96 protein-coding genes, 2 tRNA genes and 1 pseudogene (1 of these 99 running past the window's edge) are annotated in these 115,343 nt (G+C 38.7%); 36 read left to right on the forward strand and 63 right to left on the reverse strand.

The window, feature by feature from the left end; translation table 11 throughout:
* Window positions 1-19: 19 nt before the first annotated feature.
* The gene (dnaA, locus tag E3D81_RS00005) at window positions 20-1,447 is read right to left on the reverse strand and encodes a chromosomal replication initiator protein DnaA (protein ID WP_099367199.1); all 1,428 of its coding nucleotides are present in this window, start codon (window positions 1,445-1,447) and stop codon (window positions 20-22) included.
* 354 nt (window positions 1,448-1,801) lie between these two features.
* A complete protein-coding gene (dxs, locus tag E3D81_RS00010; protein WP_134775982.1) occupies window positions 1,802-3,730 on the reverse strand; it encodes a 1-deoxy-D-xylulose-5-phosphate synthase in 1,929 nt (642 codons plus the stop codon).
* A 111-nt stretch (window positions 3,731-3,841) separates the two neighbouring features.
* Here dxs and E3D81_RS00015 point away from each other — a divergent pair, with 111 nt between their 5' ends.
* Window positions 3,842-4,591 (forward strand): segregation and condensation protein A, encoded by a 750-nt coding sequence (locus E3D81_RS00015; protein ID WP_134775983.1) that lies wholly within the window; start codon window positions 3,842-3,844, stop codon window positions 4,589-4,591.
* On the opposite strand, the gene E3D81_RS00020 is transcribed toward E3D81_RS00015, so the two are convergent.
* From E3D81_RS00020 to E3D81_RS00030, 3 genes are read right to left on the reverse strand one after another with little or no spacing between them, the layout of a single operon-like run.
* A complete protein-coding gene (locus E3D81_RS00020; protein WP_134775984.1) occupies window positions 4,588-5,334 on the reverse strand; it encodes an enoyl-CoA hydratase/isomerase family protein in 747 nt (248 codons plus the stop codon). The genes E3D81_RS00015 and E3D81_RS00020 overlap by 4 nt on opposite strands.
* Window positions 5,324-6,175, reverse strand: coding sequence for a hydroxymethylglutaryl-CoA lyase (locus tag E3D81_RS00025; protein WP_134775985.1), 852 nt, complete (start codon window positions 6,173-6,175; stop codon window positions 5,324-5,326). The genes E3D81_RS00020 and E3D81_RS00025 overlap by 11 nt, the downstream gene beginning before the upstream one ends.
* On the reverse strand, window positions 6,168-7,316 hold the full coding sequence (locus tag E3D81_RS00030) for an acyl-CoA dehydrogenase family protein (protein ID WP_099367194.1): 1,149 nt from the start codon (window positions 7,314-7,316) through the stop codon (window positions 6,168-6,170). Before E3D81_RS00030 ends, E3D81_RS00025 begins: the two co-directional genes overlap by 8 nt.
* A 134-nt stretch (window positions 7,317-7,450) precedes the next feature.
* Here E3D81_RS00030 and E3D81_RS00035 point away from each other — a divergent pair, with 134 nt between their 5' ends.
* Window positions 7,451-9,058 carry an acyl-CoA carboxylase subunit beta gene (locus E3D81_RS00035; protein WP_134775986.1) on the forward strand — a complete coding sequence of 536 codons (1,608 nt, stop codon included), beginning with the start codon at window positions 7,451-7,453 and terminating at the stop codon, window positions 9,056-9,058.
* A gap of 321 nt (window positions 9,059-9,379) precedes the next feature.
* Here the strand turns inward: E3D81_RS00035 and thiL are convergent, their stop codons facing one another.
* Complete coding sequence (thiL, locus tag E3D81_RS00040) at window positions 9,380-10,417, reverse strand: thiamine-phosphate kinase (RefSeq protein ID WP_134775987.1); 1,038 nt, start codon at window positions 10,415-10,417, stop codon at window positions 9,380-9,382.
* A 2-nt stretch (window positions 10,418-10,419) separates the two neighbouring features.
* Window positions 10,420-11,418 carry a quinolinate synthase NadA gene (nadA, locus tag E3D81_RS00045; RefSeq protein WP_134775988.1) on the reverse strand — a complete coding sequence of 333 codons (999 nt, stop codon included), beginning with the start codon at window positions 11,416-11,418 and terminating at the stop codon, window positions 10,420-10,422.
* 495 nt (window positions 11,419-11,913) lie between these two features.
* Between nadA and nadB the strand changes: the two genes are divergently transcribed.
* Both nadB and E3D81_RS00055 read left to right on the forward strand, forming a co-directional pair.
* On the forward strand, window positions 11,914-13,503 hold the full coding sequence (gene nadB / locus E3D81_RS00050) for an L-aspartate oxidase (protein ID WP_099367190.1): 1,590 nt from the start codon (window positions 11,914-11,916) through the stop codon (window positions 13,501-13,503).
* A 9-nt stretch (window positions 13,504-13,512) separates the two neighbouring features.
* Window positions 13,513-14,031, forward strand: a complete 519-nt coding sequence (locus E3D81_RS00055; RefSeq protein WP_099367189.1) for a gamma carbonic anhydrase family protein — start codon at window positions 13,513-13,515, stop codon at window positions 14,029-14,031.
* Window positions 14,032-14,058: 27 nt separating this feature from the next.
* On the opposite strand, the gene E3D81_RS00060 is transcribed toward E3D81_RS00055, so the two are convergent.
* The 4 genes from E3D81_RS00060 to apaG form a co-directional block, all read right to left on the reverse strand.
* Window positions 14,059-15,612, reverse strand: coding sequence for an Ig-like domain-containing domain (locus tag E3D81_RS00060; RefSeq protein WP_245153248.1), 1,554 nt, complete (start codon window positions 15,610-15,612; stop codon window positions 14,059-14,061).
* A 200-nt stretch (window positions 15,613-15,812) separates the two neighbouring features.
* Window positions 15,813-17,672, reverse strand: coding sequence for a tRNA uridine-5-carboxymethylaminomethyl(34) synthesis enzyme MnmG (mnmG, locus tag E3D81_RS00065; protein ID WP_134775990.1), 1,860 nt, complete (start codon window positions 17,670-17,672; stop codon window positions 15,813-15,815).
* 54 nt (window positions 17,673-17,726) lie between these two features.
* Complete coding sequence (locus tag E3D81_RS00070) at window positions 17,727-19,574, reverse strand: ABC-F family ATP-binding cassette domain-containing protein (protein WP_134775991.1); 1,848 nt, start codon at window positions 19,572-19,574, stop codon at window positions 17,727-17,729.
* Window positions 19,575-19,677: 103 nt separating this feature from the next.
* On the reverse strand, window positions 19,678-20,064 hold the full coding sequence (apaG, locus tag E3D81_RS00075) for a Co2+/Mg2+ efflux protein ApaG (protein ID WP_099367185.1): 387 nt from the start codon (window positions 20,062-20,064) through the stop codon (window positions 19,678-19,680).
* Between the two features lie 292 nt (window positions 20,065-20,356).
* On the opposite strand from apaG, the gene E3D81_RS00080 reads away from it, so the two are divergent.
* The 18 genes from E3D81_RS00080 to E3D81_RS00165 all read left to right on the forward strand — a co-directional run bounded on the left by E3D81_RS00080 (window position 20,357) and on the right by E3D81_RS00165 (window position 38,518).
* Window positions 20,357-21,070: an SAM-dependent methyltransferase gene (locus E3D81_RS00080; protein WP_134775992.1), complete on the forward strand. Its 714-nt coding sequence runs from the start codon at window positions 20,357-20,359 to the stop codon at window positions 21,068-21,070.
* A 47-nt stretch (window positions 21,071-21,117) separates the two neighbouring features.
* Window positions 21,118-21,603, forward strand: a complete 486-nt coding sequence (locus E3D81_RS00085; RefSeq protein ID WP_134775993.1) for a hypothetical protein — start codon at window positions 21,118-21,120, stop codon at window positions 21,601-21,603.
* Window position 21,604: 1 nt separating this feature from the next.
* Window positions 21,605-22,702, forward strand: coding sequence for a Nif3-like dinuclear metal center hexameric protein (locus E3D81_RS00090; RefSeq protein ID WP_134775994.1), 1,098 nt, complete (start codon window positions 21,605-21,607; stop codon window positions 22,700-22,702).
* A gap of 117 nt (window positions 22,703-22,819) precedes the next feature.
* Entirely contained in the window at window positions 22,820-24,091 is a 1,272-nt protein-coding gene (locus tag E3D81_RS00095) for a tyrosine-type recombinase/integrase (protein ID WP_167554204.1), read from the forward strand.
* A gap of 417 nt (window positions 24,092-24,508) precedes the next feature.
* Window positions 24,509-24,775 (forward strand): hypothetical protein, encoded by a 267-nt coding sequence (locus tag E3D81_RS00100; RefSeq protein ID WP_134775996.1) that lies wholly within the window; start codon window positions 24,509-24,511, stop codon window positions 24,773-24,775.
* A 401-nt stretch (window positions 24,776-25,176) separates the two neighbouring features.
* Complete coding sequence (locus E3D81_RS00105) at window positions 25,177-26,103, forward strand: hypothetical protein (RefSeq protein ID WP_134775997.1); 927 nt, start codon at window positions 25,177-25,179, stop codon at window positions 26,101-26,103.
* A gap of 425 nt (window positions 26,104-26,528) precedes the next feature.
* A complete protein-coding gene (locus E3D81_RS00110; RefSeq protein WP_134775998.1) occupies window positions 26,529-27,434 on the forward strand; it encodes a DNA adenine methylase in 906 nt (301 codons plus the stop codon).
* A gap of 4 nt (window positions 27,435-27,438) precedes the next feature.
* On the forward strand, window positions 27,439-28,278 hold the full coding sequence (locus E3D81_RS00115; RefSeq protein WP_134775999.1) for a type II restriction endonuclease: 840 nt from the start codon (window positions 27,439-27,441) through the stop codon (window positions 28,276-28,278).
* Between the two features lie 10 nt (window positions 28,279-28,288).
* Window positions 28,289-28,555 carry a hypothetical protein gene (locus tag E3D81_RS00120; protein ID WP_134776000.1) on the forward strand — a complete coding sequence of 89 codons (267 nt, stop codon included), beginning with the start codon at window positions 28,289-28,291 and terminating at the stop codon, window positions 28,553-28,555.
* The gene (locus E3D81_RS00125) at window positions 28,549-29,427 is read left to right on the forward strand and encodes a DNA-methyltransferase (RefSeq protein WP_134776001.1); all 879 of its coding nucleotides are present in this window, start codon (window positions 28,549-28,551) and stop codon (window positions 29,425-29,427) included. Before E3D81_RS00120 ends, E3D81_RS00125 begins: the two co-directional genes overlap by 7 nt.
* A 784-nt stretch (window positions 29,428-30,211) precedes the next feature.
* Window positions 30,212-30,772: a hypothetical protein gene (locus E3D81_RS00130; RefSeq protein WP_134776002.1), complete on the forward strand. Its 561-nt coding sequence runs from the start codon at window positions 30,212-30,214 to the stop codon at window positions 30,770-30,772.
* Between the two features lie 153 nt (window positions 30,773-30,925).
* The gene (locus tag E3D81_RS00135; RefSeq protein ID WP_099367181.1) at window positions 30,926-31,666 is read left to right on the forward strand and encodes a zinc ribbon domain-containing protein; all 741 of its coding nucleotides are present in this window, start codon (window positions 30,926-30,928) and stop codon (window positions 31,664-31,666) included.
* Window positions 31,667-31,817: 151 nt separating this feature from the next.
* Window positions 31,818-35,132: a S41 family peptidase gene (locus tag E3D81_RS00140; protein WP_134776003.1), complete on the forward strand. Its 3,315-nt coding sequence runs from the start codon at window positions 31,818-31,820 to the stop codon at window positions 35,130-35,132.
* A gap of 129 nt (window positions 35,133-35,261) precedes the next feature.
* Window positions 35,262-35,927: a DsbA family oxidoreductase gene (locus E3D81_RS00145; RefSeq protein WP_134776004.1), complete on the forward strand. Its 666-nt coding sequence runs from the start codon at window positions 35,262-35,264 to the stop codon at window positions 35,925-35,927.
* Window positions 35,927-36,856: a CPBP family intramembrane glutamic endopeptidase gene (locus E3D81_RS00150; protein WP_134776005.1), complete on the forward strand. Its 930-nt coding sequence runs from the start codon at window positions 35,927-35,929 to the stop codon at window positions 36,854-36,856. Before E3D81_RS00145 ends, E3D81_RS00150 begins: the two co-directional genes overlap by 1 nt.
* Window positions 36,834-37,064, forward strand: a complete 231-nt coding sequence (locus E3D81_RS00155; protein ID WP_134776006.1) for a putative signal transducing protein — start codon at window positions 36,834-36,836, stop codon at window positions 37,062-37,064. Before E3D81_RS00150 ends, E3D81_RS00155 begins: the two co-directional genes overlap by 23 nt.
* Window positions 37,054-37,851: a phosphatidate cytidylyltransferase gene (locus E3D81_RS00160; protein ID WP_134776007.1), complete on the forward strand. Its 798-nt coding sequence runs from the start codon at window positions 37,054-37,056 to the stop codon at window positions 37,849-37,851. Before E3D81_RS00155 ends, E3D81_RS00160 begins: the two co-directional genes overlap by 11 nt.
* Window positions 37,852-37,855: 4 nt before the next feature.
* The gene (locus E3D81_RS00165; protein WP_134776008.1) at window positions 37,856-38,518 is read left to right on the forward strand and encodes a DUF2461 domain-containing protein; all 663 of its coding nucleotides are present in this window, start codon (window positions 37,856-37,858) and stop codon (window positions 38,516-38,518) included.
* An 82-nt stretch (window positions 38,519-38,600) separates the two neighbouring features.
* Here E3D81_RS00165 and E3D81_RS00170 read toward each other — a convergent pair whose 3' ends face one another.
* Entirely contained in the window at window positions 38,601-39,794 is a 1,194-nt protein-coding gene (locus E3D81_RS00170; protein WP_134776009.1) for an anhydro-N-acetylmuramic acid kinase, read from the reverse strand.
* Between the two features lie 74 nt (window positions 39,795-39,868).
* Here E3D81_RS00170 and gcvH point away from each other — a divergent pair, with 74 nt between their 5' ends.
* On the forward strand, window positions 39,869-40,249 hold the full coding sequence (gcvH, locus tag E3D81_RS00175; protein WP_134776010.1) for a glycine cleavage system protein GcvH: 381 nt from the start codon (window positions 39,869-39,871) through the stop codon (window positions 40,247-40,249).
* A gap of 61 nt (window positions 40,250-40,310) precedes the next feature.
* Here the strand turns inward: gcvH and E3D81_RS00180 are convergent, their stop codons facing one another.
* From E3D81_RS00180 to mqnB, 4 genes are all read right to left on the reverse strand, one after another.
* The gene (locus tag E3D81_RS00180) at window positions 40,311-41,051 is read right to left on the reverse strand and encodes a hypothetical protein (protein ID WP_134776011.1); all 741 of its coding nucleotides are present in this window, start codon (window positions 41,049-41,051) and stop codon (window positions 40,311-40,313) included.
* A 302-nt stretch (window positions 41,052-41,353) separates the two neighbouring features.
* Window positions 41,354-42,802: an IS1182 family transposase gene (locus E3D81_RS00185; protein WP_134776012.1), complete on the reverse strand. Its 1,449-nt coding sequence runs from the start codon at window positions 42,800-42,802 to the stop codon at window positions 41,354-41,356.
* Window positions 42,803-42,948: 146 nt separating this feature from the next.
* Window positions 42,949-43,935, reverse strand: coding sequence for a pyruvate dehydrogenase complex E1 component subunit beta (locus E3D81_RS00190; protein WP_099365711.1), 987 nt, complete (start codon window positions 43,933-43,935; stop codon window positions 42,949-42,951).
* A 76-nt stretch (window positions 43,936-44,011) separates the two neighbouring features.
* Window positions 44,012-44,638: a futalosine hydrolase gene (gene mqnB / locus E3D81_RS00195; RefSeq protein ID WP_134776013.1), complete on the reverse strand. Its 627-nt coding sequence runs from the start codon at window positions 44,636-44,638 to the stop codon at window positions 44,012-44,014.
* 49 nt (window positions 44,639-44,687) lie between these two features.
* Between mqnB and E3D81_RS00200 the strand changes: the two genes are divergently transcribed.
* The 8 genes from E3D81_RS00200 to E3D81_RS00235 all read left to right on the forward strand — a co-directional run bounded on the left by E3D81_RS00200 (window position 44,688) and on the right by E3D81_RS00235 (window position 50,795).
* Complete coding sequence (locus E3D81_RS00200) at window positions 44,688-45,101, forward strand: 6-pyruvoyl trahydropterin synthase family protein (RefSeq protein WP_134776014.1); 414 nt, start codon at window positions 44,688-44,690, stop codon at window positions 45,099-45,101.
* Window positions 45,102-45,122: 21 nt separating this feature from the next.
* Window positions 45,123-45,755 carry a GTP cyclohydrolase I FolE gene (gene folE, locus E3D81_RS00205; RefSeq protein WP_134776015.1) on the forward strand — a complete coding sequence of 211 codons (633 nt, stop codon included), beginning with the start codon at window positions 45,123-45,125 and terminating at the stop codon, window positions 45,753-45,755.
* Between the two features lie 209 nt (window positions 45,756-45,964).
* Window positions 45,965-46,600 (forward strand): O-methyltransferase, encoded by a 636-nt coding sequence (locus E3D81_RS00210; RefSeq protein WP_134776016.1) that lies wholly within the window; start codon window positions 45,965-45,967, stop codon window positions 46,598-46,600.
* Between the two features lie 78 nt (window positions 46,601-46,678).
* Complete coding sequence (locus tag E3D81_RS00215; protein WP_167554205.1) at window positions 46,679-47,128, forward strand: glycoside hydrolase family 73 protein; 450 nt, start codon at window positions 46,679-46,681, stop codon at window positions 47,126-47,128.
* Between the two features lie 10 nt (window positions 47,129-47,138).
* Window positions 47,139-47,990, forward strand: coding sequence for a glucosaminidase domain-containing protein (locus tag E3D81_RS00220; RefSeq protein WP_134776017.1), 852 nt, complete (start codon window positions 47,139-47,141; stop codon window positions 47,988-47,990).
* Between the two features lie 66 nt (window positions 47,991-48,056).
* Window positions 48,057-48,818 carry a hypothetical protein gene (locus E3D81_RS00225; protein WP_134776018.1) on the forward strand — a complete coding sequence of 254 codons (762 nt, stop codon included), beginning with the start codon at window positions 48,057-48,059 and terminating at the stop codon, window positions 48,816-48,818.
* Between the two features lies 1 nt (window position 48,819).
* Window positions 48,820-49,869, forward strand: a complete 1,050-nt coding sequence (locus tag E3D81_RS00230; RefSeq protein WP_245153249.1) for a DUF3078 domain-containing protein — start codon at window positions 48,820-48,822, stop codon at window positions 49,867-49,869.
* 5 nt (window positions 49,870-49,874) lie between these two features.
* Window positions 49,875-50,795 carry an N-acetylmuramoyl-L-alanine amidase gene (locus E3D81_RS00235; RefSeq protein ID WP_134776020.1) on the forward strand — a complete coding sequence of 307 codons (921 nt, stop codon included), beginning with the start codon at window positions 49,875-49,877 and terminating at the stop codon, window positions 50,793-50,795.
* On the opposite strand, the gene E3D81_RS00240 is transcribed toward E3D81_RS00235, so the two are convergent.
* The 8 genes from E3D81_RS00240 to E3D81_RS00275 all read right to left on the reverse strand — a co-directional run bounded on the left by E3D81_RS00240 (window position 50,792) and on the right by E3D81_RS00275 (window position 58,175).
* On the reverse strand, window positions 50,792-52,486 hold the full coding sequence (locus tag E3D81_RS00240) for a sodium:solute symporter (protein ID WP_134776021.1): 1,695 nt from the start codon (window positions 52,484-52,486) through the stop codon (window positions 50,792-50,794). The two genes, E3D81_RS00235 and E3D81_RS00240, sit on opposite strands and share 4 nt — an antisense overlap.
* A gap of 105 nt (window positions 52,487-52,591) precedes the next feature.
* Window positions 52,592-52,789, reverse strand: a complete 198-nt coding sequence (locus E3D81_RS00245) for a hypothetical protein (RefSeq protein WP_099365721.1) — start codon at window positions 52,787-52,789, stop codon at window positions 52,592-52,594.
* A 12-nt stretch (window positions 52,790-52,801) separates the two neighbouring features.
* Window positions 52,802-55,243: a PIG-L family deacetylase gene (locus E3D81_RS00250; RefSeq protein WP_134776022.1), complete on the reverse strand. Its 2,442-nt coding sequence runs from the start codon at window positions 55,241-55,243 to the stop codon at window positions 52,802-52,804.
* 292 nt (window positions 55,244-55,535) lie between these two features.
* On the reverse strand, window positions 55,536-55,793 hold the full coding sequence (locus E3D81_RS00255) for a DUF6952 family protein (RefSeq protein ID WP_099365723.1): 258 nt from the start codon (window positions 55,791-55,793) through the stop codon (window positions 55,536-55,538).
* On the reverse strand, window positions 55,774-56,088 hold the full coding sequence (locus E3D81_RS00260; RefSeq protein WP_099365724.1) for a thioredoxin family protein: 315 nt from the start codon (window positions 56,086-56,088) through the stop codon (window positions 55,774-55,776). The genes E3D81_RS00255 and E3D81_RS00260 overlap by 20 nt, the downstream gene beginning before the upstream one ends.
* A 73-nt stretch (window positions 56,089-56,161) precedes the next feature.
* Window positions 56,162-56,794, reverse strand: coding sequence for a peroxiredoxin (locus E3D81_RS00265; RefSeq protein WP_134776023.1), 633 nt, complete (start codon window positions 56,792-56,794; stop codon window positions 56,162-56,164).
* Window positions 56,795-57,197: 403 nt separating this feature from the next.
* Window positions 57,198-57,428, reverse strand: coding sequence for an Ada metal-binding domain-containing protein (locus tag E3D81_RS00270; protein ID WP_134776024.1), 231 nt, complete (start codon window positions 57,426-57,428; stop codon window positions 57,198-57,200).
* A 24-nt stretch (window positions 57,429-57,452) separates the two neighbouring features.
* The gene (locus E3D81_RS00275) at window positions 57,453-58,175 is read right to left on the reverse strand and encodes a 2OG-Fe(II) oxygenase (protein ID WP_245153250.1); all 723 of its coding nucleotides are present in this window, start codon (window positions 58,173-58,175) and stop codon (window positions 57,453-57,455) included.
* A 106-nt stretch (window positions 58,176-58,281) separates the two neighbouring features.
* Between E3D81_RS00275 and E3D81_RS00280 the strand changes: the two genes are divergently transcribed.
* A tRNA-Arg gene (locus E3D81_RS00280) sits at window positions 58,282-58,353 on the forward strand.
* A gap of 66 nt (window positions 58,354-58,419) precedes the next feature.
* Here the strand turns inward: E3D81_RS00280 and E3D81_RS00285 are convergent.
* The 14 genes from E3D81_RS00285 to E3D81_RS00350 all read right to left on the reverse strand — a co-directional run bounded on the left by E3D81_RS00285 (window position 58,420) and on the right by E3D81_RS00350 (window position 81,217).
* Complete coding sequence (locus E3D81_RS00285; protein ID WP_245153251.1) at window positions 58,420-59,823, reverse strand: sialate O-acetylesterase; 1,404 nt, start codon at window positions 59,821-59,823, stop codon at window positions 58,420-58,422.
* Window positions 59,824-59,832: 9 nt separating this feature from the next.
* Window positions 59,833-61,092: an MFS transporter gene (locus E3D81_RS00290; RefSeq protein ID WP_099365726.1), complete on the reverse strand. Its 1,260-nt coding sequence runs from the start codon at window positions 61,090-61,092 to the stop codon at window positions 59,833-59,835.
* Window positions 61,093-61,094: 2 nt separating this feature from the next.
* Complete coding sequence (locus E3D81_RS00295) at window positions 61,095-62,162, reverse strand: galactose oxidase (RefSeq protein ID WP_134776025.1); 1,068 nt, start codon at window positions 62,160-62,162, stop codon at window positions 61,095-61,097.
* A gap of 8 nt (window positions 62,163-62,170) precedes the next feature.
* Entirely contained in the window at window positions 62,171-63,082 is a 912-nt protein-coding gene (locus E3D81_RS00300; RefSeq protein ID WP_099365728.1) for a dihydrodipicolinate synthase family protein, read from the reverse strand.
* Between the two features lie 12 nt (window positions 63,083-63,094).
* The gene (locus E3D81_RS00305; RefSeq protein ID WP_134776026.1) at window positions 63,095-64,738 is read right to left on the reverse strand and encodes a sialidase family protein; all 1,644 of its coding nucleotides are present in this window, start codon (window positions 64,736-64,738) and stop codon (window positions 63,095-63,097) included.
* A gap of 102 nt (window positions 64,739-64,840) precedes the next feature.
* Window positions 64,841-65,533 carry a FadR/GntR family transcriptional regulator gene (locus E3D81_RS00310; RefSeq protein ID WP_134776027.1) on the reverse strand — a complete coding sequence of 231 codons (693 nt, stop codon included), beginning with the start codon at window positions 65,531-65,533 and terminating at the stop codon, window positions 64,841-64,843.
* Between the two features lie 120 nt (window positions 65,534-65,653).
* Complete coding sequence (locus tag E3D81_RS00315) at window positions 65,654-66,907, reverse strand: sialidase family protein (RefSeq protein ID WP_134776028.1); 1,254 nt, start codon at window positions 66,905-66,907, stop codon at window positions 65,654-65,656.
* Window positions 66,897-68,792, reverse strand: a complete 1,896-nt coding sequence (locus E3D81_RS00320) for a sialidase family protein (RefSeq protein ID WP_134776029.1) — start codon at window positions 68,790-68,792, stop codon at window positions 66,897-66,899. Before E3D81_RS00320 ends, E3D81_RS00315 begins: the two co-directional genes overlap by 11 nt.
* Before the next feature lie 24 nt (window positions 68,793-68,816).
* Window positions 68,817-70,340, reverse strand: a complete 1,524-nt coding sequence (locus tag E3D81_RS00325) for a RagB/SusD family nutrient uptake outer membrane protein (RefSeq protein ID WP_134776030.1) — start codon at window positions 70,338-70,340, stop codon at window positions 68,817-68,819.
* Window positions 70,341-70,361: 21 nt separating this feature from the next.
* Complete coding sequence (locus E3D81_RS00330; RefSeq protein WP_134776031.1) at window positions 70,362-73,121, reverse strand: SusC/RagA family TonB-linked outer membrane protein; 2,760 nt, start codon at window positions 73,119-73,121, stop codon at window positions 70,362-70,364.
* Window positions 73,122-73,142: 21 nt separating this feature from the next.
* Window positions 73,143-74,591 carry a fasciclin domain-containing protein gene (locus tag E3D81_RS00335; RefSeq protein WP_134776032.1) on the reverse strand — a complete coding sequence of 483 codons (1,449 nt, stop codon included), beginning with the start codon at window positions 74,589-74,591 and terminating at the stop codon, window positions 73,143-73,145.
* Window positions 74,592-74,612: 21 nt separating this feature from the next.
* Window positions 74,613-76,139, reverse strand: a complete 1,527-nt coding sequence (locus tag E3D81_RS00340; RefSeq protein WP_134776033.1) for a RagB/SusD family nutrient uptake outer membrane protein — start codon at window positions 76,137-76,139, stop codon at window positions 74,613-74,615.
* A gap of 21 nt (window positions 76,140-76,160) precedes the next feature.
* Entirely contained in the window at window positions 76,161-79,346 is a 3,186-nt protein-coding gene (locus E3D81_RS00345) for a SusC/RagA family TonB-linked outer membrane protein (protein ID WP_245153252.1), read from the reverse strand.
* Between the two features lie 56 nt (window positions 79,347-79,402).
* On the reverse strand, window positions 79,403-81,217 hold the full coding sequence (locus E3D81_RS00350; RefSeq protein ID WP_209023085.1) for a fasciclin domain-containing protein: 1,815 nt from the start codon (window positions 81,215-81,217) through the stop codon (window positions 79,403-79,405).
* Window positions 81,218-81,799: 582 nt separating this feature from the next.
* Between E3D81_RS00350 and E3D81_RS00355 the strand changes: the two genes are divergently transcribed.
* Complete coding sequence (locus E3D81_RS00355; RefSeq protein WP_134776036.1) at window positions 81,800-82,354, forward strand: hypothetical protein; 555 nt, start codon at window positions 81,800-81,802, stop codon at window positions 82,352-82,354.
* A gap of 114 nt (window positions 82,355-82,468) precedes the next feature.
* Here E3D81_RS00355 and E3D81_RS00360 read toward each other — a convergent pair whose 3' ends face one another.
* From E3D81_RS00360 to E3D81_RS00380, 5 genes are all read right to left on the reverse strand, one after another.
* Entirely contained in the window at window positions 82,469-84,142 is a 1,674-nt protein-coding gene (locus E3D81_RS00360; protein WP_209023086.1) for a DUF4998 domain-containing protein, read from the reverse strand.
* Between the two features lie 9 nt (window positions 84,143-84,151).
* Window positions 84,152-85,426: a DUF4959 domain-containing protein gene (locus tag E3D81_RS00365; protein WP_099365758.1), complete on the reverse strand. Its 1,275-nt coding sequence runs from the start codon at window positions 85,424-85,426 to the stop codon at window positions 84,152-84,154.
* Between the two features lie 28 nt (window positions 85,427-85,454).
* The gene (locus E3D81_RS00370; RefSeq protein WP_134776037.1) at window positions 85,455-87,410 is read right to left on the reverse strand and encodes a RagB/SusD family nutrient uptake outer membrane protein; all 1,956 of its coding nucleotides are present in this window, start codon (window positions 87,408-87,410) and stop codon (window positions 85,455-85,457) included.
* 16 nt (window positions 87,411-87,426) lie between these two features.
* Window positions 87,427-90,549: a SusC/RagA family TonB-linked outer membrane protein gene (locus tag E3D81_RS00375; protein WP_134776038.1), complete on the reverse strand. Its 3,123-nt coding sequence runs from the start codon at window positions 90,547-90,549 to the stop codon at window positions 87,427-87,429.
* Window positions 90,550-90,897: 348 nt separating this feature from the next.
* The gene (locus E3D81_RS00380) at window positions 90,898-92,079 is read right to left on the reverse strand and encodes an MFS transporter (protein ID WP_099365742.1); all 1,182 of its coding nucleotides are present in this window, start codon (window positions 92,077-92,079) and stop codon (window positions 90,898-90,900) included.
* A 95-nt stretch (window positions 92,080-92,174) separates the two neighbouring features.
* Here E3D81_RS00380 and E3D81_RS00385 point away from each other — a divergent pair, with 95 nt between their 5' ends.
* On the forward strand, window positions 92,175-95,357 hold the full coding sequence (locus tag E3D81_RS00385; RefSeq protein ID WP_099365743.1) for a S41 family peptidase: 3,183 nt from the start codon (window positions 92,175-92,177) through the stop codon (window positions 95,355-95,357).
* A gap of 469 nt (window positions 95,358-95,826) precedes the next feature.
* A tRNA-Lys gene (locus E3D81_RS00390) sits at window positions 95,827-95,899 on the forward strand.
* A 333-nt stretch (window positions 95,900-96,232) separates the two neighbouring features.
* On the opposite strand, the gene E3D81_RS00395 is transcribed toward E3D81_RS00390, so the two are convergent.
* Complete coding sequence (locus E3D81_RS00395) at window positions 96,233-96,466, reverse strand: hypothetical protein (protein ID WP_134776039.1); 234 nt, start codon at window positions 96,464-96,466, stop codon at window positions 96,233-96,235.
* Window positions 96,467-96,915: 449 nt separating this feature from the next.
* On the opposite strand from E3D81_RS00395, the gene E3D81_RS00400 reads away from it, so the two are divergent.
* Complete coding sequence (locus E3D81_RS00400) at window positions 96,916-98,709, forward strand: DUF262 domain-containing protein (protein ID WP_134776040.1); 1,794 nt, start codon at window positions 96,916-96,918, stop codon at window positions 98,707-98,709.
* 111 nt (window positions 98,710-98,820) lie between these two features.
* Here E3D81_RS00400 and E3D81_RS00405 read toward each other — a convergent pair whose 3' ends face one another.
* The 19 genes and pseudogenes from E3D81_RS00405 to E3D81_RS00495 form a co-directional block, all read right to left on the reverse strand.
* Window positions 98,821-99,411 (reverse strand): hypothetical protein, encoded by a 591-nt coding sequence (locus E3D81_RS00405; RefSeq protein WP_134776041.1) that lies wholly within the window; start codon window positions 99,409-99,411, stop codon window positions 98,821-98,823.
* 28 nt (window positions 99,412-99,439) lie between these two features.
* Complete coding sequence (locus E3D81_RS00410; protein ID WP_134776042.1) at window positions 99,440-99,910, reverse strand: hypothetical protein; 471 nt, start codon at window positions 99,908-99,910, stop codon at window positions 99,440-99,442.
* Between the two features lie 603 nt (window positions 99,911-100,513).
* Window positions 100,514-100,975 (reverse strand): RadC family protein, encoded by a 462-nt coding sequence (locus tag E3D81_RS00415; protein WP_134776043.1) that lies wholly within the window; start codon window positions 100,973-100,975, stop codon window positions 100,514-100,516.
* A 501-nt stretch (window positions 100,976-101,476) separates the two neighbouring features.
* Window positions 101,477-101,872, reverse strand: coding sequence for a hypothetical protein (locus tag E3D81_RS00420; protein WP_134776044.1), 396 nt, complete (start codon window positions 101,870-101,872; stop codon window positions 101,477-101,479).
* A 133-nt stretch (window positions 101,873-102,005) separates the two neighbouring features.
* Window positions 102,006-103,826 carry a hypothetical protein gene (locus E3D81_RS00425; RefSeq protein ID WP_134776045.1) on the reverse strand — a complete coding sequence of 607 codons (1,821 nt, stop codon included), beginning with the start codon at window positions 103,824-103,826 and terminating at the stop codon, window positions 102,006-102,008.
* A gap of 118 nt (window positions 103,827-103,944) precedes the next feature.
* On the reverse strand, window positions 103,945-104,337 hold the full coding sequence (locus E3D81_RS00430) for a hypothetical protein (RefSeq protein WP_134776046.1): 393 nt from the start codon (window positions 104,335-104,337) through the stop codon (window positions 103,945-103,947).
* A 151-nt stretch (window positions 104,338-104,488) separates the two neighbouring features.
* Window positions 104,489-105,481 (reverse strand): hypothetical protein, encoded by a 993-nt coding sequence (locus tag E3D81_RS00435; RefSeq protein ID WP_134776047.1) that lies wholly within the window; start codon window positions 105,479-105,481, stop codon window positions 104,489-104,491.
* A gap of 173 nt (window positions 105,482-105,654) precedes the next feature.
* A complete protein-coding gene (locus tag E3D81_RS00440) occupies window positions 105,655-106,785 on the reverse strand; it encodes a tyrosine-type recombinase/integrase (protein ID WP_134776048.1) in 1,131 nt (376 codons plus the stop codon).
* Window positions 106,786-107,711: 926 nt separating this feature from the next.
* The gene (locus E3D81_RS00450; RefSeq protein ID WP_245153253.1) at window positions 107,712-108,308 is read right to left on the reverse strand and encodes an RteC domain-containing protein; all 597 of its coding nucleotides are present in this window, start codon (window positions 108,306-108,308) and stop codon (window positions 107,712-107,714) included.
* Entirely contained in the window at window positions 108,205-108,540 is a 336-nt protein-coding gene (locus E3D81_RS17420; protein WP_245153254.1) for an RteC domain-containing protein, read from the reverse strand. The genes E3D81_RS00450 and E3D81_RS17420 overlap by 104 nt, the downstream gene beginning before the upstream one ends.
* A 355-nt stretch (window positions 108,541-108,895) precedes the next feature.
* Window positions 108,896-110,338: pseudogene (locus E3D81_RS00455) on the reverse strand (IS1182 family transposase); the annotation flags it as partial.
* A 123-nt stretch (window positions 110,339-110,461) separates the two neighbouring features.
* On the reverse strand, window positions 110,462-110,818 hold the full coding sequence (locus E3D81_RS00460) for a nuclear transport factor 2 family protein (RefSeq protein WP_134776049.1): 357 nt from the start codon (window positions 110,816-110,818) through the stop codon (window positions 110,462-110,464).
* 2 nt (window positions 110,819-110,820) lie between these two features.
* Window positions 110,821-111,405 (reverse strand): FMN-dependent NADH-azoreductase, encoded by a 585-nt coding sequence (locus tag E3D81_RS00465; RefSeq protein WP_134776050.1) that lies wholly within the window; start codon window positions 111,403-111,405, stop codon window positions 110,821-110,823.
* Window positions 111,406-111,440: 35 nt separating this feature from the next.
* On the reverse strand, window positions 111,441-112,289 hold the full coding sequence (locus E3D81_RS00470) for a sigma-70 family RNA polymerase sigma factor (protein WP_134776051.1): 849 nt from the start codon (window positions 112,287-112,289) through the stop codon (window positions 111,441-111,443).
* 38 nt (window positions 112,290-112,327) lie between these two features.
* The gene (locus tag E3D81_RS00475) at window positions 112,328-113,350 is read right to left on the reverse strand and encodes an alpha/beta fold hydrolase (protein ID WP_167554206.1); all 1,023 of its coding nucleotides are present in this window, start codon (window positions 113,348-113,350) and stop codon (window positions 112,328-112,330) included.
* 99 nt (window positions 113,351-113,449) lie between these two features.
* Entirely contained in the window at window positions 113,450-113,815 is a 366-nt protein-coding gene (locus E3D81_RS00480; protein WP_134776053.1) for a nuclear transport factor 2 family protein, read from the reverse strand.
* Between the two features lie 76 nt (window positions 113,816-113,891).
* The gene (locus tag E3D81_RS00485; RefSeq protein ID WP_134776054.1) at window positions 113,892-114,329 is read right to left on the reverse strand and encodes a hypothetical protein; all 438 of its coding nucleotides are present in this window, start codon (window positions 114,327-114,329) and stop codon (window positions 113,892-113,894) included.
* Between the two features lie 11 nt (window positions 114,330-114,340).
* A complete protein-coding gene (locus E3D81_RS00490) occupies window positions 114,341-114,937 on the reverse strand; it encodes a hypothetical protein (RefSeq protein ID WP_134776055.1) in 597 nt (198 codons plus the stop codon).
* Window positions 114,938-114,969: 32 nt separating this feature from the next.
* Window positions 114,970-115,343 carry the 3' portion of a carboxymuconolactone decarboxylase family protein gene (locus tag E3D81_RS00495; RefSeq protein ID WP_134776056.1) on the reverse strand. 64 nt of this gene lie beyond the right edge of the window, so only the last 374 of its 438 coding nucleotides appear in the window; the start codon falls outside the window, past its right edge — the gene reads right to left on this strand; the stop codon is at window positions 114,970-114,972.

A 115,343-nucleotide genomic window follows, 5' to 3' on the forward strand; every position in this document is an offset into this window, starting at 1 on the left:
CAAGTCTTTATTCTCTTACCTAAGAAGCTTTCAGCTTCTTCTGTATATCCTGAACATACGTCTTAAATTTCTTATCCGTCTCAATCAAATCCTCTACCGTCTGACAAGCATAAATCACCGTAGAATGATCCCTTCCACCAAAGAAATTACCAATACTCTTCAAGGATGATTTCGTATGGTTCTTCGCCAGGTACATGGAAATCTGTCTTGCCTGTACAATCTCCCTCTTCCTTACCTTCGATTTCACCATTTCCACAGGAACCTCAAAATATTCACAAACCAACTTCTGGATATACTCCATAGAAATCTCCTTATGCGTATTCTTCACAAAGTTCTTCAACATTGATTTGGCAAGATTCAAATCAATCTCCCGTTTATTCAATGTAGATTGCGCCAGTAAAGAAACCATAGCACCTTCCAATTCCCTTACACTATTATCAATCTGATTCGCCACATATTCCACCACATTCTCCGGCAATTCAATACCATCCGAATACATTTTCTTTTTCAAGATCGCCATTCTGGTCTCCAAATCTGGAACCTGAATATCGGCGGATAATCCCCATTTAAAACGGCTCAATAAACGCTCCTCTAATCCGGATAGATCTTTAGGTGCTTTATCTGATGTTAAAATGATCTGTTTTCCAGTTTGGTGTAGGTGATTGAATATATGGAAGAAAATATCCTGTGTCTTTTCCTTACCTGCAAAATTGTGCACATCATCCATAATGATCACATCCATCGCTTGATAGAAGTTCACAAAATCGTTGATAGTATTGTTCTTCAGGGAATCCACAAATTGTTGACAGAATTTCTCACAAGATACATAGATAACCAATTTGTCCGGTAAATTACGTTTGATCTCATTACCAATAGCCTGAGCCAGGTGGGTTTTTCCCAATCCTACATCACCATAGACCATCAGTGGGTTGAAAGAAGTACCTCCAGGCTTGTTTGCTACCGCAAAACCGGCAGAACGCGCCAAACGGTTACACTCACCTTCAATAAAATTATCAAATGTATAGTTTTGGTTTAATTGTGGATCCACATGCATCTTCTTCAACCCCGGGAATACAAATGGATTCTTGAAATCCTTATTGATCGCTACAGGGATTGGAATAGATTGTTTCTTTCCTTCCGCACCATTTCCATTAGAAGGCATGTTCGTGGTATAAGGTGTGTTGGCAGAAGATTTCTCCACCACAATATTATACTCCAAACGACCTTGCTCTCCTAAGAACTTTTTAACTGTTTTTCTGAGGATACCAACATAATGCTCTTCCAACCACTCGTAGAAAAACAAACTTGGTACTTGAATAGTTAAAACGTTTCCTTCAAGACGTACAGCTTTAACGGGCTCGAACCATGTTTTAAAACTTTGCGTTGGAATGTTATCTTTTATGACTGAAAGACAATTTTCCCAAACACTTGTACACGTTTTTTCCATTCTGTTTTTGTTAATAACTTGATAACCAATATTTGACAAAAATCTTGTTTATAACTTTTGCCTACAACGAATATGACAAAAAAATTTGAGCTAAAAAATTAAAAAATCAAAAAAACAAGATATCACTGTTATTCAATGAATTATAAGCATTTTTTAGCAATTTTCCCCTTAAAATGTTAAGCAAAATTATTTTATTAACATATTGAATTCCGATAAGAAATTTTTTACATTATAGATGAAAATTTAAGGCTGTAGATTTAGATTGTGGAAAACTTTTAACTTAAAAAAGGGGTACCAATGGCACCCCTTTCCTATATTTTCTAATTCTTTGAATAACCGCTTATTCTTAAGCAATTATCCGACCAAACTTTCTGTTTTTATTCCTTTTGTCATTTTACGAACCTGCAATTCAATACCTGTGGCATCATAACCACAAATCTGCCATAGCTCGGCTTGCTCTCCATGCTCCACAATACCATCCGGGATACCCAAACGTACTACTTCGGCCTGGTAATGATGATCTACCATGAACTCCAGAATCGCCGATCCGATACCGCCCGGTAAACAACCGTCCTCTACCGTAATCACCTTTTTATATTTCTTGAATACTTCGTGCAATAATTCCTCGTCCAACGGTTTGGCAAAACGCATATCGTAATGCGCAGGATGTATACCGTCCTCTCTTAATCTTACTATGGCTTTGCAGGCCTCATTTCCGATACTTCCGAAACTCAGGATAGCAATCTCCTCACCATCGCATATTTTACGGCCCTTACCAACTTCAATTTCTTTGAAAGGAAGTTTCCAGTCGGGCATCACCCCATTACCTCTAGGATAACGGATGGTAAATGGTCCTTTATCCGGCAATTGTGCAGTGTACATTAAATTACGTAGTTCTTCTTCATTCATCGGCGAAGAAACTACCATATTAGGTATACAACGCATATAAGCAATGTCATAAGCGCCATGATGGGTTGGACCATCAGCGCCTACCAATCCGGCACGATCCAAACAGAAGATTACATTCAGGTTCTGTAAGGCCACATCATGGATCACCTGATCAAATGCCCTCTGCATAAAGGAGGAATAGATATTACAGAAAGGTACCAAGCCCTGGGCAGCAAGACCCGCACTGAACGTAACGGCATGTTGTTCTGCAATACCGACATCAAAGGCCCTTTCCGGCATCGCCTTCATCATGATGTTCATCGATGAACCGGAAGGCATTGCTGGGGTAATACCCATGATCTTATCATTTTTCTCCGCCAATTCAACCAAGGTATGTCCAAAAACATCCTGATATTTTGGTGGCTGTGGCTTATCACTAACCGATTTCTTGATCTCACCGGTGATCTTATCGAATAGACCTGGTGCATGCCACTTGGTCTGATCTTTTTCAGCCAAGGCATAGCCCTTTCCTTTCACCGTAACAACGTGTAAAAGTTTAGGTCCATTGATATGTTTCAAATCCTCAATGGTTTTGACCAATTTATTCACATCATGTCCATCAACTGGACCGAAATACCTGAAATTTAATGATTCGAACAGGTTGGAGTTCTTCAATAAGGTGCCTTTGATGCTCAGCTCGAGCTTTTTCGCCCAACCATAGGCATTTGGACCGTTCTTAGAGATCTTCGCTAATACAGCTACCAGATCGTCCCGAAAACGATTATAGCTCTTAGAAGTGGTAATACTGGTCAGGTATTCCTTCATTGCCCCAACATTGGGGTCGATCGACATGCAGTTGTCGTTCAGAATAACCAACAGGTTGGATTTTTCGATTCCGGCATGGTTTAATGCTTCGAAGGCCATACCGCCGGTCAATGCACCATCTCCAATGATGGCCACATGTTGGCGATCTGTCTCTCCTTTATACGCCGAAGCAACCGCCATTCCTAAAGCAGCAGAAATGGAAGTGGAAGAGTGGCCAACACCAAAAGCATCGTATTCACTCTCGCTACGTTTCGGAAAACCAGAGAGACCACCCAATATACGGTTGGTATGAAAATTATCCCTTCTACCGGTTAATATTTTGTGACCATAAGCCTGGTGGCCTACGTCAAAAAGTACCTGATCATAGGGCGTATTTAGGGCATAATGCAATGCTACGGTCAACTCCACAACACCTAAACTCGCCGCAAAATGTCCGCCATTTACGGATACAATATCTATAATATATTGCCTTAACTCTTTACAAACCTCTTCTAAATCAGACTCTTTAAACTGCCTAAGATCAGAAGGGTATTGAATTTTCTGTAATAGCGGTCCTGCTTCTACCTGCATAACGTGAAAATTTTCGAAATAAGTTACAAAGTAACAATTAATTCCATTAACATACGGTATATATATACAATTTTATAATCCTGTTTGTTTTCTTAATTTTGATGCCAATTCATGGATACGACAAACTACGAGATCAAACTGGAACAATTTGAAGGTCCTTTCGACCTGTTGTTATTCTTCATCGAACGCGATGAACTGGATATCCATGAAATCCCCATATCAAAAATTACGGACGATTTCCTGGAATATATCCAGCATATGCAGTCCCTGAACATTGAATTGGCTTCCGAATTTATTTTTGTGGCTTCTACCCTAATGCGTATCAAGGCCAAAATGCTCCTTCCAAGACCGGATCTCGATGAAAATGAGAATGAAATCGATCTTAAAAAGGAATTGGTGCAGAAGCTTTTGCTCTATAAACAGTTCAAAGAAGTCTGTGAGGAGCTAAAAATCATGGAAGAGAATCGCACGAAACTTTATGAACGGGGAAATACGGCTTTCGACCTTAAATTGGCCAATACCGGCATTCGTTCCATTGAAGAAGATCTGGCTTCCTTTGACCTGTACAAACTGATGTTGGTCTATGAACGCCTGATGTATACCTATTCGCACAAGATCCAAGAGGTAAAACATACCGTCATCAAATATCCTTATACCATTGAACAGCAGAAAAAAGCCATTGCTGAGCTCATTGACATCAACAATACCATGGATTTTTCTGCCCTAAAAGCAAATTCTGAAAATAAAGTTCAATTTGTCTATAATTTCCTAGCGGTTCTGGAAATGCTCCAACAAAAGATATTGGATATTCAGATCGGATTGGGCTATAATAATTTCTGGATAGAAAAACGCGTCTCCTAAGGTTTCTTGATTCCTGATTGGATCTGCTGCTTCACTTCTTCCCGATCTTTCAATTGCTCTAGGCAGGACAACAGATAATCGTATTGCTTCGCACTTTCCATATCGCGGATCGCCTTTAGCGCATCGGCTCCAGCCTGCATCGCAAAGGTACTTTTCTGCGCAAATGATGCAATAAATTCCTGTATTTCCTCATCGGATTTGATACCATCCAATATGCCGAATTCCATCGCCTTTTCACTTCCAAAAGCGTTAGGGTCAAGACATAGCTGCATGATCTTTTTTTCGGACATGACCCGTGATAGACTGGCCATAACCTGGAAAGGAAATATGCCAAACGATAGTTCTGGGAGTTTGAATTGCACTTCTTTTTTGGCAAAAACATAGGTACAGCCCAAAATATAGAGAAACCCTCCGGCGATCACATCACCATCCAAGATGGCAATGGAGGGTTTGTTGAATTGATCAAAAACCTCACCCAAGGATATATTTTTATTTTCAATAGCTGGATTCAATTGATCCAAGCTTCTGTCCTGATAGGTCTTCAGATCCATTCCAGCACAGAAAACAGGTCCTTTAGCCTGTAATACCAATAAATTGACCGTCGGATTTTGTTTTGCCTCTTCTAGCGCATAAGCCAACTCATTGACCATCGTAGGCGTAAAGGCATTGCGTTTGGCCTCTCTATCCAAGGTCAGGTAAAAGACATGGCCCTCAACTTTTGTGGAAATAAAATTATACTTCATTGTTTATCAAATCTTGGAATCCCTGCATCAATTTCGCTGCCTGCTCAAAGGTACCTTTCTGGAAACGATCGATCAATAATTCCGTCGGAATATTACCTACCAGGTCATCCTTGGCAAAAGGACATCCACCATATCCCAAAATAGCCCCTTCAAAACGTCTGCATCCCGCATCAAAGGCCGCATTGACCTTCAACAAGGCATTTTCTATGGCAGAATGTAGGTGTGCACTGAATGGAATTTCTTGAAATTCTTGTTTCAACTTCAGGAAAAGATCTTTTACTACCTCTGGTGTGGCTTCAGCAGTGGTATCCGCAATGGAGAAATTCTTCACTCCAGCATGCTTCAGCTTATTGACCCAATCCAATACCAGGTCGGTATCCCAATGATCTTGATAAGGATTACCAAAAGCCATCGATATATACACCACCAACTCCTGGTTCCCTTTGGAAGCCAATAAATCCTGTATACTTCTCACAGTATCAAAAGCCTGCGCTATCGTACTGTTCGTGTTGTTCCTTTGGAATGTTTCAGAAATAGAAAAGGGATAGCCTAAATAATCTATCCTTCCCAATTCTACGCCTCTTTCAGCTCCTTTATAGTTTGCAATAATGGCCAACAATTTCGTGTCAGAAGGGTTCAATCCTTCCAACACTTCTTGGGTATCCGCCATTTGAGGTACTGCTTTCGGAGATACGAGACTTCCAAAATCAATACAATCAAATAGCTTGCTTTCCAACAAGCTATTGATGTATGTTATCTTTTTTGAGGTAGGAATCTGCACCTTCATGCCTTGAATGGCATCTCGAGGACAGTCTACCAAACTAATGGATTGATTAAGCATCTTTCTTGATTTCTCTTGCAATCACCATCCGCTGAATGGAACTTGTTCCTTCACCAATGGTACATAATTTTGCATCCCTAAAATATTTCTCAGCCGGGAAATCCTTGGTAAAACCATATCCCCCCAATATCTGAACACCATCATTGGATACTTCAACAGCAACTTCAGAAGCAAAAAGTTTCGCCATAGCGCCTTCTTTTGTTACTTTTTTACCATGATCTTTCAGATAACCTGCCTGGCGGATCAATAATTCCGAAGCATTGATCTTGGTCGCCATATCCGCTAAATTAAAACCAACCGCTTGAAAATCAAAAATCTTAGTTTGGAACTGTTCTCTTTCATTGGCATATTTCAACGCGCATTCGTAGGCGCCACGGGCAATACCCAAGGATAAAGCAGCAATGGAAATACGACCTCCATCCAATAATTTCAAGGCCTGTACAAAACCATCCCCAATCTCACCGATCAACTGATCTTTGTGTATACGACAATCTTCGAAGAACAAACTACCGGTTTCTGAAGCACGCATGCCTAATTTATCCATTTTAGCTCCAGCAGAAAAACCTGGTGTTCCTTTTTCAACGATAAAAGCAGAAATTCCTTTTTTATCTCCTTTTTCACCGGTTCTCGCCATCACCACAGCCACATCACCTGATATAGCGTGGGTGATAAATGTTTTATCGCCATTCAATACGAAATAATCTCCATCAGCTACCGCTACGGTATTCATACCGCCTGCATCAGATCCAGATCCAGGTTCTGTTAATCCCCAAGCTCCTAGCCATTCTCCGCTAGCCAACTTCGGTAAATATTTCTTTTTCTGCTCTTCGTTCGCAAAACTTAAGATATGGTTTGTACAAAGGGAATTATGGGCAGCAACGGATAATCCGATCGATCCACAAACCTTAGATATTTCATCTAAAATCGTGATGTACTCCTGGTAACTAAGGCCTGAACCACCATATTGTTCAGGAACAATAATACCCATGAATCCATGCTCACCAAGCTTTTTGAATAAATCTTTAGGGAAAATCTGTGCCTCATCCCATTCCATCACATGGGGTTTAATGTAGGTGTTCGCAAAATTACGCGCACTTTCCTTTACCATTGACAATTGTTCGTCAGAATCAACGTAATGCATAATATTATTTTATTTTAGTTTATATTTGGGTTCTAATTATTTTTTACAAATATTATAAAAAACAAATTATATTTTATGATATTTAAAATAATTTAACGCTATAAACCTTTATATTTTATATAATTTCAATCGAAATGCAACAACTTTTAGATGAACTTCGTAGGAAGCACGAGGACCTTGTTTTAGGTGGAGGATTAGATAAAATCCAAAAACAAAAGGAAAAGGGAAAAATGTCTGCTTGGGAGCGAATTGCCTATTTAATCGACGATGAGAGCCCATATGTAGAGATTGGAAGCTTCGCAGCAGATGGGCAATACCTGGAACATGGAGGCTGCCCGAACGCAGGTGTTGTCGTCGTGATGGGCTATGTAAAAGGAAGATTATGTATCGTGGTTTCTAATGATGCAACCGTAAAAGCTGGAGCATGGTTTCCCATGACCTGTAAGAAGAACCTCCGAGCGCAGGAAATTGCGATGGAAAATCATTTACCCATCATTTATTTGGTGGATTCTGCCGGGGTTTACCTACCGATGCAGGATGAAATATTTCCAGATAAGGAACATTTTGGACGAATTTTCAGGAATAATGCCAAGATTTCAGCGATGGGGATTCCCCAGATTGCTGCAATCATGGGATCATGTGTTGCCGGTGGTGCCTACCTTCCGATCATGTCAGATTATGCCTTAATCGTGGAAGGTACGGGTTCGGTGTTTTTGGCGGGTTCTTACCTGGTGAAATCTTCTATTGGTGAGGTAATCGATAATGAAACATTGGGTGGGGCATCTACGCATTCTGAAATATCAGGTGTTACAGATAATAAATATCCGGATGATGAATCCTGCTTGGATGCCATTCGGAATATCGTGGATAAATTTGGAGAGGAACCTAGGTATAAGTTTTCCAGAACTGAAGCTTTGGCACCGGAATATCCGGTGGAAAAGATCTATCAATATTTACCCGAAGACCGCTTAAAGCCTTATAATATGTTGGAAATATTGAAGGCTATTGTGGATGAGGGAAGTATTGAGGAATATAAAAAGGATTATGGAAAGACGTTGATCTGTGCATTGGCACGGGTTGATGGTTGGGCGGTAGGTATTGTTGCCAATCAACGGGAAGTGGTGAAGGCGAAGAAGCCAGGAAATGCAACGGAAATGCAGATGGGAGGGGTTATCTATTCGGATTCTGCGGATAAGGCAGCTCGGTTTATCATGAACTGTAATCAGCAGAAGATTCCTTTGGTATTCTTTCAGGATATAACGGGTTTTATGGTGGGTTCGAGATCGGAACATGGCGGTATCATTAAAGATGGTGCTAAAATGGTGAATGCGATGGCGAATTCGGTAGTTCCAAAATTTACGTTTATGGTAGGGAATAGCTATGGAGCAGGAAATTATGCGATGTGTGGAAAAGCTTATGATCCAAGGTTGATCTATGCTTGGCCAACGGCGCAGATTGCGGTAATGAGTGGAGCATCTGCAGGAAAAACTTTATTGCAGATCCAGGAAGCAGCCTTGAAATCAAAGAATGTTACCCTTTCGGAAGAGGATAAGAATAAGTTATTGGCGGATATAGAAGCGAAATACAAGGCGCAGTTGAGTCCGTATTATGCGGCTAGTAGATTATGGGTTGATGGGGTGATTGATCCCGCAGAGACGCGGAAAATCATTTCTATGGGGATAGAAGCAGCTAGTCATAATGCTGACATGGGAAAATATAATGTTGGGGTGATACAGGTGTAGTTTTTAGATGATAGATATTAGATGATAGACCTGGTCCTTGGGAACCATTCGTCCTTGCCACTAGTCCGTCATTACCACTATTACGTCGTTGCCACTATTTCGTCATTGCGAGGAACGAAGCAATCTTTGGACTTTGTCATCCTGAGCTGTCTTTGTCATCCTGAGCGGAGTCGAAGGATCTGTACGGTTGTACAGCAACAGATGGTTCGACTACGCTCACCATGACATGCGGGAAGATTGCTTCGTCGTACCTCCTCGCAATGACGGGATATCGCAAAGTCAGGGAAAGGTCTATAATCTATAATCTAACATCTATAATCTTTAACTGAAAGCATTCCAGCCTTGAGCTGTAATATCATGCACATTCCCTGATTTAGAAATCATCTGGCATCCTGCTGATGCCTCCGTAATATGTCCAATCACGGAAATATCCAGCTGTCCTTTTACCTTATCATAATCCGATTGAGAAATGGTAAACAACAACTCATAATCTTCACCACCACTTAATGCACAAACCGTAGGATCCAATCCAAATTCCCTTGCCGTTTCATAGGTCATCGGATCAATAGGAATCTTCTCCTCATACAGTTTACAACCAACATTCGAAGCCTTACAGATATGCAAGATTTCCGATGCCAAGCCATCCGAAACATCGATCATCGCATGCGGCTGGATCTCCAGATCCGCCAACAACTGCACAATATCCTTTCTGGCATCCGGCTTCAGCTGCCTTTCAATAATATAATCTTTTCCTTCCAGATCAGGCTGTATACCAGGATTTTCCAAGAAAATCTGCTTTTCTCTTTCCAATAACTGCAGGCCAACATACGCTCCACCAAGATCCCCAGAAACACATACCAAATCTCCTTCTTTCGCTCCAGAACGATAAGCAATCTTAGCTTCCTCTGCATAGCCCATACTGGTCACCGAAATCACCAATCCCTGCGCTGAAGTAGACGTATCCCCACCAATCAAATCCACATTATAATTCTGGCAAGCGATCAAAGCACCTTCATAAATTTCCTCCACCGCTTCCAAAGGAAACTTAGAGGATAATCCAATGGAAAAAGTAACCTGTGAAGCCATACCATTCATGGCATAAATATCACTCAGGTTAACCTGTATCGCCTTATATCCCAAATGTTTAAGCGGGACATACCGTAAATCAAAATGAACATTCTCCAGCAAGAGATCCGTAGAAACCAAAACCTTCTGATTGGAAAAATCCAATACAGCGGCATCATCTCCTACACCCTTGATGGTACTTTTTTGGGTGAGCTGAATATTCTTGGTCAGATGCTCGATCAGACCAAATTCACCCATTTCATTCAGATTTGTTTTTTCAATATTATCGAACATAGTTATAATCCCAATTTTGCAGAAATATCCAACATCCTTTCAATAGGTCGCTGAGCCCGTTTGATGATATCCTCTGGAAGAATGATCTCTGGCTGCTCGTAATACAAGCAATTGTATAATTTTTCCAGGGTATTCAATTTCATATGCGGACAATCATTACAAGCACACATGTTGTTTGGTGGCGCTGGAATGAACGTCTTAGAAGGAGAGGCCTTCTGCATCTGATGTAGGATTCCTGATTCTGTAGCGACGATAAAGGTATCTGCCGCATCCTCGATCGTAAATTTCAACATCCCTGAGGTAGAACCGATGTAATCCGCCTGTGCAAGGATGTGTTCCTCACATTCTGGATGTGCAATAAACTTCGCATCTGGATATTCTGCGCGCAAGGCATCGATCCTTTCCTGCGAGAAGATCTCGTGCACCATACACGCACCGTTCCAAAGCACTAGATCCCTACCCGTTTTCTTCTTCACATAATCCCCTAGATTACGGTCAGGACCAAAGATGATCTTCTGATCCTCCGGTAAACTTTCCACAATCTGCACCGCATTACTGGAAGTACAAACGATATCGGATAAAGCCTTCAGTTCAGCCGTACAGTTCACATAGGTGATCACCAAGTGATCCGGATATTTCTCTTTGAATTTTGCAAATAAATGTGGTGGACAACTATCTGATAAAGAGCATCCTGCCTTTAGATCAGGTAACAATACTTTCTTACTTGGAGAAAGTATCTTCGCTGTTTCTGCCATGAAATGAACACCGGCAAATACAATCACCTCCGCATCCGTCTTTGCAGCCTGTTGCGATAAGCCCAAACTGTCGCCAATATAATCAGCAAGATCCTGAATCTCAGATTCCTGATAATAATGGGCTAGGATAACGGCATTCTTCTCTTTCTTCAGCTTATTGATTTCTGCAACCAGATCGATGGTCGGGTCTATCGCCACATCAATATAGCCCTTCGCCTCCAAGTCGTATTCAAAAGTTTTATTCATTTGGTTTCGATTAATTGACAAATGTGATTTCATTGATCGATTACACAAAAGTAAACAAAGAAAATGAAACGAAATCCACATTCCTTTTTTTCAATAATTAATAACTCTTTTTTTAAAAGAAGAATCTTGTTGTTTATTAGCATGTGGATAATGGGGATAATTTTAGGATTTTTAATTTTATTTAATGGATATTCTCTATTTATTCACAAGTTATCCACAGGTCTAAAAGCCTTATCTCTTGATTTTCAGTCCGCTCATTTTTGACCCTTTATTTTTTCCATATTTTTTTGTGAAATGTTTGTTTGTGGGGAATTGTTAATATTACATTCATTTGCTCTTAATATTTTGGTAATAATTGTGTGGAAATTGATAGCGATGTTGATTTTTGAGAAGTTTTCAATTTTATTCCACGAGTTATTTACAGGTTTTCCACATATTTTGTTAATTTGTTGGTTTATTAGGTATTAATAAAGGATATAACAGTAAACATAGGTTGTGGATAGAAAAGTTGATTTTTTAGTCGTAGGATCAGGAATTGCAGGCTTGAGTTTTGCGCTCAAAGCTGCTAAGCTAGGAAAAGTGCTTATCGTAACGAAAGCCAATGAGGATGAGTCGAATACAAAATATGCTCAGGGTGGGGTTGCCGTCGTAACGGATGAAACCGATAGCTTTGAAAAACATATTGAAGATACCCTGATCGCAGGAGATGGTCTATGTGATACCCAGGTTGTGGAAAACGTGGTGAAAGAAGGGCCTGCTCGTATAAATGAGCTGATTGCTTATGGTACTTCTTTCGATAAGGAAGATTCCGGCGAATATGATCTGGCCCGTGAAGGTGGTCATTCCATGCATAGGATCCTTCATTATAAGGACATTACAGGCTATGAGATCGAAAGGGCGCTATTGGATCAAATCCATGCGAATCCTAATATTGAGATATTAACACATTATTTCGCCGTTGATCTAATTACTCAACACCATTTGGGTATACATGTGGATAAACGTTCAGAAAACATCAATTGCTATGGTATCTACGCGTTAAATACAAAAAGCAAGGTGGTGGAAAAGATCCTTTCAAAGGTTACCTTGATGGCAACTGGTGGAGCTGGACATGTGTATTCCAGTACAACGAACCCTACCATTGCCACAGGTGATGGTATTGCCATGGTCTATCGTGCAAAAGGTAAAGTTCGTAATATGGAATTTATACAGTTCCATCCAACGGCTTTATATAATCCAAGGGAATATCCCGCATTTTTGATTTCTGAAGCTGTGCGTGGTTTCGGTGGTATTTTGAGACGTGCGAATGGGGAATCCTTTATGGAAGAATACGATGAACGCGGATCGCTGGCGCCGAGGGATATTGTGGCCCGTGCTATTGATGCGGAGATGAAGAAATCCGGATTGGATTATGTGTATTTAGATATTACCCATCGATCCAAAGCCGATATTCTTTCCCATTTTCCTAATATCTACGAAAAATGCCTGTCCGTTGGTTTGGATATGACCAAGGATTTTATTCCGGTATCACCTGCTGCGCATTATTTATGTGGTGGTATTATGGTGGATGAATACGGAGCTACCAGTATAAAAAGTTTATATGCATGTGGAGAATGTTCTTCAACAGGCTTACATGGAGCCAATCGATTGGCATCCAACTCTTTATTAGAAGCAGCTGTATATGCACACCGGATTTTTGAAGATGCAAGTAAAATTGTTGGATCTATCGACTATCAGGAAGACATTCCTTCTTGGGATGATTCCAATACCCAATTGAGTAATGAGGATATTTTGGTGACCCACAACCTTCGTGAAACACAAAAGTTGATGAGCGATTATGTGGGAATTGTTCGTTCTGATTTTAGGTTAGAACGTGCGATGCGTAGATTGGGATTACTCCATGAAGAAACGGAATCCTTCTATAAGAACACCAAATTGTCGGTTAAGCTATGTGAGCTTCGGAATGTCATTCAGGTGGCTTATCTCGTGGTTAAATCAGCTACACAGCGAAAAGAGAGTAGGGGATTGCATTACACCACAGATTATCCGCAACATGCTAATATATTAGAAGATACGATCCTTTAAACCCAATCTATGGCAACTATACTTCCTGTTAAGGACAAACAACCTATTATTGCTGAAAACTGCTTTGTAGCGCCCAATTGTACCATTGTCGGTGATGTGGAAATTGCGGAACATTGCTCAATCTGGTTCAATGCCGTGATCAGAGGGGATGTGAATTATATACGTATTGGCAAGTATTCCAATATACAGGATAATGTGACCATCCACGGAACCTATCTGAAGAATGGTACCGATATTGGAAATTATGTGAACATCGGGCATAATGCCATTGTACATGGCTGTATTATAGATGATTATGTACTTATCGGGATGGGGGCTATAGTCATGGATAAAGCCCATATTCAGAGCAATGTGATCATTGCAGCCGGAGCTGTGGTATTGGAGAACAGTATCTGTGAATCGGGATTCCTGTATGCTGGTGTTCCTGCCAAAAAAATAAAGCCGCTCACGGAGGAGCAGCTTAATCTCTTAAAAAAATTACCACATAATTATGTGCTATATTCTTCTTGGTTCCAGGAAGAAAACTAAATTTTGAATCGGAACCATTGATTTAGGCTAAGGAAAGTTTACTTCAATGGTTTCGTTCTGTTCCCAGTTTGCCCTGATGGTAAACGTCCTATCCAGGTACCATATTCTTTCCGCTTGTTTTCGCGCATAAACATCCGCTGGATCCCATTTTCCATTTGCATTGCTGTCCTCGATTATCCGCAGACTGTATTTACCTCCAGGAAATTTAATGTAGGAAAGTTTGTGATCGGCCGGTAATATTTTCTTATCAAAGATCTTATCCTTTTTCTCGTCAATAAGTTCGATAATATAACTTTTGCCTGTATCCAATCCATTGAACGTCAAGTTGATATCCCCGTAATTATCGGCTTCGTTCAACGTGAAACTTGTCTTACTTTCTTTGTTGAATTCATCGAAAGGTCCTAAGATGGCTTTCTCCTGTAGAACTAATTCATAATTCTTATTTGGCCGCCAATTGAAACGGATATGATAAAGTTCTTTATCAATAGAATCCTGTTGCAATTGAAAATTTCTACGTGATACCGAGTCCTCTGTTAGGAGGATCTTGTTCTTATCAACGGATGCAATTGGTGTTTTAGCACTCAATTGGATATGCTTTACCCGATCTACTTTGGTACTGATGTTCAGGATTGGTTGTATATGCTGATCAACCTTGATATTTCTTGCCTTTCTAAACTTCAGGGTATCCAATACCTGGTTATTTTCGGATAATTCAACCCGCACAGAATCGTAATCAATAGAAGAGGTATATATCCTCAGGGTATCATTTTCGGGACTTAATCGGATGATCTTATCCGCATCCAGGTTAGCGGGTTCCAAGATCCGCACCGTTGGATTATTGATGCTTCTATTGAATGTGAATAACATGGAACCATCAGTATCCATCTTTTTTTCCAGGTTTCTGAAGATGGTCGGATGGGATTGGGTATATTCTAGTTTGATGCCTGATACATTCTCCTGTAATACAATGCTATCATTCTGGAACCCTATCCAATCATCCCCATTGAAGATTTTATCGTTGTTGATGTCTTTGATAGCGTATACCCGGTAGGTATCTTCTCGCAGGTTATTGAACTTAAAATTTCCAGATGAATCCACACTGGTGTAATAGGAGGCTTTTTTCTTACCGAAAATAGAATCTTTGCTCGTCGGAATCAAAATAGCTATGACTTCTTTGTCCTTGCTCAGATCGAATTCTTTGGTATAGCCATTCATCACCGATCCTTCTATGGTTAAGGAATCCAATTTGTCACCTGTAGAGAAAACATAGGTATAGTTCATCAATGGATTGCTCTCGTTGTAATCGACCAAGCCTTTTCCAAAATTGATGGTATACGTGGTGTTGGCATCTAATGAATCTGGTAGGGTAATGATCAGATTCTTCTTCTTGACTTTTGGTTGGATAGAAGTACTGGCATCGGGGGAGAGGTTGAACTCGCGCTGCCAATTGGCCAATTTGATATATTCATCAAAAGTGATGACGATTTCCTTATCCTTAAAATTTCGGGAAAGGTTTGCCGGCGACTCATTCAGAATTTTTGGTGGAATGGAATCCTTGGGTCCTCCAGTTGGTCTTTGCATGTTCGCACACTGCATAAAACTCAAACTCAGCATAAAAATAAAGCATAAAAAAGCTATTCTTTGAAATAAGGTGCTTTTTAATTGATCTGACGGGTTTTTATCTTTTTTTGAATCCTGAGTCATAAATTTTAAAATAATGTCTTAAATCGCTTTATTTTACTTCGTTTCTTTATTTAATTAAATAACTGATATTCAGTATTTTAACTCATATGTACCATTAAAACACTGATATCCGCAGGAGAAACACCCGAAATCCGGGAAGCTTGGCCTAATGTTCTAGGTTTTACTTTTAATAGTTTTTGTCTTGCTTCGATCGATAATGAAGTTAAGGAATTATAATCAAATTCTGGATTGATTTCTTTGTCCTCCATTTTCTTCATCTTGTTCACAATTTCCATTTCCTTCTCAAAGTAACTATCGTATTTCACTTTGATCTCTGCTTGTTCAATAGTTTCCTTATCAAATTGCGATAAGTAGTTTGCTAAGGTTTTATCCGCTCTGATGATGTCATTCATCTCGACTTGTGGTCTACTTAGGATATTGAACAATCTTGTTTTTTGACTGATAGAACTGCTTCCTTTTTCGGCCAACACTTGGTTCATGTTGTCGATGGAAACTGAATTTGTTTTTAGGAACTCCACGATATCATCCGAGTTTTTTACTTTATCATTTACGATCTGTAATCTTTCATCGGATACCAATCCTAATTTATGGGCGATAGGGGTAAGGCGAATATCCGCATTATCCTGTCTCAATAATAGGCGGTGTTCTGCTCTGGAAGTGAACATCCGATAAGGCTCGTCTGTACCTTTTGTTACCAGGTCATCCACCAATACGCCGATATAAGATTCCGATCTTTTCAATATTAATTCATGCAGATCGTTGATGCGTTGATGCGCATTGATCCCTGCCAAGAAACCCTGTGCTCCTGCTTCTTCATATCCCGTGGTGCCATTGATCTGTCCTGCAAAGAAAAGGTGTTTTACCTTTAGCGTTTCCAAGGTTAGATCCAATTGCATCGGTGGGAAAAAATCGTATTCAATGGCGTATCCCGGTCTGTACATTTTCGCCTGCTCAAATCCTGGGATTAATTGCAACGCTTTTAATTGTACGTCCTCCGGAAGGGAAGTAGAGAATCCATTAACATAAATTTCCACCGTACGGAATCCTTCGGGTTCAACAAAAATCTGATGCCTTTCGCGCTCCGCAAAACGGTTGATTTTATCTTCGATCGATGGACAATAACGTGGTCCCAAACCTTTGATTCTTCCGGTGAACATAGGAGATTTTTCAAATCCTGTTTTCAAAACCTCATGTACTTTATCGTTCGTATAGGTAATCCAACAACAGCGTTGTTCGGTTGGAACCTCTACATTGGTATAGGAAAAACGTCCGCGATTTTCATCACCCCATTGCTCTTCCATCCGTTCATAATTCAGACTTCTTCCATCTACACGGGGAGGAGTACCAGTCTTCATTCTACCGGATTCAAAACCTAAAGACACCAACTGTTCGGTCAATCCTGTCGCCGCTTTTTCCCCAGTTCTACCGCCACCAAATTTCTTTTCGCCCACATGGATTACCCCATTAAGGAACGTTCCATTAGTAAGCACTACAGCATCACTTTCTATACGGATACCCATTGACGTAATCACTCCTGCAGCTTTTCCGTTTTCTACGATGACTTCTTTTACCGTATCCTGCCACATATCCAAATTAGGAATGGACTCTAATTGCCAACGCCATTCTTCAGCAAAGCGCATACGGTCATTCTGTGTTCTTGGGCTCCACATGGCTGGACCTTTGGAAAGGTTCAACATGCGGAATTGTATAGTAGATTTATCAGCAATGATACCAGTATATCCACCCATAGCATCAATCTCTCTTACGATTTGACCTTTTGCCACACCACCGATAGCCGGGTTACAGCTCATCTGTGCGATCACCCCCATGTTCATGGTGATGAGCAAAACAGAGGAACCCAGGTTAGCCGCTGCTGCTGCTGCCTCACATCCGGCATGGCCGGCCCCAACTACAATTACATTATATTTTTTAAACATAGATTATTCTCAAGTTTCACGTGGAACTGATAAAGGAGTTTCACGTGAAACGTATTATATAAATTCTGCCAACTCCATCCAGCGTTCTGTTTTGCTGTCAAGACTGGTCTTGCTCTTTTCTATCTCTTCCGCTATTTCCTGAAGCTCCACATGGTTCGTTGTGCTCGAAAGTTTTTCGGTCAACACACTCACCTGGTTCTCCAAGGTTTCGATTTCCTTTTCCAAGGACTCGAACTCATGCTGTTCCTTGAAGCTTAGCTTCTTCTTTTTCTCTTGAACCGGTTGAACTTTTTCAACCTTCTTCTCTACCTTTTTCTCTACGGCTTCCTGCTCCAATTTGAAGTCGGCATAGTTACCATTATAGATCACTACCTCGGCATCTCCTTTGAAGACGAACAATTGTTCCGTCAGTTTGTCTATCAAGTAACGGTCGTGGGAAACTAAGATCAATACCCCATGGTACTCCTCTAAAAATTCTTCCAGGATATTCAAGGTATCAATATCCAGATCATTGGATGGCTCATCGAGTATCAGGAAGTTCGGATTGGCCATCAACACCCGCATCAATTGCAACCTCTTTTTTTCTCCACCACTCAGTTTGCTTACCAAACCAAATTGCTTCTCCGGTGGAAATAAAAATTTAGTCAATAATTGGGAAGCCGTGATCACTTCTCCACTTTTCATCTCGATGAAATCGGCCACATTCTTGACAATGTCCAACACGCGCTCATCCGTCGAGAAGCTCAAACCTTCCTGTTTATAGTAACCATATTTGGTCGTCTCGCCCACATCAATTTTACCTGAAGTAGGAAGGAGGATGCCTGTAATCAAATTCAAAAAAGTAGACTTACCACTTCCGTTCTTTCCGGCTAGACCAATTCGGTCTCCCTTCTTGAATATGTAGGAAAAATCCTTAATGATGTCTTTACCGGCTACAGCAAATCCAACCTTATCTAATTCCAAGATTTTATTTCCCTGGCGGGAAACTTTAACCGAAAGCTCCACATTATCTTTCTTCCTCGGACCCTTGGATCGCTCCTCTAAGTCGTAGAAAGATTCAATTCTCGCCTTCGCTTTAGTACCCCTTGCCTGTGGCTGACGGCGCATCCAATCGAGCTCCTTCCTCCATAGGTTTCTGGCCTTATCCGCCGCCGCAATTTCTGTTGCTTCACGCTCGGCTTTCTTCTCCAAGAAGTAGGCGTAATTTCCTTTATAGGAATAGACCTGCCCTTTATCCAACTCCCTAATTTCTGTACAGATATTATCGAGAAAATAACGGTCGTGGGAAACCAACAATACCGTCTTCTGTCCGGTGGTCAATAGTTTTTCCAACCATTCAATGGTCTCAATGTCCAAGTGGTTGGTCGGCTCATCCAATACATAGATATCCGGTTCATCAATCAAGAGCTTCGCCAAAGCCAAGCGTTTCTTTTGGCCTCCACTCAAGGATGCGATCTGCTGATTGAAGTTTTTGATCTGGAACCTATTAAGGATGGTCTTGATGTTGTTTTCATATTCCCAAGCGTTCAAGTTGGTCAACCTTTCGGTGATATCCATGAAATGTTTTGAGTTAAAATCTTGATTTTCAACTAATTGTTCGTATTCTTTGATTAATTGTTGCTGCTCATTATCCAAGCTGAATATGAAATCATTGATGGTATTCAGGTAGGAGAAATCGGGTTCTTGTGGTAGATAACCAATTCGGAGTCCGCGCTCTTTAACAACCCTACCTTTTGTAGGGACGACTAGTTCGGCCAATATCTTCAATAAGGTAGATTTTCCGGTACCATTGATACCGACCAATGCTACACGGTCGCCTTTCTGTAAAGCAAAATGTAAATCTTGAAATAACCAGCGATCATTAAATGAATGGCTAACTTGTTCTGTGCTTAAAATACTCACCTAGATGTTTTGACGTAAAATTCCAAGCACAAAATTATTAAATATTTGTTACTCCTTAACCCTTAAATATGAAATGTGTACTTATACTGATAAAAGTGTCCCATTAATTCAGCCTGTAGGAGGCAATCAGGTTGAAACGAGGGATGTGAACATGGAAAATGGAATTGTCGATCTCCCGGATCATTTCATAATATCCTTCCATAAAACCAAGGTCACTTTTGAGGTTGCAGCCCGACACATATTGATGGCTTTCACCCGGAGCTAAAATGGGTTGCTCGCCAACCACACCATCGCCGTCCACCTGTTTGATATCGCCGGTAGAATCAAAGATGTTCCAATGTCTTCTTAATAATTGCACCGTGTATTCACTGTTATTTTCAATCGTGATACGATAGGCAAACATAAAATGCTCGTTATCAGGATTGGAATACTCGGATTGATAAGTAGACTCAACGGAAATTTTCACGCCAGATGTAGTTTGTGTCGTCATTGCTTCAAATATATTAATTTACCCTAGATGCACAACTATCTTCAACCATTGTACTAGTTAAATTACGTTTTTTAGACAAATAAATTACATAATCCCTTGAAATTTAATGTTTAAAACCCATTTTTTCTTCAAACTTTTTTCAGATTGTAGACGGGCTGGAAGTGAGATTTAAGTGAGGTGTAAGTGAGTTGTAAGTGCTAAAAGGCACTTACAACTCACTTACATGTCACTTGCACCCTACTTGCCGCAAGAAGTCAACCTGAATTTCTCTAAAATTGATTAGGTTTGTAACATGGCAAAAGGCTCTTTGTATTTAATCCCTGTACCCTTGGCTCAGGAAGCTGAGAAAGCATCTTATACCTTATTACATGCGGATATAATCAACCATATCAAGGAATATGTGGTAGAGAACGAAAAAACAGCTCGAAAATTCCTGAAAGAAGCGGGTTTGAAACGTCCGCAGCAGGAACTGATCATCCATGATTATGGCAAGCATCAGCGGGAGAAGATCAATTACCATGAAATATTCAAGAATGCGGTTGCTGGCGAAGATATCGGCTTGATGTCGGAAGCCGGTTGCCCGGCCATAGCGGATCCGGGTTCGGATGTGGTGGCCGAAGCCCACAAAAGAGGCATCCGGGTAATTCCCATGGTGGGACCGAATTCCATTCTGATGAGCTTGATGGCTTCAGGCTTCAACGGACAACACTTTAGTTTTCTGGGTTATCTGCCCATTGATAAATCAGCGAGGTCTAAAAAAATAAAAGATATCGAACAGATAAGTCAGCGAGAGAAATCCACACAGATTTTTATCGAAACGCCTTTCCGGAATAATCAATTGTTAGCAGAACTTTTAAAGAGCTGTAAACCGCAAACAAAACTTTGTATTGCCTGTAATATTACAGCAGGGGATGAATATATTTTCACCCAATCCATCAGTCAATGGAAGGATACGAAAATAGATCTCCATAAGAAACCCTGTATTTTTCTATTATTTGCTGGGTAAATCGTAATTTTAATATTTTAGTGCGGATCAATATAACAGAACATTAAATGCCAGAAACCCTATCTCCTGAGTTGATAGATGAGTTATATAGACTCAGTATATTCGTTTTTATTTTCACCCTAATTGTATGGGCACTATATGCCAATACCATACGCAAAACATTAGCCTTAATAGCACCGGAAAATCAGTTCATAAAGCCCAATCAGGCTTGGATCCTTGTGATTCCATTCATCAATGTATATTGGAATTTTGAAGTAGCAAGGAAGCTTTCCTATTCCCTCAACAATGAATTTTTTGATCGTAAAATAGAAGTGGAAGAAAATCCGGCACTCAAAGCAGGATTAGCCTATGCCTGGTCATTTCTGATCTATCTCACACCGTTCGGACTATTTTTTCCAATTCCGGTCTTTGTGACTTTTGTGATTTTCTTTGTCATGCTGATCTATTTCATCAGTTATTGGTATAAAGTCAATCAATTCAGGGAGTTGATCATCGAACATAATAAATGGAAGGATAATCAAACCAACAACTAACATGAAAATCAAAGATATAACCCAGTTTTTGGAAGAATTGGCGCCATCCAATTACCAGGAGAGCTATGATAACTCCGGTTTGATCGTGGGCGACCCAAATAAGGAGGTCCACAAGGCGCTGATCTCCTTGGATTGTACCGAAGCCGTGGTAGAAGATGCCATAGAAAAAGGATGCGATATCATCATTTCCCATCATCCCATTGTGTTCTCAGGGATGAAGCGATTTAATGGTAAAAACTATGTCGAAAGAACGATTATAAAGGCGATAAAGCATGATATTGCGCTATATGCCATCCATACCAACCTGGACAATATTGCCGGAGGGGTAAGCAGCAAGATGGCCGACAAATTAGGACTGGAAAACCAGGCCATTTTACGGCCTAAGGCAGGATTGTTAAAGAAATTGGTGGTCTATGTGCCCCGCACGCATGTGGAGGAAGTGCGAAATGCGCTATTCGAAGCTGGTGCCGGAGCCATCGGCGATTACGACGAATGCAGCTACAATACAGTAGGATATGGAACGTTTAGGCCATTGGAAGGAGCCAATCCAGCGATTGGCGCTGTGGGTAGCCAGGAAAGGGTAGAGGAGACCAAAATAGAAGTGATCTTTCCCGTACAGCGCGAAAGAAAGATCTTGGTTTCCATGTTGGCCGCACATCCCTATGAGGAAGTGGCCTATCATATCATCAGCCTGGATAACAGCCTTTCATCGGTAGGATCCGGAGCGATCGGAAACCTAAAAACGCCCATGCGTGAGGAGGAATTCCTAGCCTTTTTGAAAGAACAGTTTCAATTACAGGTCATCCGCCATACCAGTTTATCCGGTAAACCGATAAAAAGAGTGGCGCTCTGTGGTGGTGCCGGAGGGTTCCTGTTGAACGATGCAAAGCGATCTGGTGCAGATATTTTCATCACCGCAGACTATAAATACCATGAGTTTTTTGATGCCGAAGAAGAAATCGTCATCGCTGATATCGGACATTTTGAAAGTGAACAATTTACTCAAGAATTATTGTTGGAAGTAATTACGAAAAAATTTGCTAACTTTGCTGTCCTATTGACAGAAATAGATACAAATCCTATAAAATACTACATATAATAACGGTACTTTTTAGTATATTTGAGCCTCTTAAAACATATTTAAGGGGCTTTTTTAATGTTCGGATTTATTGAAATTATACATTCTGAACCAAAATTGATACCAAAAAATATAGCTATGAAAGTTAATGAATTGAATCAAAAATATAGGTTTACAGAGCCTAGACACAGTTTTGAAGCTAAAGGTAATCTCTGCAAGGTATATGTTTATTATTATTTAGATGGTCAAAGACAGGTTTTAAAATACTCGGATGGATTAAATACTAAGTATTTTACTGTTACAAAAGACCTCAATAAAGCAGAAATTAAAAAAAGAAGTGAGGAACGGTTACGCCTAATTGCAGGCATAAAGGATAATTATCTACAATGGATTGAACATAGAGAATTTAATCCTACTACCAAAGCATTTTTACTACCCTCAAATGAGTTAAGCCTACTTAGCTACTATCAGGATTTTATTGATTATAAAACTAAGGAGAAAATTAAACCAAGTACCTTAATTCAATACCAAACTAAGTACAATACTTTTAGAGATTATTTAGTCTCAATCAATAATGAAAACATTACTCTATCCAATGCGGATAAGTATCTATATATATCTTATTTCCAATACCTGAAAGCAAATAGCATATCGGACAGCTACTACAATGACCTGCTTAACTACCATCGGATGGTATACAATTTCATTATAGATATTCAAGAGCAAACGGTTAAAAACCCACTTAAAGTAATAAAGTCAATTACTCTTAATGAATCTGAAAAACATCAGGTTATCCATAGTGAAAACATATTAGAATCGTTTGAACAATTAAAAGAATACGGTAGTACGGAACTATCGCTAATGGCACAATTCATATTTTATACGCTTCATAGACCTGACACATTAGTAAAGTTACAACTAAAGGATTTTAATCTTAATAATGAGACTCTACATATTCCTGCATCAAAGATTAAAACCAATAAGGCAGTCACAATACAATTGAATCCAAAACTTAAAAGTATCATTGTAGAATACTTAAATACTAATGATGTTAATGAGGATAGCTATTTGTTTGGCTATGATATGATAGATAGTATAAGAGGTCAAAAAAAGCAGTATCAACTATTCGGAATAAATCAGTCTGATAGACAGGATTACACATTGAAATTTAATCATTTCAGGAATAAGCAAATCATTAAAGCATATAAAAATAATCCATCATTAACTAGAATATTTGGTTCAGGTCAAAACCTATACGGTTATAAACATTCTAGTGTAGTATATCTTAGAGATAACAATTGGAGCATTGAGCAGGTAATGGAATATACGGCTCATAAAAAAACAGAGATTGCAGAGATTTACGCAAGACAGTACAAGGCTAAGTTGCCTGCATTCCCATCCTTAAAATAACACATTGTAATTGGGGGCTACATGGCGGAGCCATGTTATAAAGCCCCCCCACTAAATAACCTTGTAATAACCTACCTAAAACCTGGTAATAACCCCTCTATTAGTACCCCTCTACCATTCATTATTTTCCCTATCTATTGTCACATTAATTACGGTATCCGCTTATTCGATACCATTAACACGGATTACGGTATTCGCTGAGGTGCCCTATTTAAAGAAATTCGCTTTAAAAATTTTTTGGGAATTTTTTAGCCTGAAATTTTAGCCTACTAATTGTAGATGTTTTGTTACAAAAGTAATATCATTGACAATCAACACGTTATACAATAAAATATAATTAATGGTTAAATAAATGTCGAAATACACTATTTATATATAAATGTTTAACACTTACTTAATATATATAGTTAAACAACAATGGCACAAACAAACATAAGCGGAGTGTATGAATTAACAGTTAATCAGACATTCAATATTAACGGTCACGAATGGCAGATAAGGAATAAAGGAACAAGGAAATATATAATTGATAATACTACGGATAGTTATGTCAGTGGTCTATTTAGTGTAAAAGGCTTTGAGAATGAATTTAGCTCATTCGACTATGCAGGGGGGTACTACCTGCTAAGTATTGAGGATGGATATGCATACATCCAATTCGTGAACGAAAAAATTTTAAAATAAAAAAAATATGATTAGAACCAAAAGAGCATCACAGGTAAGAGGATTAAGATTGAATGATTTTGAGTATTCAATAATCTCAAAGTATTTGAAAAATTACGGATACACGGATTTGAGGGATTACCTCAACCAGTCAATTATTAATAATTACTTATCGGTTGCGGTTCACCGCATCCAGTCATTGAAAAAAAAGTAAGGTATCTAATTTGGGTTTCGGCAGTTGTTGAAATATATTAGTCTAAAAACGGTTTACGGGGTAAGCCATAATACGAGGGGGCTACATGGCGAAGCCATGTTAAAAAGCCCCCCGACAATCACAGAGATTTTAAAATAAAATAAAAAAAAGGAACTGGCAATTATTCTACTAGTTTCTTTAGGTGTAAACAAACAGGTGGATATTAATTATGACATTAAATTTAATTAAGAATATAAGTTGTATTTCAATATACAATGTAACCAATAACATTCTTAAAGTTAAAGGTAAAAAGAGATATATCTTACGTAATATACGGAGACGGAAATGCAGGATTAGGGAAGTCGGTAGACCAATTGAGTTAACACCTGAACAAGCCAAAGAGAATCAAAAACAAGCTAATAAGAATTGGAAAAAGCTAACTACAGCTCTAAAAAATTGTAATAGTCTTGAACAAAAAGAAAACCTTAGCAACGGTATTATCGATACTATTACATTTAAGCCTAAGCCTTCAAATAAGATGCTAAGCTATTGGTTAATGAATATGTATTCAATGTTTGATTTTGATTATTTCCTGACTTTAAACCATACGGATAAATACATACTTAATAAGTTTGAAGCTAAAAAGACTAAAACATTTGATGAGTATTTTTATAACATCCAACAGGATAAATACGTTAAGCAGGCTAATGTTAGCCTTGAATCATTAACGGAAAAAGTAAATGATTATATAGACTACATAAAGAAAGAAAACAAGATTAAAATACATTATTACATCGTCAGGTATGAAAAGAATTTAAAGAACAATTGGCACGCTCATTTAGCATTAAAACTAGATAAGCCAAATGCTTTAAACATTCATAACTATTTAAATAATAGATGGCTTTACAGTAAGTTCAGAAAGAAGACAGTTAAGAAAATAGGTAATACTAAACTTCAACCTAAGCATCAACAAATTAGAAATGTTTTAAGTTATATGTTTAAGAAATTAGACCATTACAATTCAAATGTAATTGAATATGAAGTATATGGAATCAACGCCAATACGCCTATCTCTTTCATAGTGAAAAAAGATAATAGAGCTAACTACGACATGAGAATGTTTGAACAATTTTTAAATTTACCCTTAGCATCTTAATACGCAATTTATCAAATAAATTATATATGTATTGGCAACAGTAATGCCTTATTTTCATTAAGCCTTACTATTAAATTAGTAGGGCTTTTTTATTTAGGAAAATTTTAAATTTATAGATTACTATGTCTTTTTTAATATTCTCAATTCTTCATTAAATAATACCCGCTAATTACGCTCACATAAAGCCTACAATCGCTTATTATTACGGATTAATAATGACGTTCATTCTTAATAATAGTATCTTAAAATTGTTATAATTGGCGTTAATGATTTCGCTTAATTAGGTACAAGTTAGCGAATAGCGAAGGCATGAAGTTGCGCCTCTGAAGATTTATTTAACTTCGTTACCATAGCAAGTATAAAAATTTAGAGATTCAATATATAATTATCGTAAATTTGAAAAGTATAGTTTAATAGAGATAAGAATGAATGAAAATAAAAGAGCAAGACCGTTTCTTAAATGGGCTGGAGGAAAAACACAGCTTATAAACGATATAGAACGTAATTTGCCTACTAAAGTAACAAATAAAAACTTTACATATATCGAGCCTTTTGTTGGTAGTGGTGCAGTTTTATTTTGGATAACAGATAACTTTCCAAAACTTGAAAAGGCTGTAATTAATGATATCAACGAAGACTTAATAAACACATATAAAACCATTGCTTCAAATCCAAAAGAATTAATTTCAATTCTTGAAATTTTACAAAATGAATTTCATAATTTGGAAGGAAAAGAAGATGATAAAAAACTCTATTATTACCATAAAAGAGAATTGTACAATACAAGAAAAGAAGAACAAAGCGTACAATCCGCTTTGTTCATTTTTCTAAATCGTACTTGTTTCAATGGTTTGTATAGAGTTAATAGCAAAAATTTATTCAATGTACCAATGGGCAGTTATAAAAGTCCAACCATTTGCGACAAAGAAAATATAATGGCTGTTAATAACGCTCTTCAAAAAGTAGAAATTCTAAAAGGAGATTATGAACAAACTTTGAACTACGCAAGTAGTAATTCGTTGTTTTACTTCGATCCGCCATACAAACCTTTAAGCGAAACTTCGAGTTTCAATTCATATGCAAAAGATGAGTTCAATGATGAAGAACAAATTCGTTTAAAAGATTTTTGTTCAAAATTAGACGAATTAAATCATACTTGGATTTTAAGTAATTCTGATGTAAAAGGAAAAGATGTAAGTAATAATTTTTTTGACGACTTATATTCGGATTTCAACATTCAACGAGTTGATGCGAGAAGAAACATAAATGCAAAATCCGACAAAAGAGGAAAATTAACAGAATTATTGATTACTAATAATAAAAATATTTAAATATATGTCTGAGCAATTTAAACGTTTTCTATCACAGTTTTCAGAAACTAATGCTACGCTTGACTATTTTACTGACTTTAAAAAAATTAAAAGAAACGTAAATAAAATATCTATTAAGCTTAATCAGTTGAATTATTTAATTGGTAAAGAAAATTTAAAAGAAGCTATAAATGAACTTTACGAAGAAAACCCAAAAGTTTTTGAGGTTTTAGATATTTTGATTGCTATAAGAAAAAATAAAAAAGCAAAAACATTCAATAACAATGGAGAAATTGTATTACTTGATACGTATTTCAACTCACCTGAAGGAATTTTTGAATACATACATGAAACTGGTTTAGCAGAAGTGTTTAGAAATAAAGATGTAACAAATTTGGTTGATTACGTTTTTGGAATTGAGGTAGGATTAGATACTAATGCAAGAAAAAATAGAGGAGGTGATAATATGTCAAAAGCTGTTTCACTAATTTTTGACAAGGCAGGAATCTTTTATAAAAAGGAAGTAAATAACACTATCTTTCCAGAAATTATAAGTTTGGGTGCTGATGTAAAAAGATTTGATTTTGTAATAAAAACAAAAGTTAAAACTTATTTAATTGAAACTAACTATTATAATAGTGGCGGTTCAAAATTAAATGAAACAGCAAGAGCTTATTCCGACGTTGCTCCAAAAATCAATCAATACAAAAATTATGAATTTGTTTGGATTACAGACGGACAAGGTTGGTTTTCTGCAAAAAACAAATTGGAAGAAGCGTTTAGTATAATTTCAAGTTTGTATAATCTTATCACACTTGAAGAATTTATTAATAAAATTCAGGCAGAAGAAGTTTTAACTTTTTAAAAATAAAAATATGGCTTGTAATAAAATACACGATAATACTGATATTATAGTAAAAGATTTACCAATCGGACAAGAAGGTATTGGAAGACATAAATGTGCTTCTTGTGCTTACGAAATTGGTTATCAACATGGTTTACAAAAAGCTGAAAATATCAATTTGGCTAATGTTTTAGATGAATTAGAAGAAAGTCAAAAGGGTGACAGAAGACATAGAAGTCCACACGCTGCATATTCTTTAGGTTATTTTAATGGTGTTGTAGATAGTTATAAATGCTAAGTCCCTTTTTCAAATCTAACGACAAAGATTTTTATCTTCTTCATGGAGACACAATGGAACTTTTGCCTCAAATTGAGCATAAATTCGATATGGTTTTTGCTGATCCACCATATTTTCTATCAAACAACGGACTCACTATACAAAATGGCAAAATTGTAAGCGTAAATAAGGGTAAATGGGATAAATCAGAAGGATTTGAATTTATAAACGATTTTAATCGCAATTGGCTTTCATTGGTTAGAGACAAAATGAAAGATGATGCTACAATTTGGATTAGCGGAACAATGCACAACATTTTTTCTATCGGTCAAATTTTAAATGATTTAGGTTTCAAAATTCTAAATGTCATTACGTGGGAAAAAACAAATCCTCCACCAAATTTTTCGTGTAGATATTTTACATATTCGACTGAACAAATAATTTGGGCAAGAAAAAATCCTAAAATCCCACATTATTTCAATTATGAATTAATGAAAAAACTCAATGGAGATAAACAGATGAAGGATGTTTGGAAATTGCCAGCAATTGCACCTTGGGAAAAATCTTGTGGAAAACATCCAACACAAAAACCATTGTCAGTTTTAACAAGACTTATTTTGGCTTCAACAAAGCCGAACGCTTGGATTTTAGACCCTTTTACTGGAAGTTCAACAACTGGAATTGCCGCTAATCTTACGAACAGATGTTTTTTGGGAATTGATAAAGATGAGAATTTTTTAACAATAAGCAAAAATCGAAAAATTGAAATAGAGAATTTAGAAACGGTATTAAATTACAAACAAAAAATTAAAGATTTTAATATCAAAAACGAATTGGAATCATTTTTTGTTGAAAAATCTAATATAGAATATAAAAATGAATTATTACTCTAGAATAAAGAACCTCTAGTGAATTGGATTATTTAGCAACGCAAAATATAACTGAGTTACTTTAGATACCTATGTACATGATATCCAAAATATAAATCTTGAATACACTAAATATAATATTAAAATAACCTTGTAATACCCGAGGGCACTGAAAAAGTCTTCTTAAAAATTTAGAGGTTTCAAAATGCTTGAAAACCATGTGTTAAACCCTTTGAGAATCGAGTATCTGCGACTTAAAATATAGAAGCATTCAAATAGACAAAAGATAAGGGCTTATGAACATAAAAATTCATAAGCCCTTTTTTAATGGATAGTTTTTCAGTGCCCTCTAATACCCCCCCCTCTTTTTAAAAATACCCCCTTTATATAGCCCCAGAACAGGCGCTTTTTTCATTCATTCAATTGTCATTTACAATACGGTATCCGCTTATTTAATACTATTTGCACGGTTTACGGTATAAACTGTAGTGGGTTTTTACAATAAAATAATCCTAAATAATTCATTTTCAGATAAATAAAATAACGGGATATCAAGGAATATTCTATGTTTTATTAGTTATTCAACTCCCAAATAAACAATTACGGAATACGTCTACTACGGTTAACAATTTGAAAATCAATATCATATCTTAATCAACAATTGAATTAAAGGAGATGTTTGTGTCTATTTAACAATCTCTAAAATCTCAAATAACACAACAGGTAAGCCCTACAATCAATTATTTTTATAAAATTATTAATGTATCCACACCTATAAATAACGTCTTAAAACGGCTATATTTGAGCTATGAACAGCAGTTATGAAAATAGAGCTATTAGAATCCTATTGCAACCCTCAATACATCTTTATAATATTTTAAACTATTACAGTGATGAAAATAAAAATAAGATACTCTATTGTCTAGCGAATGAGCAAATAACTGAATTGGTTAGTTTTCTTAATGAATTAATAGAAAATAATAATGAATATTTAGAGGGGGCTCATGGCGAAGCCATGAATATAGCCCCCGACCAACAATTAGAATTGCTATCCTTACAATTACATATTAGATTATTTATTTCGGAACTAAGGGAGAGTTACGCTACGGTTAGAGACCTATTATATCACAAGGATGACAGCAATGTAATTAATATACTTAATATCGTCAATGATGTTTTAAATAAAGAATTGAAGAATAATAATATTGTTATTCCTGACCACGTCCTTACTGGAATAAGGGACAAAGTACAGGAGGGAGTTAAGCAAGCATTAACACCCCCAAAAGATATGGCTAGTCAGGATAGTAAAAAAATTGTAAAAGCTAAAATGGAAGATAAAAACAATAAAAAACTATTCAACAAAAATTAGTATCTTTGCACCTTATCCAATGTTCTGTTTTTGGAGTTAAAAATCAACTAAGAACTTAGTTTGAACCAAAATTGATACCAAAGGATTTAAAAGCTAGCTGCATTTAGCTGTTTATTAACAAGTTACAAAATATCCTATTAAATACTACAGTTAATGGAACAAACCGTAGAACAAAAATTAAAAGCTTTATGGGCGTGGCAATCAATTGAAACAAAAATTGATAAGATACGCCAGGTACGTGGAGAGTTACCTATTGAGGTAGCAGACTTAGAGGATGAGATCGCAGGTCTTGACACCCGTATCGAAAAAATTCGCAATGAGTTGGATGAATTAGAAGACTCGATTGTGAAACGTAAAAACATGATCAAAGATGCGCAAGCTTCCATCAAAAAATACGAATCACAACTTAATGAAGTAAAAAACAACCGTGAATACGATGCTATTTCTAAAGAGATCGAAATTCAAGGATTGGAAATTCAGGTATGTGAAAAACGTATTCGTGAAGCTGAGTTCGAAATCAAGAACAAAACAGAAGCTTATGATGCTACTGTGAAGAATGTTGATTTCAGCAAAGGCGAATTGGGCGGCAAAAAACAAGAATTGGAAACCATCACTTCGGAAACACAGATTGAAGAAGATGATTTGTTGAAAGATGTTGCGGCAGCTGAAACCCAAATCGAAGAGCGTCTATTGAAGGTGATCAAGAAACTTCGTAAGTCTTTCCGTAATGGATTGGCAGTCGTTTCTATCGAGCGTGATAGCTGTTCAGGTTGTCACAACAAGATTCCACCTCAATTGCAGTCAGAAATCCGTCAACGTAAGAAAATCATCATCTGCGAACACTGTGGTCGTATCCTGGTTGATGAGGAAATTGCAAACGAAGAAGCATCGTAATTTGCTTTCAAATAATATTTTTAAGGGCTATCTGTTCATCAGGTAGCCCTTCTTTTTTTAACAATTAGGTAATATTTAAGATATAGAACCGCCTGAATAACAATAAACAGTCTAATTTTCCTATTTTTAGGCTTCATTCCAAATCATGAATATGTTAAAATCAATATTAACCATTCTTGCACTTTCGGCAGGTCAATTAGTTATGGCCCAACAAGCTGGAGAGACCTTATTATTACGGAATCCCAGTATAAGTGACAAGCACATTACCTTTGTATATGGAGGTGATATATGGGTAGCGGATAAAAACGGCCAGAACCCAAGAAGACTAACGGTAAACCCAGCAGTCGAACAGAACCCAATGTTCTCTCCCGATGGAAACCAAATCGCATTTACGGGAAACTACGATGGTAATACCGATGTTTATGTGGTTTCAGTACAAGGAGGAGCACCAAAGAGAATCACCAGCCATCCGGCATCAGATGTCTTGAGGGGTTGGATCTCCAATGACGAGGTTTACTTCACTACCCAAAGAGAGCTTACCTATTCCCTAGGAAGCCGTCTTTACAAATCCAAGATCAATGCTTCCGTAGATTATCCTTTGCCTATGCCAGAGGCCTACCAGGGTTCACCATCGGCAGATGGTCGTTATTGGGCATACATCAAAAACAGCGATCCTACTGAACGCGACCGTGTGGCTTTCAAGCGTTATCGCGGTGGTGGTATGCCTTCTATCTGGATCTTTGATACCAAAACCAACGATATTCAGATCGTTCCAGGTGAAAAATGTAATGATGTAAAACCGGTTTGGTTGGGCGATAAAGTCTATTTCCTTTCTGATCGGGATAAAACAGTAAACATTTTCAGCTATGACGTGAAGAGCAAACAGGTGGAGAAACTAACGAAGTTTGCTGATTATGATGTCAGGACCTTGAACGGAAATGGTGCTGAACTGGTGTTCGAACAGGCTGGTAAACTCCATATCATGAATTTAGCGAGTAAAAAACAACAACCGATCAGCATCAGCCTGAATGCGGACGCAATGTACAAACGCTCCAGATATGCGGATCTGAATGAAAGTATCCGTGGTTGGGAGATTTCCCCAACTGGGCAGCGAGCGTTGTTCGAATCCAGGGGCGAGATCTTCTCGGTACCAAAAGATAAGGGTGATGCCCGTAATATCTCCAATTCTCCAGGAAGCCATGAGCGTTTTCCGGCTTGGTCTCCAAATGGAAAATGGATTTCCTACCTTTCTGACAAGAATGGAAAATATGAATTGGTATTGCGTGATCAAAAGGCTGTGGACGAGCCGATCCATATCAAATTAGGAGAAACCAATTTCTATTTTCAACCAACATGGTCGCCTGATAGCAAGAAGTTATTCTTCAATGATTCACATCTTAACCTTTATTATGTAGATGTCAATACCAAGAAGGTGGTAAAAGTGGCTGATGATTATTTAGGCTCCCATACCGGACGTTCCTATAACATGTTCCAACCTAGCTGGTCGCCAGATTCCAAATGGCTTTCTTTTGTAAAAACATTGCCTAATGGTGTTTCTGCAGTGAACATGTATAACCTGGAAACCAAGCAGACCCAACAGATCACAGACGGCATGAGCAATGTGTCTTCTCCGATCTTTACCAAAGACGGTAAATACCTGGTATTCCTGAGCAGTACTGATGTAGGTTTGACCAATTCCGGACTGCACATGACCGCATACGACCGTCGTCCGCAATACAATGCTTACGCTTTCCTATTATCCAGCGAAACGCCTTCCATTTTCAAGAACGAAAGTGATGAAGAAACGGTAAAATCGGATGAACCGAAGAAAGAGGAAAAGAAGGAGCAAGAGAATAAGGATGCAAAAGACAGTAAGTCTAATGGAAAATCAGCTGATAAAAAAGGTGCTGATCCTAAATCATCGGATGCTAAAAACGAGAAATCCAAAGATATCAAGGTAGATTTCGCCAACATTAATAGCAGAATCATGGCTTTACCGATCCCTGCGGGATCCTATGGCTTTGATGGGCATGTGGAGAATCAATTGATCTATACACGCGATCGTACTATCTATGCCTTCGATTTGAATAAACTGGAAGAGAAATCGTTGGTAGAGAACGCCGGCGGATTTACCATCTCTGCAGATGGAAAACAGATGTTGTACAGCAACCGTCAAGGTTATTACATCGTGAATGCGGGTCAGAAACCTCAGGGTGAAAGTGGTAAACTGAAATTGGATAACATCAAATTATTGGTAGAACCAGAACAGGAGTGGAAACAGATCTACAATGAGGTTTGGAACATGCAGCAGGATTTCTTCTATGTGGAGAACATGCATGGTGCGGATTGGGCAGCTGTAAAGAAAAAATATGAGAAATTCCTTCCTTATGTAAACCACCGTTCGGACCTGGGTTACCTATTGAACGAAATGATGGGCGAGTTGGTTGTTGGGCATAGTTATATCTATCCTGGCGATGAACCATCTGCACCTTCTGTTTCTTCGGGAGTTTTGGGCGCGGATTATATGATCGAGAATAACCGTTATAAGATTTCCAAAATCTATAACCGTATGGACTGGAACCCTTCTTTTAAAGCGCCATTGGCAGAGCCTGGTTTGAACATTTATGAAGGTATGTATATCTTGGCTGTAAATGGTAAGGAACTGACAGCAGATATCGATATCTATAGCTTATTCGATAATACGGTTGGAAAACAGGTCAACCTGAAGGTGAATGATAAACCAAGTCTTTCCGGTGCGAAGGATGTGGTGGTAAAACCGATCTCTTTTGGCAACGAAGTTGGTCTTCGTCGTCAAGAATGGGTAGAAAGAAACCGCAAAAAAGTAGACCAGCTGAGCAATAACCAGATTGCTTATGTTTATATGCCAAATACAGGTAGAGAGGGATATGTCTCTTTCAACAGGTATTATTTCTCGCAAATGGACAAGAAAGCGCTTTTATTGGACGAACGTAACAATGGTGGAGGTTCGGTGGCCGATTATGTGATCGACCTATTATCGAGGGATCTGATTGCCGGTTGGGGAATCCGTGATGGAAAAAGCTTCACGACTCCAGGTAATGGAATTTTTGGACCTAAAGCGATGATCATCAATGAAAATGCTGGTTCTGGAGGAGATATGATGCCGTATATGTTCCGCCATAAAGGTTTGGGAAAATTGGTTGGTCGGACTACTATGGGAATCTTGGTCGGTATCAGTGGTTACCCGCCATTGTTGGATGGAGGAAGTGTTACAGCACCTAATTTCGGGGTATTTGACCTAAATGGAAACTATATCATCGAGAATGAAGGGGTAGCACCGGATATCTTTATCGAGCAGACGCCGAAGGACCTGATCGAAGGTAGAGACCCACAATTGGAAAAAACAGTTCAATTGTTGTTGGAGGAAATGAAAACTTATCCATACAAGGAACTTAAAAAACCAAAAGATCCGGTTCGGGTGAATTAATATATTTTAATAAATAAGGAGAAGCCATATCCGTTTGGGGTATGGCTTCTTTTGTTGGGTATCCGTTGCTTTGTTGGATCCAAATTGCTTTGTTTTTCCAGATACTGGGAAATCTTGCTAAATTTGAGTATGCTAATAGAAATCTGGTCAGACATTATGTGTCCCTTTTGTTATATCGGGAAACATCAATTTGATAAAGCCTTAAATGCTTTACCATTCAAGGAGGATATTGAAGTGCAATATAAGAGCTATCAATTGAACCCGGAATATACCCATGTGGAAGGCGATAGTACCTATGGGTTTTTAAGCCGTTCCAAGGGGATCAGTATGGAACAAGCGAAGGATATGACCAATCATGTGGTACAAATGGGGAAACAGGCAGGCGTGGATATTAATTTTGATACCAATATTCCTGCAAATACCTTTAAATCCCATGAGTTGATCCATTTTGCGGCATCCAAGGGGAAAGCCAAGGAAATGAAGGAACGCTTGTTCGAGGCCCATTTTACAGAGGGTCTGAACATAGAGAAACAGGAGGTTTTGGTACAGTTGGCTACTGAGGTGGGATTATTAGCAGAAGAAGCCAAAGAGGCTTTACAGACGGATAGGTATGCAACGGCGGTAAGGCAGGATCTGCACGAGGCCATACAGATCGGTATCCGCGGCGTACCATTCTTTCTCTTTGATCGTAAATATGCTGTTTCTGGCGCCCAAGGCGTAGAAGCATTTACAGAGGTCTTGGAAAAGAGTTTTCAGGAATGGAAGGATAACAAACCAGAAATCACGAATAATTAATGGATTACCAAAAGCAGGGCTCAGCCTGGCAATCACTGTTCCTTTTATTGATCTTGACATTGGTATGTGCCTTTGTCACCCAATTTATTGCGGTAATTGGCTATCTGCTGTTTTCAGGTGATTTTAGATCCATCCTGCAAAGTCAGGATATGAGCAGCGTCATGGGTTCCAAGGGTTTCCTTTATACCTCATTGATGGTGAGCAGCCTCGGAACATTCTTGTTTCCAGCCTTGTTGCTCCAACAACGTGAAAAACAGGTCTTCGATTATTTTCCTACCGAAAGGACACATATATTCAAATTGCTTTTATTGACGCTTTTGTTTCTGCTGGCCTTTAATCCCAGCATGGAATGGATCAGCCGTTTGAACCAGCAAATGATGTTGCCGGATTCGCTTGGAGGCGTAGAGGAATGGATGCGGGATAAGGAAGACAGCATGGCCGATTTGACCGAAAATATTGTTATGGTGGATAATATTCCTGGCCTACTGTTGAATATTTTGGTCATGGCGATTGTACCGGCCATTGTGGAGGAATATTATTTCCGTGGGGCATTGCAGGGTATTCTGGGACGGATCATTCCCAATATGCATGTTGCCATCTGGTTAACCGCCATCATCTTCTCGGCCATCCATGTGCAATTCTATGGTTTCTTTCCAAGGATGATCCTCGGATTGATCTTTGGCTATGCCTTTTATTGGAGTAAAAACATCTGGGTGCCGATATTTGGCCATTTTATCAATAACTTTACCGTGACTTTGGTCGCCTACTATTATCAGAAACAAGGAAAATCTTTTCAAGATTTACAGAACATGGAATCCTATTCCACTGTTTATTATATATTGAGTGTGGTATTTAGCATAGCATTGGGCTATTATTTTTATCAGGTTACCCATAAAAAGAAAATCTATGAGCAATCCCAATTGGGTTAAAATAAGGACCTATACAGACCGGGTCCGGGCAGAGATCGTGAAACAGATGCTGGTTGAAAATGATATTCCGGCCGTATTGATGAACAAACAGGATTCTTCTTATCCTGTTTTTGGAAACATTGAACTGCTTGTTGATAGGGAACATCAATTGGAGGCCGTTGCCCTTATCGATAGTTTCTCCGAAGAAGACCTAGAGCATGAAGACTAGAGCGATTACCGGTTTCTTTTTTGTGCTGGTTCTGGTGGCAGCAACCATCTTCAATGCCTATGTTTTTGCGGCCTTTTTTTCTTTGTTGGGGGTTTTTTCCGCAAGGGAGTTCTTCGGGATCTGCAAAACGGCGGATACCAAACCGCTGATGTGGATAGGAACGATCTGCGCAGCAGTAATGGCGCTATTGGCTTCGGCGGTCTTTTTGGGTCAGCTTCAGCCCTTGAGCCTGTTATTGGCGGTTCCTTTGGTTTCGCTCCTATTCATCTCTTCCCTGTACCTCAAAAGGGAAAAACCTTTCCATGATATTGCTTATACCGTTTTGGGATTATGGTATGGCTGTGTTCCTTTTCTGTTTTTTATCGGGTTGGGATTTTTGGATACAACCTTCAATCCGAATATCCCGATGGGATTTTTGATCATGCTTTGGTCCAATGATACGGGCGCTTACCTATCGGGCAGAGCATTAGGAAAACATAAATTATTTGAACGTATCAGCCCGAATAAAACCTGGGAAGGCTTTATCGGAGGGGTAGTCCTGGCAATTTTGGTTTCCTTATTACTGAACCATTATTTTGTAGGACTAACGCAGATCCAATGGATCTCTATGGCCTTGATCATCGGGATTTTTGGAACCTTAGGTGACCTGGTGGAGTCCATGTTGAAAAGAAGCTTAGGCATTAAGGATTCCGGACAGATCTTGCCTGGCCATGGTGGTTTTCTGGATCGTTTTGATGGACTGCTGATCGCTGCACCATTGGTTTTTATCGTACTGACTTTATTTTAATAGCATGAAGATCGAAAAATCTACTTTTGATTTCTTGAACAACCTGAAAGAGAACAACAACAGAGAGTGGTTCCAGGAAAATAAACCGGCTTATGAGGCTGCTTTAGCGAATGTAACGGCATTTATTGAGGCGATCATTTTGGAGCTTTCAAAATTGGATCCCCACATCAATACGGATATCTCTGCAAAGAAATGCTTGTTCCGGATTTACAGGGATGTTCGGTTTTCAAAGAATAAGGATCCTTATAAATCCTGGTTTGCAGCGGGTATTTCCATTGATGGCCGAAAATTGGCCGGGCCGGAATATTATATCCATATTGAACCGGAAGGAACTTTTTTGGCGGTAGGCTATTGGAGGCCAGAAAAGCAACATTTGGATTCCATTCGTCAGGAGATCGATTACAGTGCGGAGGAATTGTTCAAGGCATTGGAAAAAGGGGGCTGGAAAGCGGAGGAAATGTCTGCAGAAGATAGATTGCAGCGACCTCCTGCAGGATATGCGGCAGATAACCCGAATATAGACCTTTTAAAGCACCGAAGCTTTATCTTGCATAAGAATATTAGCAGAAAGGAAATGGAGTCTCCTAAGGCTTTAAATACGGTAATTGAGACCTATTCCTCGATGATTCCTTTTAAGGATTTTATTCATCAGGCGATTGAGCAATAATAAAGCAGTTTAATCCGTCTATTAGAGTTTATCTATCAGAGGTTATAAACATCAAAAAGCGCTTATTACTATCAAACAGCACTTATAAAGGGAGGCTGATCTTTCCCATACAGACAGCAGGGGAGTTCTTGATGTTTTTCACATCTTCTGGATTACCTGCTACGGTTTCATTGGCCAGCACCGCAAATAGACAAGCCTCCTTGGCATCAGGATTTATTCCTAAATTGGAGAAAGACTGAACCTGATTAGGAAAGGTCTCTTCCAGCTGTTTCATCAACAGCGGATTATGGAGTCCGCCACCACTTACATACACCTGAAAACTTTCCAGTTCTGCAGTGGCTTTTTGGATTCCCAGTATCATGGTCTTGGCCGAGAAGGTATTGAGCGTTGCCATGATATCCTCCTTGGAAAGCTTTTCCAGATCTTTATCTTTTATTTTCTTTTCCAGGTAGGCGAGGTTGAACAACTCTGGACCGGTGGTTTTTGGAAAACCCAGGCTCAGGAAGGGTTCATTCAGCAATAGATCTAGCAGTTCGGACTGTACTTTCCCTTTGTTGGCCATCTCAGCATCCTTGTCCATTTCCAATCCGAAATGTTGGTGCATGAACTGGTTCATTATGGTGTTTCCAGGACCCAGATCGGTAGCATAGGCTTTTTGTTCCGAACCGATGCTTGGAAGGAAGGTAAAGTTGGAGATACCTCCAATATTCAATAAGATCCTGTTTTCTTTAGGGTCGCTAAAGAGCAGGTAATCGCCATAAGCGGCTAGAGGAGCACCTTCGCCACCGGCGGCAATATGTTTCTGCCGGAAGTCGGATAGGGTGATGATACCTGTTTTAACAGCAATATGATCCGCATCTCCGATCTGTAGGGTGCTATTGGGTAAGCGATGGTCTTTTGTCAGGGATTGAGGCGCATGAAAGACGGTTTGCCCATGGCTGGCGATCAAGTCTATATCCGCAGGAGCTAAGCCCCAAGAAGCTAATGCTTCAAGGATTAAAGCAGCGTGTGTGCTGCCTACATAAGCATTTATTCCGCAGAGTAGCTGTTGATCAATCTGCCTTTTGGCGAATATTTCCCTAATCCAGTTCCGGAAATCATCCTGATAATCCAGGGTTATAAATTTTTCAAGTGAGATTTTAGAGCTTGGGCCAGAACCACTGATGCGGCAAAGCGCGATATCTAGACCATCAAGGGAAGTTCCGGACATTAATCCGAGGATCAAACGTTCCTTTTTCTGGGCGATGCGGTAAAGGCTTTCGATGCAGGTATTCATAGGATAAAAATACATTTAAATTTGTAATATGCATTCTTAATCCTATTTTTGAAGGAAAAACAAATAATTACGACATGAATTTTCCTTCAGAATTAAAGTACACCAAAGACCACGAATGGATTCGTGTGGAAGGTGATGAAGCTGTTATTGGTATTACAGACTTCGCGCAACGCGAATTAGGCGATATCGTATTCGTTGATATCAATACTGTTGGTGAAGAGGTTGCTGCTAATGAGGTTTTCGGAACTATCGAAGCGGTAAAAACTGTATCTGATCTTTTTATGCCTGTTAATGCAGAAGTATTGGCAGTAAACGATGCGATCGATGCATCTCCAGAATTGGTTAACTCTGATCCTTACGGTGAAGGATGGATTATCCGTGTTAAATTAAGCAATGTTGCTGATGTTGATGGCTTGCTTTCTGCTGATCAATATAAATCAGAAGTTAACGCATAAGTATTTTAATACATAAAAAAAGAGGCAGATCCACGGATCTGCCTCTTTTTTTATGGGAAGGTTATAAACCTTGGACGATATTGTTCAAATCTAAATTGATGGTTTGCCCATCTTGATCCAATTTCATTTTTATTGTCATTACTTTTGGGTAATGGGTGTTGGTATCTAATATGTAGGTACCTGAATAATTACCTATTTTGGTATTTGATGAATCTTGGATATCTCCTGTAAATTCAAAATTGTATCCCTCTGCTGTTTTGGAAAGATATTTAGCATTCCTAATTACTGTCATTTCATTTGCAGTTTCCTTGGTTGTCCATGTATATCCTGGAGCCGCTGGTTTATCCGGTAATACAGATCCAGAAGTTAGGTTTTCAAAAGGGCTAAGAGCGGTTGTCCCTTCATCTTCGCTGCTCACTGCGCCCGCTTCGGTCATTTTCGTTGCCATCTTTTTACCAAGTAATGGTTCAAACTGTGCCGCGAAGATGGTTCCAATTTCATCGTCTGAAGGGTTTTCAGAATCATAACTTCCTTGTGCCATACCTGCATCAAGATCAATTTTTACCGCTTTTATGACGTTATCAACGGTGTAAATATTGTTTTCCAATTTGCTGGCCGTCATTTCTGTCTTGATATTCATATCCATTATAGTTCCTCCAGTTCCTCCTTCCACATCAATTTTGGCTTTTGCAACTTGGGTAAACGTTTTGTTTAATGGCAGTTTGATTTTAAATTCGGTAGTCTGTGCACTCACTGTGGAAACAGCTGTTCCCAACAGAAATAATAAGAATAATTTTCTCATGAATTATGGTTAATAGTAATCTGATTTTTAAAAGTTCTCTTTAAATATAAAGAATAATCAGCAAATATTGTTAAAATAAAAAGGCCTCAACACGAATGGAGGGCACTGAAAAAGTCTCAACTTTTTAATGAGATTTAAAGAAATGACTGAGTACAAGATTTATCTTACTCGGTCATTTTTGTTCTAAGGATTTCTGAAAATTTGTTTTTTAATGGTTTTATTGAAGGTTTAATCGACCATGAGTGGCTATTTAGGCTTTCAGAATCTCAAATCCATTGATTTTGAGGTAATATTCCTCCTTTTTAGATCAATTTCGGGATTCTTTTCAAGTTTACCGTGAAGATGGCCATTGCACCCTGCATTTCCATATTTTGGATGCCATAGGAATCTGCTCTTCCATAACCATGGACATTCTTGAGCTCACTGTTCTTTGCCTCGATCTTATACCTTTCCTTAGACTTGCTCCGGTAATGATAGGTTTGCTGGAAAGCCATCTGCTCTTTATGGAGTTCGGATTTAATGGTTATCGAATAGGTCTTTGTTTTTGACCCATCCTTATAACATCCTTCCCTGAGAGGGCAAACTTTACATCTATCCACATCGAAGTAATACGTGTCTGCTTGATTTTTACCTATGTTCTTTTTGCCCTGACGGGCCTTCCGGATTGCTAGATGGCCAGCTGGACAGACAAACATCCCCGCATCTTTATTGTAGTGAAAGTGATCGCTTTCTTTCCTGGATCCCTGGCTGACTGCCGGTTTCAATTTAGCGATGATATCAATGTTCTGTTCTTTTGCCAGCCGTAGATTGTCCTTTCCAGAATATGCGGCATCGCCTATAATCGTGTCCACTTCCATTCCATTCTGCTGGCTGATCTCCAATAATCGGGGCAGTTCCGGACCATCACCTTTCTCGCCTGTAGTAACGACCGCTGCTGTGATGATGCGTTCCTCGGTCATTGCCAGATGTGTTTTATAGCCAAAGAAACTGCTGTCCATTGATTTATGTCCAAGCCTGGCTTCACCATCTTTTGAGAGCAGATAGTATTCCTTTGTGTCCTCGATGGTTTCCTTCAACAGGTTCAACTTCTCTTTTACAGCCGGTATTTCACTGATAGATTGATCCTGATCCAGCACTCTCTGTAATTCCCTGCAATAGGCAAGCTCTTGGTCCAGGTCGTTGGACTCGTTCTTTTGTGGTAGGCGCCCTTTGTAGTCCTCATCGATCTGATATATTGCTTTCCTCAACAGCTTGGATCGTTCCTTTAGCACTTCCTGTGCTGTGTATGGGTTCGATCTGGAATGGGTATGTGTGGCATCTACGATGATGGACCTTGATTTTATAATACCCTTTTCAAGAGCGATCGTTACGGTCTTATTGATCAACAGGTTCAATAGGTCCATGTCCTTTAACCGTAGCTTACGGAATTTGGTGAGCGAACTTGGATTGATCACATCCTCCTCAGGGGCCATTTCCAGAAAGTATTTAAAGGACATGTCATATCTGGAACGCTCAACAACATCAACATCCGAAACGGTGTAGATCGTCTTTAACAGAAGGTACTTGAACATCTTGATGGGGCTCTCTGCTGTACGCCCATTGGTCTGGCAATACTTCTCCAAAAGTTCCTCATGTATAAAACTGAAATCGATAAGATCGTTGATTTTGCGAAGTAGATTGTCTTTTGGAACAATGATATCGTACAATCCCGAATAGGAACTGAACTGAATTTTTTGTTGGGTAGAAAGCATCCTGATATCCGTTAAAGCCTACTTTAAGATAAGAAAAAAGGAGCAGAAAACTGTTGTTTTCCACTCCTTTTTTTAGCCCATTCTAAAAGGGGACTTTTTCAGTGCCCTCCACGAATGCTAAGGCCTTTTCTATAGAGAAGCTAAAATTACTTCTTGATATAAGATACTTCTTTAACGGCTTTCACCACTTTAGCGATGCTAGGAAGTGAAGCTTCTACCAACGTTGGTGCATAGCCCAAAGGTACATCTGCAGATGTAACACGGATAATAGGTGCATCTAAGTAATCAAATGCATTCTTTTGCACATTGAAAGTGATTTCTGAAGAGATGGAAGCCAATGGCCAAGCCTCTTCTACGATCACCAAACGGTTGGTTTTCTTAACAGACTCAATGATCGCTGCATAATCGATAGGACGTACGGAACGTAAGTCGATCAATTCTACGCTGATACCTTCTTTTTTCAATTCTTCCACTGCAGGAATAACCACACGAGGAATCATCTTACCAAAAGATACAATCGTTACATCCGTACCTTCTTGGATGGTATTCGCTTTACCAATCTCTAAGTAATACTCTTCTTCAGGAACTTCTCCTTTATCACCATACATCACCTCAGACTCCATGAAGATCACTGGATCTGGATCGATGATAGATGATTTTAAAAGTCCTTTAGCATCGTATGGGTTTGATGGAACAACCACTTTTAATCCTGGGGTATTTGCATACCAGTTTTCAAAGTTTTGGGAGTGTTGAGCACCTAGTTGTCCCGCATTACCGGTTGGGCCTCTGAAAACGATCGGACAAGAGAATTGTCCACCGCTCATCTGGTGAAGCTTTGCTGCGGCATTGATCACCTGGTCAATAGCAACCAAGGAAAAGTTGAATGTCATGAACTCAATGATTGGTTTTAGACCATTCATGGCTGCACCAACACCAATACCAGCAAAACCAAGCTCTGCAATAGGCGTGTCAATTATACGTTTAGCGCCAAATTCGTCAAGCATACCCTGACTTACTTTGTAAGCACCATTATATTCAGCGACTTCCTCGCCCATTAAAAAGATTGTTTCGTCTTTGCGCATTTCTTCGTTCATCGCTTCACGAAGTGCTTCTCTGAATTGTATTTCTCTCATCAGTATACCGATAATGTCGTTTGTTTAGATTAGGCAAAAATACTATTATTTCTTGAATTTCCGTAGCGGCATTGTACTATTTTCGATGCAAACGTAGAAAACCCTGCAGCCAACTGTTGAGTTCTTGAAGGGCTTTCGGGATGTCCCAGTGGGATACATTGCGTTGTTCCACCAAATTGGAGATCGAACGGACCTGTATGGCAGGGCAGTTCTGCTCCTCCGCAACATAGAAAAAAGCAGCGCCTTCCATGCTCTCCAAACAATCAAGGGGTAAGGTTTTTCTGAGCTGTTCAATGCTGGAATTCCGACCATGCACCCTGTTAACAGTTATAGCAGTTGATTTCTTTAACGATTCAAAGGACTGACCTAATGAAATACCTGGCAGCCGCTCCTGAAAGATCGATTTGCCAAAGCCCATTTCCTCGATCGGCATAAAGCCATCTTTGGTTTCGGCACCCAGATCAAAGATGCGGTCGGACACAATCCGTTTTACAGTTCCCATTTCATCCGCAGGATTGAAGGTGCCGGCTATGCCCACATTCAACAAAAGATCGTACTTGTTGTTGGCCAGGTGCTTACCCATCGCATAGGCCGTAGCGACCATGCCAACCCCGGTAACCAAATAATCCGTATCGAATTCTTGAATGCTGGAAATGGAATCTGCAATTTCAAGCTCTGTGGCAGCAACTAGCAGTATCTTCATATATTATCTGAAAGTACTAAATTACGTTTATTTGCCTTATCTTTGTACTATGATTTATATTACACGACGCGAACGCTTTAACGCCGCCCATAAATTGTACCGTGAAGACTGGTCTCCAGAGGAAAACGAGCGTGTATTTGGCAACTGTTCCAATCCCAATTGGCACGGCCATAATTACGACCTTTTTGTGACTGTGAAGGGACATATCAACCCGGAAACAGGCTTCCTGATTGACCTGAAACGCATGAAAGACATCATCATCAGAGAGATCATCAATAAATTGGACCATAAGAACGTTAACCTTGATGTGGATTTCATGAAAGACAAGATGGCTTCCACCGAAGTGATCGCTGTGGAGATCTTCAACATCCTTAAGCCGTTTTTTGAGCAAGAGAAGGTGTTTCTACATGCCGTCCGTCTGCATGAAACGGAAAACAACTATGTCGAATATTTCGGCGAATAATCCCCAAATTTAAATTACGAAATGAGCAAATTTCAACAATTTGAAGAGGCCGAGCAAGATGGCTATCTTAAAATAGATCAGTACAACGAGAAAAATGTTGAACGAATTGCCGCACATTATGTGGATATATTAGAGGCTATCGGCGAAAATCCTAAGCGTGAAGGTTTAGAGAAGACCCCGGAGCGTGTTGCCAAGGCTTTACAGTTTCTTACCCATGGCTATGATGTGGATCCTGCGGAAGTATTGCGTGGAGCCATGTTCCAAGAGGAATATAGCCAGATGGTCGTGGTGAAGGATATCGAAGTGTATTCGATGTGTGAGCACCATATGTTGCCATTCTTTGGAAAGGCCCATATCGCCTATATCCCTAACGGACATATTGTGGGTCTGAGCAAAATCCCGCGTGTGGTGGATATCTTCGCTAGAAGATTACAGGTTCAGGAGCGTTTGACCAACGAAATCCGCGACTGTATTCAAGAAACCCTAAACCCTGCGGGGGTAGCGGTAGTGATTGAATGTAAGCACATGTGTATGGCGATGCGTGGGGTACAAAAGCAAAACTCCGTAACCACAACTTCTGCTTTTACCGGTGCATTCCAAAACGATGTAACCCGTTCTGAATTCATCCGATTGATCACGGCTTCTTTGGATTAAGATTTAAAGAAGATTTAATAAATATTTAACCCGCCATATGGTGGGTTTTTTTATGATCTTTTCACTTTTTCCACAATTGGTATAAAAATAAAAAATCCCGTTTTAAGGCAAATTTGGACATCCTTTGTTACTTAGCAAGATTTTGATAATGAGTGTGTTAATAAAAATTGCTTGGAATGGTAAGGCCCTAATTCCTATCTTTGCCCGGTATGTTTGAAGAATCTGAACGCTTAGAAGCCTATTTGGAAGATACTACGGACGGTGAAAATTCGTTGTTGAAAAGGGTCAATCGAGAGACCTACTTGAGAGAAACCATGCCCCATATGTTATCGGGACATTATCAAGGTAGAGTCCTTTCGATGTTGAGCAAATTGGTCCAACCGAGCTTAGCCTTAGAGATAGGCACCTTTACAGGATACGCCACGTTATGTCTAGTAGAGGGGTTAGCCGAAGGAGGAAAACTTCATACCATTGATATCAATGAGGAACAACAGGAACGCGTTCAAGGGTATTTTGATGAATCACCCTATACGGACCAGATTGTATATCATATAGGAGATGCAGCCGATGTGATCGCGAAGATCGAAGGTATATTCGATTTAGTATTTATTGATGCAGATAAGAAGCGGAATCTATACTATTTCAATGAACTGATTGACCGGGTAAGACCGGGAGGATTATTGTTAATTGACAATGTCTTATGGAAGGGCAAGGTTTTTGATGATAAGCCGGACAATCAAACAAAACAAATAATTGAATTAAATCAAACACTGGCAAGTGACGATAGGGTAGAGAAGTTGATATTGCCAATCAGAGATGGGCTTTTTGTGCTACGCAAGAAGTAGTGTTAAACTAAAACAGGTTTTATGCTAAATTATTGTAGAAAGATTTTTGTGGTATGTATACTTACTACATTGACATCTATGAGCGTATTCGCTCAAGACTACACGACAAAATCGTATATCGCTAAGCACAGCCCGGCTGCGCAGAAGCTTATGCGTGAAACAGGGGTACCAGCTTCTGTTATCTTGGCGGTTGCCATCCATGAAAGTGCATATGGCAATAGCCGTATCGCACGTTATCTCAACAACCATTTTGGAATCAAAGGGAAGAACAACAGCACGAAGATCCGTTCCGCTTATAAGGGATACGATTCAGCGAGTGAATCTTACCGTGATTTCGTAGGGCTGTTGCAGCGTAGAAAGGCGACTCAACCTTTGTTCAAGAAGCATGATTCGAAGGATTATCAATCTTGGGTAAAAGGGATTGCACGTTCTGGCTATTCGGAAACGAGTGATTGGTCGAGGAAAGTTATTTCCACGATCGACCGTTACGATCTGGAGAAGTACGACGAAAAAACAAACCTTAATTAATTTCTTTTAGATGAAGAAGGTATGGCTGGCCAGTTTAATATTGGCCTTATTTTTTGTTTCATGTGGAACGAAGAGGGGATCGGTGGTGAAAAGTCCGCAAGGCAAATCGCAAGGCACCATAACCTCCTCCACGGGTAGGACAGGAACGACTTCTGGTAACCGAGGAACCTCTGTCTCTGGCTTATTCTATATCGAAAAATACAAAGGAATTGCCATCGAAGAGATGAACAAATATGGTATACCGGCGAGTATCAAACTTGCCCAAGCCATCTTGGAATCCGGAAATGGAAACAGCGACCTTGCTACTCGTGCGAACAATCACTTCGGAATCAAATGCGGAGGAACCTGGAGCGGAAGATCAGTTACCAAATCGGATGACAATCCCAACGATTGCTTTCGTGTCTATGACAATCCTGAACAATCCTTCAGAGACCATTCCCAATTCTTATTGAGAAAACGCTATGAGAAACTTTTCCAACTGAGTAAGAACGACTATAAAGGTTGGGCGAGGGGATTGAAGGATGCGGGCTATGCTACGAATCCGAGGTATCCACAGCTTCTGATCGATCTGATCGAACGGTACAACCTGCAGCAATATGATATTCCGGAACGCAAAACGGAAGTTGTGGCCAGGGCCGAAAAGGTAGACCAGATCATTGAGAAGAAGGCTGAAGTAGAGCCTCCTGTTCCCGTAGAGGAAATCAAGAAGCCAGTGGCCATGAAGATCTATGAAGTCAAAGCTTCGGACACACTAACCGCTATCGCGACTAAAAACAACCTTACAGTTGCTGCATTGAAGGAAATGAACGGGCTTACAGGCGATGCCGTGTCGGTCGGGCAATTGTTGGTCGTATCAAAATAGTTACAAGAGCTATTAAAAGATGTTAAATATTAGCATCCTATTCATCTATCATGTAGTTTTATAGGAGTGAAACCGCTATTACTTTTTCTTTTATTCGGACTTTTTATTATTCCGCACTCAGGCTTTGCTCAGCGAAGGTTGGAAGGTATTGTGTATGATGCCTTCAATAAGCAACGCGTGGGAGAGGTCTTGATCCGGAATGTGAATACCAATCAGAAATCCTATAACGATTCCAGGGGCGAGTTTGATATCCTGGTCAGTCCGGGAGACCAGCTGATCATTCGGAAAACCGGTTATATTTCAGACACCATTGAAATCAAGGAACAACCAGCCTTGATCATCTATTTAAAGGAAGCTGTCAAACAAATTCAGGAGATTCGTGTTGTAGGGCGTAGGAATCCGGATGATGTGCTGGATGAGATGAAGCGCGATTATAAAAAAGCCTTTGATCTGGCAGCACCTCGGGAAGCACTTTCCGTTGGTCCATCAGGGGCGGGTCTGAGCATAGACTATCTCTATAGCAAGATCAGTAAAGAGGCCAAGAATGCCCGAAGATTTACCACACATATCGGTCAACTGCATGAGCAGAACGTAGTAGAATATGTTTTTACACCCGATTTTGTGCACAATCTGATTGGATTGGAAGGGGAGGATTTACAGGTGTTCATGAAAATCTTTAAACCATCCTATGAGCAAATATCAACGATGAGCAAGGAAGAGTTGGGTATACATGTAAAAAAAATGTACGAAGTCTATAAACTACACCCAAATTTACGACCTTTGCGAGAATTGCCAGATATAAAAATGGATGTCAAAAAAGAAAATTAATATGAGAATAAAATTTTACCTATTACCTGTTTTCATTTTTGTTTTAGGGGTTACCCAGATGCATGCTCAAGATCTAAAGGAGCTGCGTGTAAAACCAGATTCTAGCATCAGCGAACAAGAAAAACAAAAAGCCCTGAATATTAAGAATATCAATGTTCCCATTCCTAAGTTAGACCTGAAAGTAAACTATTGGAAACACTGGACCAAACTGGGATTGAACTTCAACCAGGCACAGTTCAGCGAATCCTGGCAATTAGGGGGATTGAACTCCTGGGCATTAATGGGTCTATTCTGGCACAAATCAGAATTCAATAGAAACAACTTCAACTTTACCACCGAGGTGGACATGAAATACGGTAAGCTGAAAAACGAAGACCAGATGCCAAGACCGAACAATGATAGGTTGTTCTGGGATAATAAGCTTTCCTACAAATTATCGAAGAGCTGGGCGATCTATACCTCGATCACGGTGGAAACGCAGTTTGACAACGCTTATAACTACGGTAGAGATAAAGAAACAGGCAAGGACACCATTACAAGTGTTAAATCCTCTTTCATGTCGCCGGGTTATTTCACGGAGTCTGTCGGTTTGGAGTATAAGCCAAACAAGGAATTCTCCCTACGTTTTGGTACAGGTACAGCCCGTCAGACCTTGATCTTGGATCAGCGTATCAGACCACGTTCAGGACAGGGCTACTACGACCGATATGGCGAATACCTAAACCCATCCAATCCTGATAAAGGAACGGGTCCTCGTTATGGTGTAGAAGAAGATAAGAACTTTAAAAATGAACTGGCATTCCAGCTAACAGCAAATTTGGATAAGAACATCGCCAAGAACATCAATCTGAAAGCACGTTATAACCTTTTTGCAGATTACCTGGACCTGAATGATCCATCACATCGTTTGGATATGACCTTCAGCTCAAGGATTACCTCCTTGATCAATGTTTCCTTAGGCGGTACCATGATCTATGATAACAATATGATCGGCAAAGTGCAGTGGAGTGAATCGTTGGCCTTGGGAATCCTATTAAATTTACCTAAATAAGATAGATGCTAAAAAATACAGGACGATTGGTTGTTGCGGTGTGTGGGGTGATCTTTTTGATCGGTTGTTCAACCGCAAAAAAGACAAAGGTTTTACAGCAACCAACAACTTCTGTCATTACCCCCTCCAAGATAGTTGAGAGTACCGTGGTGAACGTGGATACCTTGTTGGAAGAAACAAAGGTAGATTCACAGCGCCAAATGGTTCAAGTGGTTGCACCATTGACCCCAGAAGAGATTGCCTGGAATATGTTCCGTGCGGGGATCAATAAACAAACGGATTTTGCAGCAGCCATGCATTACGATGTGCGGAAGCCGCATTTCGTGATGATCCACCATACCTCTCAAACCAGTATGGCACAGACCATCCGTACTTTTCAGGTGCCACATAGCAAGGTGAGCAGCCATTATGTGATCGGTAGGGACGGTCGTGTGGTTCAGATGTTGAACGATTACCTGCGTGGCTGGCATGCCGGTCGTGGATCCTGGGGGAATATCACCGATATGAACTCTGTGTCCATTGGTATCGAGCTGGACAACAATGGGAATGAACCCTTTCCAGAAGCACAGATCAAGTCCCTCATGGTTTTATTGGATACCTTAAAGACGAAATATACCATTCCTCAAAAGAACTTTATCGGACACAGTGATTTTGCACCGGGCAGAAAGGATGATCCAAGTGCTTTCTTCCCTTGGGAAAGATTGGCCCAACGTGGATTCGGCATCTGGTACAATCCGAATGCCTTAATGCCTGCCCCGGCCAATTTTAATCCTATGGATGCACTGAAACTGATGGGCTATGATATGACCAGGCCAGAATCGGTCATTCGGGTATTCAAGCAGAAATATATCAAGAATGATCGGACACTTGTCCTCACGGAATACGATAAAATGGTCCTCTACGACCTCTATCGGAAATACTATTAAGCGATTTCTTTTCTTGGGAAAGCAGATTGTAGAAGTAGGCCGATGATGATGACCAAGGCGCAGCCGATCAGGTTGAGCCAGAGAAAAGCAACGATATCAAGCTTCCAGATTCCGATGATGATGGCCTCAGTAATAACCGCCGACCAGAATACCGCTTTACCCCCAATCTGTTTAACATAGAAAGCCACGAGGAAGATCCCTAGGATAGTGCCGTAGAAAAGGGAACCCAGGATGTTCACAGCTTCCAACAAATTTCCCAGCCTATTGGCATATAGGGCGATAATCACCGTGAAAATACCCCAACATAGGGTGCTGATGCGGGATGCGCGCAGGTAAAGGGCATCATCTCCATCCTTGCGGACAAAGCGTTTATAGATATCGATGACGGTGGTAGAGGAAAGAGAATTGATCGCACTTGCAGTGGCTCCCATAGAAGCCAGGAATATAATCGCTATCAATAGCCCAATCAAGCCTTTAGGGAACACATCGATCACGAACTTAAGGAAGATATAGTTATTGTCGTTCGTGTCTGCTTGCTCGTCGTTTTTCTTGATGAGGGATACGACATCCGCCTTCAATGCTTTTTCTTTTTCGCCGAATGCAGATAGTTTATCTCGGCTGGCGTCAATAATATCCTGGTTATCGGTCGATAAGGCATCGGTCAATTGGTTGACGACCAAAGTTTTTTCTTGGCTGAGCTGTTGGTGCTCCTGCATAATCTGCCGGTATTCCCCCGCATATTGGCTCTGCTCCAATTTCAGGGTTTCCTTCTCGTTGAAGAAAAGGGGCGGTGTATGGTACTGATAATAGGCAAATACCAATATCCCGATCAATAGGATACAGAACTGCATCGGCACTTTCAAAAGCCCGTTCATCAACAGCCCCATTCGGCTTTCCTTTACGGAAGCTCCTGTAAGGTAGCGGCCGACCTGGCTTTGATCCGTTCCGAAATAGGAAAGCTGCAGGAAGAATCCACCAATCAAACCCGTCCAAACGGTATATTGGTTGTCAAGGTCAAATTTAAAATCTATGGCATTGGCCTTGCCGGATTTTCCGGCAATATGCAAGGCCTCTTTAAAACCAATGTTCTGGGGCAATAGATGCACCACCAGAACACCCGCCAATAACAGGCCGGCGAAAATAATCCCCATCTGCAGCAATTGGGTATAGGAAACCGCCTTGGTTCCTCCATAAACCGTATAGATGATCACAAGCGCCCCAATCCCTAAGGTCGTCAGTGTGAGGTCGACATGTAGCACACTGGATAGGATGATGGAAGGCGCGAAGATGGTAATTCCGGTAGAGATCCCCCGTTGTATCAGGAACAAAAAAGCCGTTAGCACCCTTGTTTTCACATCGAACCGCTTCTCGAGGAATTCGTAGGCCGTATAGACCTTCAGTTTATGAAAAATGGGGATGAACGTGACACAGAGGACGATCATGGCCAGTGGAAGTCCGAAATAGAACTGCACGAAGCTCATGCCCGATGTATAGGCTAGGCCAGGAGCGGAAAGAAAGGTGATGGCGCTGGCTTGTGTTGCCATGACCGATAACCCTACGGTATACCAAGGTAAGGAGCGGTCACTAAGGATATAGCCGTCAATACTTTTGACGTTTTTGCTCTTATAGATCCCATAGGCGACGATCAAGAGCAAGGTAAGGATGAGTACTATCCAATCGATACTACTCATCCCAAGTATCTAGTAAAGAAATACATCAATACAATGCATACGATTAACCAGAGTACAATTAACCAATAGAATTGTCTCCAGCTACGTACAAATGGAGGAAGTCCATTATCTGTCATGCGGTTTATTCGGCAACAAGGCAGTAATGAAGATGATGGCAAAAACCAATGCCGCAACCGTTCCACCGATCACACCTAAAAATGTTCCTGTAGCAATCCATGCTGTTAAACCACCTAAGATTACAGCGGTTAACAAGATAATTCCTTTTACATTAATTTCTTTTGAGTTGTCGATTTGATTTTCCATTATATTATTCTATTATTTTTCTTCTTTAGTCAACAAATTTACAAATAATCTAGTAGCTCCGGGCACTCCAGCGGGCAATTGTCTGAAAAATGCCAAAGAAGTATATACAAATTTCCCTTTTCCATAATTGGCGATCAACAAGGACCCCTTGTTGGGGCTTTCGTTCTTGTCGGAAAAAGTGAGCGGAGTACGGTATTTCGCATCAATTTGATCCGCAAAGTATAAGCCTCTTTCCTGTACCCAGCCATCAAAATCAGCGACTGTAATTTTGTTGGGATAATTTAGCACCGGGTCGTTTTTATCGTTGAAGACCACCTTGGCATCTTCTTCTGTTACCCGGCTTCGGTTGATCTGGAAGGGGTAAGGTCCAAGCTGCGTTATTCCCATTTTGGAATTGACATTGTACTGCACCAAGGCTACACCACCTTCTTCCACATATTTCAACAGCTCCGGCATCCAACGTTGGATATGCTTGCTAACGTTATACGCCCGTACGCCAACCACAACGGCATCGTAGTTTTTAAGGCTGGAAGACGTAATAAGCTGCTCCGTTAATTGATCCACCTGAATCCCGATATTCTCCAGGGAGGAAGGGATAAGGTCGCCTGCACCGGCAATAAACGCTACTTTTTTGATCGGATTGACCAGATCCAGTTTCTTAACCTGAAGGGTCAATGCCGGAAACCAAGTGATGCTTGGGATGTGGGGGTAGTTAATGTTTTTATAGCCGCTCAATGTTTCGCCATTGAACTGCAGATTTACCGTGCTATTGGCGGTATTTTTAGGGTTTTTGATGCTGATCTGTCCAGACCAGCTTTGTCCTGCCGGAATTTCCACCGCTATCTTATTCGGGTGGATCTCTAGCCCATTGCTCTGGGTAAAGGTCAGGTTGCCCTTTTCGGTTTTTGGACCATGGTTCATCACCGTGATTCCAATGGTTTTCTCTTCGTTTTCCTGGATCAGGAGGTTATTGCTGGTAAATGCTGCGGTAAACTTCGGACTGATGCTGATGGGCTGAAGGATCTCGCCATCTACTGGATCTACATACCTGTATTTGATCGGTTTCTTAACCGGTATATCGACACCCGCCACCTGGAACACAAGCTCCACACTAATGGGGTCCAAGTTCTCCGGTTTTCCAAAATTACGTTCCTCCACCTCAAATTTCCCTAGGGAATGAGGTTTTATCAACCAATAGGGTTGGGAGCTTTGGCCGGCGGTTATTTGACCATCTACGGTTACCGGTTTATTGTAGGTAAGTAGCTTGTTTGCCGGTTTTCCATTGATGCTTTTCAAACTGGCGTTGGCCTCTTCCGATCTGGAAATGATATCCAGACTAAATGGTACTGCCTCAGCAATGACAGCACCTGGTTTGTTGCTGGTGGCTTCCACATACATACCGGCACAAGCCAGCAGCAGGCCTTCCACTTCTTTTATTTTTTGGGATTTCCAAAAGGAGTTTTTCAGTTTTTGGATATCCTGGTGAAGCTTTGCCAAGGCTGGGATACTCTTGCCGGGATGGTTCGGGTCGAAGCTGTTTTGCAGGCTTTTAATTTCCTGTTCGATCGGTTGGGTAAGCCCTGGTTCATTTAATCGGCTCCAATCGGTTTTTATTCCCTCGAACAGGTCGCTTTGCGCTTTATCACCCGCTACATGATCAAAATATTCGATAACATCTCCACGTTGGGTGGCTGCGCCAAATCCCTGGCTTTTATGCTGGGATCTGCTGAGCGCTGATATTTCGCCATAGGAATATCCGATAAGGGGATTGTAGGCGCCTATATTGACTTTTAATTGATCTTCGGAAGTGTTGTTCATGCCCCCAAAATTGGCGGTGTTCCAAACGAGGCGTTTGGCCTGCCAAGGTTTTAGGGTTTTCAGTTGTTCTGGAAATCGTTTGGGGTCAGCAGCTGCGAGGAAAGCTTCATGGGCAAACATGGCTGAAGCCTGGTGATGGCCATGTCCGCCACGGCTGTCGGGCGGAAAGCGGTTAATGATCACATCCGGTTGCAATTGGCGGATGAGGTACACCGCTTCGCGCAGGGTTTCTTCCTTTTTCCAAAAGGAAAAGGTTTCTTCATGGGTCTTACTGAAACCGAAATCGTAGGCAGAAGTAAAATATTGTTCCCCTTTATCGATGCTGCGGGCAGCAAGTAGTTCCTGTGTTCTGATCAATCCCAGGTCGATTCCCTGCTCGGTACCCAATAGATTCTGTCCGCCATCACCACGGGTAAGGGAAAGGTAGGCGGTTTTGAACTTCTTTTCGTTGGCCAGCCAAGCGATCAATCTGGTGTTTTCATCATCCGGATGGGCCGCAAAATACAGCACCGAACCGAGACTGTTCAATTTATCGATCTGCAGTTTGATCTGCGCAGAAGATAGGGCTTGCTGAGCCTGAAGGGTTGGGATTTGAAGGACTAGGAATATAAGTAGACTAAGGATTCGTAGGATCATAGCCTAAAAATAAGGAAGTTTGCCTTAAAAATAAAAGGAATCAAATTAATTTGATTCCTTTTACCAACAATTAAAAATCTTTTGACGTTAAACCCCGTGATCCAATCATGGGTTCAATTGGCAGGATGATGCGCTAATTTGGTCTAACCTTTAATGAATATAAAAGTAAGATAAATAGAATGGAATATGGGGGCATGATAAAAAAAACTTTTCCACAAAAACCGAGTTATACACAGGTTTTTGTGGAAAAGAAAATATAATTTACTGCAAGAAGGGCAGGTAAATTTCTGATTTATTTGTCGATGGAGCCTAAAACACGCTTCATAAAGGTGTTCAGGGCATCTTTTTGTGGTGTTCCATCTTGGATAAGTTTGTTTACCTCGATGGCACCGTACATATTTGAAATCAATTCACCGATGACGTCAAGTTCTTCATCTTTCAGTTGCGAAACTTCGGTCAGGGATTCCAATGTTTCAATGGTTTCCAATACGAAATCGGCATCATTTTCTTTGATGAACTCAACGAGGTGTTTAATTACTGGTAACTTCATTTAATAATTCTGTTAATCCTTCGATTTTATTTGTTTGAACCTGGTTTACCAATTTACCGTTTTTGAAAGCGGCAAATGTAGGCAGGTTATTTACGTTCGCTAATTTTCTTGACTCTGGAAACTTTTCTGCATCCACGATAACGAATTCTACATTTTCGTTCTCTGTAGAAAGTTTCTTGAATTTTGGTTTCATGATACGGCAATTGCCACACCAAGAAGCTGAAAATTGTACCATCACAACATCATTGCTGTTGACTACTTCTTGTAGATTGTCTGCGCTTAATTCTTGTAACATGATAGATTGATTTATAGATGTATTTATAAAAAGAAAGAGGAGGTTTTGGCCTCCTCTTTTTTAAAGGGGGGTCTTAGTTTTGTGCTAAGTAAGAAGCAACGCCTTCGCGTGTAGCGTTCATAGCGTCTTTACCTTCTTCCCAGTTTGCCGGACAAACTTCACCGTGTTTTTGAACATGGGTGTAAGCGTCTACCAAACGGATGTATTCTTTAACGTTACGGCCTAGAGGCATATCGTTTACCGACTCATGGAATACTTTACCAGTTTCGTCGATCAAGTAAGTTGCGCGGTAAGATACAGCTGATCCTTCCACCAAAGTACCGTACTCTGGGTGCTCAACTTCTTTCATTTCTAAAATTCCCAATACACTGGAAAGGTTACGGTTGGTATCTGCAATGATAGGGTATTCCACACCTTCGATACCGCCGTTATCTTTTGCTGTGTTTAACCAAGCAAAGTGTACTTCTGCCGAGTCACATGATGCACCGATAACGATGGTGTTCCTTTTTTCGAATTCAGCAACTGCTTCTTGGAAAGCATGTAATTCTGTAGGACATACAAAAGTAAAGTCTTTTGGATACCAGAATAACAAGATCTTTTTGTTTTCTTGCTGAGCTTTTTCGAATAAGTTCAACGTGAAGTTGTCGCCTAAATAATCGATCGCATCTACTGTAATGTTCGGGAAATTTTTACCTGTAAAACTCATAATATTTTCTTTTCTTTTTCTTGGTACAAAGGTAAGGTTTTTTAAGCCTGAAAAGTATTGATATTGTTTATTGAGTATCATTTTTGTCTATATGTGATGGGGATTATTTATAGATGTGATTTATATTATTATCCAATTATCTCTGCGTCATTGCGAGGAACGAAGCAATCTTCCAAACCACTGTTCATTGCTCGGTTTGTCTATGCCCGCTGTGTCATTGCGAGGAACGAAGCAATCTACTATCCAACCGTAATTGCTAAAAATAAAAACGTACATTTCAGTATGTAAAAAGCATGTTTTCAAGTTGAAATCGTGCTTAAAACATACTTAAACCAAGAAAAAAGCATGCTAAACTAACCATTACATACATTTTGCATACTTTCACCTTGCTTTCACTATGGTTTCAGAGCGAAGAAACTCCTCGCCTCATGCAATTTCCACAAGGTCTATAACCGGCCTCCAAAGCTTCCTCTTCATCCTTAAAAAACACCCTATTCTCTCGTTTCATTCTCTTCCCAGAACCGCAGCCTAATTTTCCATAGATCTTCAATTTTCTATTCCCACCGAACAGGATTTCCTTTCTACGGATCATCCCATGCAGTTCTTGCGGACTTATATTGACATGCTCAATCATCTTTATAAATATTTATAAACTAAATCAACTCAACGCATCATGAAAAATAATTCCCAGAGTATATCTTTCCCCAGATTTCACCTCACTGACCCCATGCTTCATATTAATCCGATAATAACCCTTAGTACCTTTCTCTGGCCTAAAATTCGTGGTAAACAATAATGCATCTCCTTTTTTTGGACGTAGGACTGTCGCTTTGGACTGTGCTCTTGGAATTTGTTGGGTGAGCACAAATTCTCCACCCGTATAATCCTCATCTGCCTCATTCAAAAAGAGTACCATCTGGATCGGGAAATAAACATCACCATAAAGATCTTGGTGCAGGGTATTAAATCCTCCTTTTCCATATTTTAGGATTAATGGTGTTGCTTTTAATTGTTCATTATCATGGCATTCTTTTAGAAATTCGGAATGGCTGTTGGGGTATTGCCTATTTATTTTCAAGACCTGAAACCAAAGGTTGGCGATGGCAGCCAAATGCGGGTAAATGGCTGTTCTTACTTCTTGGATAATGTTTGGCAGGGGATAATTGAAGTACTTGTACTCTCCCAATCCGAAGCGATATCTTGCCATGTTGACGGTCTTTCTATATAGGGATGGGTTATCGTAATTTTGGATGAGCTCTTCGCAATTTTGGGAAGTGAAAAGGCTTGGGATAAGGGCAAAGCCCTGTTGATTCATGGATTCGTTGATGGTGGACCAATCAAGTTGTGCGATTTTCTCTGGTATGTTGGTGTTGTTCATCATTTTGGTAGTGGGGCTTGATGTTACTATAAAGTTCCAAAATTGAGGACAAAGAAAAAATCCAGATGTTGCTAAGTTTTTTGGTGGTAAAATATTAGATTTGCAGCACGGCCTCGTAGTTCAACGGATAGAATAGATGTTTCCTAAACATTTGATAGCAGTTCGATTCTGCTCGAGGCTACAGAAAAAGAGCATCATTTGATGCTCTTTTCGTTTTTTTATAAAGTTTATAATTGATAAATCTCTATTAAAATCCCCAACTATCTGTGCGAAATGGAGAAACAGGTAGACCTGTTGAAGAAAATAAATTAGGCATAGAAGTATTACTGAACCCAAACCTTACTGCAATAGGTTTGGGGACCTCTTTAGAATAAACCAGCAATTCATTATTTTCAATTTTGAAATTGGCAGGTTTAAAAACATGATCGTTTCCCGCAATATATAATCCCGTCATTTCTTTATCTTTGACTCGTAACTTTCCTTCAGCGTGGTAAAATCGAATTCTTATTTTATCATCTTCAATGATATAGTCTTTATAAATGGGTGATTGATAATCTTTTTTTTGGAAACCGTAATCATTTACTAATGCTAAATCGGCAAGTCGTAGAGCTACAGCTCTTTTCTTTTGGGGGTGAATATCTTTTATATTATCTACCAAATCGGTAGTTACGACCATACCTGTTTTTGAAATACTTATTGCAGTTTTGGCTTGTTGCTCTCTAAGTAATGCTGCATTTGGTTTTTCGTATTTATAAGAATGTGGTGCTATTTGAACAAAATAGAAGGGGAATTCTTTATTCCAAGCTTTTCTCCAGGAACTTATTAAGGTTTGCATTAAACGATCATAGCCCCAATAAGAGATTGTATTATCCTCTCCTTGATACCACAAAGCTCCTGCAATATTATAGCCCGCGAAAGGGTGAATCATACTATTCCATAAAACACCGGGTTGGTATGGTTTTCTTGGTGCAATTTTTTGCAATTTTGAATTTTTAAACAACTCTGGATCATTTAATATATCTTCTTTAGGAACCCAATATTCTGCCGCCGATCCTCCCCAGCTTGTATTTATTATCCCTATTGGAATATCTAAATTTTTATTTAAGTTTTCAGCAAAGAAATAACCTATTGCTGAGAAAGCTTCTGCACTTTTTGGATCGCATTCTGTCCATTTATCATATATATCATTTTGTGGGTTTTGTGCAGCAATATTACTTATTTGTAAAAAGCGGATATTTTTATTAGAAATGCTAGGTAATGCTTCTTTCATTTCTTTAACATTATTAAGGGCTGACCATTGCATGTTAGACTGACCAGAGCACAGCCATACCTCACCAACCATAACATTTTCTAAGGTTATTTCTTGATCTTGAGATTGAAACCAGATTTTATATGGCCCCCCCGCTATAGGGGTTAAAATAGATGTTTTCCATTCAGCATCTCCAGAAGTTATAGTTTTTATAGTATCTTTTGACCAAGAGGCTAAAATTTTTACCTCTTGCCCAGCTCTTGCCCAACCCCAAAAATTAACATTTTCCTGCTGCTGTAAAACCATGTTTTTTGAAAAAAAAGATGGAAGACGTAATTTCTGTGCCTGAACTTTATAAATCCCTATAAAAAATATAAGCGTAAAAAAAATAGTCTTATTCATGAATTTTGTTTAAGGTGAATTAGTCTTTTTTATCTGAACCCAAGTTAATGATAATGAAACCAATAACAGAATAACAGCAATTATTTGATATATAATGGAAAGGCTAATATTCGCATCTTTTAAAGCACCTCCTAAGTACACCATGACGCCCCCCACAATCGTGCTCAAGAAATTCAGGAAACCATAAGCGGTTGCAATATATCGTTCATTAACCACTTGTCTAAGTAATGGCATTAAATTAGCATCGTTAAAACCTCTGGCAAGGCCGTATATCAACATCGCAACTATGGCCACAGCAAACATTTGAGTAGATGCCATAATGAAAAGAAACGGTGCCCCTATACAAAAGCCAATAATCATTACATTCACTCTTCCTTTCGGATTTTTTTGTGCCCAGCGATCTGCTACAATGCCACCCAATATTACTCCTACAAAAGAACCAACTTGCATATACCCTGTTGCGGAAATTCCTGCAGTTCCCAGATCTAAATGAAACTGTTCTTTAAGAAACGTAGGGAGCCATCCTGCGACAAACCAGTTGGCCATTCCTAATACAGCAAAATAAAATAGGATTAGGTAAAATGAAGGAAGTTTGAATAAGGATATTAAAATCTCTTTCACCGAATACTTTTCGGAAATTTCATCTTTTTCTAATTGAAAATTTAATTCACTTGGATTGATTGTGTTTTGATTTACTTCCTTTTTGTCACGAATAAAATATATTAAAACAAAAGAATAAACGATTCCAAATAAACCAAATACATGGAAACCATATCGCCATCCCCAATATTCCGCAATAAATCCGCCCAAGCCCCCCAGAGCTAGTCCAGTATATAACCCACACATATGTAAACCTGTAGCTAAGGAGCGTGTTTTTCCAGAATGATAATCGGTGATTAAAGCTAATGCTGCAGGGATGTAACAGGCCTCACTTATACCCATGAGCAGGCGTGTAATTAAAATTTCCTCAAAAGAATTAGCATAGCCAGTCCATAAAGTAACTGCTGACCAAATTAAAACAGATAAAACGATGACTTTTTTCCGAGAATATTTGTCAGCTAGGAAGCCGCCGAAGGGACTTACAATTCCATATGACCATAGAAAAACTGAAGTTAATAGACCGAATTGAGAATCATTCAAATTAAAATCTGACACGATTGGATCCCGCATAGAAGTGATTAGAATCCTATCAAAATAATTTAAAAATGCCACCACCCAAAGTAGGCCTACCAATAACCAGCTGTATCCTTTAGAAGCTGTATTTATCATGATTATTTTGTTATATGACCAACCAAAACTTTTGGACTTCTGATTCCAGGTCGAATCTCTCCTGTCGGAATAATAAGGCTTCCTCGCCAATAGGTAGTGCCAGTCGTAACTGGAAGCCAGACTTTATCTAAAGTTTCCATCTTTACTATTGATTTATTATTCCACTCTTTTCCATCATATATGAAAATTCTATTCGAAAACCCTGGATGATCATGATTTGGAGTAGTTTTTGCCAAGCGGCCATCATCTCCACCAATTACAAATAGATTTTTGCTAAAGGCATCATAAAATGCAGGTCCAGCTGCCGCGGCAAAAGATGTTGGAAGATTAGTTTTTTGAATCCACTCTCCATCATCATTAAGTTCATATACATCTTTTAAGTAATTTCGAACGCCATTTATTAAGGAAACACCGGACATGATTAATAACTTTCCATTGAAATTTGCAGCTACTGCAAGCATCCTACCTTCTGCTGGCAATTTGGTACAGATTTCCCATCCATTATGAGGGTTTTGAAGATCTAACCTCCAACAGTTATTTTCAGCTTCTTTAGAATTTGGTGACTTTAAACCTCCAAGGATATACCAAAAATTGTTAATTCTTACAGAAGCACAATTTGCAATAGGGCTGGGTAATTTAGCTATGGATTGATAGGCTATTGAATTTTTAGTGTTATCCCAAAATATTTCATATACAGAATCCAAATGCTGGTTTTCATCACTTCCTCCAGCGATGTACATTTTATTATTATAAGAAACCGTAGCGCCATATCCCATGACTCGGGGAAGTTTAGTTGATTCTGACCAATTGCCCGCTTTTTCTTTTAACACGAACAATTTATCTGTCCAAACTTTTTCACCTCCTTCCCATGGAGCTTTTCCATCTGGGAAATTTGCTCCACCAGCAACAATCAAAAAATCATTTACAACGCCGACATATGCCCCTGCATAACCAATTGCATCAGGAATTGGCTTTAGGTAAACCCATTCCCATTTTAATTTTGTTTCCTGTCCTAAAACAGCGGTTGGAATCAACATAAAAATCAAGATTTTAAGTGCATAAAACAGCATAGCATTTTTTAACAAGAGGCTACAATATCTAAAAATTCTGAATATTCAAGTTCTTTGTAAAGATTTGAAATATTTTCTTGGGAAAGATTAGCTAATGGTAGTCGTGAATTTCCTAAAAATACGCCTGTTTTTTCCATAATAGCTCTTTGGGTGGGAATTGGACCATATTTAACCAATAAGCGAATCATTTCAACAGCTTTAAAATGAAGTTTTTCTGCTTCTTCGTGTTTACCTTCATGAAAGAGTTGAACAACCTTATTGTATAATTTAGCAGCATAGTTATAAGTGCTTCCAATAGCTCCTTTTGCTCCAACAGCTAAAGCGGGCAATAACAATTCATCATAGCCGAACAAGATGTCATATTTTCTATTTTTATAATTCAAGCATGCTTGATATTCGTGAATAGTGGAAGCTGTATATTTGATTCCAGCAAGGGTAGGTATTTGTGCCTCTGCAAGAGTTAGGAATTCAATTAGATCTAATTGTATGCCAGTAACTGCTGGGATATGATAGTAAAAGAATGGAGTTTTAGGAGCAGCAGAAGCAATATTGGCCATGCAGTCCACTAGATTTTGAGCCGAGCTAGGTTTAAAGTAAAACGCAGAAACAGAAGAAATATAATCTGCACCATTTAATTCCGCATGCGTGGCCAATTTTCTAGCTTCTTCAATTGAACTATGACCAACATGGACTAAAACTAATATTCTACCAGCGACACATTCTAGATACCGTTCAGTTATTTGCATTCGTTCTTCAGTGCTCAAACTTGGACCTTCTCCATTTGTTCCACAAATGAATACACCCACGACCTTTTGGTTGATTAACATATCAACATAGCTTGGAATACTCTCTAAATCAATAGAGCCGTCTGCTTTAAAGGCAGCAAAGGTTGCTGCAATCAGTCCATTTATTTTATTCATTTTCTATAATTTTTACAATAATTCTTTAAGAGAAACTTGTTGGAAAACAAGGTCGGCCTGACTACTTTCGTATAAAATTCCAATTGTGTTCTTGTCAATAGAAGTAATACATGAATATCCCCTTCCTTTTCCTTCATCCAGTAATGTTTTTGTAATCCATGTATTGCCGTTGTCTTTGCTGATTTTCAATGAAATATTAACCCTTTCATATTTTGAGTTTGGATTACAGAAAACAAGAAGAGTTTTTTCATTTCCAGATTCAAAATAATGATGTTTATGGATACTTGCCATACAGGTTGGTTCAATTAATGCATGGTGAGATGTAGGATGTTCAATCCAAGTTTTTCCCATGTCGTTTGTTGTAGCAACAGCTCTTCCGTTTTTTTCTCCCTTTTCTGTGCTATTTAGGTTTGATCGCATATTTAACATGATTCGTCCATCCTCAAGTTCAACTGCCATACATTCTGTTGTGGATCTTGGCAAAGCCGGATTAGATGTTAACCAAGTTTTCCCTCCATCTTTACTATAAGTAATATTTGAAAATGCTTTTCCAGAATTGTCTCTACCTTGGGTAGGCATTACTAAGGTGCCATTTTTCATGGTAAGGCCATGTCCTGGGGCAGGAGCCCATAGCCACCAATCCTCTTTTTTGCACATTTCTGTTAGATTAATAGGTTTTGACCAGGTTTTACCGTTATCTTGACTCCTAACCATAAGAAATTGAGAAGTTTCCTTTATGCCGAATCCAGGCTGAGAACCCTTGGTTTTCCATTGATGATTCCAAATTTCTTTTCCATCTTTTATTCCAGGGTACCAAGTTCCGGTTTCATCAATTACGCCGTGCATCCATAATCCAGCAACGAAAATTTCTCCATTGTTTTCGTTTATAATAATATTTGGATCAGATACGCCATTCCATTTTTGCCCCAAGCCTCCAAATTCACCCATATCTATAGCTACTTCAAAGGGTAACCATGAATGCCCACCATCTAGACTTCTTGATACACCAATATCCATATGGCCTTGTAAGTCCCTGCCAGATTCATATCTTGCATCATAAACAGAAACTAAAGAACCATCTTTTGCAGTAATAATTCCAGGAATCCGACTGGTATGTACTCTATCTTGTTTGTGTCTTCGAACTGCAACAGCATATCTATGAGAACTTGATTTTAGATCTTGAAATTTTATTTTTTTACCGTTTATCTTTAATGCATCATAGGATATATCAAGGGGCGTAAGCAGATTTTTCACAGGGGGTACCTGTACACTCAACCAAAAATAGTTTGCGCCCTTTTTAATATTTGTGACTGCCATTATGTTAGTTTTTGCTTTTTGGAACACTTGTGATTGAAGTTTCTCAAATTTTTCTTTGTTTCCATCTTTTAATAAAGTAGTGTCGGTATTTGATTGCCATAACTCAATTTGTTTTACAATTTGGTTATTGAATTTATCAATGGTGATTGGCAATTCGATTTTTTGATTGTATAAAGCAATGTCGCTGTGAATAACATATCTTTTTATGACATTAATGGATTGGTCTGCCAAGATTGGCAACTGGTAAGTTTTTATGTCAACACGTAAATTTTGTGCTATGGCAATGTTATTTAGAAAAAATAATATTAAGCTGATTATTAATGTATTTACTCTTATCATCTTTTAAGCTTCGGTTTTTTTGATTAGTTATTTAGTACTTATGTACTACAAATAAAAATAATAAAAAAATATAAGACATCCATAGGATATCCTATATTTTTTTTATTTATTTAAATATTCATAATGAGGTCTTAGGTGTTCTCGCATTGCTAAAACAAAATCTTCCTTACTGCCTGTTTTCAAAATATTAACCAAATCTGCATGGGTAACATTTGATTTAATGCTTCTATTCTCGTTCTTTAAAACGTAATCGAAGACAGGTAAGAGCATAATCTGGAACCTTTTTAAGGTGTCATTTCCTGTGATTTCATAGAGTTTTCCATGGAAAGCTATTTCACTATTCACTCGAAATACATCATTATCCCCTGATTTTTCTTTTTTGATTATACCTTCTAATTCTTTTATATCCTTATCAGTCTTCCTAAGAAATAATAAATCTGCCAATCCAGACTCTAAAACTAAACGGAGTTCAAAGAGGTTTTTTAAAGTTGATGTATCCATGAATTGTGGGTTAAGTACCCGTTCAAATGAACCTAAAATATCTGGGCTAGTTAAAACCATTCCTCTTTTCTTTTTAGACTCGATTAATCCTAACATTCTTAATCTACTCAATCCTTCCCTTAATACATTTCTACTAACTCCTAATGCCTCAGATAAATCCATTTCAGTTGGTAAAACATCCCCTGTTTTCAGCCCCTTTTTATCTAAATATTCGCGCAATTGAATTTCAACTAAATCCGCCCGTGTATTGACCTCAATGGGTTTTAGGTCATTCATCAAATCCTTTGTTGGCATGTAAATGGTATTAAATTACTTTTATGTTCTACAAAATAACATAAAAGTTATGATTAAAAGTTAGTAATATAAAAAAAATGTTAAGAAAACCCAAGAAGTTGTGACTAGCATCTGTCACATTTATAAGGACTTAATCCAATTTAAGTTTATGTGATGATAATCTATTGAATGTCTTCTGTTAATAGCAGATCCTGCAGATGGATTATCAACTTGTTCGACTAATATTCCGATTTCTACATCATTTATTTTAGTCATGCTGGAATAACCACCATAACCTAACCTGCATAAACTTTCTTGTGAAATTTGATGGTAAGTCAACTGTTTAGAAGCAAACCATGATTTACCGTCATCATAACTTAAACGAATAGTCATATTACATCGATCTTTCATACTGTCACCTTCATTATTTGCAGAATTCAAAAACACCATCAAATTCGGATAAAAAGATTGACGGAGAATAGAGCCTTGACATCTTGGATCAATCAAATTTGGGTCAGATATAAAATTTGAAAATCCACCTTCAATAGAGCCCCTTGAGGTATATCTTGTTTTTCCTTTATTCCAAATATTTGTTACAGCACGATCATTTCTTAATAACAAGCCACTACTAAGTTCAACAATACTACCTTCAAAAGTATTTTTAGGTATCCTTTGATATTTCCAAGTCACTCCATGGTCATCGCTATAAATATTTCTTTCACCAGCTGGTATAATTAATCTACCCTTTGTGTGACCATTTTCAATTTGAATTCCAGAACCTGGGCCAACAGCATCCCACACAAAATCTTTTGGAACTAAATCTTCTGTTCTATCGACAGGATTTGACCATGTTGTCCCATTATCATCACTAAACATAGAATAAACCCTTCTGTCGCCCCATTGAGAAACTTCTGGGTAGTATTTTTCATTAAAAGTACCTCCATGTTGACTATGTTTATCAGAATTCCAAGAGAGAAAAATCCAAATTTTATTTTTTTCAAAATCTGTAACAATGGTAGGATTTCCCCAAGTGCCCTCCCCTTCATGTACTAATATTCTTAACGCGGACCAAGTTTTTCCTTTGTCAGAAGACGTTTTTGCCACTAAATCAATATCACCATAATCTAAACTGCTCATTTTTCTTCCTTCAGCAAGTGCAATTAAATCACCATTGGGAGCTGTGACTATACTTGGAATGCGATAAGAATGATAACCATCCTTTCCTTGTTCAAATATTCTCACATTCTCTTTAATTATTTTATTATCCTCTTCATCAGGAATAAAAGGTGTTTTCTCAAATTTTAAAACAGAAGTTAATCCAGTATCTTTATCTGTACAAGATAATAATGTAACGACGAAAAGGGCATTGATTATTAAAAACAGGTTATTTTTCATAAGTAATAATTCCTTCAAATGGTGTATTTATTCCTCCCTCGGTAGCAATCAAGATTTTGCCTGATGGTAAAAGTACTGCATCTAGATTTCCTACTGGAACTAGGTAAGTATTATAAGCCATCTTATCAAACAAAGGGCCTTGGTTTATAAATGATTGATTTTGTTGATCTCTTGTGAAAAGTGTTGGGGAATTGGCATATACAGGACTCATTCCATACGAACGAACATCCGTTCCCCGTCCTAGTGGGGAAACATAAAATAGTTTTCCAGCATCATTTTGGACAAGGACAGAAGGAAAAGTATGACCAAAATCTCCTGTATTGATTCCATTTGAAAAAGAAGTTGCGGTCGTCCATGTGGTACCTCCGTCGGAACTATAAGAAACCATTTTATTTCTTGGGGTAACATTACTGTGCGATAGTAACATCATCAATTTACCGTCGGCCAACTCCACAATTGATGGATTTCTTAGATTGCTTCCTAGGATTTCGCCACCTAATTTCCAATCTAAGCCATTATTATCTGATATGGCTACTTGTACTCTATTGGATCCAACATTCATTGGTAATATTAATCGGTCTTTATTATTGGAGCTTTTTAAAACTATTCCATGACCAGAACCAAATTGGACATCCACTGATTGGGTCTTTATTTGATTGGTGATGTCTTGTTCTCCTGACCAAGAATTTCCATTATCGTTAGAAATGCGTTGATAAATTTTTTGTTGGCTTGGCTCAAGTATAAAAGAGGTGCCATTTTGTATATAGTCAATCTTGCTATAATATAAAAAGAGTGTTCCAGTGTTGTTTTTTATTATTTGTGGATAAGCATAAGTATCATTAGAATTTTCTCCAGCAATTACATCAATTTCTTTGGACCAGGATTTTCCTCCATCTGAAGATCGACGTAAGATAATATCGGTATTAGCTATAGGTCTAGAAGTTTGAGCGACTCGTTGATAGGCATTTTCATAACTTCCCCTCCCTTCAGCAAATAACAACACATCGCCATTATTATCTGTTGTTAAAGCTGGACGTTGGATAAAATTATAATTGAACTCTTTATTGTAAAAAGCATAATTGACTGTAAATGCTTCTTGAGATTCAATATAAAAATCATGAATAGTTAAAAAGTTTCTCCATGGCCGAATACTGGGCGTATAAAAAAACAGTTTTTGTTCAGGCAATTGCATTTTGAAACACAGTACACCATTTATTTTTATATAGAATAAATTATCTACTATTGCGGTTTCAAATTCAGCAGGAACGCCAGGTGTTATAACCTCGTTAACAGTTGGCCATCCTGCTTCTGGATTTACTGAAAAAGTTCGTTCATAAAAATCAAGGAAAAACTGAGGCGCAATGTTTGAAAATCCATCAAAACCGAAAATAAACTCTCTTCCATTCTCCCAGCTATTTCCAAGTACAATACCAGCTGCGGTACCATTAAATGTTCCAATGGTTGCTTTAAAGTACATATAGAAGTTTTTTCCTTTTCCTACAGGAACAAAATATTTGGATACAGCATAATTATTGCGATAACTATTCTCTCTTCCACCCACATGATCCGCATTAGTAATAGGATAAGGATTTCTGTGTTGAATTAAACGCATGCCATTCTGTTCTTGCACCCATGAAATGGTGTCTCCACCAGGATAATAGTCCGTAAAACCTTTAAACAAAATTTTTTGTAGATCGGGTTTACCGTCTTTCATTAACCAAATGCCCGCCATTCTATTTTCATCAAATGGAAACGGGAGGGAGTCAGGAGTAATTTTTTCTTCTTCATAAGGGCCAGGAAAATCCCAGTGTTGCTCTTTATAACAGGAGTTGAAAATTATTAAACAAATGCTACAGCCTAATAAATATTTAATTATTTTTTTCATTTCTAATCAATTTGGAATTAGATTTCAATTATTACTAACAGGTAAATACCAGCTCTTTTGATCTAGAAGTTTTTGGTACACAGAATTTCTATTTTCTCCATTATATTTAGAAGCTACCTTTTCTGCTAAAATATTTTTCCCAATTAACTGTGACCATAACATAAGGTCATACCAACGTTTACCCTCAAATGCAAATTCCCTTGCACGTTCTGTGAAAATAATTTCTAACATCAATTCTTTATTTGTATAATCTATATCTGTTGGTAAATATTTTACCAACCCACGAGATTCACGAATCATATTGATAAAATTGAAGGCCGAGGCATAATCATTTAGATGTAAATCAGCAATAGCTTTAAGTAGCCATGCGTCAGCAGAACGGAAAATCTGCCAGCTAGCATTGCTTTTATAGGCGGGTCTCCTTGAAGAAACATTATCTAATCCGATATATTTCCAAATAATTGTGTCTTGGTCAAAAACTTTATAACTAAAATTTGTCCGAACATCCGAACTTTCATGGAAAAATATGGTGTTTATTACGTGGGATGATGGTTTTAAAAAATACTTACCTCCTTCTTGTGCTAAGTTTGAAGTAAATTCTTGTAACCTATTGGTTTCAAAGCTGTTGTCGAATCTAAATCCCAAAAGAAACATGCTGTGCTGAGCTGCAAAACTAGCCGTAAATTGATTTGGCCATGCTCCTGCTGTACCTAAAGAATGTTGATTGTTTACTATCGGAGAATTACAAAAAGCTGAGGCGGTTTGATATTCACCAAGCCAAATGGCAATTTCTGCTGCAAAAGTTGCAGCAGTAGGTTGGGAAACTCGGCCATACCTTTCCTCAGAAGGAAGCGTTTCATTGTTCCACATAAAGTTTAAAGGCAACATCCCGAGAACACTTAAAACATCATTATAAATCATTCTCCAAACCTCTTGTTTATCTTTTGGGAATTTTAATAAACCACGAAGTTCAGTTGAGGTTATTTCAGATGTTTTGCGATTAATGGTATTTCCCTTTTCATCTATATATGAAACCTCTTCTGCATAATCAGATCGAATAATTGGAAAGTTTTCAAATGTACGCACCAAATAATAATAACATATTGCACGAAGTAAAACAGCTTCTGCATAATATGCATTTGCACTTTTAGGCAATAGCTTATCATCTTTATTAGTTACATCATAAACCTTTTCCATCTGCCTATTGCATCGTGCTATGGTTTCGTAAATATTATTGTAATCAGCAAAGGGATTTTCAATACTAACATTATTGATAACAAACTCATTTATATAAGGCATTGGTTCAGTTTGACCTGTAGTAACCATATCTGCTCGAGCATCTCCCCACAAAAGAAATTTGTGGACATCTCGAGTTAATGGAGCATACATTCCCAAAGCTGATGCATTGAGGTCTTTTTGGCTTTTATAAAAATTATCTTCCACAACTGAATTATAGGGTTCCACGTCGAAAAAGGAAGAACAAGATGCCATAAGCGTTATAAAAAATAGACTAGGGATTAGGGTGTATAAGCGAATGCGATTTTTCATAAATAAAAAATTTTGCAAAAATTAGAATGAAGTTTTAAGACCTAGTTTGAAGGTTTTGCCTAAAGGAGGAGCACCAAAGTCTATATTTCTTAATAAGGAAATGTTCAAGCCATTTACTTCTGGATCGAAACCGGAATATTTTGTCCAAGTAATTAGATTGTCTGCACTTAGGTAAATCATTATATTTTTAAAAAACTGTGATGGTTTACCCTTTATGTTATAATGGAGCGAGCTTTGTTTTAATTTTAAGTAACTTCCATCTTCTACCCAAAGAGAAGAAGATGCGCCGTTATTTGAAGGGTCATCTAAAACTGCTCTACTCAAGCCGTTACCTGTTTCATCATCCGATCGCCAGCGGTTTAGAACGGATGGGTCTTGATTGGCAAAATCCTTCATAAGATGCATTTGCTGCTTAAAGCTATTGTATATATCTGCACCCTGAGAAAAATTGAAAAGAAGGTTGAGTCCAAAATTTTTATATTGGAATGTTGTCGAAAAATAACCAAAAAATTTAGGTAAACCCGTTCCTATGATTTGCTTATCTAAACTGTTAATTATTCCATCATTGTTGATGTCCTCTATGACATAATCTCCTGGATAATATACTGTGCCATCTGATTTTTTTAAATTAACCTCTGATTCATTCTGAAATACTCCTAATACTCTATATCCATAATAGGATCCCAATTGTTCTCCTTCTTTCGCAATTCCAGTTATATTGCCAATTGATTGTTCAATTGCACCATTTGGTAGAGAAGTAACTTTATTTTTTAACGTTGAAACTGAAGTTGATAAATTCCATGCTATGTTTTCTTTAGCAATGATTTGTGAAGTCAGACCTAATTCAAGCCCTTGGTTAGTTATTGATCCAGCGTTTTCAAATCTATCTTGCAATCCTAATTCGTTTAGAATGGTTTTATGAGTTATAAGATTGGTAGTATGCTTAAAATAATAGCCTAAATTTAATTGTAATCGATTTCCAAATGGCGTTATAATACTTTGTATATCATAATTGTCAGTTATTTCGGGACGAAGACTTGGGTTTGCAATATTACCAAAATATACACCTCCATATCCGAAATAGTTTTCAGGATAATACTGGTTAAAATGGTAGAACCCTCTAACCTCATGGTTGCCATTTCTATTGTAACCTAAATTTATACTCCATTTGTTCAATGGTTTTTCCTCCAATATATAAAAGTAAACTTTTGCGCCTGGGTAAATATTCCAGCGAGAATTTGAACCAAAATTTGAGGAACCTTGGACATTCAAAGAGGCGTTAAGACTTATTCTTTCATTCCAATGAAGAATACCTTCAGCAATGTAACTCATTAAATTTGATCTATACCTTGTGTTCGAAGCGCTATCAACAACCCCTTGTTGTAGTGTCTCGAAATCATCAGTTCCAGCGTTTATCTTTCTTCCAAATACACTTTTCTCTTCATAGGTTTCAATTGCTGCTTGTATGCTTGTATTATATTTTAGGTTTTCTGATAATTTCCCTGAATTGGAAAGTATACCATTCCAATTCAAATAAAATTCACTTGAGCTTCTTTGAGAGTTTTGTCGGATTCGGTATAAGTCAGGGACAATTCCTAATGCTGGCCGAAATTGTTTTTCAGATAAATTGAAATAAGAAATTGAAAGATCTGATTTCAAATCCCAAGCACCTCTAATTTTCCAGTTTACTCCCATTACTCCATCAATTCGATTAAATTGATTTTTGTTAGAAAGGTTGTTAACAAGGGCAAGGGGATTGCTTAATCCAAGCGTGTCAACACTCGCCAGAATTCGACTCTGACTACCATCAGCATTTACGAAATTAGTTCCTAAAAATGGCGCTTTAGCACTTGCAATATAAATGGGGTGCGTGTTATAATCGGATCCAAACTCTTTATAATGCCCACTTGTGTTCGTGTAGGATAAATTGTTGTAAATAGAAATGTTTGGAGCCAACTGATAATCTAAATTAAATCGAAGACCAATTCGTTCAAAATTAGTTTCTTTTATTAAACCCTCCTTATTGGTATAGCCAACAGCAAAAAGATAATTTGCATCACCATCACCGCCTTTAAGTTTCAGGTGATAGTCTTGAAATACACCATCCCTTTTAATCATGTTTAACCAATCATTTTGAAAATTATATTTTGGATTACTTTCAGAAAATATAGGGTGTTGGTCTAATTGGGCTGGCGACATTCCTTCTTCTTGAAATCTAGACCATAAATAGGCTTTCATGCTTTGAGCATCCAATCGTGGCACGTTTAAATTGGAGGAGATTAATCCATAATTAGATATGAAATCAACTTTCGTTCCACCAAATTCACCTCTTTCTGTATGTATTTCTAATATACCGTTGGATCCTCGACCTCCAATTTTTGGCATTTCAAAACCAGAGGAAAGAACTTGAATATTATTGATGTCATTTGGGTTTAAAAAACCTAATCGATCTGGTTCAAAAGTACTTAAGAAAGTAGGATTTGCCCCAGAGTATCTCATAGGAATTCCATCTATATAAATTAAAGGGCTACTGGATAAATTAATACTATTTAGCCCACGAATCATCAATACTGGGCTGGCTCCTAGATTCCCACTTTCCGATACTGATATGTTGGGCTTTTCATATAGTTTCCCGACAATAGATATGGTGGAAGGGGCAATATCCAAACGATGTAGACTGTCTACTGTCGCAGGTTTTGCGGCTATATTTTGGGCATAAATACTGCTATTTGCCATAAGAATAGCAAAACAGATGGATATGATATATTTTTTTGTAAACATGATATTTAATAGTCCAACAGGTTAATTTATAGGGATGAGTTCCAGAATGTCCAATAATAGGTCACAGCAATAACCAGGAGATTTATTAGTGCCAAAATCAAGAAATACAAAATTCAATTTTACGTCAGATCTTTCTTGAACTGTAATATCTCCACAATAATTAAAAACAAAGTAACTGTACTCTTCAAAATCTCCATCTTTTTTGGCGAAATCCGTTAATTCTTTGACGATTTCCTCATTATAAATAGTCATAAATTTTCCTCTTGTTGCTGCCATTCGCTGCATAATTCTAATCCTATATTTACCAGCAGGAACATCTGGAACTGTAAGCCAAAAATAATCCCCAGCTTGAGTGGCATCAAATTGAACAATCATTAGTTTTCTGTCTTGATGATAACTTTGAGTCCCATTATTGAGTCTTATGGAAGCTGGTGGCGAAGTAAAAACATTTTGCTTTCCATAATTACTTCCTGGGGGATATAGGTTTAATCTTATTTTAGAAGGAACTGCTGGTGTAATTTGAAGGGGAGTGTCTAAGCTATGATATATACCATTTTGACCAATTTTATCGATTCCAAAATTAGCAGATTGATTAAAGCTAAATTTTCCATTAACTTGATATTTCCCATAGTTATCTACAGAAAAAGAAAGAGCCTCTTTTTTATATAATGGATAAAATCTTTGAGCAGTTAATAGGTTAAGATAATATCCAGAATCAGGGATAATATGGTAAGATGCCCAATCTTTTAAATTTTCTATTTCATTTTTATCAAAATTGCTTTTTTTAAGAGCATCATCAGTTTCGATTAACAAAGTAACCACGCTATCTTTTAGATATTTCGTAAGATCTGTTTCTTCAAAAATAGACAGCATAGTATTATACTTTCCACTTTCAACTAGCATATCATAAATTGAAGATGTAGGAGGAGGTAAAACGGCATCTAGAATATTGATAAATCCATTGTTGAAATTTATATTGCTTTCGACAATAGTCGCCACATTATTCAGTTTAATGGCATTATATGATTCACTAATATCGGCGATTAGATATTTTAAGCTATAGGATGTTGGGGAAGGTAATGGGCCGTGAGTAAATTCATTAGTATTGATTCGTTTATCCAGAAGATGGTATTTAAAATATGAAATCCAGAATTCTTTAGGGGCGTCTTTAATTTTTTTAATTGGTTTTCCATCTAAAATTAGAGTTTGAAACAATTTTTCAAATGCCGAATTATTTGGAGCGAATAGAGTATAAGAACCTGCAGTTTTCAATAAATTTCTCTGACCGACATACTCTGTCAATTCTTTGAACACACTTAATGTTTTGCTGCTATCTAGAAAATCCATGATCTGAATTTCATCAGTTGTATCGTATCGTATATCTGAATATTTATCCTTGCACCCAAAGTGGATTAAAAATGCAAAGCTTGAAATCAATACCCAAACATATAGCTTTTTGAGGTTCACCATGATTCAATTTATTTTATGTTTTTATTTATTCTTGTAATAATCCTTTTGAATTAATGCTTTATTATTTTCGATTTCTGTTTCATGATACGGCAAGAACCAACTTTCTGAATTCAGAAGACGAGCTTTAATTACCTGATATTGGATTTTTAAAGAATTATTTTCTGCAGTTTTTTCTAACAATACACTTTCCATTCCTGGCCTACGCGCTATACGTACTGCAGCGAACCATTCTTTTCCTTCAAATCCCAGTTCGAATTCTCGTTCCATTAACAGAAATCGCATAAATTCTACATCAGTTCCCATTGCTCCAGGGGTTAAGGCAGGAATATCACAATGCTTTCGGATTAAATTTATTCTTTCCTCAGCTTCTGCATATCTTCCAAGTTGGGCTAATGCTTCTGCTTCGATAAAAAGAATTTCTCTATATCGGTAAAAGATATAATTCATGTTTCTTCCTCCCGAAGGTCTATAACTTGGAACATAAGGAGTTTGTCCAGTCATTTTATATATCTCATATCCGGACACCGCTGAATAATTTACAGGGGTCATATTAAAGGCTGCATAATTTTTTAAGCGGATGGTATCTGCACTCCAATTGATAAGATCTTGGGGAGGATAAAGTTCGAGGCCATCAATTTCAATGTTGATAGAGTTTGCAAGATATTTGGCGCCAGCACTAGTAGGTTGAAAATTTGCAAACCAACCGTATATTGGAGAAGAGAAACCTGTCTGTAAGTATTGATATTCAAATATACTTTCACTCGAGTTTCCTGGATTAAATATGCTAAACCAATCTTGAGGATCCACAAGCTTAGATTTGTAGTCTTCTAAAGACTCGCACAATTCAAGGCTTTCTTGGTATTGATTTCTCCAAAGTTTAACATCAGCCCAAATTGCTCTAACTGCATTTTTGGTTATTCGACCAAAGCGATCATTAATATTCTCAAAATCTGAGGCAGTATTAGCTAAGGCCTTTTCCAGATCCTTTTCTATAAAGTTTAGTACTTCTTCTTCTGCATGGGCCGCTGTATTGAATATTTGAGCATCTGATTCATAAGGTTCTTCCATGATTGGAACTTCTTTAAAGGCTCGAATTAAATAGAAATAATTCAACGCACGTAAAGCATAAGCTTCTCCCATGAACATTTGAAGTTCACTTTCTTTAAATGTCTGATCATTTTGTAGGGCGGTTGGGGCATTTTTAATAAATGAATTTATCCAGTTAATTCCCGTATATACTGATGCCCAACGAACTAAACCATTTGTCGGATAAATGTCATGTACCATGAACTGTCGATAATCGTTGCTAAACGAAGATCCAGGACCAGGGGTATATAGACTAGATCTTATGTCGCCCCAAACTTGAAATATATTGATGTTGTTATGAAGAGTAGCATACATGCCATTTCGTGATGCTAGAACCTGTTCTCTATTTTGCCAATATTCATCATGTACCAAATTGTCTGGAACTTCAACATCTAAAAACTTATCACAGGAAAGTAGTGAGTAGGAAAAAATGGCCAGGAAACATATAATTAATCGATTCATGCTATAATTTTTTATTATTCATTATAAATTAAACCTAAAGCCAAAAGTATATTGTTTAGGTGGAGCCGTGTAATTATCATCGATTCCGAAGAGGTAAACAGAGCCTTTTATTGGGACTTCTGGATCTACACCTAGGTAATTTGTCCAAGTGAGTAAATTAAATCCGGTAACAAATAGGCTTAATTGTCTAATTCCCCATTTTTTTAAAAGATCATTGGCTTCATAAGTAAATGACAAAGATTTTAATCGCACATATGAACCGTCTTCTACCCAACGCGAGGAAGCTATCCGGTTCCAATCGCTACTTGGTTGGGCCCTGGGCATATCCGTTTTATCTCCCTGTCTTCGCCATCTGGAAAGAATGGATTGTGCTTGATTTTTGGAATCAGACATTTCTTCCATTATGATTCGAGAACCATTGATAATGTCATTGCCAAATTGATATTGAAGGTTTAATGCCAAGGTAAATTGTTTATACCCAAGCGTATTATTCCATCCACCAAAAAAAGTTGGATTGGCATTTCCGATCTGTACTCGGTCAAGTTGGTTGATTATCCCATCACCATTTAGATCTTCATAAATCATATCTCCCCCTTGAAACTGGTGCCCGGTTACAGAACCATATCTCATTATTTTCGGTGTTACTCCGTCTGCTTCAAATATTAAATTTCCTAGTGGATCCTTTAAATAAGCGTCTTCATCATGAGCATAAACTCCCAAAGCTTTATAGCCATAAAACGCACCGATAACATCTCCTTCCTGTAATTTGGAGGCGAATCCATTTCGAGTTGCGGAGAATGAAGAGGCATCAAAATTAGTTGGCAATTCAATGAGTCTATTTCGATTAAGTGCAATGTTAAAAAAGGATTTTAATCGTGGCTTATCTTTTTGTGCCTTTAAAACATCAATGGTAATCCCAAGTTCAATTCCTGAATTTTCTACTTTTCCGAAATTCACAAATTGGTTTTCATAACCTAAAGTACTTGACAGCGTTTCTTTTAAAAGAAGATCGTTGGTTGTTTTTTTATAAATATCAAATTGTCCACTTATTCTATCCTTTAAGAAACCAAAGTCTAAGCCTAAATTGTACTCTGTTGTTCTTTCCTCTTTGATGTTTTCATACGCAAACTTATCCGGATAAATATAAGTTTCGCCTAAATATCCCTCTCTTGTTGCATATGCTATGTCATATATATTATTAATTCTTGGAAGGTTTCCTGTAATTCCAAAGGCAAACCGAGGCTTAAGGGATGAAATCCAGGGTAGTTTTTCGAAGACTTTTTCTCTTGTTAGATCCCAAGCAGCACCAATAGCAGGAAATACGGTATAAGCATTTTTACTTCCATATCTTGAATCACCTTCAGATTTTGCAGTTGCAGTAATAAAATATCTGTCCATTAAGGCGTAATGCCCTTGAATGAACATGCCTATATATCGTTGATCAGAAAAACCGCCGCTAATAGAAGATATCCTTGCAGATGCATCTGCGGATTTTAAATGTGGTGAACCGCCATTGAAATAGCGTATTTCCATATTATTACTTTTGTCCATACTAAGGTTTGCCACCCCCGTAATTGTTAAGCGATGATTTTCTGAAGTTATTGGTTTCCATAATAATTTGTTTACATTGTTTACCAATAATTGGTAACCTTCCGACTGAAGACCAGCGTTATAAAAACTCTCACCAGGGATAGCATCTGTTGCAAAGCTTGGCAAAAAATAATCGTCAGATGCTTCACGAAAATCGGTAGAAACTTGCATGTTGAATTCTAAGTTTTCAAGTACTTTGTAATTAAGACTTGTTGAAGCCATTAGCCTGTTTGCTTTAGATAAAAATTGTGAATAATCGATGATAGCCAAAGGGTTATATCTTGAATAGAAAGATACTGAAGTGGCATCCCGATCCACAAAATGGTCTAATCCATTTTTAGAATACATAGGAAAATAGGCAGGAATTTGCCTTGCAATTCGTAATGGATTCATTTCGTTGTCTCCATTTATGTTATATGGATGCTTTGTGCCACGTTTATCAGTTAGGGAATTGGTATATGTCAAATCTGCTGTTACAGCAAATTTATCAGAGACACGATAATTTAGATTGAACCGAGTGTTAAATCGATCATATCCGGTACCTTTTGTTGTTCCATATTGATTGGTATAACCTAATCCCCAATAATAATTTATTCGATCACCACCACCACTTAATGATGTGTTATATTGCTGGTATATTCCTGTTCTAGTTATCGCATCTATCCAATTGGTATTGTTGTTAAATTTCCAAGCATCTGCACGTGTTAAATCGCCTCTTAGCTCTGGAAGAGCAGTACCATTATCATTTCCCCCTGTCCAACGCTCAATGGAATAAATACGATGTTCATCACCATTTAACATTGGGATAGTGCGAGGAACTTCCGAAATTGTAAAACGGCCATTAAAATTGAAAATAGGTTTTCCTCTTTTGCCTCTTTTCGTTCGGATTACAATTACACCATTCGCTCCTTTTGAGCCATATAATGCAGTAGCAGATGCATCCTTTAAAATATCTATTGAAGCTATATCCGCAGGGTCAAGGTCGCCGATGGGACTAAACCCAAAATCTGATATACTCTGTACAGAGTAATTATTTCCTATTACTTCTGCACCATCAATTATCCATAATGGATCATTAATTCCAGATATACTGGATATCCCTCTGATACGTATAGAGGCAGCTGCACCAGGATCACCACTGTTTGATACTACCTGAAGACCAGGCGCCATCCCTTGTAAAAATTGATCAACAGAGACTACTGGAAGATTTTCTATCCCTTTCATGTCTACTGAAGCAATAGAACTCGAGAGTTCTCTCTTATTTATATTCACAAAGCCTAAATCAGCATTTGGTTTTGAAGTTGCGACGATTTCAACTTCTTCAATCTGTTTTTTATCAACCATCATAATAATGGTTAAAGAGGAAGATACATTTGAAAGCTTAATCTCTTGTTTTAAATAACCTACATTTGAAAAGACAACTTTTGTTGCATTTGCTGGTATGTTTACTTGAAAACTTCCATCCTCTTCGCTTTTATGTGCACTTAAGATTAGATCATTGTTGTTGACAAATAGAATGGAGACTTGTCCAAATGGATTTGTTTGTGATTGATCATAAACTTTCCCTATTAATTGCTTTTGCAAAGCAAATGCATTTTGAGTCATGAGTTGTATCATGAAAATTAGAATACAGCACCAACGAGTAAGTTTGTACATAACGGTCAGGTAAATTATTATAACACTTTATTTATTACGTGTAGTACGCCATTACTTCCTTGTACATTGCTTGAAGAAGGTATAGGGTATGCCACATTATTTTGAAATTGAATTGAGAAAGTATTCCATGCACCAGAAAAGGTTAAATATTCTCCTTTTTTATTAGTTAGTTGACCTGTGAAAACACCATCAGTAAATAAATGCCTGTTTGTTACAATATGTCTATTAATCAGGTTTTTAGCAGCCTCAGCTGTTAAACTAGAAGGGCTTATGCCTGCAGCTGAAAGCGCCGCATTGGAAGGTGCAAAAACAGAATAGGTAAAGAATCCTGTGAGCTGAAGTTCTCCGGCCATTAAGGCTTTATCAACAATGGCTTTAAAGGATGATAAATTGCTGTTAGACTGGATTTTTTTCCAAACAGTATTATTAATATCTAACCTATCCAATGGATTTAAAAACCCATCAATTTCATATATAGAACCAGTTGGTTTTTCCCAAACAGGGCTTTTGGTAATTAGATTCACGGAATGTCCAGTGTGATCAAAAAATTTATTATCGTCAAATAAGATATAGCCTTCATCTGTAGGATAAAATCGTTTTTTAAATCCACCGTCAGTAAGGACATTAAAATGAAATATTCCCGCTCTACACTCTTTTAATCTTTTCTCTAATTGTATCTGATCCATATCTTGAGCAAAAGGGGAACCCCATATTTCATCGCTTTGAACTAAGAGTGTTTTTGGACTATGCTGATAAAACAATACATCCACAATTCCAGCGCCTAATCCTTTATTTGTCATCATCCAATACCATTGGTTGTATATTTTATATTTCATCATGATACCTGAACGAACGCTGCTCATTTCTGGAGATTCCATTACTCGGTTAGTTTTATAAATAAATGAATTACTTGCCGGGGTTGTTCCAATAATAGATTCTAATACAGGATTGCCAAATAGAATGTAACCTGTTAATGCATTCCATTGGGGTTGGTTTCTTACTAAGTCTGAATGGTACCATAGATTAGCATGTACTGAAGAGCGGATTAGAGAATACATCACATGTTTAGGAACGGAGTCTAATGTGTTATCTATAAGATCCATATAAGGTTCGAAATATTTTTTAATCGCATCATCAGTAGGAGCGAATAATGTAGATAGCGTGTTTTCATCAGCTAAATTTCGCCCAAAGGAAAAGTTTTTATATAATGTTGTATCTACATTTCCTTGTTCGTCTACTTCTCCAAGAACATACTGAGAATGTCTTTCAATCCAACTGCTAAAAATGGAAAGATCTGGGTCTTCGGAAATGGCTAAATCAGTCCGTAAACTTGGAAATAATGGGGAGTCCAGAATATGAATGACACCATTTCTAGCTCCAATATCACATTGTGAAGTGGATATTTTTACTCCTTCTATATAAAAAGATTTATCCCCTTTTTTTTGATAGTTAAATTCAAAATCTTCCCCTTGTATAGTAAAGAAAGAAGGTGAAAAAATTCTAATATTTTTTCCAATATTTTTTCCTTCAGATCTAGTTTTATAATTAGTTACCCTACTCTTGTTAATAAGGTTTTCTGTAGAGGTGTATCGTTTTTCAAGATCATAAGTATAATACATTCCATTAATAAAATGATAATTAATATAGGCCCTAACTTCGGTAATAGGTACCTGGTCTAAGGAATTATAGTTGAGTTCATCCAAAAAATATGCGTTTAAAAATTCGTCTTTTGGAGCCAAACAAGTATATATAGCAGATTCACTTAAGGATTTTCTCAAATTGGCACGATCAATTAATGAAATAAAAAGTTTGAATTCTCCTTTTTCTTCCAAAACCTCGAGGATGTTGTTGCCTAAAGTGCTTTCGGGATCATAATATGTGTCGAAGGTTTTGTTACAGGCGCACAAGGTCATCAGACTCAATATCAATAATAAAGTATAACAACGTAAAATAGTAGTATGCATAGCAATTTACTTAGGTTTATAATATCTTTTGTTTGTTATAATTGATTCATAATCAACGAATATAAATTATATTAATGTTGTTATGTACTACAAATATAAATATTACTTTTAAAAAATCAAGGCTTTGAATTTTATTTTTATATTATCAAATTGTTTTTTAATTTTTTACTAATAGTTATATAGTATTGTGATTATGGTTGCTTAGCCTTTCGGTATTTATTTTAAAGGAAATTAATCTTTTAGTTTTAATTAATTTTGTGAAGTTAAGTTGGAAACGAATAATGAGCAGTCTTATAAGTTAGGTTTATAATCCACAATTATTTAATTGTTAAGTCTAAAACATCCCATCATTTCTCCTTTTCTTTTTGCTTAGTTTTAACCCATACCTTAAAAAAACTAACATGTTAAGATTAATCTCTTTATTTATCCTACTAACCCCTTTATTTTGCAATGCTGAAGGCAATTTTGCAAATACAACAGAAAGTAGACTCCCCCAGAAAAACCACTATTATCGATGGAAATGACAAGACAGTCTACCAAGTCTTCGATGATCTATTTGAAGAGATGTTACAGGCGGATACCATCAACCAGCAAATGCCGTCTATTAAAAAAGTAGGCGAACTATTACGTGATGAAAAATCTAGGAACTCCCATTTAATAAAATTGTTTTTTGGTTATCAGAATTATATATCAAATCCGCAGGCCAAAAACAACTCTAAATTTCAGGTTGATCTAATAGAGGCACTGAACATGGAAGTAAACGAAATTTATGGCAAACTTCCAGTTATCCTGTATATCTATCAAGCAGAAGCCTATAATGCGGATAAACGATATAAAGAGGCAGAGACATTAGTAGATAATGCCAGGGAAATCTATCCCAATGCCATTCCATTAAAAGTCTATCAGGCCATGGCCAAAAAAGATGAAAGCTTAAAACAGGAAGTCATTAAAGCAAATCCCAACCATTGGATGGTTCAATTAAGATTGAAGGAATCAAAACCATAAGATGAAAATTAATCAAGCAATAAGTCAAAAGCAAAAAACCTAATAGATCAAATACAAAAGGTGCAATCTCCCGACTGCACCTTTCAAACACATTTTATTAAGATTATGAAATTGCTATTTTGAGAACCTAAAATTCGCAAAGTAATAGGTTATTTCCGCTGGCGGATTAAACGTCAATGATGGTTCGCCACCGATATTCATCGCGATCACCCTCGTATGACGGTTCATCAACGTATTCAGATCAATCGTAACATCAGTCCACTTCTGCAAATTCTCATCTGCGATCTTATAATCGTTCGCATTGGTGTTCCACAATTCCTGACCAAATGTACTTTCCGTATTAAAAGCCCATAAATAATTCATGAACCGTGGCCATAACCTCTGATAAGGTGCATATACCCCACTAATTGCAGATTTTGCAGGCGAATAGACCTTGAATTTCAAGAAACGATATTCCGGCAGGTTAAAACGGTACTCCTTAGGAAGCACAAACACGAATGTTCCGTTCTTTCCTTTCATCGTAGCCTTGATGGGGTTCACAATACCTGTACCTGCAGGATATGATGTGGCAGGATTCACAAGATCAAGTGCCCAGCTGTTAGCATCCTGAATCTTACCGTCCAAGAAGAAATTCATTGGGATCAGCGATTCGTTAGGAACAGTTACATATTCAATGACCCCAGCTGCTTCAAAAGGCTGCAGCAAATGGTCGATACCCATGGAATTTGGCACATATTTTACCTTTTTGATCAAGCCTAATGTCAAGAGATCCACCATGGTCTGTGCATTCGCATCTGTAATCGGCGTTACTTTCCGAATAAAAGGTAAATAATCACCCCCTCCAATAGTTTTGCTGATGCTGTTGCGATTGTATGCCTGGGTTTTCAGGTCAAAAATATCACCACCTGTCAAATCCAGCTCCTCCACTCCGGAGAAATAGAAAAGATCCTGCAGGGTGTTGGTATGTACCGGGAAAGTCAGCTTTTTGATGGAAGCTACGCCATCCGCAGTGAAGGTAGTAACCCCGTTGGCGGCAAGGATATCCCGTTCGGCCGCATTAAATGGCGTTGAACCCGTTGGCATATTGATCGTCAATGGACTAACCAATTGTACGGAATCCAAGATCGGTTTCCCATTCACCTTTGGTACAATATTGTAGGTCAATTGGATATTGAAAGGCTGTCCGGCGTTGAGGTTCGCCGCAAAGATCCGTGGGTTTCCCTCCTTATATCCTGTAACCTTCGTACCGCTTTTATCTGTGTACTCATACTTCATGCTGTTATAGTCCAAAAGGATAGAGGATAGGGACGTGGTCCAATCCAATACCGCGGCAGATGGCGAAGTTAGGATCCGGGGAGAGGCAACCACTAAGTTATCCACATCCCCTTTCGTATAAGGAATTACCGCGATGGTCTGAGGAACCGATTTATTGTTGAACTCGTCGATGGTATAGACCTTGATCCGGTATAACTTCGGCTGGGTCAGGTTTACCACATTTACCCAGGAAACCAAGGAGTCGATTACAATTTGTTTGTCGTCATATTCCACGATGGTCTTGCTGGATTTTCCCATGGAGATCTGGCTGGAAGGAACGCGTCCTGCTTTCATCAGATCCAATTCCACCCGCTCATAACCTATTTTACTAACAATAGTGTCGTATTTTGCCGGATAGACCACCTCATTCGAATAGGGTTCAATGTTATCATACATGCCCTTACAGGAAAACATGGCCGCCAATACCCCAAACATGAAGAAGTAGCTTCCGATTTTGCTTGATATCTTTTTCATAATTGCAGGTTAATTAGATTTTTTACCATAAAGTGTAATCTCCGAAAGACAGTTGGCATCATCCAGCGTATAATTTCCGTTGAAACTCTTGACCGCTTCGTACCGGAACCAACGTGTTGGTTTGGTATAGGCAGGTTCATCCGGATACATATAGGCCATGTCGCCGGCTTCGCCCTTTTTCACAAACTCCAGTTCACTCAGTCCCAAAGGAACGATGATCTTGTTCTGGGAAACAAATTCCCAAGAATTGGTCGCATCATCCCAGATGTACATGTTGTACAATCCGACATTTTCGTTCCGGTAGTATTGCCCGCGATTGATATTGGCCAAACCTCCAGAGTGACGCTGAACCGTGATAATCCGACTGAGTTCGTAATGAGCACCCAGATCAATGATAAAGTTCCAAGGCATATTCCCGTCTGCGGTCTTTCCGGTCTTTCCACGGCTATTGGTGTGCATAAAATTCAGGTTATCGCCACGGTCAATGATATCATCGATCACATACCGGTTCCTACCTTCATAGCCATTACCAAAAACCATTGGAACTCCTCCAATGGAATCGTTCGGGTTTGGAAGAACCCAGGCGCTCTTTTCGATCTTATTATCCTCATAAAGGGAAATCTGCCCCTTGTCGATTGTTTCTGTGATGTTTCCATAGGTATCTTCTACCCGAACCTTCACATCCACTTTCTCTGATGGATTAAGAAAGAGGTCGTTGATAAAACGGCGGTCCTTTTCCAGATTGGAAGAGAAAACCGAAGTCAGGGTTCTGGTTTCGCCATTCTGTGGAAAAGTGAAATCCACATACACATTGATGTTCTGCATCAATTCATTTTCCCAATCTAAAAAGAAGGAGCTGAAACCCGGTTTTACCTGTAAGGAGTTCGCCACCCTACTGAAGGCGGGCTCCAGAGGATTGACCTTTACATCCAATGCCTCCGATCGATTCCCTGTACGATCCACGGCAAATAACTGAACCGAATACTCGTCTGTGCTTGGAAACCCATAGACATCCAGGGAGTCCGTGAAATAAGAAGCGGCAAAGGTGAATTTCTTTCCTTTCGGATTGGTATAAATCGCTTCGACACCCATTAAATCCTCATCATTGGGCAGGGTATAATAAAATCGCGCACCCCCATAAAGAGGTTTGTAGGTCTTTAGGGTTACTTTTCCTGGAGGGGTGCTATCATCACTGTTCGGCTTGAAGCGCTCCACTTCCTTACAGGAAGAAAGAACGGCTATTCCGACTAGGAGGGATAGAATATTTATAGCTAATTTTTTCATGATCTTTCTGAATAAGTGTTGAATGGAATTACCATCCTGGATTTTGAATAAGTTGTCCATTCGTGTTCATTTCATTTAAACTGATTGGCCATAGACAATCCGTGATGGTGAATCTACGCTCTTGTTTTACCTCTAGGACAAAGAATGTTGACCCGGTGGTTCCGGTATGCGTCCATCCCCAAATAGGCGAGGAGAATGCCGAAGTCGCCCTTTTGTGACGCCACATATCCCAGAAATGAATACCCTCGAATGCAAATTCAATACTTCTTTCTTCAAGAATGATATCTCGCAAACCTTCTTTGGTCTGGTGTTTTCCAACGGTTCTTGCCAAGGATGGATCTGACCAAACATCTTCCACATTCGGTACGCCAGCGCGATTACGGATCTTGTTGATCTCATCATACACCGCTTGGGATGGTCCGGTATACTCATTCATCGCTTCCGCTTTCATCAAGTATAGATCGGCCATACGGATGATAGGATATGGAAACTTGATCGTACGCTGCCAAGCCCCCGATTGGGACTCCGGATGAACGAACTTTTGGGTCCCTATACCTGTGGTCAGGAAATCCGTGGTATGTTGGGAAGAATTATATCCCCCATGAGCATTTCCGTACATCATGGTGTTGATCCTTACGGCATGTCCCCTCCAATATCCTGCTGTAATCCCCAAGTTGGCATAAAACCGTGGTTCCCTGTTCATGTAGAGTTTGATGGTCTCTGCACCGGGCTGCATATAGCCGTTCCAATGGTTGTAGTCTAGTTCAGCGGCTCCTGGTGTGCGGATGATCTCATGACGGTTGTTGTAGTCATAGGATAGATCCTGATCGATAGGTAATCCGTTCTCGGTATAATAACGCTCGGCCATCTGATAGGTCGCTGCCATCCATTGCCAGGAGAAGGTGGCGGTATTGACCACCCCATCTCCGTATCCTTCCGGCAGACGGATGTTGGAAGAATGCGCCAGTTCCCCTTGTTCGTAATAGTCAAGGTTGGAGTTCGCCCAAACCAATTCCTTGTTCCAAGGATCTACGATCAACATCCTTAAATCGTATAGTTTTTGCATACGATCTTTGTTGCTTGCAAATGCCTCCCGATCGTAGATAAACGGTTCTTTTTCGTAATGGTAGAGCCCGATGCCATTGGCCTCGCATAAGGCAATGGATTCGTTGATGGCATCCAATGCTTCTTTCCATTTTTCCCTATTTTCCTCCAAAGGGAAGAACGGTTGGCCATCCTTATCGTAGAAATCGCCGAAGTATTCGCGGTTACCATTGAAGAATGGGCTGGCTCGGAAGAACAGTACCCTCGCTTTGATCGCTTTGGCGACTACCTGATCTACCTGACCCAAGTTGTTGGAAGTGGCTCTTTCTACAAGATCTGGAATCGCTTCCTCCATTAAGGTTAAGATATAATTAAAACAATCCTCCACTTTCTTTCTTGGAATGAAAAGTTCCTCTTTGGTAGATTCTGGAGTTGCCATTTTATCTGGGATGACAATCGGTCCATAGCGTTGCACCAAAAGGAAGGTATAATACGCTTTTAGGAATTTGACCTGTGCTTTCCAATCTTTTCTTTCCCCCTCGGTCATGTCTTTCACATTATCGATGTTCGACAGAAAGACATCGGCCTGACGAATGCCCACATACAATGGTTTTCCTCCTTCGGTTCCCGACCAAAAGCCTAATTGTGGGCTGGTCTGTGATTGCAGGCCGCGCATGATGCGGATGGCACGCAGGTTCGATTGTGTGTTGTTCAGGTCCAGACGGCCGATCCATTCATCCCCAAGTGTCCAGCTGGTCACGTGGGTCTTGTCGTCCTGTGGCATATAGCTATATACTTTTGCCAGAGCATTATAAGCATCGATCTTGAGGTTGAAAATGTCCTCCAATCGAAGCGTGTTATCGGGTACTACATCGAGGTACTTGCTACAAGAACCCAATGCCAATGTCGCTGCAAGTATGATATATTTTAATGATTTCATTTCTCGGTTCTTTAGATTAATAAGTCAATTGAATACCTACGTTGAAACGTTTGTTAGGAGGGTATCCCAATCCATTTCTTCCCATTTCCGGATCCCATAATTTGAATGGGCTGGTTACGAAAAGGTTCTCTCCAGAAAAGTAGATGCGGCTTCCTGGATTCAAACCGAAACGTTTTAATGTTTTCGGGCTGAAACCGACCTCAACGGATTTCAGGCGAAGGAAGGATCCATCACGCAACCACCAAGAAGATTGTTGGATATTGTTCTCAATCGGGTCGGTGGACAGTCTTGGCCAGAAAGCATGGGTATTCGGATTGGTTTCGCTCCAATAATCATTGGCAATGATAGCTAAGGTATTTCTTCTGTTTGCAAAAGGGGCAATACCAAAATTACCGGTGGATAGGTTGGACTCGCTGGTTGCATTGATGAAGAACGATACGTTTTTGTTCCCTTGGAAGAAGAATGAAAAGTCGAAGGCCTTATAGCCCATGGACAGACCAAAACCATATTGGATCTCTGGTACTGTTGGGTATCCCATTGGGATGCGGTCGTTGCTGTTGATCACCCCATCGCCATTGATGTCTTTGTATTTGATATCGCCTGCCATATATTCACCGAAATCCTGAAGCGGTGAGTTGTTGATTTCGTTTTCATCAACGAATAAGCGTTCTGCCAATAGGCCCCATTGAAGGTTAATATTCTGGCCTTGACGTTTTAGGTAAGCGTCTGGGTAATCCCGCTCATCCAATTCCAATAACTTATTAACGGCATAGGTAAAGTTGGCACGACCGGATAACCAGAAGTTTTCATTGAAGTTCTTCATGTAATCAACGGATCCATCGAAACCTTGGGAACTTGCTTTCCCTACGTTTCCACTTACGCTAGCCTCTAAACCTGCTGAAGAAGGGAAGTTCTGGCGCGTCATATAGATCTTGCTACGGATATCCTTAAAGAAGTCGGCGGTAATTTTTAGGGATTCGTTCATGAAATTGGCTTCCATACCGAAGTTGTATTTTTCTGATTGCTCCCAGGTGATATCTGGGTTGGCATAACGGTTTACGGAATAGCCACCATAGGAATTCATGAAGCTGGTTCCCCAACGGTAAGCGCCGCCACCCATACTGATGTCGGAAAGGTAGAAGAAACGACCAGCACGTCCTGCGATGGCATCATTACCCACCAGACCCCAGGTTCCGCGTAATTTCAACGAGCTGAAGAAAGGTTTTAAAGGTTCGAAGAACTTTTCATTGGAAACCATCCAGGATACACCTGCGGAAGGGAAAAACCCGTATTGCTTTTCACCGGTGAACTTTTCCGAACCATTGAAGCCATAACTGAGCTCCATAAAATAGCGGTTGTCAAAGTCGTAGGTCAAACGTCCGGAGTTACCCATGTTACGTTCAGGTAAGGTTTCATAGATGGATGAACTGTTTCCTGCGGTAAGAAGCTTTTCTTCCATCATCCCTACGGTCATGGCGCCTACATTATGTAATCCGAAATTTCTGTTCCAGTTCAAGCGAGCCTCAAAGTAATAATGACCATTGGCATCTCTTCCCGGAACCACATCTCCTAAATATCCTTGTCCGGTTGTTGGGTTTAAGGGATATAGGGTATATTCGCCAGTGATCTGGTTATAGTTTTCCAGGTCATAGTAAAAAGGATTGTAATTACGGCGGCTGGAATACTTGCTCCAGGTACTAACCGAAGCCTTACCTTGGATTTTCAGCCCTTCGGTCAAGAAGGCAAGGTCTTGGGAAAGAGTAGCCTGTGCCACGATATTACTTTCGTTGCGGTCCTCATAACCCCTAACCATTTCTGCATAAGGGTTCTGTTTTAGGGAACCTGTTACGAATGTATTTCCAAAGAGCGTATGCTCTGTAAATTCATTTTGTGCATCTGGCTCATATACGGCCGGAAAATCCACCGGATTACTGTTCATGGTCATTCGGAAGATGTTACTCGCAGAGGCATATGGTCCGGTATAGCGCTCAAACCGACCTTGGATACGGGTATCCAACGTGGTGGTTTTGGTCAATTTGAAGATAACATTCGAACGGATAAACAGCCGGTTGATATCGATGTTGTTGTTGAAATTATTTCGGCTATCCACTTTCAATAACCCCGACTCCTTGTCATATCCTGTAGATACGTAATAAGTGGCCACCTGTCCACCGCCAGATAGGTTCACATTGGCTTTGGTGTTGGTGGTTGATGGATTGAACAAGGTGTTGTACCAGTTGATGTTAGGATAGATCATTGGGTTTTCATTGTTCAAGGTAGACTGGATCTTCTGCTCGGAATAATAAGCGCCCAACACCGGGTCACGAGTAATGCGGGCCTGGTTGTACAACCGCATGTATTCCACCCCGTCGATCATATCGATCATCTTGGTTGGCATGGCGGTATTTACATCCACACGTGCATTCACAGATACCGGCCCTTCACGACCAGCTTTTGTGGTCACCATGATGATACCATTTGCTCCACGGGCACCGTATAATACCGTAGCGGATGCATCCTTTAAAATGGAAAAACTTTCGATATCATCAGGTTGTAAGCGGGCTAGGTTATCAACGGAGGCTTCAAAACCATCGATCAAGATCAACGGAGAGGCTTGGTATCCGAAGGTGGTTACCCCGCGGATGAAGAACTGGGCATTGTCTGCTCCTGGTTCACCCGACGTTTGATAGGAAATAACGCCAGGTATCTTTCCGGCAAAAGAGCCGGTCAGGTTGGATGCCGGGATCTTTAGATCTGCGGCTTTAACCGTTGTGATAGCTCCCACGACACTGGTTTTCTTCTGTGTTCCAAAAGCTACAACGGTTACTTCCTCAATGTCGCTGCCGTCCTCGAACATGGTAATTTCCATGATGTTTCGGGCATCTACCACTTGGGAAATCTTTTTGAAACCAACGCCGGTAAAAGATAGGCTATCGCCTATATTGGCCGTCACTTGAAACTCTCCATTGGAATTGGTCGCTGTCTGTGGTACTTGGTTTTTCGATACGCTGACCCCCTCTATCGGAGCCCCATTTGTTGCGTTTTTTACCACACCGGTAATTTGACGCTGGGCCATGGAAAGAAATGGCAACGTAAGAAAAATGAGTAAAACCAACAGCTTGTTTTGAGGTTTTTCCATAAAATAAGTTAGATAGGTTTAAAATTTTAGGATGTAATATGTTTATCCTAGGTAAATAAGTTTTTATTCGGTTGTTGTTTTAAAGTTATTGATAAAGCTTATATAAACAAAGAAAATAATCATTAAAAAATTATTAAAGGTTTATTAACCTTGCTTTTTGTTTTGAAAAATAGGTTTGGAGGGGCTAAAAGATGGATTTGCCTTATTTTATGTTTCGAAATTCAATAAACGAAAAGGAAGATATTCATTTTTGTATAAAACACTAACCATGGATTAATTTGTTTAATCTAGATAGTGCTGATATGCAGGTTTTTTTAAAATGGGCGTTCATGGTTATCCATGCAACAATTAATCTCTTTTAAAGATTTTAAGTCTACTGCACATGATGAACATCAGCAAACCAAAAAGAGAAAACAAGGCAAAAGAATAGCGAAGGTTGAACAGTTCGGCGATATACCCAATCAAAGGCGGCGCCATTAAGAATCCAAGGAAGGATATGCTGGATACCATAGCCAATGCAACACCTGCGGGAATGGTTTTATGTTTTCCTGTTACACTGTATACCGTAGGGACATTGCAGGCTACACCAAGGCCAACCAGCATAAACGCCAATGTGCATACATATAGGTTAGGGAAAATAACCGAAACCAACATGCCAAAAAACATCAAAATCCCTGAGATCTGTAAAGTGCGTTGTCTGCCAATTTTAGCGATGACAGCATCGCCTATGAAGCGTCCCAAAGCCATCATCACCATAAAAGATCCAAATCCTAGGATGATCAGTTTTTCTGGAGCTTTTACCACTTCTGAAAAATAGACGCCACTCCATTCGAACATAGCACCTTCTGTAGCCATACTAAAGAAACCAATGATACCAAGCTGGATGATCAAACCATCAGGTTTGAATTTCGATTTTTCTTTTTTCTCCTCTTCTTTCTTGATTTCGGGAATTAGAAAGTTCCTATTGAGCAATACATTGACCAGGAGCAGCACACAAATTCCTACAAACTGTTGTATGCTGGTCCATTCCAGATTCATGCTTAATATCCCGATCAGTGCACCGGTAAACCCGGCTAATGACCAGGCTCCATGAAAAGAGGACATGATGGGTCTTTCATACAGCTCCTCCGCCAACACACCCTGTGTATTCACGGATATATTGCACATATTTCCCATGACGCCAAAAAAGAACAGGGAAGCGCCGAGCATCCATATATTGGGGGAAAAACCAATAATGATCAACAGAAGCGCATAAAATGCAGATGCCCAAGGCAATAAACGATGACTACCATACCTATTGGTCAAAAAACCAGCTAGAGGGAGCGTCAGCAATTGACCGATGGGGATCATCAGTAATAGAGTTCCCAATTGGGCTTCAGAAAGGCCTAATGCGGTTTTGATGGTAGGGATCCGACTTGCCCATGTCGCAAAACCAAGCCCCTGTCCGAAATAAAATAGGGATACGGCTAAACGGATCCTTTTTTTATATTGTTGACTGATGTTGGGTTTTATTGCTGTCTGGGAAGTCATGTACCTGTGATTTTCAGCAAAATTAGATAAATAGATGGAATTTGGGTTTCTGAATGTTACATTTGTTCATTCAGTACATATTAGACACCTAATACATGAACAAATCAATATTAACCCTTGCCTTGCTCCTGGCTGGAGGAAGTGCATGCATGGCGCAAGTTCAACCCACTTTTCTTTCGAACCCAACATTGAGTCCTGATGCGAAAACCATCGTTTTCAGTTATGAAGGTGATCTATGGAAAGTGCCCAGTACAGGAGGAAATGCTTTACGCTTAACGGCCATGTCTGGAAATGAAGTTTCCCCAAGAATATCTCCCGATGGGAAATGGTTGGCATTTTCAGCTAATCAGAATGGAAATATGGATGTGTATGTGATGCCCTTGGAAGGCGGTGACATCCAACAGCTGACCTACCACGAATCTTCCGATGAGGTGGATAGTTGGAGCTGGGATAGCCAGAATGTCTACTTCACATCCGGAAGGGAAAACCGAATGAGCAGTTATAAGGTCAACAGCAAGGGCGGGACAGCCCAACGTATCATTCCCCATTTTTTCAACTATATCCATGGGATGGTAGAGACCCCAAGTGGAGAACTCTTGTTTACTGATACTTGGGAGAGTTATACAGCTGCCAATAGAAAGCGCTATAAAGGAGCTTTCAACCCGGATATTAAAGGGTATAATCCGAAGGATAAATCCTTCAAGGAATACACGAATTACATCGGTAAGGATCTATGGCCAACGGTGGATAAGTCCGGCAAGATCTTTTTTGCTTCGGATGAAGGAAACGATGAATACAACCTTTACACCTTTGAGAATGGCAGGAAAACGGAACTGACCAATTTTAAGGAATCCATCCGTTCGCCACAAGTGGCGGCCAATGGCTCTTCGGTAATTTTCGAAAAAGGCTATCAATTGTACATCTATGATGTAGCCAGTAAAAAAACAACTCAACCTTCTATTCTTCTTGGTAGAAACCAAGTGCTTGGAAAATCGAAGGAATTTGATGTTAAGGGCCAAATCTCTAATTATGATGTATCTCCGGATGGTAAAAAACTGGCCTTTGTTTCACGTGGAGAGTTGTTCGTTTCGGATATCGATGGAAAATTTGTTCGGCAAATGCCATCTTCGGGCGAGCGGGTAATGGAAGTGATCTGGTTAAAGGACAACAAGACCTTGGTTTTCAGCCAGACTTTTGCTGGATACCAGAACTGGTTCAGCCGTTCAGCAGATGGAAAAGGGGAGACCAAACAGTTGACCTCCGACAAGAGGAACAATAGGGATATCAATTTCAATAAGGAAAGAACAAAGGCGGTTTACCTATCAGGCCGGGATGAGGTAAGGATCTTGGATCTGAATTCCCTGAAGAGCAATACCATTGTGAAGGATGAATTATGGGCATTCCAAAATTCATCCCCTTCATTTTCACCGGATGGTCAGTATGTGCTGTTCACAGCCATGCGTAATTTTGAACAGGATATTTTTGTTCACTACCTAGCCAATAACAAAACCCATAACCTGACAAATACAGGCGTATCGGAAACCTCTCCGGTATTCTCTGCTGATGGAAAGTATATCTATTTTGCTGGAAATCGCACCAAGCCATCTTACCCAATGGGAATGGGGAATGCCAGCATCTTCCGGATGGCCTTGGAGAATTTCGATGAACCTTATCGCTTGAGCAAATTTGATGAGCTTTTTGCAGAACCTAAAAAGGAACAGAAAGATACCAGCAACAATATGAAAACGCCTGAAAAAGATAAAACGGTAAAAACCGCTGCAGCAAAGCCAGAGCCGAAAACAGAAACCAAGAAAAATGTGGTCAGCATCGATTTCAATGGTCTGTTGGACCGGATCCAACAGGTGAGCCCATTTGCGGGTTCACAAAGTGGTCCACAGGCATTTGCCAAAGGCGAGAAACAGTTTCTGTTCTTCCAATCCAATCATGAAGGAAATTTTGGGCTATACAGGATAACGTATGAACCATTTACAGCAGCAAAAACCGAGAAAGTGATGGATGGAGGTTTCGGCCACATCATCGAAGTGGATGGAAAGTATTTTGTACTGGCACAGGGCACTTTACAAAAGTACAACATCGATCAGAACCGGTTAGAGCGGGTAGAGATCAGCTCCAAATTCAACAGGGATCTGGATAAGGAATTCCAACAGATGTTCTATGAGACCTGGGCAAATGTGGAGGAGAACTTTTACGATCCTTCCTTCCATGGGGTGGATTGGGAAGGCATCAAGCAAAAATATGCTTTCTACCTGCCTGGAATAAACAATAGACAAGACCTCCGGATCATGTTGAACGATATGTTGGGCGAGCTGAACTCCTCTCACATGGGATTCAGTACGATGGGATCTGATGAAAGAAAAGACTTCAATTTTGTGAGCAATGAATTGGGGGTTACCTATGATCCATCGAACCCCTACAAGATTTCGCGGATCGTAAGAAACAGTCCGGCATCCCGTATAGGGGTTGATCTGCAGGTAGGGGATGTGCTGGTGGCAGTCAATGGTACCAAGATTGATAGATCCTTGGATCGGGATTATTACCTGACGATGCCTTCCTTAGCGAGCGAACTGCAATTGACGGTGAATAGAAATGGAAAAGATGTGGATGTGAATATCCGTCCGCAAAGTGGGGCAGCCTTTAAGGAATTACTGTATGATGAATGGATCAAAGGAAACCGTTCGAAGGTAGATCAAATGAGTGGCAACCGTATTGCCTATTCGCACATGAAGAACATGGGGGCAGGCGAACTGAACACCTTTTTGTTGGATATGGCCGAGCAGGAAAACAATAAAGATGCCATCATTTTGGACCTGAGGTATAATACAGGAGGAAATGTTCATGATGAGGTATTACGCTTTTTGTCGCAGAAACCTTATTTGCAATGGCAGTACCGTGGCGGTAAGAAATCGCCTCAGAGTAATTTTGCTCCCGCTGCCAAACCTATAGTGCTATTGATCAATGAGCAATCCTTAAGTGATGCAGAGATGACGGCTGCAGGATTCAAGGAGCTAAAACTTGGCAAGATCATCGGAACAGAGACTTACCGCTGGATTATCTTTACCTCTGGTAAAGGATTGGTGGATGGTTCTTTCTACCGATTGCCATCTTGGGGATGTTATACCCTGGACGGAAAAGATCTGGAGTTAACGGGTGTTGCGCCAGATATCGCTGTAAAGAATACGACAGCAGACCGCATGGCGGATAGAGATCCGCAATTGGAACGCGCTGTGCAGGAAATCTTAAAGGACCTGAAGAAATAGGCAAGAAAATAATAAACAACAGATAAAATTAAGCCCCTGTATGGAATTCAATACAGGGGCTTGTTTTATTAATAGGTAGTATAGGCTGCTATCCATGTGCATTTAGACAGCTGTATCTGATTATCCCTTCCGGACTAATTATTCAACTCTTAGTGAATTCTAAAGCCAGTTAGACCAGGTGGTTTCCTGGGGCAAAAAAAAAAATGTTAGAAGGGATATATTAAATAAAATCTTTTCAAAATTTTTAAAAAATGTTTCATAATGTTGAAAAATATAAATAGTTGGGATACCCTTAGAACAGATTTTTTTAAGGTTGTTATAAGGTATTTCAGACATTAGAATAAGGAGATTATTTAACTGTGAATTTTGAAATGTAGTTTTTGACTACTACATTTTTGGATGGAAAGCAGTTTTGTATCAAATCACTCTTATGATATTGCCTAATTGTTCGTACATTTGGATTAATGACGACTTCGTAGCTCAGTTGGTAGAGCAACAGACTCTTAATCTGTGGGTCCTGAGTTCGAGCCTCAGCGGGGTCACTTTCAAAAAAGCCGTTTTACAAATGTAGGATGGCTTTTTTTGTGGTCTATCCGTTCATTTACAGTGAATTAACTTGATCTAAAGCACTATGCTAGTTAATATTTCTGTTAATTAATTCTATATGCTAAAGTACAGTATTTAGGCTATAATTGGTATAAAAGTTATAGTTTTGGCGCATTTTTGGCGCACTTTTCCAAGTCGATTTCTTTAAGGTAGGACATGATATTTTAAGGTTTAAACCAAGTAATTATTGTGTCCTAATCCATTATAATTTTTACTGTTATAAATTTTAAGTTGTCTTGTTAGGTTTCTGCAACCATTCTTTTAAATGGTTACTGTTTCCGTTTAATTTGTTTGGCAACATCTTTCAATAAGATTTGCGCAGTCATATATGCTATTCGCTTTTCCCTCTCTTCTTTTGCTTTACTGACTTTGTTGAATAACGCTTTGTGGATATCTCCTATTTGCTTATTCGATTGGGAAAGCATTTGTGATATACTGTTTAAGTGGTTCTTTAATTGTTCAATTTGATTTTGTAGTTCGGTTAGTTGCTGATGGTTTTCCATGTGTTTGATGATCTATATTTTAAATGGTAAAGTCTTGAAATTTAATCGCTCGCCGTCCTGCGAGTTGAACGAAGGTCGTTGAAGAAAAGTGCGAAGCACGATTCAACGATATCTATGAAATAGACGAAGCTTCTTGGCGGTATTTTTGAAAAAGGGGTTTGTGACCTGGGCTTATCAAAAATAGTGACAAGAGCGAAGCCTGAGAGAACAGCAGGCGAGCCAAACTCTAAAAGCTTGAAGATTTTTAATAGGTGTGCAGCGCTTATTAAAAAGATTTAGGTGCTTTTATGAAGTGAAGGGATTACTAAGGCATCAAGTATGACAAACTGCGGAGCATTAAAAACGAATTTGGATGCAGTCCGATTTCGTTTTTAACTTGGTTTGGCATATCTTTATGTTAGTGATTCCGTAACGGAATGCCATATTTCTATTAACAGTGATGTAAAATTATGACAATTAAAAAAGACTCATCCGATCTTTCAATTAAAGGTGAAAGCATACAAACCTTATATGGTTATTATTTAAAGAAGCAATTCTTGGTAAACCGAAGATATCAGAGAAAACTTGTTTGGTCAATTGAAGAGAAGAAAAGTTTTATAAACTCAATTATCAACGGTTATCCAGTACCTTTGATTTTACTCGCTGAGGTTACTATACATGAAGAAAAAACGTTGGAAATTATCGATGGTATGCAACGTATGAATGCTATAATGTCTTTTATAAATCAAGAATTTGATATAGAAGGGAAGTATTTTGATCTAGATACAATGGCAGATTCCAAACTTCTTAAAGATGATGGTAAACTCGTTCAGAAGACTGATATATTAGATAGGGCTTTATGTGTGGAAATAGCAAGATATCAGATTCCACTATCAATTTACCAAGAATCAGAGGAGAAGAATGTTGACGAAATTTTCAGAAGATTAAATTCAGGAGGAAAGCATCTATCAAAGCAAGAGCTTCGGCAAGCGGGCGTATTAACAGATTTTGCAATCTTAGTTCGACAACTTTCATCTAATATACGTGGGGATTCTAGCGCAAGCCAGATATTAGACCTTAATTCCATGAAGAATATTAGTATTACTAATAAAAATTTGGAGTACGGGATTAATATAGAGGATATATTTTGGGTAAGGAATAACATAATTTCAAAAGAGGATCTTAGACAGTCTAAAGATGAGGAGATTATTGCTGATATATTGGCTTGGGTAATTTCAGATAAGAGCATTAGGTCAAGTTATGAAATTTTGGATGAACTATATGGCTTTAACTATGACAAAGAAGAGTCGGCTATATACCAAAATGTGGAGACAAATATTAAGAAAATCAATACAGAAGTTATCTCTAGCAATATCCAGTTTGTATTCGATTCGCTTATAGAGTTATTAAAAGTATCTGGTAAGAACTTCAACAATTTAATCTTTGAGAGTCAACAACCTAGAATTTCAAGATACTTTCAAATTGTTTTTTATTCTTTATATGAATTACTTATTTCGCAGAACAAACAGATATCCGATAAGAAGGCACTCATCGCCGCTCTAGATAAAGCAGGAGATAAAGTAATTAAACTTTCTGCAGGTGGTGGCCGTTGGTCTGCCAAAGAAAAACAAACTCAAACTGATGCTTTTGTAGGCGTTATATCACGTAATTTTATTGATTCTGACAATAATGATCCAGCTAGAAGTCAATGGATAACAAAATTTGAAAATATCCTAATGCAGTCATCAACAGAACAAACGTTGTATGATTTTAAAGTCGGGTTGCATAATTTAGACGCTGCTAGAGAATTTAATAATGATTTATTCGACAAAGTTATATGTACTTTAACCGCAATGGCAAATACTCATAAAAATGCTGTTGGATATTGTTTAATTGGTGTGTCAGATAGTCCTGATACAACAAGAAGATATAAGGAAATTTATGGTACTGAAGCTATAAGATATTCTAACTTTGATATAACTGGTGCTAATGGCGATGCTAGTAACTATAAAAAGCTAAGCGATGAATACTTTACTAAAATAGTCAATCTTATTAAAAATCAACCTATTACTGATAGAGATAAAGACAATCTGTTGAGAAACATTTCTCTTATCAAATACTTTGAAAAGGAAGTTATACTCCTAAAGATAGAATCTGATTCAAAGCCATCAATTTATAATGGGAAATATTTTGTTCGTCATGGAAGTAATTTGAGTGAAGTTCCGGCTGAAAACTTTGCTGATTTGTTTAAACGATTTCAATAGGATTTGTTTATCCCACTCACAAAACTCCACAAGTTTCAAGTGAGTGGGATTTTTAGATACATGCATGGCAAGTTGCGAAGGTAAATGTAGGATCTGATTCTATAATGTAATTTACTTTAATAATTGTTGCACTGTTTTCCCTATAGGATCATAAAGATCTCCATCGATGAATTCGTAGTTTCCCGAGAATTTACCCAGTGTCAGGGTCGCTTGATACATTTTATCACCTTGTACATATGAATAACCGTTATAGACCATTTTCTTGACACGGAATATATACGCAACTTCGCAACGGGAATTGTCTAAAAACTGACTTGAAATAAGCTCTATGATAGGAAGTTGTTTTCTCTGCAAGAACTCCTCTGCTTTAAGACGAGCCATTTCAATATTGCAATTGTCTTGTTGCTTTTGAATCTGTTCTAGAGTCTCTTTTTTTTCTTGCTTTGCTGTCAATTCTCGTTCATGATTAACTTTATCGATTAGTTGATCCCTAGATCGTTCATATCTTAAGTAAAAGAAAATAGTAAGGATTATAACGCCTATTATAAAGTTGCCACTCCCCTCTTTACCGTCTTTAGCTATTAATAGCAATAAGCCTGATGCCACCGCAAATAGACCACCTAACAAGGCAATCTTTGCAATCCAATGTAATTCTTGGAGATCAATGTTTGAAAAAATCTCCGAAAAGCCAATGTTATCCATAATGTTTAAGCTAACTTGCAGTGAGGGTTTATTTATAAAAGTTGTCTAATGCTGGCCCCCATGACATTTTAGAATTTGGGGTATAAAATTGTTGACCGCTTCTTATTTCGTATACAGGCTGACTGACTTCTGTATTCTCATGATACGTGTTGCCATTATAGTCGGAGACCGTGAACTTAACTTTAAACTCCTTTCTTTCTTTAGAAGATGTAGACATTGGATTCATATTCTTCAAGTAAAAGCTAATGCCGGTAGCATTTTTAGGTATGTCGAAATATTTAGATTCTCCTTGGCTTAAACTAAAAGAGCTTTGTGTAAAATAATTCTGATTCTCGTCTGTGAAGATGAATTCACCGAGAACCTTTATGTCAAGATTTTCAATCTTAACTCTAAGCTGTTTTTTCTCAGGGGTTTGTTGTACCTCATCCTTTTTGCAGGAAGTGATCGAAAGGTTAAGTACCATGATTAACAAAGGGGCTAACCAGATTAATCTTTTCATAAAATTTAATATCGTTTTGGAACCGATCTGTCCCTATTCGGTTGGTTAATAATACAAAAGCGTGGGACTTCAACTTAATTCAATTGGAGAGGCACGTGAGAAGGCCCACACAACGAACAAGCAAAGCCCACGCTCTCGCATGGGCATTAACTTTGTCCGTTCTCGTTGTGTTTTAGAAATTTCTCACGTTTCCTCCAAAAGAGAACTTTAAGCTAACGCTCTATATCTTTTATATGTCTATTTTTATCTCTCTATACAGTTATGTTTTTGCAAATATATCTAATATACTGTTATTAATCCAGTAAAACCAAAGAATCCATAACACCAAGCGGAAACCGCCAATAGTTTCAAGCGATGGTGATATGGATTCTATTATATGATTATTACGATCGTTTTAATACAGCGTTTATTGTCAGGACTATAAACCCAATTGTAGAAACTGCCAGCATAACAATAAAGATAAGTGACAGTACAGCGCTGATTACTTTTATAACGATCTGCATAGCGACAACAAATGTAATTATTGTCATTATCCATCCAATTACGGATAGCAAGGTTGACCCAAATGATTTTTCAGTTTTCATAAGTATATATTTTAATTGGTTAGAAGTCTCCGTTGTCTTTCATGCTGAGGTATGAATGCGGAGTGACTATAATATGGTCGCACACTTCAATGTCCAGAACTTTGCCTGCTTCAACAGCTTTATCGGTAAGCATGCGGTCAGCAGAGCTTGGATTTAGTGTACCTGATGGATGGTTGTGTGCTAGGATGATCTTAGAAGCGGATGCCGTAAGTGCAATGGAAAAGATTACGCGCATATCAACCATAACTGCGTCTTTCCCTCCCATTGCAATATTGACTATACCCAAAACATGATTAGTATTGTTCAGGAGTATGATTTTAAACTCTTCCAAAAATTGCATTATTCCTGTGTCCCATTGTGATAATAACAATTTATAGACATCTGATGATTTTGTAATAATTGGTCGTTCTGAGAGCTTAAAATCGGGTAAATATTGGACTTTAATCTCCGATACGTTTAAATTTTTGTGTTGATTTTCCATGAGTTTAGAGGTTTGATAAATAAATGAATCTGCTCAGGATAGTCTGGAGGGGATTGTTGATGGATAGCCTGTACGTTCCTGAATATATGGACATGGGGGCTATCAGAAATTGGTGTTTTAAAAATTATAAAATTTTTAAAAATTAGAACCTTTTAACTTCAAATGTCAAGATAATGTCATTGATGAGGTAAATTGGACTTATGATGAATTGATTCTTGATGACACATTTAATACTTCTATTAATTACAGTTAAATAGCTTAAATCAAGGTTGTTGGCATTTTACCCGATCAAACAAATTTATCTAAAAGCGCTTCTGCAGAAGCATAATGATCAAAAACGTTTAAAAGATGCGCGAGGAATGGCGACTATTTCGAGTTGACGCAAAAAGTGTCAAAGGCGCGGTATTTTGGGGAACGTTGTTGCGCCCCTAAACTTTTATAAAATGACTCTAGGTATATCATTTCAGTAAGGGCCCTAAGCTGAAATAATGATAGTGGTTATTATCGAGCCATTGCCTCCTCGCAAAGGTCGTCCAGATTAAGTTCTATTTTATATACACCGTTTATATATACCTTAATCAATTTGGAAATTCCCTCAATATTTGGTAGCATATAACCACGATGTCCACTTTCAGGACTAAAACTTACGTTGAAGTAAGAGAGCATTTTCTTGCGATTAAACTTGGATTGCATAGAAATATATGGTTTAAAGCCATGTAATAACTGATTAAAAAAGCGATGGATCTTATCCCTATCATAGGGATCAAGGCGATTTACTTGCTTTACAAATTTTTCTTTATCTGCAAATGAATGGCTAAAGAAGTTTTTTAAAGTAAAAATTGGCTTTTCTATCTGTAAGCCATGTGTGTTCTTATGGAGTTCTTGAAAATTGTTCATAATGTGATTATTGAAAAGTAATAAATAGTATCACTTGGATGAGATGTAATACCGAAAAGTAATCCACAATATTATTAGGTTTAAGCCCTAATAATATCATGGATTAAATCCGTCCTATCAGTTTAAAATAGACTTAGTTGAATTTCTTTTCCAATATCACATAGCCTTTCAGCTTATTTCTGCCTGTTCTATTGCTGAGGGTGAAAAATCGTCGGAAATCCGCCAAATACTTCTTCTTATTCCTGTAGGGCAAGTTATACTTATCCACCAAACTTTTGAATGTAGCACCTATCATTTTACCTGAATAGAATTCATTAATGCTGAATATAGTATGTAATTCATCTAAAAAGTCAAAGTTGCTCGCTCCAACTAGCTCTTTATCATGCTTCGATATCGCATCAACGATATGTTTTTTGGAGTAAGCTATTTTGCAAAGTTCTTCCATTCCGATTTTGTGATATGCTTCGATGATCTCGGGATGCTTTGATTCCAATCGGTAAAGCTCATCTTCCGAAAAGTCTATAGCAAAAACATCCTGTTTTGCACTATAAATGTTTTGCAATCTATTGGCAATGTCTCGTACAATGTCGATGTAATTTTTTACGCCATTTACTTTTGGATAGAAGCTAGATATATTGAATATATAATCTCTATGGTTTAATGAAAATTGCTTCCTTAGCTGTTCCGAATTTAAAGTGACTCTTAATAACTCGGGGTCAGTGAAGTTGCCTTTCAGCTCTTCTTTTTGAAGATAGTTGTCAACCATAAAGTAATTAATACGACCGTTATCGTTTAAAAACCTCGTATACGATATTCTTTCTAAAGCTTCCGTCAAGGTTTCTTTTGCTCCATCATTGGTGCTTACATCGCGTAGGGATTGAATAGTTTTATAAGTTTCGGCACAACCTTTTAAATACGCTTTAGCCTCGTTCGGAGTTCTGTAGTGAAGCTCCGAATCGTGATTCGTAATGTATGTTAGCGATGCAAGTTCGATACCACGAAATCTTCCAGCAATCTGTATGAGATCCGAATAAGGATCGATCATAGTGTGTTCTGCAATATTAAGATCGGTAAGTAAAATTATATGAGGTTTTTCATTCACGTAGATATCTACTGCAGAATAAAATCTACTGGTTAGGAAGTTGTATTTTCTAAATTCACTCTCGTCAATATCATAATGCACTGAAACACCACCATTACCTTTTATTTTGTCTGCGCTATTGCTAGAACAAAATATTGCTGATTGCGTTTGAATACCTAGCTGTTCGATGACCGAGACTATACCAACTGTGCTGTTCAAGAAGATAAAAATCTGTTCGTTTTCATTAACGATGATATTATCTTGCAAAGATTTTTTTAAAGCAGCAAAAGGATTATTTGTCTGAATTAAATTTAGTTGCTTGGCATAATCGAAATCAGGGAATATCTCCAATATCTCGAAACCTTGCTTCTTAAACCGAGGGTCACTGGGAATAGTTGCTGTTGCTGATACAAAAGCTTTCATTTCGAATTTAAAGAAGTCTTCCATAGGAAGAATGATGTCTTTACGAAAGTCAATATCTTTGCTCGTGCGATCACACTCATCGAACAGCAAAAAGAACTCTTTATGCATATCCATGCCAACTTCTGCTATCGCTTCCTTTACTTTGTGAAAGGATTCGGGCGTAGTCATAATCTTCTTATATTTCACCTTTGGGTCTTTCAAGTAGTTTATGATGTGTGGAAGATAGATACCTTCATATACCCCTATTATCTTGCCTTTGTGTGATTTCTTTTTGCCTTTGATCACGGGTACGTTTGGCTCTATAATGATAGAGTGCCTAGGTGTTATAATTTCAAGGTGTGTGGCACCAATTCCGGTTAATGTTTTAAATAGAATACAATTTGATGGAATGCTTCCAATAATATCTTTAAGAAACTGGCTTTTGTAGATGATAATGAATCTTTTCTTCATATATATTAAAGTTTGGACATAGGAATTCCATTACCCATGTCAGGGTTTAAAAAATTATTTTTAAAAATAAAATTAGATGAAGATCCAAAGGGGGCCCTCCTTTGGCTTCGTGAGAAGTTTAGCTTAAAGAAGCGTCATAGACATCTTCGAGATTAAGATCTATTTTATAGGTATTCAATTCATAGATGTTAATCAATTTGGTTACTCCTTCGATGTCTGGTAACTTATAGCCACGATTTAGCTTAGCAGACTGTGCGCTTACATGATAATATTTAAGTTTTTTCTCCTCGTTATAAGTCGGGGCGATCGACACGTTTAACTTTAAGCCGTTGCTTAATTGATTAAAGAAGATTTCAATTTTTTCTCGGTCATAACTGGATAACTTAACAAATTCCTGTTCGAATTTCTGCTTGTTAGCAAAAGACTGGTCTTCCTTAAAGAAGTCACTCGTGGTGAAAGTTTTCTTCTCTTCCTTTGTTGTCTTGTTCTTTAACTCTTTTAATTTGCTCATATAAGATATTTTAAAATTAATATTTGATTTGGCTCTGTTTACCTCATCGTTTCTATATTACAAATATCGATATATAAATCTGCTACGAGGATACATAGCTGACCTTTAGCTTCTGAGAGTCAGTTATTATTTGATAACAAGTGAGATTATTTTAAAAGTTCCAAAATGGAAGAGTTGAAATGTATGTCTCTTTCTTTGCAATTGTATTATGTTTATTTAATATCGCTGTACTAATTAGTCCTAACCTAGCAAGGATTTCGTATGTAACTAATTTCCTATATCTAAGATTGTCTTCGCTTTTTCTTGTACTGTTAGCAAAAGTCAGTTGTTCCACATTGAAGAATTCTTGGACACATTTATAAATGTAGCCATTGAAAACTAAAGTGGCACTTTCACCTCTAAAAGCGTTGAATGATCTATCAGTTTTACGTCTCTCGGTGGTTGACTTACTTTTTTTCTTATTATTTATATCAGAAGATATGTTTTTTAATGTTGCTAGAAAAGCCTCATTATAGCTGATAGCATCATCGAGTACTAATATTCGTTCATGAATGGATTCGACTTCGATATTATTAATTTTCCCTCCAAAATACTGTGCATTTGCATATGGACTATTTAGGTAAAGGTCTATTGTTCTATAAATTTCATTGTCAATAATACCTCTTTCAAGAGCGTAATTTTCAATATGGATATCGGGAATTTCACCTCCAAAATTACGTTTCTTGGTTAAAGTGATTGATACATCTTTCAGTTCGGTATTCCTCCATTGCATCAAAGCTAATAAACGAAGATGAAATTGTTTTGCATGCTTTAAGAAGAAGATCTTATTCTTAAGGAGTGACTTCTCATTGTCATTAAAGTCCTCTTTAGGGATGATACCACTCATTCCAAAGAGAAACGAATCTTTATATTCATGTTGTGCCTTGAAGAACACCATATAAAATAACGTGTCTATTTTTTGTTGGAGGATTTCGTCAAATGGCTCGAAATTATTAAATCTATACGTCTCATCGGTCTTCAAATCCTTATAATCCAAACAAGCTATCACCTCATTAATTGGTGTATTTTTTAACTGTGGGCAATGCTTTAATAAGAGTTCCTTATCAATATTCAGGTGTCTTTGAATTTCAGTTGCTTCAAACATATTGTACGATGATTACAAAAAGACACAATCGAATCTAGGTTTAATCCTAACAATTATCATGTCCTATATTTTTTGCTAATTTTTACTTCAATTTTGAGCAAAAATAGCATATTATAGCTTAGATCAATTGTCTATATACAAAAAGAGACAGCCTAATAAGACTGTCTCTAATATTACAATTCAGGCATTACATGCTTTAGCTCATCCGCATTATGAACACCTAATCCACGCAGGTATTTAAGCGTTACAATCATATCTGAATGTCCTAATAGCTGTTGGAGTATATGAAGGTCTTTAGTTTTCTTATAAACATTTACAGAAGCTGTATGGCGAAATGAGTAGATCGTTTGGTTCTTCTCGATAATGCCTTCTTTCTCCATTAGTTTGAACATACGTTTCCATGCTGTACTAAAGTAGTTCAAATTGTACGGCGAGGTTTCCTCACTAAATAGATTGTCCTCAGGAGCCAACCCCTCCAACTTGCACAATAATATTTCTCTTACGTAATTAGGGATGGGAACAATTCTTATCTTTTTCCCCTTGTTTTCATGACCTGCGAGGTGAATCTCCCTAATATCATTTTTAAAGTGATTTCGCTTTAATAAACGTATTTCATTATGTGGTCGGAGAAGACAACCATAGCTCATTAGGCAACATAAATGTAAATTTGGATGATGCTGTTTTAAGAAAGCTAGCACATCGGATCGTTGTTGCTCTGTATATACCTTATGAAGTTTGGGGGTTGCTTTACGTTTATCTGTATTTGTGACGATAGAGGTATTAAATTCCTCAAGCTTGCCGATTTCCGAAAATATCGTCTTTATATGTCTTCTAGCAGTCATATAATATGAAGCACTAGAATTAAAACGGTTCATAAACTCTTGAACACGTGATCGACTTAAATGGCTTATATCGTCGTTCAATTCGCTTTCGGTTAAGTAAGCCTTTAGCTTTTTGGCATAACCTTCTAATTCCTCCACATATCGGTTTGATAGGTTTGACTGTTTTTTATTTGATATAGCTCTATCTAAAAGATCTCTTAATATCGACTTGGTCTCCTCAACTGAATCTTTGGAGCTGGGATATGTACCGATCTCAATAGACTTCTTAAATTGAAATTCAAGCTCAGTTAAAATTTGGTGCTTCTCTTTTAAGGATTTTGCTGAACTTGGTTTTAGAGATAATCCTAAGCTCTTACCATTGTACTCTTTGAACCTCTCTCCATTCACTTTAATTAGCAAATAGGAACGGTGTTTCAGTTCTTTGGTGGTAACGATTTTTACTTCGTAATCTAATCTTGTCATTTGGCGCAGATTTGGCGCAAAATGTTTTAAATGTTGTTAAGTGGTTGTAAATGAGTGTCAATTTGGCAATTGACAAAGACTCTTAATCTGTGGGTCCTGAGTTCGAGCCTCAGCGGGGTCACCTCTTGGGACAAGTCTTAAACAAAAAGATTTGTCCCTTTTTTATTTCCTTATAATTTACTGGTATTCTGATAGATATGCGTTGACTTGAAAATTATCTTCGGGGTTCGATGTTGTGTCTCAATAAAATCACCAAAATTTAGGGAACATCGAACCCACTTTAGTTCACTTTACTGTAACACCATTGTTTTTCAGTATTTTATACTATTTCAGTAAAAGTAGGTATGCTATTCGTTTCATTTTCACGGGCAAAGGTGAATCAGTGTTTTTACGCTTTACAAGGTCAAGCCTTCAGTTTGCTGAGAAATCCCATCCGCTTTTGGCGGATCGTATTTTTCAGTCAAAACCTTGTATCAGCTAAACACTGACCTTTTTAGCCCTTGAAACGAAACAGAGCATACTCCGACCTTTGAACGAATAAATGGTAGTGATCGAGAAACAAAACAGCACCTCCTCTCATTACCTAATAAATCAAAAGAAGTTGTCAGACTGATATATTGAAAGCCGTTATGCCTGCCTACAAACTTGCTATCTATCAAGGCAGTCGTATGGCTTGAACGCAAGCAGGCTCGGCTGATAGCCGTTTAAGAACTCAGAAACTTTCTGTTCGCCTAAACACAGCAAGTTATGTTTTGAGCTGCTCAAAATAAATTCCACACCTCAAAAATGTCCACCTGAACATAGCAAGTTGTGTTTTGAGGCACTCGAAACTCATTCTGTGCCTCAGAACTACTTGCCCTTGCAGGTGATATTAACATCCTCCGAAGTCGGTCGCATAACTATTTTAGAACCTATTAAATTGAACCTTACTTTTCGTCCAATTCGTCCATTTTTTTGATAAGCGTTTCCCGAAGCGCATCAAGGAATTTTGTTCGATTCATCTTTCGGTTTCTCAACTCCAAATAGGTCTGATAGAAATTGCCCAAGTCAACGCCAAAGGCACTTTCAAAGTATTGGGCAACTTCCCTTATATCATTGTTCCCGTTGTCAAACACGTTTTGATAATGCAGGGCATAAATCAGTTCTATCAATGCCACTTTGCTACCTGTCCATTTCAGCTTCTTTTGAGCTTTCGATTTGTCTTTTTGGAATTTGTTATACAACTGGTCTTCGATGTAAACCTGTATCAAATCATTGGCCATTATCTTGGCGACCTTGTAATCATGTGAGGTGGAAAAGGTTTGGTCACACTGGAAATAATAAGTGTCCAACCACAGCTTTATATCATGGTTGCCCCGTAAAAACATTTTTTCGTCAAGGAACGAGTTATTGCTCCGGTAATACTTATAAAAATCGAGATTATTGTCTAAGAATCTTTTTAGCTTTTTCAGTTCTTTGTTGAGGTATTTCCTTATATGTTTTGCGCCATACGGCTTTTTTTGTCTCGATTTTGTAAATGGCATTGTAGTAGATGAGTTTAGCTACAATGGCAGGTTTCTGATATTTGAAAAAGCGGATTTCTTCATCAGTATTCTTAAACCCTCTTTTCAGGACATACCCTTTCATTTCGGACAGGCATTCAAGAATCTGGTGTATAACGGTTTCTATCCGTTGTATGGAACAATCGGCTTCAATTTCGAAGTCATTGATGACTGTTTCCAGTTTGTGTAACTTATCATTGTAAAATTTATCCATTTACTCGCATTTATTCTCCTATTGAGTTCCGACTGGAGCGTGCCGATCCGCTCTTACGTTAGTATTTGTTAACCCATTAGCATAATTTTAGACGGTTCCCTATTGGTTGGAGAATAATTGTTTAGAATGCAGAAATAAGGCATTAAAAAAATTATTCTTCAAGATGATTTAAGATGAAGGTGTCTAATAAAGCACCTTCTTCTGTTTTATAGCTTTCTGGAGCTCCATTATAATTTCATGAGCAATATTAGGCTGCAAGTCGATGTTTTGTACTTTTCAGCATGTTGATGGCTTGATTTATCGCAAATAGGGAGTTTTTGCCACCTGGTTTACCGATAAAAGCTTTGTCTTTCCACTTTTTTGCCCATTTTCTGAGGTTATGGGCAATGGCCATCAAACCGAATTCCACAGCGACTTTATCCAGTCCTTTCATTGTGAACCGGGTAAACCTGTTGTTGCTTTTCATCTGACCAAATACAGCTTCCACTTCTATGGGTCGCTTGCTCCGATGGTACATTCCCTCTTCCGACAGCAGTCTTTCCCGGGCTTTATCCTTGAGCTTATTGAGCCTGTGGTTCACTTCAATGAGCCGATCGCCTTTAGCTTTATGGCACCCACTGCGCATCGGGCAGCCCTCACATCGCCGAGCCTGGTAACAGCTGACCTGGGCAGTGTATCCGTTGGCACTGACTCTGGTTGCATGACCGATAAAGCTGAGCTTCTGTCCTGCCGGACACACATAAAAGTCCTCCTGCTGGTTGTAATATAGGTTCTGTACCGAAAAAGGATCCTGTTTATCCTTGCGCTTTTGTTCCATATGGAAGTAATTGTACTTCACAAAAGCGGTTATACCCTGTCCTTCCATCAGCTCGTAGTTCTGCTCGCTACCATATCCGGCATCTGCGACGATGGATTCACTCTGTTTTCCGTAATGGGACTCAAAGCCTTCCAGGTGTTCGGGCAGGGTTGTGGTATCTGCGGCCGTTTGATGGATGCTATAATGGGTGATGAACTGCTCTTCGGTGCTGATCTGGGTATTGTAGGCCGGTTTAAGCTGGCCATTTTTCATGTGGTCCTCTTTCATCCGCATAAACACGGCATCGGTATCGGTCTTGCTATAACTATTGCGATCTCCCAGTACTTCCAGTTGCTCCTCATATTTCTCCAGTCGGGGCAGATAGTCGTCTTCAAGCTTCCTCAGCTGCCTATCGGTGACCTGCTGATCCCCTAATGAAGATTGGTCCCGGCTGATCTGTGCATCGATATCCGAAAGGACCGAAGCGATGTTCGCCTCCAGCTTTATCTTGTTCTTCTCGATCGATTTCTTCCAAACGAAGGTATAACGACCGGCGGCCGATTCGATCTTGGTACCATCTACATACTGGACTTTCAGGCTGACATACTCCATATCATGCAGCATCCGAACGATACTGGCAAACAGCTCCTGTATCTGTCCCTTAAGACGCTTTCCCCTGAAATAATTGATCGTACGGTAATCCGGTGTACTGTTGCCCGAAAGCCACATGAAATGGATGTTCTCGTGCAGGGCGCGCTCGATCTTGCGGCAAGAATAGATATTGCTCAGATACGCGTAGAACAGTACCTTAATGAGCATCCTGGGATGGAAACTGGTCGTTCCCCCTCCTTTATACTGACGGATGATATGTTCCAGATCCAACTGGTCAACAACCTGACTCACCAACCGAACAGGATGGTTCAAGGGGATACGGTCTAAAATATTCTCAGGAAAAAGACTCGGACTATTGGATGGAAGCGCTTTGAATTGTATGTTTGCCATATTGTTTTTTGGTTGCACCTTAAGATACAAAATCTTGAGGACAAAAAACAGAAAAACCCCGCCATTTTTTAATGACGGGGTTCTCTTTTAAGAGACCTTTTTAGACAGCCTCATCACTGAAAACTACTTCACATGGATTGTAGGTGTGTTATTTATTATTTTCCAATGCTCATTATCACGAATACATATTATCAATGAATGAAAGATAAGATACTCACTTTCCAAGGTCACGTGTGCAATGGCCATATGGTCTGATTGCTTTATGCTGTTTATCACCAGGCTCCTTGGGCTTCCGCCGAATCGCTTGGTACGGATGAGTTCGATATAGTCAGATTTCGAGAATACAAAAATCCCGTTCTCATCGAAAAACCCGTCCTGTATATTCTGAAAGCCGGGATGTAAGATCCTTTCCAATGCTGCTACATCACGATTGTCGCCAGCTTTTACAAATGCTTCGATTGCTTTTTCTGCCTGTTCCATTTTTATTTGTTTAAGATGTTCGTAAATAATTCTTTTTGATGGTTTAGTTGTTGTTTGACAGATTCTTTATCATCCGTTCCGTCCAATGAATAATAGTAAATTTCCCTAATGCCAATAAAGTTCAATATCTGCTGCAGATGCATTTCCACTAGATTGGGCAAAGCTGAATCCAGTTCCCCCATAGCGGAGAGAACGTATGCTTTTTTATTCTGAAGCAATCCGATTGCTTTGTCCTCATCGTATCTGAAAGTTTTACCCGTGCGCAGCACCAGGTCGAAATACGCTTTCAGCGAGGAGGGAATACCAAAATTATACATAGGCACTGTGATAAGGATTTCATCACACCCGAATAGTTCTGCTATTAGCTGGTCGGACAGTTTCAGGTGGCCCGAAGTATCCCCGGCAGTATAAAATGCCTCCAATACTTCCTGCTCAAGATGAGGAATGTGGGAGGTGCCTACTTCCCGTATACTGATGCTCCCTTCCGGATTCAGTTCTTTCCATGCCCGTACAAAATTGTCTCCCGCATTGCGGGAATAGGAGTTTTTTAAACGTAAGCTACTGTCAATTCTCAATAATGTCTTCATCTTTTTTACTCTTTCTATGGAAGACCATTTGAGTACTAAATATGTGACAGCTTGGTAATATTTTTTAGCTTATCCGGGTCTACAATGGAATATATTTCCTGGATCAATCCATCTTCACTTAATTGGAGTATATGACAGTTATGGAGCTTTTCATGCTCCCAAAAGCAGGCAGCAGGTTGATGATTGAAAAATTGAAAGGTAAATGTTTTTCCCATCAGAAAATGCTGCTGTACATAAACCAATAAAGTGGCCGTAGCTGTTTTCCCTATTTCCGAACCGCTCAATACCTGCACCTTCGTACCTCCGTCGGCACTGAGTTTTATGTCGTCTACCAATAAGTTCTGCAATTCCACGATGTCAGCCTGAGCCAACGCTTTCTGATACCTGCCTACAGTCTCAAATGAGTGCCCCAAATGTGGGCTATAACTTGAGTATTTACTGTCTTTCAATTGTTTGTTGGCCCTGCTCAATAGCTGACGTGAATTTTCGGTGTTTATATCAAGCAGTTCGGCTATCTCAGCATGTGAATAATTGAAGCCCTCTTTCAATATGAAAGCCGCTCTTTCTTTTGGGTTCAGGTACTCGAACAGCACGAGCATGGTATAGCTTGCCGTTTCGTCCCTAATAAGTTTTGCATCGGCATTATCAAATGAAACAGGTTCGGGGAGCCATTCGCCGAAAACTTCTTTTTTACTTTGGCGGGTTTTAAAATTTATGGCATGATTAATCGTGCTTTTAATCAGAAAGTTGGATTCGTGGCGGATGCTCGATTTATCCATTGTAATGTATTTTTCCAGCACATCCTGTACCAGATCTTTCGCATCTTCATAAGAACCGACAATATTATAGGCATAGGTCAATAACTTATTATAATGTTTCTCCATCTTTTTATTCTATTTTTGATATTAGCAAATTTCAGGCTTTATGTTCCTTTATCGGCCAGAACTTCCTGCACCATAATCCTATTAAATTTTTCCGGTTCTACAAAAGCTGCATAATGCCCTGAGTTTTCAAACCAGATGAATTGTTTTTGAGGCGCTTTTAGTTTCCTGAAAAATTTATAAGCAAGTGTGGAGGGGGTATTATAGTCACACCGCCCTGCGATAAAGTAAACGGGGACTTTTACTTCCCGAACCGTTTTAAATAAATCTACCTGCATTACTTCATCCCACATGGCATTCATTGTGAAGGCTTGTCCCTTAGCTATCAGGCTATCTTTATAATATTGCCTGGCAAAGGAATCCATATTTTTATAGAGCTGGCCAACATTGGTACCTTCACAAAAATCACCATGAAAGTGCCGGAGCCATTTTCTTGATAAATCCAGGTCTGATAATTCATTTTTTGAGCGGGACGGGTAATGCTTACGGAGTTTTTGCAATTGAGCCATTGCTACGCTGTCTTTTTTTAACCTGGCCTGTTGAATTGAATAATTGAGCGAAACCTTTTCATTCAAATACATACTGGTAACCTGTCCCACGCCAATATAAGCCTGAAATAGCGATGGATAATTTTGAATCAGATGCATGCCCATAATAGAACCAAAAGAATAACCAACCAAATATATTTTCTCTTTCTTAAAACGCTCTTTAAGAATATGTATTAAACTTAGCGCATCATCTTCCAGCTGTTCAATAGTGATGCTTCCGGGAGGCAGGGTATCGTTGTAGGATAAACCCGTTCCCCTTTGGTCGTATGTAACCACCGTGAAGCGCTGTTCCAGTTCCTTATTGTGTGTTTGCCAAAAATAAAAATCAGAAAACCCAGGGCCACCGTGCAATATGAGCAAAACAGGGTTCAGGGCATTTTCCCCTTTAATAAATACGCTGTGCCTGACACCATTTAATTCAATACGGTTGTATTCATTGATGGAATTAATTTGGGCTGTACAAAACTGCCAGCTGATTGAGGTCATTATCAAGGTTATGAGGAACTTTTCTTTCATCTTATTTAAATACAATGCAAATAGAAGCATAATCGCATCGTCCTGTTTTGTTAATCTTTACTGTTTTGCCGATTTCCTGTGTCTTATACAGGCTTTTGATTAAATAGCCATTCCGCTTCCGCCAACTACTTTTATGCCTTCGGGAAACTTTTTCCAAAAACGGATATATTTATATTTAGCTTCAAAAGGCTCGTTATTATAATTCCCTTTTAACTCCATCTGCAAAGTAATAACTGCCAGATCCGCTATGATATGCAGTTCTTCTACTTTGGGAGTGATTTCGTTTACTTTTAAGTTTCCCTCACGATACGTTTGCAAATCCATTTCTTTGGTTATCGTCTGACCGCTGGGTATTATAAAAAGCAAATCAGCATGCAATAGGTTGTCGAGTACTTCCGTATCACTATTTTTGATGGCTTCGTAAAGTGTATTCTCAAGATTTAAAATTTCATCTTTTGTTATCATTTCTTATAATTTTTTGTTTTCACTAAACTGTCTCTTGTATTAGGTATTTATTGAGCCAGTTTTAAGTCTCTCTAGCCTACTCCTCGACCATCTGATAAATACCCCTTTCCATCGTAATGCCATGTTGTTCTAAAAAGGCGGGCATTTTAATCCCTGCTTTTTGCATTGCCTCCCGTATGACCACTCTGGCATCGTCCATCCGCTGTCGGTCTGCCCAAGTGGCAACCGTAATGACCCGAAGGTCTCCACTATCGCCTGTCTGTTGAAAGATTTCATATTTTACAAAGCCGGGCTGTTGCCGAAGTATATTTCTGATGAAAAGCGATTTTTGGGAATACTCCGCGATAGCTTTTTTGGGAATGCTGATTTTATCGATGACGGCGACATGTTCCGTAACAGTACGCTCTTCTCCGTTATTCTGTTCCATTTCGACTTGATTTTGTTGTTGACCAAAAGTATTCACCGCCATAAGAATGGGTATGATAAGGATGACGGTTTTTAATGTCTGTTTCATAAGGCTTGAGTTTATTGTTTCCAGTTCAGCTTACCGTCTTTGTCAAACATTTCGATGGACGGGTTGCCCACACTATCAACCTTTAGAATAATTCTCGGTATTTCATTGTTATCCTTCATTACAAAAGCCGCATTCCCGTTTTCCGTTATCAGGTTGATACGGTTGATATTATGTCCGGGTTTCCCCGACAGGTCTTTGTCATTGATCACCAGCCCAGCCCTGAAATAATTGTCGCTTTTATTATCCTGTGCGAGAATTCCAATGGCATCTGCATTCTGGTAATCGAATGATAGGGCATTTAAGTTAGTCTGCTCATTATCGGTAATAGCAAGACCGCCTCTTTCGTCGCCGTTCTTGTCATAGAATATAAGACCTGCTGGGGCGTAAGCTCTTTTATACGCTTTTCCATCAATAATGGGCTCGGGAATATGGTCTGTGTTTGCAATAACGACACGGTTTTTTCCCGAAGCATCATTGATATTTATTCTTTCTGCATTAAAGTTTGGCCTGTTATTTAAATGTAGGTAGACAATACAAATCATCAACACGACATTGGAAATTACAAGGACAGATACTAGGATTTTGAATGGTTTAGGAATTGTTTGCATAATTGAGTATCATTTTTAGTTCATTATTCTTTTTATACTACTGTTTTCTTGGTGCTGATTACAATCCTATTCCATGCATTTGTCGTAACAACCGCCATTATGATGTGTGCAATCCGGTTTCCATCAAAAAGTTGTTCGGCCTGTCTGTACGTTTCATCGCTTAACCCGTTTTGGCTGATTAAGGTTACTTCCTCGGTTATGGCTAAAATTGTTTTCTCTTCCTCGGTAAATAATCCGGTTTCTTTCCAGGCGTTGAGCAGGAAAATTCGCTGTGCGGTTTCACCCTGCTTTAATGCATCCGAAGTGTGCATGTTGATACAAAAAGCGCAACCGTTGATTTGCGAAGCACGAATTTTAATCAGATAGAAATGCGCTTTAGAAAGTCCTGAATTGTGTAAGTAATTTT

Origin of the sequence: Sphingobacterium sp. CZ-2, assembly GCF_004526235.1 — a bacterium.
GTDB lineage: Bacteria > Bacteroidota > Bacteroidia > Sphingobacteriales > Sphingobacteriaceae > Sphingobacterium > Sphingobacterium tenebrionis.

Coding starts and splice junctions, on each gene's coding strand:
- dnaA (WP_099367199.1), bottom strand. CDS start 1,447: ATGGAAAAAACGTGTACAAGTGTTTGGGAAAATTGTCTTTCAGTCATA.
- dxs (WP_134775982.1), bottom strand. CDS start 3,730: ATGCAGGTAGAAGCAGGACCGCTATTACAGAAAATTCAATACCCTTCT.
- E3D81_RS00015 (WP_134775983.1), top strand. CDS start 3,842: ATGGATACGACAAACTACGAGATCAAACTGGAACAATTTGAAGGTCCT.
- E3D81_RS00020 (WP_134775984.1), bottom strand. CDS start 5,334: ATGAAGTATAATTTTATTTCCACAAAAGTTGAGGGCCATGTCTTTTAC.
- E3D81_RS00025 (WP_134775985.1), bottom strand. CDS start 6,175: ATGCTTAATCAATCCATTAGTTTGGTAGACTGTCCTCGAGATGCCATT.
- E3D81_RS00030 (WP_099367194.1), bottom strand. CDS start 7,316: ATGCATTACGTTGATTCTGACGAACAATTGTCAATGGTAAAGGAAAGT.
- E3D81_RS00035 (WP_134775986.1), top strand. CDS start 7,451: ATGCAACAACTTTTAGATGAACTTCGTAGGAAGCACGAGGACCTTGTT.
- thiL (WP_134775987.1), bottom strand. CDS start 10,417: ATGTTCGATAATATTGAAAAAACAAATCTGAATGAAATGGGTGAATTT.
- nadA (WP_134775988.1), bottom strand. CDS start 11,418: ATGAATAAAACTTTTGAATACGACTTGGAGGCGAAGGGCTATATTGAT.
- E3D81_RS00055 (WP_099367189.1), top strand. CDS start 13,513: ATGGCAACTATACTTCCTGTTAAGGACAAACAACCTATTATTGCTGAA.
- E3D81_RS00060 (WP_245153248.1), bottom strand. CDS start 15,612: ATGCAAAGACCAACTGGAGGACCCAAGGATTCCATTCCACCAAAAATT.
- mnmG (WP_134775990.1), bottom strand. CDS start 17,672: ATGTTTAAAAAATATAATGTAATTGTAGTTGGGGCCGGCCATGCCGGA.
- apaG (WP_099367185.1), bottom strand. CDS start 20,064: ATGACGACACAAACTACATCTGGCGTGAAAATTTCCGTTGAGTCTACT.
- E3D81_RS00080 (WP_134775992.1), top strand. CDS start 20,357: ATGGCAAAAGGCTCTTTGTATTTAATCCCTGTACCCTTGGCTCAGGAA.
- E3D81_RS00085 (WP_134775993.1), top strand. CDS start 21,118: ATGCCAGAAACCCTATCTCCTGAGTTGATAGATGAGTTATATAGACTC.
- E3D81_RS00090 (WP_134775994.1), top strand. CDS start 21,605: ATGAAAATCAAAGATATAACCCAGTTTTTGGAAGAATTGGCGCCATCC.
- E3D81_RS00095 (WP_167554204.1), top strand. CDS start 22,820: ATGAAAGTTAATGAATTGAATCAAAAATATAGGTTTACAGAGCCTAGA.
- E3D81_RS00100 (WP_134775996.1), top strand. CDS start 24,509: ATGGCACAAACAAACATAAGCGGAGTGTATGAATTAACAGTTAATCAG.
- E3D81_RS00105 (WP_134775997.1), top strand. CDS start 25,177: ATGACATTAAATTTAATTAAGAATATAAGTTGTATTTCAATATACAAT.
- E3D81_RS00110 (WP_134775998.1), top strand. CDS start 26,529: ATGAATGAAAATAAAAGAGCAAGACCGTTTCTTAAATGGGCTGGAGGA.
- E3D81_RS00115 (WP_134775999.1), top strand. CDS start 27,439: ATGTCTGAGCAATTTAAACGTTTTCTATCACAGTTTTCAGAAACTAAT.
- E3D81_RS00120 (WP_134776000.1), top strand. CDS start 28,289: ATGGCTTGTAATAAAATACACGATAATACTGATATTATAGTAAAAGAT.
- E3D81_RS00125 (WP_134776001.1), top strand. CDS start 28,549: ATGCTAAGTCCCTTTTTCAAATCTAACGACAAAGATTTTTATCTTCTT.
- E3D81_RS00130 (WP_134776002.1), top strand. CDS start 30,212: ATGAACAGCAGTTATGAAAATAGAGCTATTAGAATCCTATTGCAACCC.
- E3D81_RS00135 (WP_099367181.1), top strand. CDS start 30,926: ATGGAACAAACCGTAGAACAAAAATTAAAAGCTTTATGGGCGTGGCAA.
- E3D81_RS00140 (WP_134776003.1), top strand. CDS start 31,818: ATGTTAAAATCAATATTAACCATTCTTGCACTTTCGGCAGGTCAATTA.
- E3D81_RS00145 (WP_134776004.1), top strand. CDS start 35,262: ATGCTAATAGAAATCTGGTCAGACATTATGTGTCCCTTTTGTTATATC.
- E3D81_RS00150 (WP_134776005.1), top strand. CDS start 35,927: ATGGATTACCAAAAGCAGGGCTCAGCCTGGCAATCACTGTTCCTTTTA.
- E3D81_RS00155 (WP_134776006.1), top strand. CDS start 36,834: ATGAGCAATCCCAATTGGGTTAAAATAAGGACCTATACAGACCGGGTC.
- E3D81_RS00160 (WP_134776007.1), top strand. CDS start 37,054: ATGAAGACTAGAGCGATTACCGGTTTCTTTTTTGTGCTGGTTCTGGTG.
- E3D81_RS00165 (WP_134776008.1), top strand. CDS start 37,856: ATGAAGATCGAAAAATCTACTTTTGATTTCTTGAACAACCTGAAAGAG.
- E3D81_RS00170 (WP_134776009.1), bottom strand. CDS start 39,794: ATGAATACCTGCATCGAAAGCCTTTACCGCATCGCCCAGAAAAAGGAA.
- gcvH (WP_134776010.1), top strand. CDS start 39,869: ATGAATTTTCCTTCAGAATTAAAGTACACCAAAGACCACGAATGGATT.
- E3D81_RS00180 (WP_134776011.1), bottom strand. CDS start 41,051: ATGAGAAAATTATTCTTATTATTTCTGTTGGGAACAGCTGTTTCCACA.
- E3D81_RS00185 (WP_134776012.1), bottom strand. CDS start 42,802: ATGCTTTCTACCCAACAAAAAATTCAGTTCAGTTCCTATTCGGGATTG.
- E3D81_RS00190 (WP_099365711.1), bottom strand. CDS start 43,935: ATGAGAGAAATACAATTCAGAGAAGCACTTCGTGAAGCGATGAACGAA.
- mqnB (WP_134776013.1), bottom strand. CDS start 44,638: ATGAAGATACTGCTAGTTGCTGCCACAGAGCTTGAAATTGCAGATTCC.
- E3D81_RS00200 (WP_134776014.1), top strand. CDS start 44,688: ATGATTTATATTACACGACGCGAACGCTTTAACGCCGCCCATAAATTG.
- folE (WP_134776015.1), top strand. CDS start 45,123: ATGAGCAAATTTCAACAATTTGAAGAGGCCGAGCAAGATGGCTATCTT.
- E3D81_RS00210 (WP_134776016.1), top strand. CDS start 45,965: ATGTTTGAAGAATCTGAACGCTTAGAAGCCTATTTGGAAGATACTACG.
- E3D81_RS00215 (WP_167554205.1), top strand. CDS start 46,679: ATGAGCGTATTCGCTCAAGACTACACGACAAAATCGTATATCGCTAAG.
- E3D81_RS00220 (WP_134776017.1), top strand. CDS start 47,139: ATGAAGAAGGTATGGCTGGCCAGTTTAATATTGGCCTTATTTTTTGTT.
- E3D81_RS00230 (WP_245153249.1), top strand. CDS start 48,820: ATGAGAATAAAATTTTACCTATTACCTGTTTTCATTTTTGTTTTAGGG.
- E3D81_RS00235 (WP_134776020.1), top strand. CDS start 49,875: ATGCTAAAAAATACAGGACGATTGGTTGTTGCGGTGTGTGGGGTGATC.
- E3D81_RS00240 (WP_134776021.1), bottom strand. CDS start 52,486: ATGAGTAGTATCGATTGGATAGTACTCATCCTTACCTTGCTCTTGATC.
- E3D81_RS00245 (WP_099365721.1), bottom strand. CDS start 52,789: ATGGAAAATCAAATCGACAACTCAAAAGAAATTAATGTAAAAGGAATT.
- E3D81_RS00250 (WP_134776022.1), bottom strand. CDS start 55,243: ATGATCCTACGAATCCTTAGTCTACTTATATTCCTAGTCCTTCAAATC.
- E3D81_RS00255 (WP_099365723.1), bottom strand. CDS start 55,793: ATGAAGTTACCAGTAATTAAACACCTCGTTGAGTTCATCAAAGAAAAT.
- E3D81_RS00260 (WP_099365724.1), bottom strand. CDS start 56,088: ATGTTACAAGAATTAAGCGCAGACAATCTACAAGAAGTAGTCAACAGC.
- E3D81_RS00265 (WP_134776023.1), bottom strand. CDS start 56,794: ATGAGTTTTACAGGTAAAAATTTCCCGAACATTACAGTAGATGCGATC.
- E3D81_RS00270 (WP_134776024.1), bottom strand. CDS start 57,428: ATGATTGAGCATGTCAATATAAGTCCGCAAGAACTGCATGGGATGATC.
- E3D81_RS00275 (WP_245153250.1), bottom strand. CDS start 58,175: ATGATGAACAACACCAACATACCAGAGAAAATCGCACAACTTGATTGG.
- E3D81_RS00285 (WP_245153251.1), bottom strand. CDS start 59,823: ATGAATAAGACTATTTTTTTTACGCTTATATTTTTTATAGGGATTTAT.
- E3D81_RS00290 (WP_099365726.1), bottom strand. CDS start 61,092: ATGATAAATACAGCTTCTAAAGGATACAGCTGGTTATTGGTAGGCCTA.
- E3D81_RS00295 (WP_134776025.1), bottom strand. CDS start 62,162: ATGCTGTTTTATGCACTTAAAATCTTGATTTTTATGTTGATTCCAACC.
- E3D81_RS00300 (WP_099365728.1), bottom strand. CDS start 63,082: ATGAATAAAATAAATGGACTGATTGCAGCAACCTTTGCTGCCTTTAAA.
- E3D81_RS00305 (WP_134776026.1), bottom strand. CDS start 64,738: ATGATAAGAGTAAATACATTAATAATCAGCTTAATATTATTTTTTCTA.
- E3D81_RS00310 (WP_134776027.1), bottom strand. CDS start 65,533: ATGCCAACAAAGGATTTGATGAATGACCTAAAACCCATTGAGGTCAAT.
- E3D81_RS00315 (WP_134776028.1), bottom strand. CDS start 66,907: ATGAAAAATAACCTGTTTTTAATAATCAATGCCCTTTTCGTCGTTACA.
- E3D81_RS00320 (WP_134776029.1), bottom strand. CDS start 68,792: ATGAAAAAAATAATTAAATATTTATTAGGCTGTAGCATTTGTTTAATA.
- E3D81_RS00325 (WP_134776030.1), bottom strand. CDS start 70,340: ATGAAAAATCGCATTCGCTTATACACCCTAATCCCTAGTCTATTTTTT.
- E3D81_RS00330 (WP_134776031.1), bottom strand. CDS start 73,121: ATGTTTACAAAAAAATATATCATATCCATCTGTTTTGCTATTCTTATG.
- E3D81_RS00335 (WP_134776032.1), bottom strand. CDS start 74,591: ATGGTGAACCTCAAAAAGCTATATGTTTGGGTATTGATTTCAAGCTTT.
- E3D81_RS00340 (WP_134776033.1), bottom strand. CDS start 76,139: ATGAATCGATTAATTATATGTTTCCTGGCCATTTTTTCCTACTCACTA.
- E3D81_RS00345 (WP_245153252.1), bottom strand. CDS start 79,346: ATGATACAACTCATGACTCAAAATGCATTTGCTTTGCAAAAGCAATTA.
- E3D81_RS00355 (WP_134776036.1), top strand. CDS start 81,800: ATGCTGAAGGCAATTTTGCAAATACAACAGAAAGTAGACTCCCCCAGA.
- E3D81_RS00360 (WP_209023086.1), bottom strand. CDS start 84,142: ATGAAAAAGATATCAAGCAAAATCGGAAGCTACTTCTTCATGTTTGGG.
- E3D81_RS00365 (WP_099365758.1), bottom strand. CDS start 85,426: ATGAAAAAATTAGCTATAAATATTCTATCCCTCCTAGTCGGAATAGCC.
- E3D81_RS00370 (WP_134776037.1), bottom strand. CDS start 87,410: ATGAAATCATTAAAATATATCATACTTGCAGCGACATTGGCATTGGGT.
- E3D81_RS00375 (WP_134776038.1), bottom strand. CDS start 90,549: ATGGAAAAACCTCAAAACAAGCTGTTGGTTTTACTCATTTTTCTTACG.
- E3D81_RS00380 (WP_099365742.1), bottom strand. CDS start 92,079: ATGACTTCCCAGACAGCAATAAAACCCAACATCAGTCAACAATATAAA.
- E3D81_RS00385 (WP_099365743.1), top strand. CDS start 92,175: ATGAACAAATCAATATTAACCCTTGCCTTGCTCCTGGCTGGAGGAAGT.
- E3D81_RS00395 (WP_134776039.1), bottom strand. CDS start 96,466: ATGGAAAACCATCAGCAACTAACCGAACTACAAAATCAAATTGAACAA.
- E3D81_RS00400 (WP_134776040.1), top strand. CDS start 96,916: ATGACAATTAAAAAAGACTCATCCGATCTTTCAATTAAAGGTGAAAGC.
- E3D81_RS00405 (WP_134776041.1), bottom strand. CDS start 99,411: ATGGATAACATTGGCTTTTCGGAGATTTTTTCAAACATTGATCTCCAA.
- E3D81_RS00410 (WP_134776042.1), bottom strand. CDS start 99,910: ATGAAAAGATTAATCTGGTTAGCCCCTTTGTTAATCATGGTACTTAAC.
- E3D81_RS00415 (WP_134776043.1), bottom strand. CDS start 100,975: ATGGAAAATCAACACAAAAATTTAAACGTATCGGAGATTAAAGTCCAA.
- E3D81_RS00420 (WP_134776044.1), bottom strand. CDS start 101,872: ATGAACAATTTTCAAGAACTCCATAAGAACACACATGGCTTACAGATA.
- E3D81_RS00425 (WP_134776045.1), bottom strand. CDS start 103,826: ATGAAGAAAAGATTCATTATCATCTACAAAAGCCAGTTTCTTAAAGAT.
- E3D81_RS00430 (WP_134776046.1), bottom strand. CDS start 104,337: ATGAGCAAATTAAAAGAGTTAAAGAACAAGACAACAAAGGAAGAGAAG.
- E3D81_RS00435 (WP_134776047.1), bottom strand. CDS start 105,481: ATGTTTGAAGCAACTGAAATTCAAAGACACCTGAATATTGATAAGGAA.
- E3D81_RS00440 (WP_134776048.1), bottom strand. CDS start 106,785: ATGACAAGATTAGATTACGAAGTAAAAATCGTTACCACCAAAGAACTG.
- E3D81_RS00450 (WP_245153253.1), bottom strand. CDS start 108,308: ATGCCATTTACAAAATCGAGACAAAAAAAGCCGTATGGCGCAAAACAT.
- E3D81_RS17420 (WP_245153254.1), bottom strand. CDS start 108,540: ATGGATAAATTTTACAATGATAAGTTACACAAACTGGAAACAGTCATC.
- E3D81_RS00460 (WP_134776049.1), bottom strand. CDS start 110,818: ATGGAACAGGCAGAAAAAGCAATCGAAGCATTTGTAAAAGCTGGCGAC.
- E3D81_RS00465 (WP_134776050.1), bottom strand. CDS start 111,405: ATGAAGACATTATTGAGAATTGACAGTAGCTTACGTTTAAAAAACTCC.
- E3D81_RS00470 (WP_134776051.1), bottom strand. CDS start 112,289: ATGGAGAAACATTATAATAAGTTATTGACCTATGCCTATAATATTGTC.
- E3D81_RS00475 (WP_167554206.1), bottom strand. CDS start 113,350: ATGAAAGAAAAGTTCCTCATAACCTTGATAATGACCTCAATCAGCTGG.
- E3D81_RS00480 (WP_134776053.1), bottom strand. CDS start 113,815: ATGATAACAAAAGATGAAATTTTAAATCTTGAGAATACACTTTACGAA.
- E3D81_RS00485 (WP_134776054.1), bottom strand. CDS start 114,329: ATGAAACAGACATTAAAAACCGTCATCCTTATCATACCCATTCTTATG.
- E3D81_RS00490 (WP_134776055.1), bottom strand. CDS start 114,937: ATGCAAACAATTCCTAAACCATTCAAAATCCTAGTATCTGTCCTTGTA.